General features: G+C 66.3%; 116 protein-coding genes, 1 tRNA gene and 1 riboswitch (2 of these 118 running past the window's edge). Of the genes, 58 read left to right on the top strand and 59 right to left on the bottom strand.

The genetic code is table 11. From position 1 onward, the window contains the following. Positions 1-1,891, bottom strand: partial view of an ATP-dependent chaperone ClpB gene (clpB, locus tag GB880_RS04170; protein ID WP_154494467.1) — the 5' portion only. It extends 740 nt beyond the left edge of the window; only the first 1,891 of its 2,631 coding nucleotides appear in the window; it begins with the start codon at positions 1,889-1,891; its stop codon lies off the left edge, out of view. A 153-nt stretch (positions 1,892-2,044) separates the two neighbouring features. On the opposite strand from clpB, the gene pyrF reads away from it, so the two are divergent. After that, positions 2,045-2,731 carry an orotidine-5'-phosphate decarboxylase gene (gene pyrF, locus GB880_RS04175; protein WP_263467312.1) on the top strand — a complete coding sequence of 229 codons (687 nt, stop codon included), beginning with the start codon at positions 2,045-2,047 and terminating at the stop codon, positions 2,729-2,731. Here pyrF and GB880_RS04180 read toward each other — a convergent pair whose 3' ends face one another. The 4 genes from GB880_RS04180 to GB880_RS04195 are packed head-to-tail and all read right to left on the bottom strand — an operon-like array spanning position 2,732 to position 5,177. Continuing rightward, positions 2,732-3,094, bottom strand: a complete 363-nt coding sequence (locus GB880_RS04180; RefSeq protein WP_263467313.1) for an NUDIX hydrolase — start codon at positions 3,092-3,094, stop codon at positions 2,732-2,734. 47 nt (positions 3,095-3,141) lie between these two features. Further along, positions 3,142-3,414, bottom strand: a complete 273-nt coding sequence (locus tag GB880_RS04185) for a hypothetical protein (RefSeq protein WP_229774295.1) — start codon at positions 3,412-3,414, stop codon at positions 3,142-3,144. After that, positions 3,411-4,298, bottom strand: coding sequence for an SPFH domain-containing protein (locus GB880_RS04190; RefSeq protein WP_154491339.1), 888 nt, complete (start codon positions 4,296-4,298; stop codon positions 3,411-3,413). The genes GB880_RS04185 and GB880_RS04190 overlap by 4 nt, the downstream gene beginning before the upstream one ends. A gap of 15 nt (positions 4,299-4,313) precedes the next feature. Further along, entirely contained in the window at positions 4,314-5,177 is an 864-nt protein-coding gene (locus GB880_RS04195; RefSeq protein WP_154491342.1) for an N-formylglutamate amidohydrolase, read from the bottom strand. A gap of 178 nt (positions 5,178-5,355) precedes the next feature. Here GB880_RS04195 and GB880_RS04200 point away from each other — a divergent pair. Further along, a tRNA-Val gene (locus tag GB880_RS04200) sits at positions 5,356-5,430 on the top strand. Positions 5,431-5,513: 83 nt separating this feature from the next. Further along, positions 5,514-5,639 (top strand): type B 50S ribosomal protein L36, encoded by a 126-nt coding sequence (gene ykgO / locus GB880_RS04205; RefSeq protein WP_010392221.1) that lies wholly within the window; start codon positions 5,514-5,516, stop codon positions 5,637-5,639. Positions 5,640-5,732: 93 nt separating this feature from the next. Here ykgO and GB880_RS04210 read toward each other — a convergent pair whose 3' ends face one another. From GB880_RS04210 to GB880_RS04240, 7 genes are all read right to left on the bottom strand, one after another. Then, complete coding sequence (locus GB880_RS04210) at positions 5,733-6,950, bottom strand: phenylacetate--CoA ligase family protein (RefSeq protein WP_154491345.1); 1,218 nt, start codon at positions 6,948-6,950, stop codon at positions 5,733-5,735. An 11-nt stretch (positions 6,951-6,961) separates the two neighbouring features. Further along, positions 6,962-7,786, bottom strand: a complete 825-nt coding sequence (locus GB880_RS04215) for an ABC transporter ATP-binding protein (protein ID WP_154491348.1) — start codon at positions 7,784-7,786, stop codon at positions 6,962-6,964. A gap of 58 nt (positions 7,787-7,844) precedes the next feature. Further along, the gene (locus tag GB880_RS04220; RefSeq protein WP_154491351.1) at positions 7,845-9,125 is read right to left on the bottom strand and encodes an ABC transporter substrate-binding protein; all 1,281 of its coding nucleotides are present in this window, start codon (positions 9,123-9,125) and stop codon (positions 7,845-7,847) included. Between the two features lie 44 nt (positions 9,126-9,169). Then, positions 9,170-10,246 (bottom strand): branched-chain amino acid ABC transporter permease, encoded by a 1,077-nt coding sequence (locus tag GB880_RS04225; protein WP_154491354.1) that lies wholly within the window; start codon positions 10,244-10,246, stop codon positions 9,170-9,172. A gap of 63 nt (positions 10,247-10,309) precedes the next feature. Then, on the bottom strand, positions 10,310-11,290 hold the full coding sequence (locus GB880_RS04230; RefSeq protein ID WP_154491357.1) for a branched-chain amino acid ABC transporter permease: 981 nt from the start codon (positions 11,288-11,290) through the stop codon (positions 10,310-10,312). Positions 11,291-11,301: 11 nt separating this feature from the next. After that, positions 11,302-12,108 carry an ABC transporter ATP-binding protein gene (locus GB880_RS04235; protein WP_154491360.1) on the bottom strand — a complete coding sequence of 269 codons (807 nt, stop codon included), beginning with the start codon at positions 12,106-12,108 and terminating at the stop codon, positions 11,302-11,304. Continuing rightward, positions 12,105-14,081: a long-chain fatty acid--CoA ligase gene (locus GB880_RS04240; RefSeq protein WP_154491363.1), complete on the bottom strand. Its 1,977-nt coding sequence runs from the start codon at positions 14,079-14,081 to the stop codon at positions 12,105-12,107. The genes GB880_RS04235 and GB880_RS04240 overlap by 4 nt, the downstream gene beginning before the upstream one ends. 127 nt (positions 14,082-14,208) lie before the next feature. Between GB880_RS04240 and GB880_RS04245 the strand changes: the two genes are divergently transcribed. Genes GB880_RS04245 through aroQ form a run of 3 tightly spaced genes read left to right on the top strand, consistent with a single transcriptional unit; the run spans position 14,209 to position 17,226 of the window. Then, entirely contained in the window at positions 14,209-16,068 is a 1,860-nt protein-coding gene (locus tag GB880_RS04245) for a PAS-domain containing protein (RefSeq protein ID WP_154491366.1), read from the top strand. Beyond that, positions 16,061-16,762: a response regulator transcription factor gene (locus GB880_RS04250; protein ID WP_154491369.1), complete on the top strand. Its 702-nt coding sequence runs from the start codon at positions 16,061-16,063 to the stop codon at positions 16,760-16,762. Before GB880_RS04245 ends, GB880_RS04250 begins: the two co-directional genes overlap by 8 nt. A 29-nt stretch (positions 16,763-16,791) precedes the next feature. After that, positions 16,792-17,226 carry a type II 3-dehydroquinate dehydratase gene (gene aroQ, locus GB880_RS04255; protein WP_154491372.1) on the top strand — a complete coding sequence of 145 codons (435 nt, stop codon included), beginning with the start codon at positions 16,792-16,794 and terminating at the stop codon, positions 17,224-17,226. 7 nt (positions 17,227-17,233) lie between these two features. Here the strand turns inward: aroQ and GB880_RS04260 are convergent, their stop codons facing one another. Beyond that, positions 17,234-17,842, bottom strand: a complete 609-nt coding sequence (locus GB880_RS04260) for an HAD family hydrolase (RefSeq protein ID WP_154491375.1) — start codon at positions 17,840-17,842, stop codon at positions 17,234-17,236. Between the two features lie 128 nt (positions 17,843-17,970). Beyond that, positions 17,971-18,073, top strand: a riboswitch (TPP riboswitch). A gap of 81 nt (positions 18,074-18,154) precedes the next feature. Between GB880_RS04260 and thiD the strand changes: the two genes are divergently transcribed. Genes thiD through GB880_RS04310 form a run of 10 tightly spaced genes read left to right on the top strand, consistent with a single transcriptional unit; the run spans position 18,155 to position 25,491 of the window. Continuing rightward, positions 18,155-18,967 carry a bifunctional hydroxymethylpyrimidine kinase/phosphomethylpyrimidine kinase gene (gene thiD / locus GB880_RS04265; protein WP_154491378.1) on the top strand — a complete coding sequence of 271 codons (813 nt, stop codon included), beginning with the start codon at positions 18,155-18,157 and terminating at the stop codon, positions 18,965-18,967. Next, positions 18,967-19,947: an FAD-dependent oxidoreductase gene (locus GB880_RS04270; RefSeq protein WP_154491381.1), complete on the top strand. Its 981-nt coding sequence runs from the start codon at positions 18,967-18,969 to the stop codon at positions 19,945-19,947. The genes thiD and GB880_RS04270 overlap by 1 nt, the downstream gene beginning before the upstream one ends. Next, on the top strand, positions 19,931-20,128 hold the full coding sequence (gene thiS, locus GB880_RS04275) for a sulfur carrier protein ThiS (RefSeq protein WP_154491384.1): 198 nt from the start codon (positions 19,931-19,933) through the stop codon (positions 20,126-20,128). The genes GB880_RS04270 and thiS overlap by 17 nt, the downstream gene beginning before the upstream one ends. Before the next feature lie 2 nt (positions 20,129-20,130). After that, a complete protein-coding gene (locus GB880_RS04280) occupies positions 20,131-20,895 on the top strand; it encodes a thiazole synthase (RefSeq protein ID WP_154491387.1) in 765 nt (254 codons plus the stop codon). Next, the gene (locus tag GB880_RS04285; RefSeq protein ID WP_154491390.1) at positions 20,892-21,488 is read left to right on the top strand and encodes a thiamine phosphate synthase; all 597 of its coding nucleotides are present in this window, start codon (positions 20,892-20,894) and stop codon (positions 21,486-21,488) included. Before GB880_RS04280 ends, GB880_RS04285 begins: the two co-directional genes overlap by 4 nt. After that, the gene (locus tag GB880_RS04290) at positions 21,485-22,456 is read left to right on the top strand and encodes a HesA/MoeB/ThiF family protein (RefSeq protein WP_195840752.1); all 972 of its coding nucleotides are present in this window, start codon (positions 21,485-21,487) and stop codon (positions 22,454-22,456) included. Before GB880_RS04285 ends, GB880_RS04290 begins: the two co-directional genes overlap by 4 nt. Next, entirely contained in the window at positions 22,456-23,394 is a 939-nt protein-coding gene (locus GB880_RS04295; RefSeq protein ID WP_154491396.1) for an ABC transporter substrate-binding protein, read from the top strand. Before GB880_RS04290 ends, GB880_RS04295 begins: the two co-directional genes overlap by 1 nt. Then, positions 23,391-24,059, top strand: coding sequence for a thiaminase II (tenA, locus tag GB880_RS04300; RefSeq protein ID WP_154491399.1), 669 nt, complete (start codon positions 23,391-23,393; stop codon positions 24,057-24,059). Before GB880_RS04295 ends, tenA begins: the two co-directional genes overlap by 4 nt. Continuing rightward, a complete protein-coding gene (locus GB880_RS04305) occupies positions 24,056-24,763 on the top strand; it encodes an ABC transporter ATP-binding protein (RefSeq protein ID WP_154491402.1) in 708 nt (235 codons plus the stop codon). Before tenA ends, GB880_RS04305 begins: the two co-directional genes overlap by 4 nt. Further along, complete coding sequence (locus tag GB880_RS04310; RefSeq protein ID WP_154491405.1) at positions 24,760-25,491, top strand: ABC transporter permease; 732 nt, start codon at positions 24,760-24,762, stop codon at positions 25,489-25,491. The genes GB880_RS04305 and GB880_RS04310 overlap by 4 nt, the downstream gene beginning before the upstream one ends. Positions 25,492-25,494: 3 nt before the next feature. Here GB880_RS04310 and mobA read toward each other — a convergent pair whose 3' ends face one another. The 9 genes from mobA to rph all read right to left on the bottom strand — a co-directional run bounded on the left by mobA (position 25,495) and on the right by rph (position 31,533). After that, positions 25,495-26,109 carry a molybdenum cofactor guanylyltransferase MobA gene (gene mobA / locus GB880_RS04315; protein WP_154491408.1) on the bottom strand — a complete coding sequence of 205 codons (615 nt, stop codon included), beginning with the start codon at positions 26,107-26,109 and terminating at the stop codon, positions 25,495-25,497. Positions 26,110-26,188: 79 nt separating this feature from the next. Next, the gene (gene fghA / locus GB880_RS04320; protein WP_154491411.1) at positions 26,189-27,034 is read right to left on the bottom strand and encodes an S-formylglutathione hydrolase; all 846 of its coding nucleotides are present in this window, start codon (positions 27,032-27,034) and stop codon (positions 26,189-26,191) included. Continuing rightward, positions 27,031-27,543, bottom strand: coding sequence for a GNAT family N-acetyltransferase (locus tag GB880_RS04325; RefSeq protein ID WP_154491414.1), 513 nt, complete (start codon positions 27,541-27,543; stop codon positions 27,031-27,033). The genes fghA and GB880_RS04325 overlap by 4 nt, the downstream gene beginning before the upstream one ends. Further along, the gene (locus GB880_RS04330; RefSeq protein ID WP_154491417.1) at positions 27,540-28,178 is read right to left on the bottom strand and encodes an ATP-dependent Clp protease proteolytic subunit; all 639 of its coding nucleotides are present in this window, start codon (positions 28,176-28,178) and stop codon (positions 27,540-27,542) included. The genes GB880_RS04325 and GB880_RS04330 overlap by 4 nt, the downstream gene beginning before the upstream one ends. A gap of 115 nt (positions 28,179-28,293) precedes the next feature. Next, complete coding sequence (locus GB880_RS04335) at positions 28,294-28,674, bottom strand: YbaN family protein (RefSeq protein ID WP_263467314.1); 381 nt, start codon at positions 28,672-28,674, stop codon at positions 28,294-28,296. Next, positions 28,658-29,854 (bottom strand): radical SAM family heme chaperone HemW, encoded by a 1,197-nt coding sequence (gene hemW, locus GB880_RS04340; protein WP_154491420.1) that lies wholly within the window; start codon positions 29,852-29,854, stop codon positions 28,658-28,660. The genes GB880_RS04335 and hemW overlap by 17 nt, the downstream gene beginning before the upstream one ends. After that, positions 29,851-30,225, bottom strand: a complete 375-nt coding sequence (locus GB880_RS04345) for a RidA family protein (RefSeq protein ID WP_154491423.1) — start codon at positions 30,223-30,225, stop codon at positions 29,851-29,853. The genes hemW and GB880_RS04345 overlap by 4 nt, the downstream gene beginning before the upstream one ends. Next, positions 30,218-30,823 carry an RdgB/HAM1 family non-canonical purine NTP pyrophosphatase gene (gene rdgB / locus GB880_RS04350; RefSeq protein WP_154491426.1) on the bottom strand — a complete coding sequence of 202 codons (606 nt, stop codon included), beginning with the start codon at positions 30,821-30,823 and terminating at the stop codon, positions 30,218-30,220. Before rdgB ends, GB880_RS04345 begins: the two co-directional genes overlap by 8 nt. Further along, a complete protein-coding gene (gene rph / locus GB880_RS04355; RefSeq protein ID WP_154491429.1) occupies positions 30,820-31,533 on the bottom strand; it encodes a ribonuclease PH in 714 nt (237 codons plus the stop codon). The genes rdgB and rph overlap by 4 nt, the downstream gene beginning before the upstream one ends. Positions 31,534-31,615: 82 nt before the next feature. Here rph and hrcA point away from each other — a divergent pair, with 82 nt between their 5' ends. Further along, entirely contained in the window at positions 31,616-32,671 is a 1,056-nt protein-coding gene (gene hrcA, locus GB880_RS04360) for a heat-inducible transcriptional repressor HrcA (protein WP_154491432.1), read from the top strand. A gap of 7 nt (positions 32,672-32,678) precedes the next feature. Further along, entirely contained in the window at positions 32,679-33,230 is a 552-nt protein-coding gene (locus GB880_RS04365; protein WP_154491435.1) for a nucleotide exchange factor GrpE, read from the top strand. Positions 33,231-33,317: 87 nt separating this feature from the next. Here the strand turns inward: GB880_RS04365 and GB880_RS04370 are convergent, their stop codons facing one another. The 8 genes from GB880_RS04370 to GB880_RS04405 all read right to left on the bottom strand — a co-directional run bounded on the left by GB880_RS04370 (position 33,318) and on the right by GB880_RS04405 (position 41,968). Beyond that, positions 33,318-34,193, bottom strand: a complete 876-nt coding sequence (locus GB880_RS04370; RefSeq protein WP_154491438.1) for a ParB/RepB/Spo0J family partition protein — start codon at positions 34,191-34,193, stop codon at positions 33,318-33,320. 9 nt (positions 34,194-34,202) lie between these two features. After that, positions 34,203-34,979 carry a ParA family protein gene (locus tag GB880_RS04375; protein WP_154491441.1) on the bottom strand — a complete coding sequence of 259 codons (777 nt, stop codon included), beginning with the start codon at positions 34,977-34,979 and terminating at the stop codon, positions 34,203-34,205. Continuing rightward, positions 34,972-35,553 (bottom strand): 16S rRNA (guanine(527)-N(7))-methyltransferase RsmG, encoded by a 582-nt coding sequence (gene rsmG / locus GB880_RS04380; RefSeq protein WP_154491444.1) that lies wholly within the window; start codon positions 35,551-35,553, stop codon positions 34,972-34,974. Before rsmG ends, GB880_RS04375 begins: the two co-directional genes overlap by 8 nt. Continuing rightward, the gene (gene mnmG / locus GB880_RS04385) at positions 35,550-37,412 is read right to left on the bottom strand and encodes a tRNA uridine-5-carboxymethylaminomethyl(34) synthesis enzyme MnmG (RefSeq protein ID WP_263467315.1); all 1,863 of its coding nucleotides are present in this window, start codon (positions 37,410-37,412) and stop codon (positions 35,550-35,552) included. The genes rsmG and mnmG overlap by 4 nt, the downstream gene beginning before the upstream one ends. Before the next feature lie 8 nt (positions 37,413-37,420). Beyond that, entirely contained in the window at positions 37,421-38,680 is a 1,260-nt protein-coding gene (gene mnmE, locus GB880_RS04390; RefSeq protein ID WP_263467371.1) for a tRNA uridine-5-carboxymethylaminomethyl(34) synthesis GTPase MnmE, read from the bottom strand. A 19-nt stretch (positions 38,681-38,699) separates the two neighbouring features. Continuing rightward, positions 38,700-39,971: a transcription termination factor Rho gene (gene rho / locus GB880_RS04395; protein ID WP_154491453.1), complete on the bottom strand. Its 1,272-nt coding sequence runs from the start codon at positions 39,969-39,971 to the stop codon at positions 38,700-38,702. 125 nt (positions 39,972-40,096) lie between these two features. After that, positions 40,097-40,543 (bottom strand): CopD family protein, encoded by a 447-nt coding sequence (locus GB880_RS04400; protein WP_154491456.1) that lies wholly within the window; start codon positions 40,541-40,543, stop codon positions 40,097-40,099. Between the two features lie 408 nt (positions 40,544-40,951). Continuing rightward, positions 40,952-41,968 carry a TAXI family TRAP transporter solute-binding subunit gene (locus GB880_RS04405; RefSeq protein WP_154491459.1) on the bottom strand — a complete coding sequence of 339 codons (1,017 nt, stop codon included), beginning with the start codon at positions 41,966-41,968 and terminating at the stop codon, positions 40,952-40,954. 162 nt (positions 41,969-42,130) lie between these two features. Between GB880_RS04405 and GB880_RS04410 the strand changes: the two genes are divergently transcribed. The 4 genes from GB880_RS04410 (at position 42,131) to GB880_RS04425 (ending at position 46,649) form a co-directional block, all read left to right on the top strand. Then, entirely contained in the window at positions 42,131-43,369 is a 1,239-nt protein-coding gene (locus GB880_RS04410; protein ID WP_154491462.1) for an aromatic ring-hydroxylating oxygenase subunit alpha, read from the top strand. After that, a complete protein-coding gene (locus GB880_RS04415; RefSeq protein ID WP_154491465.1) occupies positions 43,369-44,445 on the top strand; it encodes a hybrid-cluster NAD(P)-dependent oxidoreductase in 1,077 nt (358 codons plus the stop codon). Before GB880_RS04410 ends, GB880_RS04415 begins: the two co-directional genes overlap by 1 nt. Before the next feature lie 99 nt (positions 44,446-44,544). Then, positions 44,545-45,600 (top strand): aldo/keto reductase, encoded by a 1,056-nt coding sequence (locus GB880_RS04420; RefSeq protein ID WP_154491468.1) that lies wholly within the window; start codon positions 44,545-44,547, stop codon positions 45,598-45,600. Positions 45,601-45,674: 74 nt separating this feature from the next. Then, a complete protein-coding gene (locus GB880_RS04425; RefSeq protein ID WP_154491471.1) occupies positions 45,675-46,649 on the top strand; it encodes an NAD(P)H-dependent flavin oxidoreductase in 975 nt (324 codons plus the stop codon). A 7-nt stretch (positions 46,650-46,656) separates the two neighbouring features. Here the strand turns inward: GB880_RS04425 and GB880_RS04430 are convergent, their stop codons facing one another. Both GB880_RS04430 and GB880_RS04435 read right to left on the bottom strand, forming a co-directional pair. Next, positions 46,657-46,980 carry an SH3 domain-containing protein gene (locus GB880_RS04430; RefSeq protein ID WP_154491474.1) on the bottom strand — a complete coding sequence of 108 codons (324 nt, stop codon included), beginning with the start codon at positions 46,978-46,980 and terminating at the stop codon, positions 46,657-46,659. Between the two features lie 89 nt (positions 46,981-47,069). Continuing rightward, positions 47,070-47,873: a response regulator gene (locus GB880_RS04435; protein WP_154491477.1), complete on the bottom strand. Its 804-nt coding sequence runs from the start codon at positions 47,871-47,873 to the stop codon at positions 47,070-47,072. 99 nt (positions 47,874-47,972) lie between these two features. Here GB880_RS04435 and GB880_RS04440 point away from each other — a divergent pair, with 99 nt between their 5' ends. The 3 genes from GB880_RS04440 to GB880_RS04450 are packed head-to-tail and all read left to right on the top strand — an operon-like array spanning position 47,973 to position 50,507. Further along, positions 47,973-48,119, top strand: coding sequence for a NepR family anti-sigma factor (locus GB880_RS04440; RefSeq protein WP_154491480.1), 147 nt, complete (start codon positions 47,973-47,975; stop codon positions 48,117-48,119). A gap of 5 nt (positions 48,120-48,124) precedes the next feature. Beyond that, complete coding sequence (locus GB880_RS04445) at positions 48,125-48,718, top strand: RNA polymerase sigma factor (protein ID WP_154491483.1); 594 nt, start codon at positions 48,125-48,127, stop codon at positions 48,716-48,718. A gap of 4 nt (positions 48,719-48,722) precedes the next feature. Further along, on the top strand, positions 48,723-50,507 hold the full coding sequence (locus tag GB880_RS04450) for a sensor histidine kinase (protein WP_263467316.1): 1,785 nt from the start codon (positions 48,723-48,725) through the stop codon (positions 50,505-50,507). Positions 50,508-50,510: 3 nt separating this feature from the next. Here GB880_RS04450 and GB880_RS04455 read toward each other — a convergent pair whose 3' ends face one another. The 7 genes from GB880_RS04455 to GB880_RS04485 are packed head-to-tail and all read right to left on the bottom strand — an operon-like array spanning position 50,511 to position 55,547. After that, complete coding sequence (locus GB880_RS04455; RefSeq protein WP_154491486.1) at positions 50,511-51,158, bottom strand: RluA family pseudouridine synthase; 648 nt, start codon at positions 51,156-51,158, stop codon at positions 50,511-50,513. Further along, positions 51,155-51,781, bottom strand: coding sequence for a LysE family translocator (locus GB880_RS04460; RefSeq protein WP_154491489.1), 627 nt, complete (start codon positions 51,779-51,781; stop codon positions 51,155-51,157). The genes GB880_RS04455 and GB880_RS04460 overlap by 4 nt, the downstream gene beginning before the upstream one ends. Before the next feature lie 52 nt (positions 51,782-51,833). Further along, positions 51,834-52,229: a GFA family protein gene (locus GB880_RS04465; RefSeq protein ID WP_154491492.1), complete on the bottom strand. Its 396-nt coding sequence runs from the start codon at positions 52,227-52,229 to the stop codon at positions 51,834-51,836. Further along, positions 52,207-52,662, bottom strand: coding sequence for a GAF domain-containing protein (locus GB880_RS04470; RefSeq protein ID WP_154491495.1), 456 nt, complete (start codon positions 52,660-52,662; stop codon positions 52,207-52,209). The genes GB880_RS04465 and GB880_RS04470 overlap by 23 nt, the downstream gene beginning before the upstream one ends. A gap of 1 nt (position 52,663) precedes the next feature. After that, the gene (locus tag GB880_RS04475) at positions 52,664-53,485 is read right to left on the bottom strand and encodes an NAD-dependent epimerase/dehydratase family protein (protein WP_263467318.1); all 822 of its coding nucleotides are present in this window, start codon (positions 53,483-53,485) and stop codon (positions 52,664-52,666) included. Then, positions 53,479-54,318, bottom strand: coding sequence for a glycosyltransferase (locus tag GB880_RS04480; protein ID WP_154494485.1), 840 nt, complete (start codon positions 54,316-54,318; stop codon positions 53,479-53,481). Before GB880_RS04480 ends, GB880_RS04475 begins: the two co-directional genes overlap by 7 nt. 11 nt (positions 54,319-54,329) lie before the next feature. Beyond that, complete coding sequence (locus GB880_RS04485; protein ID WP_154494486.1) at positions 54,330-55,547, bottom strand: NAD-dependent epimerase/dehydratase family protein; 1,218 nt, start codon at positions 55,545-55,547, stop codon at positions 54,330-54,332. Between the two features lie 152 nt (positions 55,548-55,699). Here GB880_RS04485 and GB880_RS04490 point away from each other — a divergent pair, with 152 nt between their 5' ends. The 5 genes from GB880_RS04490 to GB880_RS04510 all read left to right on the top strand — a co-directional run bounded on the left by GB880_RS04490 (position 55,700) and on the right by GB880_RS04510 (position 59,315). Beyond that, on the top strand, positions 55,700-56,158 hold the full coding sequence (locus tag GB880_RS04490; protein WP_154494487.1) for an RrF2 family transcriptional regulator: 459 nt from the start codon (positions 55,700-55,702) through the stop codon (positions 56,156-56,158). Between the two features lie 33 nt (positions 56,159-56,191). Continuing rightward, entirely contained in the window at positions 56,192-57,046 is an 855-nt protein-coding gene (locus GB880_RS04495; protein WP_154494488.1) for a shikimate dehydrogenase, read from the top strand. After that, positions 57,043-57,639 carry a dephospho-CoA kinase gene (gene coaE / locus GB880_RS04500; protein ID WP_154494489.1) on the top strand — a complete coding sequence of 199 codons (597 nt, stop codon included), beginning with the start codon at positions 57,043-57,045 and terminating at the stop codon, positions 57,637-57,639. The genes GB880_RS04495 and coaE overlap by 4 nt, the downstream gene beginning before the upstream one ends. Then, positions 57,632-58,363: a DNA polymerase III subunit epsilon gene (dnaQ, locus tag GB880_RS04505; protein WP_263467319.1), complete on the top strand. Its 732-nt coding sequence runs from the start codon at positions 57,632-57,634 to the stop codon at positions 58,361-58,363. The genes coaE and dnaQ overlap by 8 nt, the downstream gene beginning before the upstream one ends. A gap of 76 nt (positions 58,364-58,439) precedes the next feature. Beyond that, on the top strand, positions 58,440-59,315 hold the full coding sequence (locus GB880_RS04510; RefSeq protein ID WP_195840870.1) for a YihY/virulence factor BrkB family protein: 876 nt from the start codon (positions 58,440-58,442) through the stop codon (positions 59,313-59,315). Positions 59,316-59,349: 34 nt separating this feature from the next. Here GB880_RS04510 and truB read toward each other — a convergent pair whose 3' ends face one another. From truB to rbfA, 3 genes are read right to left on the bottom strand one after another with little or no spacing between them, the layout of a single operon-like run. Next, the gene (truB, locus tag GB880_RS04515) at positions 59,350-60,246 is read right to left on the bottom strand and encodes a tRNA pseudouridine(55) synthase TruB (protein WP_154494408.1); all 897 of its coding nucleotides are present in this window, start codon (positions 60,244-60,246) and stop codon (positions 59,350-59,352) included. After that, positions 60,246-61,001, bottom strand: a complete 756-nt coding sequence (locus tag GB880_RS04520) for a phosphodiester glycosidase family protein (protein ID WP_154494407.1) — start codon at positions 60,999-61,001, stop codon at positions 60,246-60,248. The genes truB and GB880_RS04520 overlap by 1 nt, the downstream gene beginning before the upstream one ends. Continuing rightward, positions 60,991-61,428, bottom strand: a complete 438-nt coding sequence (gene rbfA / locus GB880_RS04525; protein ID WP_154494406.1) for a 30S ribosome-binding factor RbfA — start codon at positions 61,426-61,428, stop codon at positions 60,991-60,993. The genes GB880_RS04520 and rbfA overlap by 11 nt, the downstream gene beginning before the upstream one ends. A gap of 68 nt (positions 61,429-61,496) precedes the next feature. On the opposite strand from rbfA, the gene dapB reads away from it, so the two are divergent. From dapB to trxA, 6 genes are read left to right on the top strand one after another with little or no spacing between them, the layout of a single operon-like run. Then, complete coding sequence (dapB, locus tag GB880_RS04530; RefSeq protein WP_154494405.1) at positions 61,497-62,303, top strand: 4-hydroxy-tetrahydrodipicolinate reductase; 807 nt, start codon at positions 61,497-61,499, stop codon at positions 62,301-62,303. A 24-nt stretch (positions 62,304-62,327) separates the two neighbouring features. Beyond that, positions 62,328-63,743, top strand: coding sequence for a tRNA (adenosine(37)-N6)-threonylcarbamoyltransferase complex ATPase subunit type 1 TsaE (gene tsaE / locus GB880_RS04535; RefSeq protein WP_154494404.1), 1,416 nt, complete (start codon positions 62,328-62,330; stop codon positions 63,741-63,743). Then, on the top strand, positions 63,740-64,408 hold the full coding sequence (locus GB880_RS04540; RefSeq protein WP_195840869.1) for a nucleotidyltransferase family protein: 669 nt from the start codon (positions 63,740-63,742) through the stop codon (positions 64,406-64,408). Before tsaE ends, GB880_RS04540 begins: the two co-directional genes overlap by 4 nt. Then, entirely contained in the window at positions 64,401-67,355 is a 2,955-nt protein-coding gene (gene addB, locus GB880_RS04545) for a double-strand break repair protein AddB (RefSeq protein WP_263467321.1), read from the top strand. Before GB880_RS04540 ends, addB begins: the two co-directional genes overlap by 8 nt. Further along, positions 67,348-70,710 (top strand): double-strand break repair helicase AddA, encoded by a 3,363-nt coding sequence (addA, locus tag GB880_RS04550; RefSeq protein WP_154493596.1) that lies wholly within the window; start codon positions 67,348-67,350, stop codon positions 70,708-70,710. Before addB ends, addA begins: the two co-directional genes overlap by 8 nt. A 53-nt stretch (positions 70,711-70,763) precedes the next feature. Further along, positions 70,764-71,087 carry a thioredoxin gene (gene trxA, locus GB880_RS04555; protein ID WP_154493597.1) on the top strand — a complete coding sequence of 108 codons (324 nt, stop codon included), beginning with the start codon at positions 70,764-70,766 and terminating at the stop codon, positions 71,085-71,087. A gap of 28 nt (positions 71,088-71,115) precedes the next feature. Here trxA and GB880_RS04560 read toward each other — a convergent pair whose 3' ends face one another. Continuing rightward, positions 71,116-72,000 carry a hypothetical protein gene (locus GB880_RS04560; protein ID WP_154493598.1) on the bottom strand — a complete coding sequence of 295 codons (885 nt, stop codon included), beginning with the start codon at positions 71,998-72,000 and terminating at the stop codon, positions 71,116-71,118. Positions 72,001-72,108: 108 nt separating this feature from the next. Between GB880_RS04560 and hslV the strand changes: the two genes are divergently transcribed. The 3 genes from hslV to GB880_RS04575 all read left to right on the top strand — a co-directional run bounded on the left by hslV (position 72,109) and on the right by GB880_RS04575 (position 74,307). Further along, entirely contained in the window at positions 72,109-72,663 is a 555-nt protein-coding gene (gene hslV / locus GB880_RS04565; protein WP_154493599.1) for an ATP-dependent protease subunit HslV, read from the top strand. Positions 72,664-72,746: 83 nt separating this feature from the next. Beyond that, positions 72,747-74,054: an ATP-dependent protease ATPase subunit HslU gene (hslU, locus tag GB880_RS04570; RefSeq protein ID WP_154493600.1), complete on the top strand. Its 1,308-nt coding sequence runs from the start codon at positions 72,747-72,749 to the stop codon at positions 74,052-74,054. A gap of 67 nt (positions 74,055-74,121) precedes the next feature. After that, a complete protein-coding gene (locus GB880_RS04575; RefSeq protein ID WP_154493601.1) occupies positions 74,122-74,307 on the top strand; it encodes a PLD nuclease N-terminal domain-containing protein in 186 nt (61 codons plus the stop codon). Here GB880_RS04575 and GB880_RS04580 read toward each other — a convergent pair. Together GB880_RS04580 and GB880_RS04585 are read right to left on the bottom strand one after the other, a co-directional pair. Further along, a complete protein-coding gene (locus GB880_RS04580) occupies positions 74,304-74,936 on the bottom strand; it encodes a Smr/MutS family protein (protein ID WP_154493602.1) in 633 nt (210 codons plus the stop codon). The two genes, GB880_RS04575 and GB880_RS04580, sit on opposite strands and share 4 nt — an antisense overlap. Before the next feature lie 3 nt (positions 74,937-74,939). Beyond that, entirely contained in the window at positions 74,940-75,596 is a 657-nt protein-coding gene (locus GB880_RS04585) for a Tim44/TimA family putative adaptor protein (protein ID WP_154493603.1), read from the bottom strand. Between the two features lie 108 nt (positions 75,597-75,704). On the opposite strand from GB880_RS04585, the gene GB880_RS04590 reads away from it, so the two are divergent. From GB880_RS04590 to GB880_RS04600, 3 genes are all read left to right on the top strand, one after another. Then, on the top strand, positions 75,705-76,283 hold the full coding sequence (locus GB880_RS04590; protein WP_154493604.1) for an FxsA family protein: 579 nt from the start codon (positions 75,705-75,707) through the stop codon (positions 76,281-76,283). Between the two features lie 49 nt (positions 76,284-76,332). Next, on the top strand, positions 76,333-76,851 hold the full coding sequence (gene secB, locus GB880_RS04595) for a protein-export chaperone SecB (protein ID WP_154493605.1): 519 nt from the start codon (positions 76,333-76,335) through the stop codon (positions 76,849-76,851). A 76-nt stretch (positions 76,852-76,927) separates the two neighbouring features. Further along, positions 76,928-77,545 (top strand): HD domain-containing protein, encoded by a 618-nt coding sequence (locus tag GB880_RS04600; RefSeq protein WP_154493606.1) that lies wholly within the window; start codon positions 76,928-76,930, stop codon positions 77,543-77,545. A gap of 29 nt (positions 77,546-77,574) precedes the next feature. Here the strand turns inward: GB880_RS04600 and GB880_RS04605 are convergent, their stop codons facing one another. Both GB880_RS04605 and GB880_RS04610 read right to left on the bottom strand, forming a co-directional pair. Then, positions 77,575-77,883 (bottom strand): H-NS histone family protein, encoded by a 309-nt coding sequence (locus GB880_RS04605; RefSeq protein ID WP_154493607.1) that lies wholly within the window; start codon positions 77,881-77,883, stop codon positions 77,575-77,577. A gap of 145 nt (positions 77,884-78,028) precedes the next feature. Then, positions 78,029-78,577, bottom strand: coding sequence for an ActR/PrrA/RegA family redox response regulator transcription factor (locus GB880_RS04610; protein ID WP_154493608.1), 549 nt, complete (start codon positions 78,575-78,577; stop codon positions 78,029-78,031). Between the two features lie 180 nt (positions 78,578-78,757). Between GB880_RS04610 and GB880_RS04615 the strand changes: the two genes are divergently transcribed. The 3 genes from GB880_RS04615 (at position 78,758) to GB880_RS04625 (ending at position 82,559) form a co-directional block, all read left to right on the top strand. Next, on the top strand, positions 78,758-80,098 hold the full coding sequence (locus tag GB880_RS04615; protein WP_154550614.1) for an ActS/PrrB/RegB family redox-sensitive histidine kinase: 1,341 nt from the start codon (positions 78,758-78,760) through the stop codon (positions 80,096-80,098). A gap of 71 nt (positions 80,099-80,169) precedes the next feature. After that, entirely contained in the window at positions 80,170-81,759 is a 1,590-nt protein-coding gene (locus tag GB880_RS04620; RefSeq protein WP_154493609.1) for a PAS-domain containing protein, read from the top strand. A gap of 140 nt (positions 81,760-81,899) precedes the next feature. Then, positions 81,900-82,559, top strand: coding sequence for a 5'-methylthioadenosine/S-adenosylhomocysteine nucleosidase (locus tag GB880_RS04625; protein ID WP_154493610.1), 660 nt, complete (start codon positions 81,900-81,902; stop codon positions 82,557-82,559). A gap of 35 nt (positions 82,560-82,594) precedes the next feature. Here GB880_RS04625 and GB880_RS04630 read toward each other — a convergent pair whose 3' ends face one another. The 6 genes from GB880_RS04630 to GB880_RS04655 all read right to left on the bottom strand — a co-directional run bounded on the left by GB880_RS04630 (position 82,595) and on the right by GB880_RS04655 (position 88,766). Further along, a complete protein-coding gene (locus tag GB880_RS04630) occupies positions 82,595-83,617 on the bottom strand; it encodes an aspartate-semialdehyde dehydrogenase (protein ID WP_154493611.1) in 1,023 nt (340 codons plus the stop codon). Positions 83,618-83,719: 102 nt separating this feature from the next. Continuing rightward, positions 83,720-84,334 (bottom strand): glycosyltransferase family 29 protein, encoded by a 615-nt coding sequence (locus tag GB880_RS04635; protein WP_263467322.1) that lies wholly within the window; start codon positions 84,332-84,334, stop codon positions 83,720-83,722. Next, a complete protein-coding gene (locus tag GB880_RS04640; protein WP_154493612.1) occupies positions 84,331-85,362 on the bottom strand; it encodes a glycosyltransferase family 4 protein in 1,032 nt (343 codons plus the stop codon). Before GB880_RS04640 ends, GB880_RS04635 begins: the two co-directional genes overlap by 4 nt. After that, a complete protein-coding gene (locus tag GB880_RS04645) occupies positions 85,355-86,548 on the bottom strand; it encodes an MFS transporter (RefSeq protein ID WP_154493613.1) in 1,194 nt (397 codons plus the stop codon). The genes GB880_RS04640 and GB880_RS04645 overlap by 8 nt, the downstream gene beginning before the upstream one ends. Positions 86,549-86,620: 72 nt before the next feature. Continuing rightward, positions 86,621-87,442 (bottom strand): 5'-nucleotidase, lipoprotein e(P4) family, encoded by an 822-nt coding sequence (locus GB880_RS04650; protein WP_154493614.1) that lies wholly within the window; start codon positions 87,440-87,442, stop codon positions 86,621-86,623. 85 nt (positions 87,443-87,527) lie between these two features. Then, positions 87,528-88,766, bottom strand: coding sequence for an MFS transporter (locus GB880_RS04655; protein WP_442793772.1), 1,239 nt, complete (start codon positions 88,764-88,766; stop codon positions 87,528-87,530). A 150-nt stretch (positions 88,767-88,916) separates the two neighbouring features. On the opposite strand from GB880_RS04655, the gene GB880_RS04660 reads away from it, so the two are divergent. Next, a complete protein-coding gene (locus tag GB880_RS04660) occupies positions 88,917-89,516 on the top strand; it encodes a glutathione S-transferase family protein (RefSeq protein ID WP_154493615.1) in 600 nt (199 codons plus the stop codon). Here the strand turns inward: GB880_RS04660 and GB880_RS04665 are convergent. From GB880_RS04665 to GB880_RS04685, 5 genes are all read right to left on the bottom strand, one after another. Beyond that, positions 89,492-90,697 (bottom strand): NAD(P)/FAD-dependent oxidoreductase, encoded by a 1,206-nt coding sequence (locus GB880_RS04665; RefSeq protein WP_263467323.1) that lies wholly within the window; start codon positions 90,695-90,697, stop codon positions 89,492-89,494. The genes GB880_RS04660 and GB880_RS04665 overlap by 25 nt on opposite strands. Next, positions 90,694-91,722, bottom strand: coding sequence for a DNA polymerase III subunit delta (holA, locus tag GB880_RS04670; RefSeq protein WP_263467324.1), 1,029 nt, complete (start codon positions 91,720-91,722; stop codon positions 90,694-90,696). The genes GB880_RS04665 and holA overlap by 4 nt, the downstream gene beginning before the upstream one ends. Continuing rightward, a complete protein-coding gene (lptE, locus tag GB880_RS04675; protein ID WP_154493577.1) occupies positions 91,719-92,222 on the bottom strand; it encodes an LPS assembly lipoprotein LptE in 504 nt (167 codons plus the stop codon). The genes holA and lptE overlap by 4 nt, the downstream gene beginning before the upstream one ends. Beyond that, positions 92,209-94,743 carry a leucine--tRNA ligase gene (gene leuS, locus GB880_RS04680; RefSeq protein WP_154550617.1) on the bottom strand — a complete coding sequence of 845 codons (2,535 nt, stop codon included), beginning with the start codon at positions 94,741-94,743 and terminating at the stop codon, positions 92,209-92,211. Before leuS ends, lptE begins: the two co-directional genes overlap by 14 nt. Before the next feature lie 66 nt (positions 94,744-94,809). After that, positions 94,810-95,304 carry a DUF3576 domain-containing protein gene (locus GB880_RS04685; protein WP_154493595.1) on the bottom strand — a complete coding sequence of 165 codons (495 nt, stop codon included), beginning with the start codon at positions 95,302-95,304 and terminating at the stop codon, positions 94,810-94,812. 304 nt (positions 95,305-95,608) lie between these two features. Here GB880_RS04685 and GB880_RS04690 point away from each other — a divergent pair, with 304 nt between their 5' ends. The 9 genes from GB880_RS04690 (at position 95,609) to GB880_RS04740 (ending at position 105,317) form a co-directional block, all read left to right on the top strand. After that, positions 95,609-96,574 (top strand): porin, encoded by a 966-nt coding sequence (locus tag GB880_RS04690; RefSeq protein WP_154493578.1) that lies wholly within the window; start codon positions 95,609-95,611, stop codon positions 96,572-96,574. 67 nt (positions 96,575-96,641) lie between these two features. Further along, on the top strand, positions 96,642-97,310 hold the full coding sequence (locus GB880_RS04695) for a YggS family pyridoxal phosphate-dependent enzyme (RefSeq protein ID WP_154493579.1): 669 nt from the start codon (positions 96,642-96,644) through the stop codon (positions 97,308-97,310). Between the two features lie 119 nt (positions 97,311-97,429). Continuing rightward, on the top strand, positions 97,430-98,332 hold the full coding sequence (locus tag GB880_RS15825; RefSeq protein WP_154493580.1) for a calcium-binding protein: 903 nt from the start codon (positions 97,430-97,432) through the stop codon (positions 98,330-98,332). A 146-nt stretch (positions 98,333-98,478) separates the two neighbouring features. Beyond that, positions 98,479-98,748 carry a 30S ribosomal protein S15 gene (gene rpsO / locus GB880_RS04715; protein ID WP_024842753.1) on the top strand — a complete coding sequence of 90 codons (270 nt, stop codon included), beginning with the start codon at positions 98,479-98,481 and terminating at the stop codon, positions 98,746-98,748. Positions 98,749-98,911: 163 nt separating this feature from the next. Next, positions 98,912-99,472: a hypothetical protein gene (locus tag GB880_RS04720; protein WP_263467325.1), complete on the top strand. Its 561-nt coding sequence runs from the start codon at positions 98,912-98,914 to the stop codon at positions 99,470-99,472. A 227-nt stretch (positions 99,473-99,699) separates the two neighbouring features. After that, entirely contained in the window at positions 99,700-101,157 is a 1,458-nt protein-coding gene (gene putP / locus GB880_RS04725; protein ID WP_154493581.1) for a sodium/proline symporter PutP, read from the top strand. A 264-nt stretch (positions 101,158-101,421) separates the two neighbouring features. Continuing rightward, on the top strand, positions 101,422-103,569 hold the full coding sequence (pnp, locus tag GB880_RS04730; protein ID WP_154493582.1) for a polyribonucleotide nucleotidyltransferase: 2,148 nt from the start codon (positions 101,422-101,424) through the stop codon (positions 103,567-103,569). Positions 103,570-103,666: 97 nt separating this feature from the next. Continuing rightward, positions 103,667-104,455, top strand: coding sequence for a hypothetical protein (locus tag GB880_RS04735; RefSeq protein ID WP_154493583.1), 789 nt, complete (start codon positions 103,667-103,669; stop codon positions 104,453-104,455). A 52-nt stretch (positions 104,456-104,507) separates the two neighbouring features. Beyond that, positions 104,508-105,317, top strand: a complete 810-nt coding sequence (locus tag GB880_RS04740) for a glycosyltransferase family 2 protein (protein WP_154493584.1) — start codon at positions 104,508-104,510, stop codon at positions 105,315-105,317. Between the two features lie 51 nt (positions 105,318-105,368). On the opposite strand, the gene GB880_RS04745 is transcribed toward GB880_RS04740, so the two are convergent. Further along, the gene (locus GB880_RS04745) at positions 105,369-106,025 is read right to left on the bottom strand and encodes a peroxiredoxin (protein WP_154493585.1); all 657 of its coding nucleotides are present in this window, start codon (positions 106,023-106,025) and stop codon (positions 105,369-105,371) included. A 166-nt stretch (positions 106,026-106,191) separates the two neighbouring features. Between GB880_RS04745 and GB880_RS04750 the strand changes: the two genes are divergently transcribed. The 3 genes in view from GB880_RS04750 to GB880_RS04760 are tightly spaced (at most 9 nt apart) and all read left to right on the top strand, a layout consistent with a single transcriptional unit that may run on beyond the window. After that, positions 106,192-107,658, top strand: coding sequence for an aldehyde dehydrogenase family protein (locus tag GB880_RS04750; protein WP_154493586.1), 1,467 nt, complete (start codon positions 106,192-106,194; stop codon positions 107,656-107,658). Next, positions 107,658-108,392 carry an SDR family oxidoreductase gene (locus GB880_RS04755; protein ID WP_154493587.1) on the top strand — a complete coding sequence of 245 codons (735 nt, stop codon included), beginning with the start codon at positions 107,658-107,660 and terminating at the stop codon, positions 108,390-108,392. Before GB880_RS04750 ends, GB880_RS04755 begins: the two co-directional genes overlap by 1 nt. Positions 108,393-108,401: 9 nt before the next feature. Then, positions 108,402-108,713, top strand: the 5' portion of a protein-coding gene (locus GB880_RS04760; RefSeq protein ID WP_154493588.1) for an ureidoglycolate lyase. Its footprint extends 534 nt past the window's final position; the window shows 312 of its 846 coding nt (coding positions 1-312); the start codon lies at positions 108,402-108,404; its stop codon lies beyond the right edge, outside the window.

Below are 108,713 nucleotides of genomic sequence, written 5' to 3' on the forward strand. Positions count from 1 at the left end.
TGCGCACCATGGCGCTGTCATCGTCGAACATGTATTCGGCGATCGCCTTGGTCAGTTCGGTCTTGCCGACGCCGGTCGGGCCCAGGAACAGAAAACTGCCCAGCGGCCGCTTGGGATCGTTCAGCCCGGCGCGGGCACGACGCACCGCATTCGAGACCGCCGTCACCGCCTCGGCCTGTCCGATCACCCGCTTGCTGAGAACCTCTTCCATCTTCAGCAGCTTTTCGCGTTCGCCCTCCAGCATCTTGCTGGTGGGAATGCCGGTCCAGCGTTCGACGACCTCGGCGATCTGTTCGGGGCGCACGGCCTCTTCGACCATCAGACCGTCGCTGCCGCCGGTCTCGGCCTCGGCCAGTTGCCGCTCGAGCCCGGGGATGATGCCATAGGACAGCTCGCCCGCACGCGCCAGGTTGCCCTCGCGCTTGGCCTGATCCAGTTCCGCACGCGCGCGATCCAGTTGCTCCTTCAGATTGCGCGCCCCTTCCAGCTTGTCGCGCTCGGCCTGCCAGCGCGCGGTCATCTCGGCGCTGCGCTGCTGCAGGTCGGACAGATCCTTTTCCAGCCGCTCCAGCCGATCCTTGCTGGCAGCGTCGTCCTCTTTCTTCAGGGCCTCGGCCTCGATCTGCATCTGCAGGATCTGGCGATCCAGCTGATCCAGCTCTTCAGGCTTGCTGTCCACTTCCATCCGCAACCGGCTGGCGGCTTCGTCGACCAGGTCGATGGCCTTGTCGGGCAGAAAACGGTCGGTGATATAGCGGTGGCTCAACGTCGCCGCAGCAACCAGCGCCGCATCGCTGATGCGCACGCCGTGGTGCAGTTCATACTTCTCCTTGATGCCGCGCAGGATGCTGATGGTATCCTCGACCGTCGGCTCCTCGACCATGACGGGCTGGAAACGCCGCGCCAGCGCCGCGTCCTTTTCGATATACTTGCGGTATTCGTCCAGGGTCGTCGCGCCCACGCAATGCAGCTCGCCCCGCGCAAGCGCAGGCTTGATCAGGTTGGCGGCATCCATCGCCCCGTCAGTCTTGCCCGCGCCGACCAGAACGTGCAGCTCGTCGATGAACAGGATGATCTCGCCCGCGGCATTCTCGATTTCCTTCAGGATTGCCTTCAGCCGTTCCTCGAATTCGCCACGATACTTGGCGCCCGCGATCAGTGCCCCCATGTCCAGCGCCCACAATTGCTTGTTGCGCAGGCTTTCGGGCACGTCGCCGTTGACGATGCGCAGCGCCAGGCCTTCGGCGATGGCGGTCTTGCCGACGCCGGGTTCGCCGATCAACACCGGGTTGTTCTTGGTACGGCGGCTCAGCACCTGCATGGCGCGGCGGATTTCCTCGTCCCGGCCGATGATCGGGTCGATCTTGCCGGCGGCTGCCGCCTCGGTCAGGTTACGCGCGTATTTCGACAGGGCCTCATAGCTGTCCTCGGCGCTGGCGCTGTCGGCGGTGCGGCCCTTGCGGATATCGTTGATGGCGGCATTCAGCGCCTGGGCGGTGACCTTGCCGGCGGTCAGCGCATCGCGCGCCGCAGTATTGGCCACGGCCAGCGCCGTCAGCACCCGTTCGGCCGGCACGAAGCTGTCGCCGGCCTTCTTTGCCAGCTTTTCGGCCTCGTCCAGCACACGCACCAGGCTGGGGTCGACATAGACCTGGCCTTGGCCGCCACTGACCTTTGGCTGGCGCGCGACCGCCTGGTCGACGGCCTGGCGCACCGCCTGCACGTCGCCGCCGGCGCGCGCGATCAGATTGCTGGCAAAGCCCTGATCGTCATCCATCAGCGCCTTCAGCAGATGTTCGGGCATGACGCGCTGGTGGCTTTCGCGGATGGCGATCGTCTGCGCAGCTTGCAGGAACCCGCGCGACCGTTCCGTGAATTTTTCCATATCCATATGAAAATCCTTTCCTAGCCCCCGCTTTGAACCGCCCGCTGTGGCACGGTCCCGATCGGGTCTTGCCAGTCACATGGGCAGGGACAAACGGGGTTTCAAGACGGCCGGTTCCCGCCTATAAGCGGGCCGTTTGTCGCAGCCGGGGATAGGAACATGGACGACCGTCTGATCGTGGCGCTGGATGTGCCCAATGCGCTGGCGGGGCTGGATCTGGTGCAGCGCATCGGCGATGCCGCCAGCTTTTACAAGATCGGCCTGGGGATGCTGACCGGCGGTGGCCTGGCCCTGGCCAACGAGCTGAAGCAGGAACACGGCAAGCGCGTGTTTCTGGACATGAAACTGTTCGACATCGGCGCCACGGTCGAGGCGGCGGTGCGCGGCCTTGCCCGCTATGACCTGGATTTCCTGACCGTGCATGGCGACCCGCATGTGGTGCGTGCGGCCAAGCAGGGCGCGGCGGGCTCGAATCTGCGCATCCTGGCGGTGACGATCCTGACCTCGCTGGACCGGGCCGATCTGGACGCGGGCCTGATCGTTCCGGGCGATGTGGCCCGGATCGTCGAGACCCGCGCCGCCCGCGCCTTCGAGGCCGGCGCCGATGGCGTCATCGCCAGCCCGCGCGAGGCGGCGCTGATCCGGGCCTTGCCGCAGGCGGCGGGGCGGCTGATCGTCACCCCGGGCGTCCGCCCGGCCGGCAGCGAGGCGGGCGACCAGAAGCGGATCGAGACCCCGGCCACCGCGATCGCCCAGGGCGCCGATCACATCGTCGTCGGCCGGCCGATCTGGCAGGCCGAGGATCCGCGCGCCGCCGCCCGCGCCATCCTGGACGAACTGCCCTGATCACCAATCCGCAAGGCCCAGCATCCCTGCGCCGCGTCGCTTCAGATGCGGCACCGCGCGCGGATGGCTCAGGAACTGGTGCAGCGGCATCATCTGCCATTCCTGACCTTCGTCGCCCAGACGAATGGCCGCGACTTCATGGACGGCAAGCCGGCCAAGATACATCCAGGACACCGGCCCCGGGCTGTCGGGCGGGGCAAAGCGCCGGCCGCGCAGGCGGTCGGCGGTCAGGCGCAGGCCGCATTCCTCGTGCAATTCGCGCAGCGCGCAGTCGATCGGGCTTTCGCCCGGCTCGGCACCGCCGCCGGGCAGATCCCAGTGACCCGGAAAGGGAATCCACGGCACATCATCGCGCAGGATCACCAGCAGGCTGTCGTTGCACGTCAGCAGCAGCTTGGCGCCGCTGAACGCTAGTTGTCGTTGATATCGCGGGTCCAGCGTCGCACCTCGCTGCGGCGGGGACCGAACATGCGGCGCAGCCCCAGCCAGATCACCCCGGTCAGCACCGCCGTCACCACCAGCGCCACCGCAAGCCCCGCCGTGAACCAGCCCAGCAGCAACAATATCCCCATCAGCGCCACCGACAGGGAGAGACCCAGGAAGAACCAGACCGGCAGCGCCAGTTCCAGCGCCGCCAGCAACAGCGCCGCGACGATCCACAGCCAGCCCTGGGTCCAGATCATTTCGCCCCCCGGAACATGGCAAAGGCATTGCCCAGCGCCTCGACGGCCGAGGCAGGCAGGATCACTGTCTGCTTGCCCTGACCACGCCCGACCTCGGTCAGAGCCTCGACCTGCCGCATCGCCACCTGATACTGCGCCGCCTCGAGCCCGTTGCGGGAAATCGCCTCGGCGATGACACCGGTGGCATAGGCTTCGGCCTCGGCCATGACGCGGCGGGCCTTGGCCTGCTGTTCGGCGGCGTAAAGTTCGCCATCGGCGGCCAGTTCGACGGCGCGGCGCTTGCCCTCGGCCTCGGTCACCTGGGCGCGGCGGGCGCGCTCGGCATTCAGCTGTTGCAGCATCGCCGCGCGGGTGGCCTCGTCCAGATTCACGTCCAGGATCTCGGCCCGCGTCACCTCGATCCCCCAGTCGTCAACGACATTGGCCAACGATTCGCGGATGCGGTCGATCAGGCTGGCGCGGTTCGACTGCACCTGGTCCAGCTCCATGGTGCCGATTTCCGAGCGGACGATTCCCGCCACGGTGGTGGCGATTGCGGCATCGATGTCACGAATGCGATAGACGGTCTTTTCCGGTTCGATGATGCGATAGAACACGCTGGTTTCCACCTGCACCAGAACGTTGTCGGCGGTAATCGCATCCTGGCGCGAGGTCGGCAGCTGTCGTTCCAGGATCGAGATGCGATGCGCCACGCGATCCAGGAACGGCACGATGAAATTGATCCCCGGCCCCAGCACCGAATGCAGCCGCCCGAAGCGCTCGACCACGTATTTTTCCGATTGCGGCACGATGCGGATGGCGCGGTTGATCGCAAACAGCAGCACCACGGCCAGCAGGATCAGCGCGACATTGCGCCCCAGAAGATCGGCGATTTCAGGCGGCATCGGGAAATCCTTTCCTTATTCGGCGGCGATGGCCGGATCGCAGGCATCGGGGCGCAGCCGCGCCAGCCGCGCGACCAGCCGGCGGAAACGGTCGCGGAACCGGTCGAAATCGGCCCTGGGTTCGACCCGGCGTTCGTCCATGTATAGCGAACGGTCCAGCTCCAGCTGCACGACATGAACATTTTCGCGCGGGCGACCGTAGGTGGCGGTGATATAGGCACCCGAAAAGGGTGAGTTGCGGCGCAGGGAAAACCCCTCGGCGGCGACAGCTTCAGCCACTTGCGCACTGATGCGCGGCGATGCCGAAACACCGTTCCGGTCGCCCAGCACCATGTCCGGGCGCGGGCGCGGCAGATGCGCCAGCGCATCATGGGGCATCGAATGCATGTCGATCAGGACCGCACCGCCAAACCGCGCCACAGCCTCGGCAACCAGTCCCTGCAACGCCGCATGATAGGGGCGCCACAGCTCGGCGATACGCCGCTCTGCCTCGGCGCGTGGGATCGGACGGTCATGGATGACGCGTCCCTGCGAGACCACCCGGGGGATGATCCCCAGCCCGGCCATGATCCGCGGCGTGGTCTTGGCGGGGCTCGCCCCCTCTACCACCAGAGGGTCGATCTCATGCGGGCCGCGATTCAGATCGACAATGCAGCGCGGCACATTTGCCGTCAGCACCACCGCGCCGAAATCCAGCGCCGGAGCGATGAGCCGGTCAATGAAGGCATCCTCGGACGAGCGCAGCAGCACGGGATCCAGCCGCGATTCGGCCAGGAACCAGTCGGGATAGCAGCGCCCGGAATGCGGCGAGGCAAAGATGACACCGCCCTGCCAGACCGGTGGCCGCATCAGGTCATAGGTCTGCTCCGTCCCGGTCATGCTTTCCTGTTTTCGTCATCGCGGCCCGCTGAAGGATGCTGGCATGGCAAGATTTATAAACCGTAAAGCTGCGCCGCAACCAGTTGTCGATATGGGCTTGAAACCCCCCGACGAGCTGGCTATAGACACGCGGACCAAGGCGATCTGGCAGCATGTCTGGCAGAATCACCTGTCCGGGGGGCGGTTAGCTCAGCGGTAGAGCACTACGTTGACATCGTAGTGGCCACTGGTTCGATCCCAGTACCGCCCACCATTCATTTCGCGCCGCCGGGGCAAAACCGGCGGTATTTCGTTTCCAGGGCGCCGTTTGCGATGCGCCGCGATGGGAGAAGACCGATGAAGGTTCGCAATTCGCTTCGCTCGCTCAAGAGCCGCCACCGTGACTGTCAGATCGTGCGCCGCAAGGGCCGCATCTACATCATCAACAAGACCAACCCGCGCTTCAAGGCCCGTCAAGGCTAAGACGCCGGCGCAGATTGCGTGAAACGCCCGTAGCGCAGCCGCCACGGGCGTTTTTGCGTGTCCGCAGGTCAGACCCGCGCGAGGCGCCCCAGCCTAATCGTAGCTGCGACGGTCCTCGATCACCTTGCCGTCATTGGGCAAGGATCCGGGCGCGACCAGCTGCACCCGGCCGCGCAGCTTCAGCGTGTCCAGAACGCTGCCTTCGTAACGGCCGGCGTCCTCGGCCTCGGTTTCCAGCATCACCGTCATCACGTCCATGTCCTCGGCACGCTCGGCGACCACCCGCGCGCGACGGATTTCCGGATGGCGGGCGACCAGGGCGGCCACCTGTTCGGGGCGCACGAACATGCCCTTGATCTTGGTGGTCTGATCGGCACGGCCCATCCAGCCCTTGATGCGCATGTTGGTGCGGCCGCAAGGGCTGATCCCGGGCAGCACGGCCGAAAGATCGCCGGTGGCAAACCGGATCAGCGGGTAATCCGGGTTCAGCGTTGTCACCACCACCTCGCCCACCTCGCCCTCGGGGACCGGATCGCCGGTGCCAGGGCGCACGATCTCGACGATGACGCCTTCATCGACGATCATCCCTTCCATGGCGTCGCTTTCATAGGCGATGCTGCCCAGATCGGCGGTGGCATAGCACTGGCGCGTGACGATGCCGCGGTCGGCATAAAGCTGGCGCAGCGACGGAAACAGCGCCCCTCCGCCCACCACCGCACGACGGAACGCCAGGGTTTCGCCCAGTTCGTCGGCGCGGTCCAGGATCACCTTGAGAAAATCGGGGGTTCCGGCATAGCAGGTCGTGCCGATATCCACCGCCGCCCGCACCTGCAGGTCGGTCTGGCCGGTGCCCGCGGGCAGAACCGCTGCCCCCACCGCGCGGGCCGCCGATTCGAACATCATCCCCGCCGGCGTCAGATGATAGCCGAAACAGTTCTGGACGATATCGCCGCGCCCGACGCCGGCCGCGTGCAGGAACCGACCCAGCCGCCACCAGTCGCCGCCATGCATGCCGGGCTCATAGATCGGTCCGGGGCTTTGAAACACATAATCGAAATCGGCGGTCTCGCGCGTGGCGTATCCGCCAAAGGGCGGGCGCGCCTGTTGGGCGGCCGAGAGTTCGGCCTTGCGCATCACCGGCAGCCGCGCCAACGCGGCGCGGTCTCTGACGGCCGCCGGATCAACCTCGGCCAGGCTTTCGGCCAGTGCCGGCGTGGAACGCGCGCGCGCGATCGCCGCCGGCAAGGCCGATGCCAGATCCTGCTCCCGCGCCGCAGGATCGCGGGTTTCCAAAGCGTCAAAATGTGCCATCTTGGTTTCCTTCAGGCCAGCCAGCGCTTGCGGCGGCGATACGAGCGCACGTCGCGAAAGCTCTTGCGGCCCTGATCGGACATGCCCAGGTAGAATTCCTTGACATCGGGGTTCTCGCGCAGCGCATCGGCGGGACCGTCCATCACCACCCGGCCGCTTTCCAGGATATAGCCGTAATGGGCATAGCGCAGCGCCACGTTGGTATTCTGCTCGGCCAGCAGGAAGGTCACGCCTTCACCCTCATTCACCGCCTTGACGATCTCGAAGATCTGCTCGACCAGCTGCGGCGCCAGCCCCATCGAGGGTTCGTCGAGCAGGATGGTTTCCGGCCGCGACATCAGCGCCCGGCCCATGGCGCACATCTGCTGTTCCCCGCCCGAGGTATAGCCGGCCTGACTTTTGCGCCGCTCCTTCAGTCGCGGAAAATAGGTGTAGACCATTTCCAGATCCCGGGCGATATCGGCGCGGCTGTCGCTGCGGGTATAGGCGCCGGTCAACAGGTTTTCCTCGATGGTCAGATGCTCGAAGCAATGGCGCCCCTCCATGACCTGGATCACGCCTTTCTTGACCAGTGTGGCGGGATCCATGTCCTGGACCCGTTCGCCGCGATAGCTGATCGTGCCTTTCGTCACCTCGCCGCGTTCCGAGTGCAGAAGGTTGGAAATGGCCTTCAGCGTCGTGGTCTTGCCGGCACCGTTGCCGCCCAAGAGCGCGGTGATGCCGCCCTTGGGCACTGACAGGCTGACGCCCTTCAGCACCAGGATGACGTGATTGTAGATCACCTCGATATTGTTGACCTCGAGCAAGGCTTCGCGGTCGGGCGTGGCGTCGAACATGGTTTCCCCCTTGGTCGGAATGGCCCCGGCGGCGGGCAGGCCGCCGGGGTCGACGCGATCAGCAGCGCGGCGTGATGCCGGCCTCCTTGGCATAAGCCTCGCTGTCCTCGGCGATCAGAGGCGCCAGGATTTCCTGATCAGGTTCGGTGAAGTCGGTGATCAGGTTCCATTTCTTGGCGGCCGCATCCCATTGCTGGACGCGGGCCATGCCCGAGCCGCCGTGGTTGTCGCAGCTGAGCTTGATCTCGGGGCCGAAATCCGGCAGCCCGATTTCGGTCAGGCGCTCCGGGGTGATGTCCAGGGCCTCGAAACCGTCGCGCAACTGCGCGGCCGTGATCTGAGAGGTTCCGGCCAGTTCCTGCGCCTTCTTGATGGCCTCGGCGATGACCACCGCCGCATACATGCCGCGCGAATACAGCACCGAGCCGACATGCTGACCGCCCTGCGACGCCTTGCCCGGCTCGACGACGTATTTCTGCATGTCCTGATAGACCGGATAGTCGGTGCCGACGCCGTGGAAGGTCAGGGCCTTGTAGCCGTTGGCCGCCGCGCCCACGGGCACCACGTCGATTTCCGAACCCGACCACCAGATGCCGATCATGTTTTCCATGGGGAAGCGGATGTTCGCGGCCTCCTGGATGGCGGTCTGGTTCATCACCCCCCAGCCATACATGATGACGTAGTCGGGCTTGTCGCGGCGGATCTGCAGCCACTGGCTTTTCTGTTCCTGGCCAGGCGGATCGATCGGCAGTTCGACCAGGGTAAAGCCATGCTTCTTGGACAGATCCTGCAGAGTGCGGATCGGTTCCTTGCCATAGGCGCTGTTGTGATAGACCAGAGCGATCTTCTTGCCGTTCAGATCGCCGCCGTTTTCGTCCAGCAGATACTTGATCGCGACCGAGGCACCGTCCCAGTAGTTGGCGGGCGCATTGAACACCCATTCAAAGACCTTGCCGTTCTTGGCCGAGGTGCGACCATATCCCGGCGTATAAAGCGGGATCTTGTCCGCCGCGATCTTGGGGATCAGCTGATAGGTGATGCCGGTGGACAGCGGGTTATAGACCAGCGCGCCCGAACCCTTGGTCGATTCGTAGCATTCGACGCCCTTTTCGGTGTTATAGGCGGTCTCGCATTCGGGGGTGCGCACCTTTTCCCCGCCGATGCCGCCGTCGCGTTCGTTGAGCAGGGTGAAGTAGTCGTTGAACCCGTCGGCATACTGGGTGCCGCTGGCGCCATAGGGGCCGGTGCGATAGCTGAGGTTCGGCACCACCAGATCGGCCATGGCCGGCGCCGCCGCCATGATGGCCCCCAGCGCGACAGTTGCAAGTTTCAGTTTCATCAAGGGTCTCCTCCCCAGGGGTTGTGCTGCCGGATTTCCGGTCGTTAATGCGGGAACGGCCACAGCCGCAGTTTTTCCTTGGTCAGCTGCCACAGCCGGGCCAGGCCATGCGGCTCGACGATCAGGAAAAAGATGATCAGCGCGCCCACGATCATCAGTTCGATATGGGCGGCCAGGTCGGTGGGCCAGCCAAGCTGCGCCACCAGCACGTTCTTGAGCAGCACCGGCAGCAGCACCAGGAAGGCCGCGCCGGCAAAGCTGCCGAAGATGCTGCCCAGGCCGCCGATGATGATCATGAACAGCACCAGAAAGCTCTTGTTGATGCCAAAGGCCTCGCTGGCCTCGGCCGCGCCCAGATAGACCGAAAACAGCAGCGCCCCGGCAATGCCGATGAAGAAACTCGAGACGGCAAAGGCCGACAGCTTGGCGGTCAGCGGGTTCACCCCGATGATCTCGGCTGCGATGTCCATGTCGCGAATGGCCATCCACTTGCGCCCGACGGTGCCCCGGGTCAGGTTGCGCGCCACCCAGGCCAGCACCACCGCAAAGATCAGGCAGGTCAGGTATTTGGCCGGGGCCGTGGTCGCCGGGCCGGTGATCGCCCAGCCGAACATCGTGCGCTCGGGCGCGTTGATCTGCCCCGAGGCGGAGTAGTTGTAGAACCACGGCACCTTGTTGAATAGCCACACCAGGAAGAACTGCGCCGCCAGCGTCGCCACCGCAAGATAGAAGCCCTTGATGCGCAGGCTGGGCAGGCCGAACAGCACCCCGACAATGGCCGTGATAACCCCGGCCACGACGATCAGCAGCACGATCGGCACGCCCGGAAAGGCCGTCATCAGCTTGTAGACCGCATAGGCCCCCACCGCCATGAAGCCGCCAGTGCCCAGGCTGACCTGACCGGCATAGCCCGTCAGGATGTTCAGCCCGATCGCCGCGATGGCATAGATCAGGAACGGCACCAGCACCGCATTGGCCCAGTAGCTGTCGATGACCAGCGGCACCACCAGAAAGGCCACGGCCAGGATCGCGTAATAGCCCCAGCGGTCCAGCCGGATCGGAAAGGTCTGGCCATCGTCGCGATAGCTCGTCTTGAAATCGCCTGCCTCACGATACAGCATATGCGCCTCCGCTGCCGATCAATGCCCAAGTTTGTTGCGGATAGTGGTTTCGGCTTGCCATGGTCATACCCGTTCGATGATGCGTTCGCCGAACAGGCCCTGCGGCCGGAACACCAGGAAGATCAGCGCCAGCACATAGGCGAACCAGTTTTCGGTGGCGCCGCCGACCATCGGGCCGATGAAGTATTCGAACAGTTTCTCGCCCATGCCGATGATCAGACCGCCGACGATGGCGCCGGGGATCGAGGTGAAGCCACCCAGCATCAGCACCGGCAGCGCCTTCAGCGCGATCAGCGACAGGCTGAACTGCACGCCCGACTTGGTGCCCCACATGATGCCCGCGACCAGCGCCACGAAACCGGCGATCGACCAGACCATCACCCAGATGAACTGCAGGCTGATGCCCACGGACAGCGCCGCCTGGTGATCGTCGGCGACGGCGCGCATCGCCCGGCCCTGCTTGGTGTATTGCGCGAAGCCGACCAGCGCCGCCACCAGCAGCGCGGCAATGCCCGCGGCCCAGACATCCAGACGGTCCACGAAGAAGCCATAGCCCAGCCACCTGTCCGTCGCCGCCTCGATGGTTTCGGAAATGCCCTGCGGCAGGCCGACGTCCAGCGTCTTGACATCGGCGCCCCACATGACATCGCCCAGACCTTCCAGGAACCAGGCCAGACCGATGGTGGCCATGAACAGGATGATGGGTTCCTGCCCCACAAGGTGCTTCAGCACCAGCTTTTCGATGGCGATGGCCAGGCCCACCATGATCAATGCGGTCAGCGCGATGCCCAGGATCGCCGGCACCGTCCAGCCGAAATTCGTGACATGCATGCCGAACATGGCGTTGATCAGATGGGCAAAGGGCACGCGGCCTTCCATGATGCCGACCAGCGTCATGGCGGCAAACAGCGCCATCACCCCCTGGGCATAGTTGAAGACGCCCGATGCCTTGTAGATCAGCACGAAGCCCAGGGCGACCAGCGAATACATGATCCCGGCCATCAGCCCGTTCAGCAGGACTTCGCTTGCGTAAAGGAATTCCATCTGACGCCTCCCTATGCGTGTTCCACGCCCAGATAGGCGCTGATGACCTCGGGGTTGGTGCGCACCTCGTCGGGGGTGCCGTCGCCGATCTTCTTGCCGTAATCCATCACCACCACCCGGTCGGACAGATCCATGACCACGCCCATGTCATGTTCGATCAGGGCGATGGTGGTGCCGAACTCGTCGTTCACATCCAGGATGAAGCGGCACATGTCCTCTTTTTCCTCGACGTTCATGCCGGCCATCGGCTCGTCCAGCAGCAGGATCCGCGGTTCCGCCGCCAGCGCCCGCGCCAGTTCGACACGCTTCTTCAAGCCATAGGGCAGCCGCCCGACCGGCGTCTTGCGAATGTTCTGGATTTCGAGGAAATCGATGATCTTCTCGACCTGTTCGCGGTTTTCCACCTCTTCGCGCTCGGCCCGGCCCCACCACAGCGCCTGGCTCCAGATCGGGGCCGACATCTTGTTCAGACGCCCGGTCATGATGTTGTCCAGAACGCTCATGCCGTCGAACAGCGCGATGTTCTGAAAGGTGCGCGCCAGGCCCAGCCGCGCAACCTCATAGGGCTTCATCGGCGGACGGCGCTTGCCCTCGAACCAGATCTCGCCTTCCTGCGGGACGTAAAAGCCGGAAATGACGTTCAGCATCGAGGACTTGCCGGCGCCGTTCGGACCGATGATCGCGCGGATCTCGCCCTCGCGGATGTCGAAGCTGATGTCCTTGATCGCGGTAACGCCACCGAAACGCAGGGTGATGTTCTTCAGGTCCATCAGCACCTGGCCGGTGCGGCGGCCTTCGGGTGTGGGGGTCTGGGTCATTCTGCGGCCACCTTCTGCGGTTGGGCGGTGGGAAAGGTGCGGGCATCCTCGATCTTCAGCGTGGCGCGGATCTCGCCCTTGCGGCCATCCTCATAGGTCACTTCGGTGCGGGTGCTGATCGTATCGCGCCCGTCGTAAAGCGCCTCGATCAGATCGGCGTATTTCTCGGCGATGATGTTGCGGCGCACCTTGCGGGTGCGGGTCATTTCACCGTCGTCGGGGTCCAGTTCCTTGTGCAGCACCAGGAAGCGGCTGATCTGGCAGCCCGACAGCATCGGGTCCCGGGCGACCGATTCGTTCACCGCCTCGACATGCTGCTTGATGGTGGCATAGACCTGCGGGTGCCCTGCCAGTTCCTGATAGCTGGCATAGGCGATGTTGTTGCGTTCCGCCCAGTTGCCCACCGCCGTCAGGTCGATGTTGATGAAGGCGGTGCATTTTTCGCGACCCGCCCCGAACACCACCGCCTCCAGGATGTTGGGATAGAACTTCAGCTTGTTCTCGACATATTTCGGGGCGAACATCCGCCCGTCGGCCATGCGGCCCACATCCTTGGCGCGATCGATGATGCGCAGATGCCCCGAGCCTTCCTCGAAGAAGCCGGCATCGCCGGTGGCCACCCAGCCCTCGGCGTCCTTGGTCGAGGCGGTGCTGTCGGGATTGTTGTAATATTCCACGAAGGTGCCGGGCGAGCGATAGAACACCTCGCCGTTTTCGGCGATGCGCACCTCGACCCCGGGCGAGGGAACGCCTACCGTGTCCGAACGGACCTGACCATCGGGCTGCTGGGTAATGAAAACCGATGCCTCGGTCTGGCCGTAGAGCTGTTTCAGGTTGATGCCCAGGCTGCGGTAGAAATCGAAGATCTCGGGACCGATCGCCTCGCCGGCGGTATAACCGACGCGGATGCGCGAATAGCCCAGGGTGTTCTTCAACGGCCCATAGACCAGGACATTGCCGATGGCGTAGCGCAGCCGGTCCAGAAGCCCGACCGGCTTGCCGTCCAGCAGCGCCGGACCCACCCGCCGCGCCAGATCCATGTAATGCTTGAACATGCCGCGCTTGACCCGGCCGGCATCTTCCATGCGGATCATCACGCTGGTCAGCTGACCTTCGAACACGCGCGGGGGCGCAAAGAAGTAGGTCGGCCCGATTTCGCGCAGGTCGTTCATCATCGTATGCGCGCCTTCGGGGCAATTGACGGTAAAGCCCGCCCAATAGGCCTGGCCTACGGAAAAGATGAAGTCGCCCACCCAGGCCATGGGCAGATAGGCCAGAACCTCCTCGCGCTCGGTCAGCTTGTCGAAGCTGGCGCTGTTGCGGGCGGTTTCGATGATGTTGCGGTTGGAGAGCACCACCCCCTTGGGCTTGCCGGTGGTGCCCGAGGTGTAAAGCATCACGCAGGTGTCGTCATAGCCCAGCGCCGCGATCCGGCGATCCAGTTCGGCCTCGTGGCGCTGATGGGCGGCGCGGCCTTCGGCCTGGACATCGGCCAGGGCGTTCATGTTGCTGTGGTCGTATTTGCGCATGCCGCGCTTGTCGGTATAGACGATCTGCTCGATCCGCGGGGCGCGGGCGCCCACCTCCAGCACCTTGTCGACCTGTTCCTGATCGCCGCAGACGACGAACCGCGCGCCGCTGTGATCCAGAACATAGGCCATTTCGTCTGCGACCGCGTCCTGATACAGCGGCACCGGCACCGCGCCGCACATCTGCGCCGCGACCATCGACCAGTAATGCGCCGGACGGTTGCGGCCCACGATCGCGACATGGTCCCCGGGCGCCAGGCCCATGTTCAGAAAACCCAACGCCAGCGCGCGGATTTCCTCGGCCGCCTGGGCCCAAGTCCAGCTTTGCCAGATGCCGAATTCCTTTTCACGATACGCGGGCCGATTGCCGAACCGGGCGACGTTGCGCGCCAGCAGTGCCGGAATCGACTGCAAATCGGCCTGAGCCGGCTGCAGGTTCTGCATGAGTCCTCCCCCCTGTCGAACGGGCTCCCCTCCCGTCCGGCTTCCGCAGGTTTCGTTGCTAATCCTTGCGCGAGTTTTTCCCAAACCTTACGAATTGTTACGCCATGCGGCAATTGAAAGTATCGGTATGTCCCAGGACCGCCACAGTGAACTGACCCGATCGGGTCTGAACCTGATCCGACAGGCGATATCGATCTTCGACGCCGAACTGCGGCTGGCGGTGTGCAACCGGACCTATCAGGCCATGTTCGACCTGCCCGACGAGCTGACCCGCCCAGGGACCACATTCGAGCAGACCATCCGCTTTCTGGTGGCACGGGGGGAATACGGCCCGCAGGAAGATCCCGAGGCTGCGGTGCACGAGCGCGTCGCGCAGGCGCGCACCTTTCAGCCCCATTACATGGAACGCAGACGCGCCGACGGGCGCTGGATCTCGGTCGAGGGGGCACCGCTGAGCCAGGGCGGCTGGATCGCCGTCTATACCGACATCACCCATATCAAGCGCCAGGAACAACTGCTGCGCGCCCGCTCCGAGGAGCTGAGCGAGTCGGTGCTGACCCATGCCGAGCGGCTGGCCGCCGCCAACCGCGCGCTGGCCGCCACCAATGCCGCGCTTGAGGAAGCCAAGCGCGTGCTGACCGAATCGGAAGCCCGCACCCGTCAGGTCACCGCAATGGTGCCCGCCCATATCGCGCATATGGACCACAATTACCGCTATACCTTTTCCAACAACCAGATTTCGGCGGTGTTTCCCGGGGCCGATGCCGCGATCCTGGGCCGGGACGGCGCCAGCGTGCTGGGGGCCGAAACCTTCGACCGCATCCGACCGCACATGGACCGGGCCATCGCCGGCCAGCCGCAGGTGTTCGAAATCACCCATCCGCCTTCGGGGCGGCGCATCCGCATCGCGCTGACCCCCGATCAGGCCGGGCGCGGCGCCTATATCCTGTCCACCGATGTCAGCGCCGAGGTTCAGGCCCGCGAGGCGCTGAGCCACGCCGCCAAGCGCGCGCTGGCCGCGCAGCTGACCTCGGGGCTGGCGCATGATTTCGGCAATCTGCTGACCATCATCCTGGGCCTGCAGGGCCGGCTGGCGCGCGCGCCGCTGACCCCAGACCAGGCCGAGGATGTGCAGGCGACGCTGGCCGCCGCCCGCCGCGGGGTGGCGCTGCTGGATGGGATCGCCGCCCTGACCGGGGAACGCAACCAGCACCCGCAGCCCGTCGATCTGTCGGTGCTGTTCGAGGAACTGGCGGCCATGACCCGCCCCACCCTGGGCGAGGGCGTCTTGCTGCGGCATCAGGTGATCGACCTGCCGGCCCGGGTGATGCTGGATCCGGGTGCGCTGCAGGATGCGCTGCTGAACCTGATGCTGAATGCCCGCGATGCGATGCAGGGCGTGGGGCGCATCCTGTTGCAGGCGCGCGGGGCCGGGCGCTGGCTGGAAATCACCGTCACCGACAGCGGCCCGGGCTTTTCGCCCGAGGCGCTGGCCCGCGGCACCGAACCCTTCTTCACCACCAAGGGCGCGCAGGGCACCGGGCTGGGACTGGCGATGGTCTATGACCAGATCAAGCTGGCGGGCGGCACGCTGCGGCTGTTGAATGTGGCCGAAGGCGCGCAGGTGCGTATCCGCCTGCCCCTGCGTGCCGCCCGCCCGCATCTGGTCCTGCTGGCCGAGGACGACCCGCTGATCCGCGAAACCACGCGCGAGATGCTGACCGCCCAGGGCCATTCGGTGATCGAGGCCGCCTCGCTGGCCGAGGCACGCGAACTGACCGACCTGCCCGGGTTGACGCTGATCCTGTCGGACCTGCAACTCGGCGACGGCTCGGGTGCGTCGCTGGGCGCGGCGGGGTTGCCGCTGGTGCTGATGACGGCATTGCCGCCCGACGATCCGCGCCGGGCGGGGCTTGACTGTCCGGTGCTGACCAAGCCCTTTGACGAGATGCAACTGGCCGAGGCTCTGGGATCCTTCCATGACTGAAACGCCGCTGATCGCGATTCTGGACGACGAACCCGACATCCGGCGGCTGCTGTCGGTTGCGCTGGAAGAGGCCGGATTTCGCACCATCGCCTTTGCCCGCGCCACCGAGTTCGAGGCGGCGCTGCGCCGCATCGAGCCCGAGGCCATTCTGATCGACCTGGGCCTGCCGGACCGCGACGGACTGGCGCTGGTGCATCGGCTGGCGCGCGATTCCGGCGCCGCCATCATCATCATCTCGGGGCGGGCGCAGGTGCAGGACCGCGTCACCGGCCTGGAACTGGGCGCCGACGACTATATCATCAAGCCCTTCGACCCGGCCGAGGTGGTGGCCCGCATCCGCGCCCGGCTGCGCAAGCCCGGCCGCGAGCCCACCCCCGGCCGCCAGCAGTTGCGCTTTGCCGGCTGGGCGGTCGATTTCGACCGCTATGTGCTGACCTCGCCCGAAGGCGTCGAAACCCCGATCAGCCATGCCGAGGCCGAGGTGCTGCGCATGTTCCTGGACAATCCGCGCCGGCTGATTTCCCGGGCGCAGATGCTGGAGACGCTGGGCGGCACCGCGGGCGAAAGCTTCGACCGCGCCATGGATGTGCGCATCTCGCGCCTGCGCACCAAGCTGGGCGAGGATCCCCGGAACCCGCGGCTGATCAAGACCATCTACGGCGCGGGCTATATCTTCCTGGCCGAACCCGGCTAACCTGCCCCGACACCTAGCCCGAGAATCAGATGCCCACCGTCTTTATCCTGAACGGCCCGAACCTGAACCTGCTGGGCCAGCGCCAGCCCGAGATCTATGGCCACACCACCCTGGCCGATGTGGAACGCGACTGCGCGGCGCTGGCGGCCGAGCTGGGGCTGAGCACCCGCTTTCACCAGTCGAACCACGAAGGCGTGCTGATCGACCTGATCCACGCCGCCCGCCACGACGGCCAGGCCATCGTCATCAACCCGGCGGCCTTCACCCATACCTCGGTGGCGATCCTGGATGCGCTGAACAGTTTCGAGGGCCCGGTGATCGAGGTGCATATCTCGAACGTGCATCAGCGCGAGGCCTTTCGCCACCATTCCTATGTCAGCCTGCGGGCCGAAGGCGTGATCGCCGGGCTGGGCACGCATGGCTATCTGCTGGCGCTGCGCCATGTGGCGCGGATGATCCTTTGAAACCGGTCTAAAGGTCGAACAGCCCGCGGCGGGTCAGGTCGCGCGCCAGCGTAGCGGCGCCGGTAAAACGGATCGCCTGCATGCCCAGCGCCTGCGCGGCCGCGACGTTTTCGGGATTGTCGTCGATCAGCAGGCAATCGCCGGCGCTCAGCCCGTTGCGATCCAGCAGCAGGCGATAGATCCCCGGCTCGGGCTTGATCATGCCGACCTGGCCCGACACCACGATATCGGCGAAGATCTGCCCCAGCCGCGGATGCAGTTCCAGCGCCGCGGGCCAGGTATCGGCCGACCAGTTGGTCAGCGCGTAAAGCGGACAGTTGCGGGCCAGAAGCGCCTCGGCGATTTCCCAGCTGCCGGGGATGCGCTTTTCGATGGTGACGGCAAAGGCGGCGACATAACCCCGCAGATGCCGGGCGGCGTCGCCATGGGCGGCCTCTGCCGCCGCCAGACCCTGGGCCAGGCTGCGGCCGCGATCCTGCTCGCGGTTCCACTGGGCAAAGCCGATCTGCGCCATCCAGGCCTCGGCCGCGTCGCGGCTGGCAAAGACATCGGCAAAGGCCAGGGCCGGATCCCAGTCGATCAGCACCCCGCCCAGATCGAAGATCACATTGGTCATCCGCCTGCCCCGCTGTCCGACTGTCCGACTGTCCGCCCCAGCTAATGCGCAGCGCCGCGACCAAGGTCAAGCGCCCTGCCCGCGGGCCCTTGCGCGGCGGCGCCGCCTGCCCTAATGTGACAACGAAATTTCTACACTTGGGGTGCCCCGACGGGGCTGAGAGGTGCAAGGCACCGACCCATCGAACCTGATCCGGGTCATGCCGGCGGAGGGAAGGGTAGATCGTGGCACCATGGCCCTCAGGCCGCGCAAGGTGCCCGCGTATTTCCCCACCCATCCCGACATGGCCGGACCGACAAGGAACCGCGTGCCATGCGTCACCCGATCGCCCTGACCATCGCCGGCTCGGACAGCGGCGGCGGCGCCGGCATCCAGGCCGACCTGAAAAGCTTTTCGGCACTGGGGGTCTATGGCGCCTCGGTCATCACCGCGATCACCGCCCAGAACACCCGCACCGTCGCCGCCGTGGCGGCGGTCAGCCCGGCGATGGTGGCCGCCCAGATCGACGCGGTCCTTGGCGATCTGGAGGTGCGGGCGATCAAGATCGGCATGCTGGGCGGCGAAGAGGTGATCGCAGCCGTCGCCGACCGGCTGCGCGTGCTGTTGCAGGCCAATCCGGTGCCGGTGGTGCTGGACCCGGTGATGGTGGCGAAATCGGGCGATCCGCTGCTGGCCGATCAGGCGGTGGCGACACTGCGCGAAAGGTTGCTGCCGCTGGCCACGCTGCTGACTCCGAACCTGCCCGAGGCGGCGCGGCTGCTGGGCCGGCCCGTGGCCGAAACCCCCGAAGAGATGGCAGCCCAGGGCGAGGCGCTGCGCGACCTGGGCCCGGCCCATGTGCTGATGAAGGGAGGCCACGCCCCGGGCCGGCTGTGCACCGACCTGCTGGTCGGCCCGCAGCCGCTGAGCCTGACCGCCCCGCGCCAGCAGACACGCAACACCCATGGCACCGGATGCAGCCTGTCATCGGCCATAGCGGCGGGGATGGCGCAGGGCCTGGGCGTGGCGCAGGCGGTGGCGCAGGCGCATCGCTGGTTGCAGGGGGCGATCGCGGCGGCCGACGATCTGGCCGTCGGTCTTGGCCACGGGCCGGTGCATCATTTCCACGCGCTCTGGGGGCGGTGATGGCGGATGTCACCATCCTGGGCGCCGGGGTCATGGGGCTGTGCATCGCCAGCGAACTGGTGGCGCGCGGGGTCAGGGCGCAGCTGATCGATCCCGCCGGCGGTCCGGGACCGCAGGCCTGCAGCTGGTGGGCCGGCGGCATGCTGGCGCCGCATTGCGAAAGCGAAAGCGCCGAACCGACGGTCCTGCGCCTGGGCGCCGAGGCGGCGCAATGGTGGGCGCGTCGGGGCGCGCGGCTGACCCAACGCGGCACGCTGGTGCTGGCGCTGTCGCGCGACCGCGCCGAACTGGACCGCTTTGCCCGCCTGACCCAGGGCCACCAGACCGTCAGCGGCGACGAGATCGCGGCCCTGGAGCCCGATCTGGCCGGGCGCATCCCGCGCGGGCTGTTCTATGCCAGCGAATCGCATCTGGACCCGCGCCAGGCGCTGGCGGCGCTGCGCGACGATCTGGCGGCGCGGGGGACGCCCATCCGGACCGGCGCACCGACGCCACAGGGGCTGGTCATCGACGCGCGCGGTCTGGCCGCCCGCGACCGGCTGGCCGACCTGCGCGGCGTGCGCGGCGAGATGATGGTCATTCGCTGCCCGGAACTGCGGCTTGGCCGCACCATCCGCCTGCTGCACCCGCGCATCCCGATCTATCTGGTGCCGCGCGGCGACGGCATCTACATGCTGGGCGCCACCATGCTGGAAAGCGGCACCCGCAGCCATGTCACCGCCCGTTCCGCGGTCGAATTGCTGAGCGCGCTTTACGCCCTGCACCCCGGCTTTGCCGAGGCCGAGATCCTCGAGCTGGGCGCCGATGCCCGCCCCGCATTTCCCGACAACCTGCCCCGCCTGCGCCGGCGGGGACAGACGCTGTTTGCCAATGGCCTCTACCGCCACGGCTATCTTTTGGCCCCCGCCGTGGCGCGCATGACGGCCGAATACCTGATCGATGGCCAGATCCCGGAGTTGATGGATGAAAATCACCCTTAACGGTGCCCCGCACGAATTGTCCGGCCCGACGGTCCAGGACGCCCTGGCCGAAATCGGCCTGGCCGAGGCGCGCGTCGCCACGGCGCTGAACGGCGTCTTTCTGCCCGCCGACCAGCGCGCCCTGACCCCGCTTGGCGATGGCGACGCGCTGGAAGTCGTCGCCCCGATGCAGGGGGGCTGACCATGCCGCAATTTTACGGCACCACCATCGACAGCGCGCTGATGCTGGGCACGGCGCAATACCCGTCGCCGGCAGTCATGGCGCAGGCGTTCCAGGCTTCGGGCGCCGGGATTGCCACGGTCAGCCTGCGGCGCGAAGGCGGCGGCGGCCAGGACTTTTTCCGCCTGATCCAGGGCCTGGGCATCCCGCTGCTGCCCAATACCGCCGGCTGCCATTCCGTGCGCGAGGCGGTGACCACCGCACAGATGGCGCGCGAGCTGTTCGGCACGCCCTGGATCAAGCTCGAGGTGATCCGCGACGATGATACCCTGTGCCCCGATGTGGTGGCGCTGATCGATGCGGCGCGCATCCTGTCGCAGGACGGTTTCCAGGTCTTTCCCTATTGCACCGAGGATCTGTCGGTCTGCGGCCGCCTGCTGGAGGCGGGATGCGAGGTGCTGATGCCCTGGGGCGCGCCCATCGGCTCGGGCCGGGGGCTGAACAACGCCTATGGGCTGCGCAGTCTCAGGGCGCATTTCCCCCAGGTGCCGCTGGTGGTCGATGCCGGCATCGGCCTGCCCAGCCATGCCGCGCAGGCGATGGAACTGGGCTATGACGCCGTTCTGCTGAACACCGCCGTCGCCCGCGCCGGCGATCCGGTGGCAATGGCCCGCGCCATGGCCCTGGCGATCGAGGCCGGCCGGCTTGCCCATGCCGCCCAGCCGATCGAGGCCCGCGACATGGCCGCACCCTCGACCCCGATGCTGGGGATGGCGGTGCTGGCATGAAGCTGCCGCGCTTTTACCCGATCTTCGACAACACCGACTGGCTGCGGCGGGCGCTGCCCTTGGGGGTCGGTCTGGTGCAGATCCGTATCAAGGACCAGCCCGCGCCGCGGCTTTTGGGCGAACTGGCGCTGGCGCAGGAACTGTGCCGGGAACATGGCGCCACGCTGGTCATCAACGACCACTGGCAGGCCGCCATCGACCTGGGCTGCGACTTCGTGCATCTGGGGCAAGAGGATCTGGACGCGGCCGATGTCGCCGCGATCCGCCGCGCCGGTCTGCGGCTGGGGATTTCCACCCATGACCACGCCGAACTAGACCGCGCCATGGCGCTGCGCCCCGATTATGTCGCCCTGGGCCCGGTCTGGCCCACGATCCTTAAGAAGATGAAATGGGAACAGCAGGGGCTGGAGCGCCTGGGCGAATGGCGCCGCATCCTGGGCACGACGCCGCTGATCGCCATCGGCGGGATGACGCCGGAACGCGCGCTGTTGGCCTTTCAAGCGGGGGCCGATGTCGTCTCGGCCGTGACCGACATCACGCTGAATCCCGACCCCGAGGCGCGGCTGCGCGAATGGCTGCAGGTGACGGCATGAGCCGCTATGCCCGGCAGATGGTGCTGCCCCAGGTCGGCGCGGCCGGCCAGGACCGGCTGGCGCGGGCGCGGGTGCTGGTCGTGGGCGCCGGCGGGCTGGGGGTGCCGGTGCTGCAATATCTGGCCGGCGCCGGACTGGGCAGCATCACCGTTATCGACCCCGACCGGGTCGAGGAAACGAACCTGCACCGGCAACCGCTCTATTGCATGCAGGATCTGGGCCAGCCCAAGGCGATGGCCGCGGCGCGGGCGCTGGCGGATCTGAACCCGCAGGTGCGGCTGACCCCGCTGGTGGCGCGGCTGACCCCCGCCAATGCCCCGGAACTGGTCGCCGCCAGCGATCTGGTGCTGGACTGTGCCGACAGCTATGCCGCCAGCTATACCCTGTCGGATGCCTGTCTGGCGGCGGGGCGGCCGCTGATCTCGGCCTCGGCGCTGGGGCTTTCGGGCTATGTCGGCGGCTTTTGCGGCGAACGGGCGCGGGGCGGCGCGCCCAGCCTGCGGGCGCTGTTTCCCGACCCGCCCGACAGCGGCCAGACCTGCGCCAGCGCCGGGGTGATGGGGCCTGTGGTGGGCATGCTGGGCTGTCTGCAGGCGCAGATGGCCATGGCCGCGATCCTGGGCCTGACACCCAACCCGCTGGGCCAGTTCATCCGCCTGGACGCCGGCCGGCTGAGCCAGTTCCGCTTCGACGGCGCCCCGGAGCAGTCCGGGCCGCGCTTCATCGCCCGCGAACAGGTGGCGGCGGCCGATCTGGTCATCGACCTGCGCCCGCAGACCGAGGCGCCGCGAACCGCCGTGCCCCAGGCGCTGCGCCTGCCCGATTATGGCGCCCATGGCCCTCTGCCCGCCCCCGGCCAGCGCGTGGTGCTGGCCTGCCGGTCGGGCCTGCGTGCCTGGCGCGCCGCCCATGCGCTTGCCCGCCGTTTCGACGGCGAAATCACCCTTCTTGCGACAGGAGACGACTGATGAAGCCCTTTGCCCTTGCCGCCGCGCTGGCGGTCCTGGTCCAGCCGGCGCTGGCCGCCGACAAGGTGACGCTGCTGCTGGACTGGTTCGTGAACCCCGATCATGCGCCGATCATCATCGCCCGCGAAAAGGGCTTTTTCGCCGATGCCGGGCTGGAGGTCGATGTGGTCGCCCCCGCCGACCCGGCCGATCCGCCCAAGCTGGTCGCCGCCGGCAAGGCCGATTACGCCATAAGCTATCAGCCGCAACTGCATTTGCAGGTGCACGAGGGCCTGCCGCTGAAACGCGTGGGCACCCTGATCGCCACGCCGCTGAACTGCCTGATGGTCAAGGCCGACGGTCCGGTGCAGCAGATCGCCGATCTCAAGGGCAAGAAGATCGGCTATTCGGTTTCGGGGGTCGAGGATGCGCTGGTCGGCCAGATCCTGAAAACCGCGGGCCTGTCCATGTCCGATGTGCAGATGGTGAACGTGAACTGGTCGCTGTCGCCGGCGCTGATCGCCGGCCAGGTCGATGCCACCATCGGCGCCTATCGCAATTTCGAACTGACGCAGATGCGGCTGGAAGGCGCCGAGGGCAAGTGTTTCTTTGTCGAGGAACAGGGCGTGCCGACCTATGACGAGCTGATCTTTGTCGCCAACCCGACCCGGATGGACCTGGACCGGACCCGGCGGCTGCTGCAGGCTGTCGAACGCGGCGCCCAATACATGGTCAATCACCCCGAAGAAAGCTGGCAGCTGTTTTCCGCCACCGCCCCCGATCTGTCGGACGAGCTGAACGCGCAGGCCTGGAAGGATACCCTGCCGCGGTTCTCGCAAAGCCCGGCGGCGCTGGACCAGGGGCGCTATGCCCGTTTTGAACAGTTCCTGAAGGATGCCCGGCTGATCGAGACGGCACTGCCGGTGTCGGATCTGGCCATGGATGTGGGTGCGCCATGAGCTATGGCGCCGCATTCGCCCAGTGGCGGGCCGCCGCGCCCGACTGGCACGCCTATACCCACCACCGCTTTGTCGAAGGGATGCGCGACGGCAGCCTGCCGCGATCGGCCTTTCTGACCTATCTGGTGCAGGATTACCTGTTCCTGATCCAGTTCGCCCGCGCCTGGGCGCTGGCGGTGGTCAAGGCCGGCGATCTGGACGAGATGCGGGCCTGTTCGGCGACGGTCCACGCGCTACTGGACCATGAAATGGCGCTGCATGTCGAAACCTGCGCCGCCGCCGGCATCGACACCGGGGCAATGCTGGCCACGCCCGAGGCGCTGACCAATATCGCCTATACCCGCTATGTGCTGGATGCGGGAATGTCGGGGGATTTCCTGGACCTGCTGGCGGCGCTGATGCCCTGTGTGCTGGGCTATGGGGAAATCGGCGCCCGTCTGGCGCGCGAGGCAGCGCCCGACACCCCCTATCGGCCCTGGATCGACACCTATGCCGGCGCGGCCTATCAGCAGACCTGCCGCGAGGCCGGGGCGCTGATGGACGCGGCGCTGCGAAAGCGGCTGGGCGATCAGCCGCAGGCCAGCCCGCGTTGGGCGGCGCTGAGCCAGCGCTTTGCCACCGCCACCCGGCTGGAGGTCGGTTTCTGGGACCTGGGCGGGACATGATGGCGCGGGTTCGTGGCCGCGCATGGGTCGGCGATCAGCCGCTGTTCGCGCCCCTTGATCTGCAACTGCGGTCGGGGGAATGGACCTGTCTGCTGGGGCCCTCGGGCGTGGGGAAATCGACGCTGCTGCGGTTGCTGGCGGGCTTGGAAACCGGCGCCCGTTTCGAGGGCGAGGTGATCCGCGACCAGCCGGCGGCGCTGATGGCGCAGGATGCAGGGCTGATCCCCTGGCTGGACGTGACCGGCAATGTGGCCCTGGGCGCACGCCTGCGCGGCGAGGCCAGGGCCCCGGACGCCCTGCGGCGGGCCTTGGCGCTGATTGCGGCGGTGGGTTTGCAGGATCGGGCCCATCACCTGCCGGCCGAATTGTCGGGTGGTCAGCGCCAGCGCGTCGCCCTGGCCCGCACATTGTTCGAGGACCGGCCGCTGGTGCTGCTTGACGAGCCGTTTTCCGCCCTGGACACCCGCACCCGCGCGCAGATGCAGGACCTGGCCGCAGCCCTGCTGCGCGACCGCAGTGTGCTGCTGGTGACGCACGACCCGGCCGAGGCCGCGCGCCTGGGCGACCGCATCCTGCTGTTGCGCGAAAGCGGGCTGACCGAATGGTCGGTGGAGCTGCCGCGGCCGCCGGGCGGCGCCCGTCCCTATGATGCCCCCGAAGTGCTGGCATTGCAGGCCGATCTGATGCGGGGAATGATGGCATGAGGACGGTGATCGCGCTGATCGCAGCGCTGCTGATCCTGTGGCAGGGCGCCATCTGGCTGCTGGGACTGCCCGGATTTCTGCTGCCGGAACCGGCGGCGGTGGCGCGGGCGCTGTGGCAGCACCGCGCCGAAATCGCCGGCCACGCCGGCTTCACCCTGATCGAGGTGCTGTTGGGCTTTGTGCTGGGTTCGGCCCTGGGCGCGGGTCTGGCCGTCGCCATGGGGTTTTCGCCCCGCCTGACCGGGGTGCTGAAGCCGCTGCTGACCTTCAGCCAGACCATCCCGATCTTTGCCCTGGCGCCGATCCTGACGCTGTGGCTGGGCTTTGGCATGGCACCAAAGATCGCGGTCACGGTGCTGATCGTGTTCTTTCCGGTCGCCTCGGCCTTTCTGGACGGTTTGTCGCAGACGCCGCAGGCGGCGCTGGATCTGGCGCGGGTCATGGGGGCCAGCCGCGGCCGCATCATGCGCCATCTGCGCATCCCCGCCGCATTGCCGCATCTGGCCACCGGATTGCGGCTGGCGGCCGTCTATGCGCCCATCGGGGCGGTGATCGGCGAATGGGTGGGCGGTGCCCGCGGCCTGGGGGCGCTGATGATCCACGCCAACGGGCGGATGAAAACCGACCTGGTCTTTGCCGCGCTGCTGGTGCTGTCGGTGATGACGGTGCTGTTTGCCCGGGGGGTCGCCTGGGCGCTGGCGCGGCTGTGGCGCCGCTATGGAGTCTAGCGGCTAGACAAGTCTTGCAGCGCTGGCCAGTTCCTCGGGCGTGTTGATGTTCAGGAAGGGATCGACCGGCCGGCTGTCGAACACGGCGCGGCCGGGATCATAGGCGGCGGCGAACTGGCCGGCCCGATGCAGCCCCGATTCCAGCGCGGCGCACAGGTCCGCGCGCAGCGTCACAGGCCACAGCGCACAGGTAGGATGGTCGCGCAGCCTGCCGCTGGCATCGGGGCTGGCGGCAAGCGCCAGGCCGCTGCGGCCGCGGGCCTCGTAGAGGCGGTGCACCAGGTCGAGCGGCAGGAACGGTGTATCGACACTGACCGAGACCACCTCGGTCGCGCCCTGGCTTGCCGCCCAGTCCATGCCGGCCAGCACGCCCGCCAGAGGGCCCGGAAACCCCCCGAAGCCATCGGCGATCACCGGCAGGTCGTAATCGGCAAAGGCCTCGCCCCCGCCATTGGCATTCAGCGCCAGCCCCGCGCATTGCGGGCGCAGCCGCGACATCACCCGCGCCAGCAGGGTTTCGCCCGCCAGAAGCCGCAGCGCCTTGTTGCCGCCGCCCATCCGCGTCGAACGCCCCCCCGCCAGGATCACCGCCAGCACCGTCGGCCTGCCGCCGCCCATTCCTGCCACCTTGCAGCCCTGTTTTCCATCCCGGATCAGTCTGCCAGAGCCGGGGCGGCGGTGCAAATGCCGGGGCTGGTCAGCCGGTCGTCAGACGCTCGGCGTGCCAGCGGATGTGATCGGCGATAAAGCTTTGCACGAAGAAATAGCTGTGATCATACCCCGGCTGCATGCGCAGCACCCCGGGCTGGCGCCGCGCCACCATGGCCGCCGCCAGGGTTTCCGGGCGCAACAGATCCAGAAACTGATCCTCGGTCCCCTGGTCGATCAGCACCTCGCCGGGAAAGCCGCGCTCGCGCATCAGGATGCTGGCGTCATGCGCCGCCCATTGCCCGCGATCGGCGCCCAGATAGGCGCCCAGCTGCTTGCGCCCCCAGTCGGATTCACTGGGATTGGCGATCGGCGCAAAGGCCGAGACCGAGCGGTAACGCTCGGGCAAGGTCATGGCGATGGTCAGCGCGCCATGGCCACCCATGGAATGGCCGGTGATGCCCTGGGTCCGGCCGTCAAGGGCGAAGCGCTCGAACACCAGCGCCGGCAACTCCTGCGTCACATAGTTCCACATGCGAAAATGCGGCGCCCAGGGCGCTTCGGTGGCATCGACGTAGAAACCCGCGCCCTGCCCCAGATCATAGGCCTCATCATCGGCCACGCCTTCCCCGCGCGGCGAGGTGTCGGGAAAGACCATAGCAAGCCCGTATTGCGCCGCCCATTGCTGCGCACCGGCCTTGATCATCGCGTTTTCATGCGTGCAGGTCAGACCCGAAAGATACCACAGCACCGGCACCGGTCCATCGCTGGCCTGGGGTGGCAGATAAAGACCGAAGGTCATGGCCGTGCCCGTCGCCTGCGAAAGGTGACGATAGACGCCCTGGATGCCACCGAAGCAGCGACTTTCGGACAATGTCTCGACGGTGTGGGTCAAGCGGCCTCTCCTGTCAGATCGTGAAACATGACCAGCGCATCGACATAGCCGTGACGCGGGTGCAGGAACGCGCCCGGCAACCGTCCCACCACCGCAAAGCCGGCGCGCTGCCAGAGATGAACCGCATCGGCATTGGTCGAGACGACGAAATTGAACTGCATGGCGCGAAACCCCTGCTCGCGCGCCCAGGCCTTGGCATGATCGACCAGGGCGCGCGCCACCCCCTGCCCGCGCGCCCGCGGATGGGTGGCAAAGCTGGCATTGGCGACATGGCTGGCGGGGCCGGGTCGGTTGCGGCCGACATGGCTGGTGCCCAGGATTTGCCCGTCGCGTTCGGCGACAAAGGCTGTGAAGGGCGCGGCGAACCAATCCGCCAACGCCTCGTCCCGGGTGATGTCAGTCGGAATGCAGTAGGTTTCCCCAGCCCGATAGACCGGCTCCAGAATCTGCCAGATGGCTTCATGGTCATCGGCCATGGCGGGTCGGATGACCGTCCCGCCCTGACTCATTTCAGCTCGTCCACCGAACGGATGACCTGACCCAGCAGCCCGTAATCCAGCGCCTCTTGCGTGCTCAGCCAGAAATCGCGCTGCGTATCCTGTTCGATACGCTCGACGGTCTGACCGGTCGCCTCGGCAAAGATGCGGTTCAGCCGCTCGCGCATCTGCCGGACCTGTTCGGCCTGGATCATCATGTCGCTGGAAGTGCCGCCGATTCCGCCCGAAGGCTGATGGATGAGGAACCGGGTGTTGGGCAGGCAATAGCGATCCTGCTTTTCCGCCCCGACAAAGATCAGCGCCCCGGCCGAGGCGACCCAGCCCGAACCGATGGTGCGCACGCGCGGGCGGATGAACTTGATCACGTCATGGATCATGTCGCCCGATTCGACATGGCCGCCGGGCGAGCTGATCAGCATGTTGATCGGGTCGTCGCCATCCTCGGCCAAGGCCAGCAGATGCGCCACCGTGCGCTGCGCCAGCTTGTCGTTGATCGGCCCCGCCACGATCACGGTGCGCGACTTGAAGTAAAGCTTGCCGATCTTGTCGCCTTCGGGCAGGCCCAGCCCTTCGTCCTTGGGCGCGTCCTGACGGCGGGGCTCGTCATCGTCATCGTCGTCATCGTCCAGAATGAAGTGCTTTGCCATGATCGGTCCTTTTGATGTTGACGGCAGGCATGGTCGCCCGTCCCCGCCGTCCTTTTAACTAAGCAGGCGTTAGCGATGAGTAAAGAGAGCCCCGGCGATGGCAGCGCGCGCCATGTCAGGCCGAGGGGCGTTCGGGCCGGCTGATCAGCCAGATGGCAATGACGGTGCAGACCAGCGCCTGCAGGGCGATGAACCGGCCGTCAAGGCCCAGCCACAGCGCCCAGCCAATGCCGCCGGCCATGGCAATCACCGCCCAGACCTTGGCGGCACGGCTGACCACTCCATGCTTGCGCCAGGCCCGGATCGGCGGGCCGAATTTCGGATGGCGCAGGATGCGCGCCCCCAGCCGGGGCGACGAGCGGGTAAAGGCCCAGACCGCGACCAGCAGGAAAGGCACTGTGGGCATCACCGGCAGCGCCACGCCGATCAACCCCAGCGTCAGGAACAGCCAGCCCAGGGCAAGCCACAGATATTGCATGTTATTCCGCCAGTTCACGCAGGATTCCATTCAGGACCGGGCGGCCCTGCCGCGTTGCCGCCAGCCGCTCGCCCTGCAAATCAACCAGACCGAGCCCGATCAGATCCTGCAGACGTTGCGGCGCAATGCGGGCGCCATGCGCGCGATAGCGGGTCAGATCCATGCCTTCGACCAGCCGCATGGACATCAGCAGATATTCCAGCGCCCGATCGGCCAGGGGCAGCAGATCGCGCCGGCTGTCGCCCGAACCTCGGCCCTCGACCGCGGCCAGCCATTCGCCGGGGGCGCGCAGCGCCTCGGTCGCCCAGCGGCCGCTGGCCAGCGTCAACCGGCCATGAGCGCCCGGCCCGACCGCCGCCCAGTCGCCCTGGCGCCAGTAGATCAGGTTGTGCCGGCTTTCCGCCCCGGGACGGGCGTGGTTGGAAATTTCATAGGCGGGCAGCCCGGCGGCAGCGCAGATGTCCTGGGTATCCAGATACATGTCGGCCGACAGATCGTCGTCCGGCAGGCCCTTCAACCCGCCGCGGGCATGGCGTGCGCCAAAGGCGGTGCCGGGTTCGATGGTCAGCTGATAGGCCGACAGGTGATCGACCGCCATGTCCAGCGCCTGACGCAATTCCCGCCGCCAATGGGCGCGGTCCTGGTCCTGGCGGGCATAGATCAGATCGAAGCTGACGCGCGCGAAACAGGCGCGGGCAATGTCGAAGGCAGCGCGGGCCTCGGCCACGGTATGCATCCGCCCCAAACGGCGCAGATCCTCGTCGTTCAGCGCCTGAACCCCCATCGACACCCGGTTGACCCCGGCATCCGCATAGCCACGAAAGCGCCCGGTCTCGACACTGGTCGGATTGGCTTCGAGGGTGATTTCCACGTCATTGGCCAGCGGCCAGGCCCTGCGCGCGGCCTCGATCACGCCGGCGACGGTCTCGGGGGCCATCAGGCTGGGGGTCCCGCCGCCGAAAAAGATGCTGTTCAGCACCCGGCCCGGGGTTTCGGCGCCCAGACGGGCAATCTCGGCCCGATAGGCCGCCAGCCAGCGCGCCTGGTCGATGCTGGCCGCGACATGGCTGTTGAAGTCGCAATAGGGACATTTCGCCGCGCAGAACGGCCAATGCACATAAAGCCCGAACCCCGCCGCCCGCCAGTCCTGGGCAAGAGCGGTCGGGCTGGCGGTGGCGGTGGATGGGTCCAATGTCATTCCCTGAATGCGGTCACTTCGATCTCGATCTTCATTTCGGGTCTGACAAGCCCGGCGACAACCATGGTGGCGGCCGGTAACACATCCTTCATCGCCGCGCCCAGAACCGGCACCACCTCGTCCAGCCAGGCGGTATCGGTGATGGTATATTGCACGCGCACGATATCGGCGGGCTGAAAGCCGGCCTCGGCCAGTGTGGCAAAGATCGTGGCCAGTGCGTTGCGGGTCTGGTCGGCGGCGCTTTCGGGCATGGCCATGGCGGCATAGTCATAGCCAGTAGTGCCAGAAACGAAACACCACGGTCCCTTCACCACCGCCCGGCTGTAACCAAAGCTGGTTTCCAGGGGCGAGCCGGTCGAGATTCTACGCAAGGGCCTGCTCCAGCAGCGCGAATGCCCGGGCACGGTGACTGATCGCGTTCTTTTGCGCGGGAGTCATCTCGGCATAGGTGATGTCATGCCCGTCAGGCACAAAGATCGGATCATAACCGTGCCCGCCCTGCCCCCGCGGCGGCCAGACCAGCCGCCCGGGGGCCACGCCCTCGAATACCTCTTCATGCCCGTCGGGCCACATCAGCAGCAGCGTCGCGCGAAACTGCGCGGTGCGCGGCTCGGGCACGCCACGAGCCTCGAGCTCGGACCAGGTGCGGGTCATCGCCTGCAGGAAATCGCGGCCGTTGGGGGTTTCGGCCCAATCGGCGGTATAGACACCGGGGGCGCCGTCCAGACCATCGACGGTGATGCCGCTGTCATCGGCCAGGACCGGCAGGCCGGTGGCCGCGACCGCCGCGCGCGCCTTGATCCGGGCATTGCCGATGAAGCTGTCTTCGGTCTCGGCCGGCTCGGGCAGCCCCAGCTCGCCGGCGCTGGTGACCTCGATGCCATGGGGGGCCATCATGGCGCGGATCTCCTCGAGCTTGCCGGCGTTGTGGGTGGCCACCAGCAGCCGCCTGTCGGTCAGCCGCCTCATGCCAGGGCGGCCTTCTGCGCCGCGACCAGCTGGGCCACGCCCGCCTCGGCCAGATCCAGAAGCTGGTTCATCTGCGGCCGCGAAAAGGTCGCCCCCTCGGCCGACATCTGCACCTCGATCAATTTGCCGCTGCCGGTCAGAATAAAGTTGCCGTCGGTGCCGGCCTCGCTGTCCTCGGCGTAATCCAGATCCAGAACCGCCTGTCCGCCATAGATGCCGCAGGACACCGCCGCCACATGATCCATGATCGGATCAGCGGTGACGAGCCCGGCCTTCAACAGCTTGTTGACCGCCAGACGCAGCGCCACCCAGCCGCCGGTGATCGAGGCGCAACGCGTTCCGCCATCGGCCTGGATCACGTCGCAATCGATGACGATCTGCCGTTCCCCCAGCGCCCGGCGATCCACCCCGGCGCGCAGCGCCCGGCCGATCAGGCGCTGGATTTCCTGAGTGCGGCCCGACTGCTTGCCGGCCGCCGCCTCGCGCCGATTGCGCGAATTGGTGGCGCGCGGCAACATGCCGTATTCCGCCGTCACCCATCCCTGGCCCGAACCCTTCAGAAACGGCGGCGCCTTGTCCTCGATCGTGGCCGAACACAGCACCTTGGTGTCGCCGCAAGAGATCAGGCACGAGCCCTCGGCATGGCGCATGATGCCCGTTTCGATTGAAATCGGACGCATATCACTTAAATTCCGGCCAGAGGGGCGCATCTTTCATTCCTTTCCGGGGTTATGCCGTTCAAATACAGGCCATGTGCCCCAGACCGCAACCCGTGAACGCCCGAACCGTGACATGCCCGACCACGCCCTGCTTTCCGATCTGAACGACCGCTCGCGCGAGGTGTTTCGTCGCGTGGTGGAAACCTATCTGGCCACGGGCGAGCCCGTGGGATCGCGCACCTTGACCCGGGACATGAGCGAAAAGGTCAGTGCCGCCACCATTCGCAACGTCATGCAGGATCTGGAACATCTGGGCCTGCTGGATCACCCTCACGTTTCGGCCGGTCGCATGCCCACGCAACTTGGCCTGCGCCTGTTCGTCGACGGGCTGATGGAGGCAGGACCGGTTTCTGCCACCGACCGCAGCATGATCGAGGAAACCCTGGCCGATGACAGCGGCGACACGGGTGCGTTGCTGGATCGCGTCAGCACCGCCCTGTCGGCCCTGACGCATGGCGCCTCGCTGGTTCTGATGCCGAAGCAGGAAGCACCGCTGCGGCACATCGATTTCGTCAGCCTGGCGCCCGACCGCGCCTTGGTGGTGCTGGTTTTCGGCGACGGCCGGGTGGAAAACCGGATATTCTCTCCGCCTCCGGGTCATACAGCAAGTTCCATGCGCGAAGCCGCGAATTTCCTGAATGCGGTTGCCGAAGGCCGAACGCTGGCCGATCTGCGCCGCGACATCGCCCACGAGATCGATGCCAGTCGTCAGCAACTCGACAGCATGGCGGCGGCGCTGATCGCCTCGGGTCTGGCCATGTGGGATAGCGACGGTTCCGACGCCCGGCTGATCGTGCGCGGCCGCGCCAACCTGCTGGATGACGAGGCTGCCGATCTGGATCGCATCCGCAGCCTGTTCGACGATCTGGAACGGAAACGCGACATCGCCGAATTCCTGCAATTGGCCGAACAGGGCGAAGGTGTCCGGATTTTCATCGGCTCCGAGAACAAGCTTTTTTCACTTTCCGGTTCCTCTCTGGTGGTTTCGCCCTATATGAATGCTGACCGCAAGATTGTCGGCGCGGTCGGCGTCATCGGCCCCACCAGGCTGAACTATGGCCGTATCGTGCCGATCGTGGATTACACTGCGCAGCTTGTCGGCCGGATGCTCTCTGGCCGGAAAGGATGATGAGGACATGACCAAGGACAACCCGAACGGCAGTTCGCTGGACGAGGAATTTCTGGACCCGCTGGCGGTCGAGGAAGAAGAGGCGCCCTCGCCCGATCTGGAGGCGCTGATTGCCGAGCGGGACGAATACCGCGACCGGTTCATGCGCGCATTGGCAGATGCCGAAAACGCGCGCAAACGCGCCGAAAAGGATCGCCGTGATGCCGAACAATATGGCGGCTCGCGCCTGGCGCGCGACCTGCTGCCCGTTTATGATGCGCTGAGCCGTGCGCTTGAGGCGGCCGGGGACGAACAGCGCGCTGCTGCCTCGGCGCTGCTGGAGGGGGTCGAACTGACCTTGCGCGAACTGAAGAACGTATTCGCAAGACATGGCATCAGCATCATCAGCCCGGCGATAGGCGACAAGTTCGATCCCCAGCAGCACGAAGCCATGTTCGAGGCCCCGGTTCCCGGATCCATTGCGGGCAGCATCATCCAGGTGATGGACAGCGGTTTCATGCTGCATGACCGGCTGTTGCGGCCTGCAAAGGTCGGCGTCAGTTCTGCGCCGGCGAACTGACACCCCTCATTCGTGATGCAAAACCCCCGGAAATCCGGGGGTTTTTCATTATCTGGTGTTTTTGTTCAGCTTGGATACCAGATGTGGTCAGGACGCATTCAGCAACTGACACAGCCGGTCCAACTGGTCCAGATCCTTGTAAGTAATGACCAACTGACCGCCATCCGCACCCTTGTGGTTGATCGCCACCTTCATCTTCAGATGCGCGCTCAGATCCCCTTCCAGGGCCCGGGTGTCGGCATCCTTCTCGGTCGAGGCTCGGGGTCTGTTTGGCTTGGCACCCTCTGCCTGACGGCGCACCAGTTCTTCGGTTTCCCGAACCGACAGGTTCTTTTCAATGACCTTGCGCGCCAGATCGACGGCATTCTGCGCCGTGATCAACGCGCGTGCATGTCCAGCCGTCAGCTTGCCTTCCTTCAGCCAGGTTTGAACCTGTTCTGGCAGGTTCAGCAGGCGCAAAAGGTTCGCGATATGGCTGCGACTCTTGTTGAGCGCTTCAGCCAGTTTTTCCTGGGTATGGCCAAACCTGTCCATCAATTGCCGATAGGAAGCAGCCTCTTCGATCGCATTCAGATCGGCCCGCTGAATGTTTTCGACGATGGCAACCTCAAGAACCTCGGTATCGCTCAGATCGCGCACGATGACCGGGACTTCATGAAGCTGCGCCATCTGCGCAGCCCGCCAACGCCGTTCACCGGCCACGATCTGGTAAAGCCCCCGATCACTGGGATGCGGGCGCACGATCAGCGGCTGCAATAGACCGCGACTGCGCAGGGAATCGGCCAATTCCTGCAAGGCTTCGGGGGCAAAGTTGCGCCGGGGCTGATCCGGGTTTGGTGTCAGCTGTTCGACCGGCAGCACTTGTCGAGGCGCCGGCCGATCCGACGGGATCAGATCGACATCCGCCATCAGCGCCGACAAGCCACGGCCCAAACCACGCTTTTCCAGTTTTTGTTCTGACATTCAAAGTCCTCAGGCAGCGGCAAGTTGACGGGAAAGGAACTCTTTGGCAAGTTCGCGATAGGCTGCGCTGCCCTTGGATTGCGGATCGTATTGCAACACCGGGATCGCATGGGATGGCGCTTCGGACAGCCGAACATTCCTTGGGATAACCGTCTGATAAACAAGTCCCGACAGGGTCTTGCGGGCATCGGCTTCGACCTGTTGCGACAGGTTGTTACGGTTGTCGGACATCGTCAGCAAAACGCCTTCGATGCGAAGATCCGGGTTCGCGGTTTGCCGAACCTCTCGCACCGTCATGAGCAACTGGGAAAGCCCCTCCAGCGCATAGAACTCGGCCTGAAGCGGCACCAGAAGCGCATCGGCGGCCACCATGGCGTTTACTGTCAGCAAGCCAAGCGCGGGCGGGCAATCAATCAGCACCACATCAAATCCGGTGATGTGATGCAGCTTGCGCCGCAGCAACTGCGTTCGCCCAGAGCGTCCGGCCAATTCCAGATCGGCCGAAGCCAGATCGCGGTTAGAGGGCACAATGCGCAATCCAGGAACGGTCGAATCACACAGGACCGAGTCCAGATCATGATCGCCGACCAGCAGATCATAAGCGGACAGATCGCGCGCCTCTGCAGGAATGCCAAGACCGGTTGATGCATTCCCTTGCGGATCCAGATCAATAATCGCAACCCGCTGCCCGTGCTCGACCAGGGCCGCTCCCAGATTGATGGCCGTTGTTGTCTTGCCGACCCCGCCCTTTTGATTGGCGACGGCTATGATCTTGGCTTCACGCATGTTTCAGATCCATGATCTTCAGGATAGCCGCTTCGGTATCGGTGCGGCTGGCGGTAACTTCCAGTCGAAATTGCCAGATTTTACGGGCGGCGTCGACCTCGGATTGCCATGTACGGCCCTTGAGAAACCAGGCGGTTCCATCGGAACGCAAATGACGTGATGCGTAGGCGAGCAATTGGGGAAGCGCCGCCAAGGCGCGGGCACTGACGTGGTTTGCGTGTTGCGCCGGCGCAGCTTCAATACGCGCATTCAGCACGGTCGTGTTTGCCAGCCCGAGTTCGCGCGCAACATTTCGCAGAAAAGCGGATTTTCGCCGGTCGCTTTCGATCAAAGTCACAGCCAAATCAGGTCGACAGATGGCGACCACCACGCCCGGAAGTCCCCCGCCGCTACCCAGATCGACCCAGTGCCCCCGAGCCGCTTCTGCCGCAGTAACCAATTGTTGACTGTCAGCGATATGTCGTTGCTCAAGTTCGTCGAGTGTTGATGGTGCAACCAGGTTGATCGCCGGGTTCCACTTTCGGATCAGCGCCGCATAGGAATGCAAAAGCGCTGTTTCACGTGAAACACTCATCCCGCAGCCCAACGCTGACCGCTGCGCAAAACCGCCAACAGCAAAGTCAGCGCTGCCGGGGTCATGCCCTCGATCGCGGCCGCGGCCGCCAGCGTAGCGGGTCGATATCGGGACAGTTTCGACTTGAGCTCGTGCGATAGCCCTGCAAGTGCTTCATAGTCGAAATCTGGCGGAATCGCGACCTGCTCTTCCCGCCGCAAATATTCCGCATCACGCTGCTGGCGCTCAACATACTGATGATAGATGGAATCCGTGGTGACCTGCGCGACGGTTTCCGCATCGTTCTCATAAAATTGCGGGCACAGTCCGTGCAACTGTTCCGGGCGAACCGTCTGTTGGCTCAGCAGCGCAAAGAAACTGCGCTTCTGTCCATCTTGGCGCACCTCTATGCCCAATTTCGAAAGTTGGGACGGCGTGAAAGTGATCTGTTCCGCCTGTTGCCGTGCCCGGGTATATTTTTGCATTTTCTCAGCATAATGCGATGCCCGTCGAGAGCTTACGCAACCCAAATCCAGACCGATTGGCGTCAGTCTTTGATCTGCGTTATCGGCCCGCAGGGAAAGCCGGAATTCCGCCCGAGAAGTGAACATGCGGTAGGGCTCGCTGACTCCACGTGTGACGAGATCGTCGATCATGACGCCAATGTAGCTTTGCGAGCGGCTGAATACGTAAGCTTCACGCCGCTGAGCTGCCAGAGCCGCGTTCAGCCCCGCAACCAGCCCCTGCGCAGCGGCCTCTTCATAACCCGTGGTGCCATTGATCTGACCTGCCAGATACAACCCCTGCAGGTTTTTCACCTGCAGCGTGGGCAACAGGGCCCTGGGGTCGACGTAATCATATTCTACAGCATATCCAGGTTGGACGATCTCGGCCTTCTCCAGCCCCCGCATCGAGCGGACGTAACTCAGCTGCACATCGACCGGCAGCGAGGTCGATATGCCATTGGGGTATACCAGCTCGCTGTCCAGTCCCTCGGGTTCAAGGAAAACCTGATGCGACGGCTTGTCCGAAAATCGCACGATCTTATCCTCAATCGACGGACAATAGCGCGGCCCGACACCTTCGATCCTGCCCCCATACATTGCCGACAAATGCAAGTTGTCGCGAATGATCTGATGAGTTCGGTCATTGGTGTGCGTGATCGCGCAGCTGATCTGTTCGACCAGCGGCCTCGAATTGAGATAGGAAAACATTACCGGAAGGTCATCCCCGGGTTGTTCTTCCAAAGCATCCCAGTCGATACTTGCTCGAGAAAGTCGCGGGGGTGTTCCGGTCTTGAGACGTCCGAGCGGAAGTTCAAGCTCAAGCAGTGAAGCGGCGAGGCGGTTTGCTGCCCCATCACCCCAGCGTCCTGCCGGACGCGTTTCGGGGCCCAGGTGAATCAAGCCGTTCAGAAAGGTGCCGGTGGTCAACACGACCTGAGTGGCGCGAATATCTTCACCATCTGCCAGCCTGACCCCGGCGATCTTGCGGCCTTCCCGAACCAGATCGGCAACTTCTGCGATGATCAGGGACAGGTTTGCCTGTTCCCTTGCCGCGGACATTGCTGCCTGGCGATAAAGGTTGCGATCCGCCTGCGCGCGCGGACCCTGCACTGCTGGCCCCTTGCGGCGATTCAGCAGACGAAACTGGATACCGCCCGCATCGGCCAGCCGTCCCATCGCGCCGTCTAATGCGTCGATTTCGCGCACCAGATGCCCTTTACCCAGGCCACCGATCGCCGGGTTGCAGGACATCGTTCCTATATCCTCAGGTTTCATGGTGATCAGAGCGGTCTCGCAGCCCATCCGCGCTGAAACCATTGCGGCTTCCAGCCCGGCATGTCCGCCACCAATCACAACCACATCAAAATGTTTCACGTGAAACCCTACTTCCCGATACAAAAGGCACTGAAGATTTCATCAAGATAATCTTCGGCCCCGATAGCTCCGACAACCTGAGCCAAGGCAGTGTTTGCCTGACGCAGGGACTCCGCCAGAATTTCTGCGGGCATCGATTCTTCGACCTGCAAGGCGTGTGCCGCCCTTTGCAAGGCCTCGGCCTGGCGCTTGTGGCTGATCAACCCCGAATCTGCCGCCCGCAAACGCAGATGATCATAGACCATCTCAAGCAGTTCCGCGACCCCCTGACCAGTAAGCGCAGAGATTGCGAAATCATCGCCTTTCTCAAGATCTGCCTTTGAGCGAACGACAAGATCCCCGGGCATATGGGGACGCAGTTTCTGGCCTTCGGGCGACAGATGAATGCGCAGATCTGCGCCTTCCGCCCGCCTGATCGCACGCTCGACACCCATCGATTCGACCGGATCCGTGCTGCTTCTTAGACCTGCGGTATCCAGAAAGGTCACCGGCAAACCATGCAGATCGGTGCGCAATTCCAGAATATCGCGCGTCGTGCCCGCGATATCTGAAACCAGAGCGACCTCACGCTTGGCTATGGTATTCAACAGGGTGGATTTTCCGGCATTGGGCGGCCCGATGATGGCAACCTCGTAACCCTGGCGTAGCCTTTCGGTCGCAGGATAGCTGGCCAGCATCGTCTGCAACTCTTCCTGAATCCCCGCAATCAAGGTAAAGACTTCCTGCGGAACTTCTTCAGGCACATCCTCATCAGCAAAATCTATGCTGACCTCGATCAATGCGCCTGCACGGATCAGATCCTGCCGCAAGCGGTCAATCTTGCGCCCCAATTCGCCTGCGGTAATGCGCATTGCCAGTTTGCGCTGAGCCTCGGTTTCAGCGGCCAGCAGATCGGACAGACCTTCGATCTCGGCCAGGTTCATGCGACCGTTCAGGAACGCCCTTCGGCTGAACTCACCCGCCTCGGCGCGACGCAGTCCCCGATCCAGCAGAGCCCGTGTCAGGCGCTGCGCGATCACCGGTGCCCCATGCAGATGCAACTCGGCCACCTCATCGCCTGTAAAGCTTTGGCCTTCTGCGAACCACATGACCAGCGCATGATCGATCAGATCATCGCCATCGCGCAAGGCGCGCAGATGGGCGCGTCGCGGCTCGTTGATGATGCCCGCAAGCGATTGCAGCGTGGTTCGCGCCAGCGGGCCTGACAGCCGGACAACTGTCACGCCGCCCCGACCCGGCGGGGTCGCTTCGGCAAAGATCGTGTCCACCATCGTCCCGCTTGAACCCTCAGGCGTTCATCGAATCGAAGAATTCGGCGTTTGTCTTGGTCTGCTTCAGCTTGGAAATCAGGAATTCGATGGCATCGGTCGTGCCCATCGGATTGAGAATGCGGCGCAGCAGATATGTTTTCTGCAGATCCTTGGCATCGACGAGCAATTCTTCCTTGCGGGTGCCCGATTTGAGAATGTCCATGGCGGGGAACACGCGCTTGTCGGCAACCTTGCGATCCAGCACGATCTCGCTGTTTCCGGTGCCCTTGAATTCTTCAAAGATCACTTCATCCATGCGCGATCCAGTGTCGATCAGCGCGGTCGCGATGATGGTCAGCGATCCGCCCTCTTCGATATTGCGCGCGGCACCGAAAAAGCGCTTCGGTCGTTGCAGCGCATTGGCATCCACACCACCTGTCAGCACTTTGCCCGAACTTGGCACCACGGTGTTGAAAGCCCTACCAAGTCTTGTGATCGAATCCAACAGGATAACAACATCTCGTTTATGCTCGACCAGGCGCTTGGCCTTTTCGATCACCATTTCGGACACTGCGACATGGCGACTGGCCGGTTCGTCGAAGGTCGAGGAAATCACCTCTCCCTTGACCGAGCGCTGCATGTCGGTCACCTCTTCGGGCCGCTCGTCGATCAACAGCACGATAAGATAACATTCCGGATGGTTCTTTTCGATCGAATGGGCAATATTCTGCAAAAGCACCGTCTTGCCGGTCCGCGGCGGTGCCACGATCAGCGACCGCTGCCCTTTGCCGATGGGCGCCACCAGGTCGATGATACGGGCTGATCGATCCTTGATGGTCGGATCCTCGATCTCCATCTTCAGCCGCTCATTGGGATAAAGCGGCGTCAGGTTGTCGAAGGCGACCTTGTGACGGGCCTTTTCGGGATCCTCGAAATTGATCTTCTCGACGCGGGTCAGCGCGAAATAGCGCTCATTCTCGCCGGGCGCGCGGATGACACCTTCGACAGTATCGCCCGTGCGCAGCGAGTGCTGGCGGATCATGTCGGGGCTGACATAGATGTCGTCCGGACCTGGCAGGTAATTCGCCTCGGTCGAGCGCAGAAACCCGAAACCATCCTGCACGACCTCCAGAACCCCATCGCCACCGATCTCGAAGCCCTCTTCGGCATGCTCCTTGAGGATCGAGAACATCATTTCGCCCTTGCGCATGGTCGAGGCGTTTTCGATTTCCCATTCCTCGGCCATTGCCAGCAGGTCGGCCGGGCTTTTCGCCTTCAGATCGGACAGGTTAAGACGTTCTTCGGTCATTTTGGCCCTATGCGCGCAACGACCGATGCCTCATCGGTGTCGCGCAGGAAACGGTTTGCAGGAAGGATTCCACCGGACGGCGGACGGCCGTTACATAGGCCGTGTCGCTGACCGAGTCAATTCTTCTAGAATCTGACGATGACCGACAGGACGATCACCACCATCAGCAGCGTCGGCACCTCGTTCATCAACCGATAGCCTCGGCCGCTCAGACCCCGGCCTTTCTGCAGGGCCTCGCGCTGGCGATCCAGCCAGAAATGGAACCATGTCATCCCAAGGACAGACGCCCCCTTGGTCCAGGGCCAGATTTGGCCCCAATCGACAATCCCCGGTGTCAGAACCAGCAAGATACCTGCCAGCCAGGTCGCAATCATCGCCGGCCGCATGATCAGCACCAGCAACTTGTCCTGCATGATGGTCAGCGTCTTTGCCGGTTCCTGTCCGCCAAGACCGCGTTCGGCATGATACACGAACAATCGTGGCAAATAGAACAGCCCTGCCATCCAGGAAATCACGGCCATCACGTGCAGCGATTTGATCCAGGGATAGGCGATGCTCAGCAGATCGGTCATGCGGATACCTCCGGCCCCTCCTTTATCCATTAAGGATTAAAGATAAAGGATGTTGATGTGGTGGTAGGGCCTGTGGATGACAGGATAAGAATGTTTCACGGCCACTATCCCCAGCTGCGGATCATTGGGGAAAAAAATGCATCCAGAAAGCCATGCGAGAAATGATCCTGTTATTACAGTGTCTTGCATGTTAACTGCCTGTGGATAAGTTTGTGAAAACTTTCCCTGTCCACAGCCTGTGGGAAGAATTCCCCGGCCTGTCTACATGTGGACAAACCAGGATTGTTCCTGTCGATGCCGGATCTGGACCAGGGCGGAACCGGCACCCCTTTCGGTTTCCCCCAGCTTTCACCAGCTGAGTCGCTTCAGGTTTTCCACAGGGTTATGCCCGTGCTCGCGGCCCGGCCATCAATCCAGCAGGCCGACATCCCGATAGAAGCGCGCGGCGCCCGGATGCAGCGGCAAACCCACGCCCTCGAGCGCGGTTTCCAGGCGAATTTCCCGTCCCTTGACGTGACCCTCGCGCAGCAGGGTCAGGGTCGCATCGCTCCACAACGCCTGGGTCAGGGCGTGAATGCGATCGGATGGCTGGTCCGCCGAGGTAACCCACAACGCACTGACCGAAAGGCTTGCCACCTCTTCGGTCTGACCTTCATATGTGCCGGCCGGGATTACGTTGCGCGACAGAAACGGATGCGTTGCGACCAGACGCTGCGCGACGGCATCCGGGATGGGCACCAGATGCACGGGCATCCGGCTGGCCAGTTCCGCCACGCTTGCGGCTGGATAACCACCCATGAAGAAGAACGCATCCAGGGTTCCGGCTTGCAGATCCGCCACTGCCTCGGGCAAGGACAAGGGGCGCAGCGTCAGATCGGATTCCGCAAGTCCTGCCGCATCGAGAATCAGGCGTGCCTCGACCAAGGTGCCGGATCCGGGCTCGTCCAGAGACACGCGTTTGCCGCGCAGATCCTGCAGATTGCGGATGCCGGATGCGGCGCTGGTCACCAGATGGACAGATTCCGGATACAGGCTGGCAATGGCGCGCAGCTTCGATGCCGGGGCAACCCCCTGCCAGGGACCGCTTGCCTCATGGGCCCAGACGGCGATATCGCCCTGGATGAATGCCGACTCGAACTGGCCGCTCTGGACCGCCTCGGCATTGCTGACCGATCCGGGGGTCTCGATGGCCGAAATGACCAGACCCGGCACGCCGCATTCGCCCGGCTGCCCGCAATCCGGCGCGCCCGGTGGGGCGGAAAGCGCGTGTGCGATAAGGCTGGCGACGGGGTAATAGGTGGCACCGCTGTGGCCGGTGCCGATACGAAAGAATTGCGGTGCCTCGGCCCACGCTGCTGGCAGTGCCAGCGCGACGGCCAGACCCATCAGCGCGGCGATCCTGCGTGACTTGCGGCCCTGTTTCATGAAGCGAATCCTTGGCGATGACGCCGCGCTGCGCAAGCGTGATCCATCCCAGTCGCAAGGAAGTTCATTTTCGCCATCGGAACGTCGCTTTTGATCGCTGGCCGAGCGGGAAAGCGGTGCAAATCTGCCGCAAGGAAGCCACAGGGTCACCGGAGCCGCGCCATGTTGAACTCATCCGAAATCCTCAACCAGATCGTGAACCGGCAAAGGAATTTTGCGCTCACGCGGGATCTGTATTGCGATGAAGGCGTGTTTCAGGCCGATCTGGAACAGATCTGGTACAAGGAATGGCTGTTTGCCATTCCAGCCTGCGAAATTCCCCGGACCGGCAATTATGCAACCATGCAGGTCGGCGCCTATCCCGTGCTGATCGTGCGCGGCGGCGATGGCAAGGTGCGGGCCTTTCACAACGTCTGCCGGCATCGCGGCCAAAGGCTGTGCTCGAAGCCGAACGGCACGGCGGCCAAGCTGGTCTGCCCCTATCATCAGTGGACCTACGAGCTGGACGGCAAGCTGCTTTACGCTCGCGACATGGGCGATGATTTCGACGCCGCGAAATTCGGCCTGAAACCGGTGCATTGCGTCGACCTGAATGGCATGGTCTTTGTCTGCCTGGCACAGGTGCCCCCGCCGATTGCCGATCTGGCCAGGCAGCTGACCAGCTATCTGGCGCCCAACCAGCTGGCCGATGCCAGGGTCGCCCATTCCTCGACCATCGTGGAAAAGGGCAACTGGAAACTGGTGATGGAAAACAACCGCGAATGCTATCATTGCGGCGGCAGCCACCCGTCGCTGTGCCGGACCTATTCCGACAATCCGCGCATGACCGCCATGGACGGCCCCGACAGCGCCAGCCCCGACATCCTGGCGCATTGGCAGCGCTGCGAGGCCGCGGGCCTGCCCTCGCGCTTCGTCAACCACCCGCGCATGCAGTGGCGGCTGGCGCGCATCCCGCTGCTGAACAATGCCGAAAGCTATACGCTCAGCACCAAGGCCGCGGTCGGCAAGCGCATGGGCAACATGCCCTTCAACGATGCCGGCAGCCTGCTGTTCTATCACTATCCGAATACGTGGAATCACTTCCTGGCCGATCACGCCATCGTTTTCCGCGTGTTGCCGATCAGCCCCACCGAGACCCAGGTCACGACGAACTGGCTGGTGCACAAGGATGCCGTCGAAGGCGTGGACTACGATCTCGAGGATCTGACCCGCGTCTGGCTGAACACCAATGACGAGGATCGCCAGGTGGTCGAGGAAAACCAGGCCGGAATCCTGTCGCCCGCCTATGAGCCGGGCCCCTATTCGATGATCCAGGAAGAGGGCGTGATCCAGTTCGTCGACTGGTATTGCGACACCATGGTCGAACGGCTGACCCCGTCCCCTGCCATGGCGGCCGAGTGATGGCGGTTCTGGTCAAGGCCTTCGGCGACAAGCCGTGGAAGGATGACGAGCCGCTGGAATGCGTGATGGTGGTGCCCGAAACCTCGGACACCGCCACCTTTACCTTCCGCGCGCCGTCGGGCGCCTATTTCGATTATCAGCCCGGGCAGTTCATGACCCTGGACCTGCCGGTGCCGGGTGGCAACCTCCAGCGCACCTATACGATCAGTTCGTCGCCATCGCGGCCGCTGTCGATCTCTGTCACCGTCAAGGCCCAGGCGGCCAGCATCGGCACGCGCTGGATGCTGGACCATCTGCGGCCGGGGATGCGGCTGCGCGCCTTTGGTCCTTCGGGGATCTTCAGCTTTGTCCGGCACGAGGCGCCGAAATACCTGTTCATCTCGGCCGGGTCAGGGATCACACCGATGATGTCGATGACCACCTGGGCCTGGGATTCGGGCGAAATGCCCGACATCGTCTTTGTCCATGCCGCGCGCAGGCCCAGCGACATCATCTTTCGCCAGCGGCTCGAGGGCATGGCCGATCGCGTGCCCGGCCTGCAACTGCGTTTTACCGTCGAGGAGGACGACCCCTTTCGCAGCTGGCACGGCTATCGCGGGCGGTTGAACCAGATCATGCTGGGCCTGATGGCGCCGGACTATCTGGAACGCGAGGTGTTCTGCTGCGGCCCCGAGCCCTTCATGCAGGCGGTGCGCGACATGCTGATCGCGCTCGGCTATGACATGGACCGCTACCACCAGGAAAGCTTTGGCGCGCCCGTGCGCACCGAGGCCGAGGCGCCGGTGCTGGACGACGTGGTGCTGGACGAGGCCGCCGGGGCGCAGATCACCTTCGCCGCCTCGGGGGTCACGGCGAGATGCCATGAAACCGACACCGTGCTGGCGGTGGCCAAGGCCAACGGGCTGAACATCCCGTCGGGCTGCACCTTCGGGCTGTGCGGCACCTGCAGGATCCGCAAGACCGCGGGCGAGGTGCATATGGTCCACAACGGCGGCATCACCGATGACGATATCGCCCAGGGCTATATCCTGGCCTGCTGCTCGCATCCGATCGGCGCCGTCACGGTCGAGGTCTAGTCCCGCACTTGTCATGCGGCCAAGTTCGGCGCATCAATCCGCATCAGCTACCCGACCGGGATTGTGGCGGGTGGCGCAGACAAGGCGAAAGGGGCGATGATGCGGCAGATGACCCTGGGAAACAGCAGCGTGCAGGTCAGCGCGGTCAGCCTGGGTACGATGACCTTCGGCAACCAGACCAGCGCCGCCGAGGCTCATGCGCAACTTGACCGGGCCCTGGCCGCCGGTATCACCCTGTTCGATACCGCCGAACTCTACCCGGTCAATCCGGTGCGCCGGGAAACCGTGGGGCTGACCGAGACCATCATCGGCGACTGGCTGGCGACGCGCGGCGGCCGCGACCGGGTGCAGATCGCGACCAAGGCCGCCGGACCCGGCGACAAGGTGCGCGCGCATGGCTATGACGGTGCCACCCTGCGCCAGACCATCGACGATTCGCTGCGCCGGCTGCGCTGCGATCATATCGACCTTTACCAGCTGCATTGGCCGGTGCGCGGCAGCTATGCTTTTCGGCAGAACTGGCGCTATGATCCCTCGACCCAGAACCGTGCCGCCACCCTGGCGCATATGCAGGACGTGCTTGAGGCGCTGGATCAGGCAATGCGCGCCGGCAAGATCCGCGCCATCGGCCTGTCGAACGAATCCGCCTGGGGGGCGATGCGCTGGATCGATACTGCCGAGGCGATGGGCGCCCCGCGCATGGTCAGCATCCAGAACGAATATTCGCTGATGTATCGCGCCTTTGACACTGACCTGGCCGAGGTCGCCGTGAACGAGGGGCTGGTGCTGCTGGCCTATTCGCCGTTGGCGGCCGGCCTTTTGACCGGCAAGTATCGCCGAGGCGTGGTGCCGCCCGCCAGTCGCATCGCCGCCGATCGCGCCAGCGGCGGGCCGGGCGATCTGGGCGGGCGCTTCACCCCCCGGGCCTCACTGGCTGTGGAGGCCTGGCACGGGCTGGCGGCCGAACTGGGGCTGGATCCGATCCATATGGCGATCGCCTTTACCCGGCAGCGACCCTTTGCGACGATCCCGATCCTGGGCGCGACGGACCTTGCGCAACTGGATCACCTCTTGGCCGGGCTGGACCTGGTGCTGAGCGATCAGGCGCTGAAAAGCATCGACAAGCTGCACAGGTCGCATCCGCTGCCGTTCTGATCGGACGCGACGGCAGGGTTGAGAGCAGGCCCTGCTGCGGGCAATCTGCCGGCGTCAACAGCCCGAGGTGTCCCATGCTGCCCGCCATCCTGTCGCATCTGCGCATTCCCGTCGTCGCCTCGCCCATGTTCATCGTTTCGGGGCCCGATCTGGTGATCGCGCAGTGCAAGGCCGGCATCGTCGGCAGCTTTCCGGCGCTGAACGCGCGGGAAAAGCCGGGCGAGCCGCCGCTGCTGGACGCCTGGCTGACCCGGATCGCCGAGGAACTCGACCGTCACAACCAGGCCAATCCCGACCGTCCGGCCGCGCCCTTTGCCGTCAACCAGATCGTGCATCGCAGCAACGCCCGGCTGGAACGCGACATCGAGATCTGCCACCGCCACAAGGTGCCGATCTGGATCACCAGCCTGGGCGCCCGCCCCGAGGTGAACGCAGCCGCACATGACTGCGGCGGTATCGCGCTGCATGATGTCATCAACAACGTCTTTGCACGCAAGGCCATCGAAAAGGGCGCCGACGGGCTGATCGCCGTGGCTGCCGGGGCTGGCGGCCATGCCGGGCCGCAATCGCCCTTTGCACTGATCCAGGAAATCCGCGAATGGTTCGACGGGCCCTTGCTGCTGTCGGGCGCCATCGCCACCGGCCGTGCCGTGCTGGCGGCGCAGGCCATGGGCGCAGACCTGGCCTATGTCGGCAGCGCCTTCATCGCCACCGACGAGGCGCAGGCCCAGCCCGCCTACAAGCAGATGATCGTCGATTGCGGCGCCATGGACATCGTCACCTCATCGCTGTTCACCGGGGTTTCGGGCAATTATCTGGGTCCCTCGATCAGGGCCGCGGGGATGGATCCCGACCACCTGCCCGCCGGCGATATTTCCACCATGGATTTCGACAAGGCGACCAGCGGCGCCAAACCCAAGGCATGGAGCCAGATCTGGGGCGCGGGACAGGGCATTGGCGCGGTCAGGTCGATCGAACCGGCCGCTGTGCTGGTCGATCGTCTGGCCGAGGAATACGCCGCCGCCAGACAGGCGCTGTGCGGGGCCTAGATCCTGGTCAGGGTCGGTGGTTGTCCAGCCACCGGCCATGCACCCAGCCCGTGACACCGCGGCCCCTGACGGCCTGCCATTCCCCGTGGCTGCGGTAGGTGGTGACCTCGTCGCCGTTGTAAAGCTTGCCGATGACCTTGTAGCGGGTGCCAGGCCCGGTGCGGATCGCCAGAAAACCGTCGCCCTGCGGATTCAAACCCGTCACCGTCGCAGCGCCGGCGCAAGCTGCCTGAGAATCGGCCGGACAGGAGGTGTCGACAGGCACGGCCAGTCGCTGTGCCTGCACCGGTCCGGCAAGCATCAGAAACACCATTGCTGCTGTAATGCGCATTCGCCTCTCCTGCTGCTTGCCGTTTGCGCAGGCTTGACCCTAGCAGCAACTGCCCGGTGCCGAAAGCACCGGGCAATCACTTTCGGATGTCAGGCGACACTGAGCCCTTCGGTGCTGGCAAAGAACATCGCCTGGCTGACGGCCGAACGCACCTGTTCCTCGCTGTAAGGCTTCGAGATCAGGAACGCCGGTTCCGGGCGGTCGCCGGTCAGCAGGCGCTCGGGGAAGGCGGTGATGAAGATCACCGGAATGTCGCCCATGTCGCGCAACAATTCGTTGACGGCGTCGATCCCCGACGAGCCATCGGCCAGCTGGATGTCGGCCAGGATCAGGTCGGGGCGTTTCTGATGCGCCAGTTCGACGGCGGCGCTGTGGGTGCGGGCAATACCTGTCACCGAATGCCCCATCGCCTGGACGATGCCTTTCAGATCCATGGCGATGATGGTTTCATCCTCGATCACCATGACCTTGCCCGAAAGCGCCTGGCTCATTTCGTTCAAGGCGATCTGCACCAGCTCCTCGGCCTCGGACTGGGGGCATTGCATGATCAGCGCGATCTGATCGTAGCGCAGTTCCTCGATGGTGCGCAGCAGCAGCGCCTCGCGCGAATTGGGGGTCAGACCGCGCAGATGCGCCTGGGCGCGCGCCTCGCGCGGGGTCTGGGCCTCCATCTCGACCGGCTGGCCGGAACTCTGCCAGATGGCGTGAAAGGTGCGGAACAGCGCGATGCGGGTATCCTCGCCCTGCATCAGGCTGCGGTCGGCCAGAATGGCCTCCAGCGTGGCGGCGGCATAATTGTCGCCCGCCGTCTGACTGCCGGTCAGCGCCCGTGCGTAACGGCGCAGATAGGGCAGTTCGCGGCTGATGGACTGGGCAAGATCCGCTGCGGACATGGTAACCTCGAAGAAAAAAAAGACGTCGTTTCCTGGAACTTGATCGGATACGTAGCCGTTAGGCAAGGTGCGCACAAGATTTTCGGGAATAATTAAAAAATGAGTATCAGGCGCGAGGATCGCAAGAAAGCCGCCATCGAAAAGCAGATCGACGAAAACCTCCGTCGTGTCTATGAACAGGATGTGACCCAGAAAGTTCCCGACAGGTTTCTGGAATTGCTAGAAAAATTGCGCGAGCAGGAGTAGCCCGCATGACCGGATCGAACCTGGTGCGCAGCGCCCAGCCCGCCGGCGCAACCAGCCCGCGGGATCAGTTGGTCGACCATCTGCCCGCCCTTCGCGCCTTTGCATTGTCACTCACTCGTGAAGGGGCGGCTGCCGACGATCTGGTGCAGGACACCATCGTCAAGGCCTGGACCCATATCGACAAGTTCCAGCCCGGCACCAATCTGCGCGCGTGGTTGTTCACCATCCTGCGCAACACCTTCTATTCCGCGCGGCGCAAGACCCGGCGCGAGGTCAGCGACAGCGATGGCGCGCATGCGGCGCGGCAGGCCACGCGCCCAGAACACGATGGACGCCTGGCGCTGAACGATTTTCGCGCCGCCTTCGAGAAGCTGCCCGATGAGCAGCGCGAGGCGCTGATCCTGGTCGGTGCCTCGGGCTTTTCCTACGAGGAAGCGGCCGAGATGACCGGCGTGGCTGTGGGCACCGTCAAGTCGCGCGCCAACCGGGGTCGGCGACGCCTGGCCGAACTGCTGCATCTGCAGGATGGCGAGGAATTGGAAATGACCGACCGGGCCACGCTTGCGGTGATGGCGCAGAACAATCCGGTGATGCGTTAGACCCGTGCTGCGACGTCTGTTCGATCGGCTTGAGTTCACCAAGGGTCTGGGTTTTCGCCTGGGGGGCCTGCTGTCGGTGGCCATCCTGCCCATAGGGCTGATCTCGGTCATTCAGACCCTGCATCTGTCGCGCGAATACGAACGCAGTTCGGAAATCGCGCTGCTGGGACGCACCGCCACCGCAGCCGCGGGGGAACGGGCGCTGCTGCAAGGCGCGCTGGGAACTGCCGACGCCCTTGGGCCTGCGGTGCTGGAAACCATGGACCGGCCCGAAGCCTGCGCCGACATCATGCGCGGCTTTGTTCAGCGCAGCGTCAGCTTTGTCTATGCGGGCTTCACCCGGATGGATGGCATTACCGAATGTGCCTCGGTGCCGGGACGGCACGATCTTGGCCAGGATCCTGCCTATCGCAAGTTCGTGGACAGTCCCGGCACCCTGGTGACGACCAACCCGCGCGGCACGCTGACCGATCATGCCGAGGTGGTGGTGATCCAGCCGCTGTATCGCGGCGTCGATCTGCTGGGCTATATCGCCGTTGCCATGTCGCATGACATGCTGCGTTCCACCCATGTCGCCGGCCTGGGGACCGAGGACGCCCGCATCCTGACCTTCAACAACCACGGCGAGGTGCTGTCCACGGACCGCGAGGGTGCCGGCGACATCGAGGCGGTGTTGCCGCGCGGAAATTCGCTGACCACCCTGCTGTCGCGTTCGGAAACCACCTTCCGCGACCTGTCGAACAGCGGCGAAAGCCGGGTGTTCAGCGTTGTGCCGGTCGTGCCTGGGCTGGTCTATGCGCTGGGGTCATGGAATCGCGCCGATTCCGGGCTGACCGGCATCGATGTCACCCGCCGCACGGCGCTGATCCTGCCGCTGATCCTGTGGGCGGCATCGCTGGGTGTGGCCTATTTCGCGGTCTATCGCCTGGTGCTGCGCCATATCCGCGAATTGCGCAGCCAGATGCGCCGCTTTGCCATCGGCGACCGCTCGTCGCCGCCGCCTGTCCTGAGCGGAGCCCCCGCCGAGATCGAGGACATGTCGCAGACCTTTCACAACATGGCCCGCATTCTCATCCGCGACGAAGAGGCGATGGAGGCCGCCGTCACCGAAAAGACCGTGCTGCTGAAAGAGGTTCATCATCGGGTCAAGAACAACCTGCAACTGATCGCCTCGATCATCAACATGCAGATACGGGTGATCGATCACGACGACGCGCGCCGGGTGCTGCGTTCGGTCCAGGATCGGGTGGCGTCGCTGGCCACGATCTATCGCAACCTTTATCAGGCCGAGCATCTGGATTCGGTCGAGGCAGACCGGCTGATCCACGACATCATCAACCAGATGGCCAATGCCTCGGTCGGGCCGGGCGCTGGGCTGCGCATCGATACCCAGCTCGAGCCGCTGGTGCTGATGCCCGATCAGGCGGTGCCGTTGACGCTGCTGGCGACCGAAGCCTTTACCAATGCGCTGAAATATTCGGGCACCACGGACCCAGGCGCGCGTCCCTGGGTGCGGGTGTCGCTGCGCCGCGATGGCGATTGCCATGTGGTGCTGGAAATCGAGAATTCGATCGGCGATGCGCGCGACGCGGAAAGCACCGGCTTGGGCAGCCAGCTGATCGAGGCCTTTGCCACCCAGCTCGAGGGTGAAAGCAGCCACAGCATCGAAGGGGGCCGCTATCTGCTGCGTCTGCGCTTTGCCGTGGAATCCCTCAGCCAGAAGCGTCCCGAGCCGGGTCCGGCGCAGGTTGTTCTGACCTCGGCGGCGCGTCCCGGCGCCCAGCACTAGGTTTCAGAAGGGCGCAGGGGCCTGAAAGCCCATCATGACGCCCGATTCAGGGTGCTTGAAGCGCAGGCTTTCGGCATGCAGCATCAGCCGGGGAAAGGCCGCCGCCGCCCCGCTGGCGTAAAGCGGATCGCCCAGGATCGGGTGCCCCAGCGCCGCCATATGCACCCGCAACTGGTGGCTGCGTCCGGTGACCGGAGTCAACCTCACCCGGCTTTCCTGCGGCGTGCTGCGGATAACGCGCCAATGGGTCTGCGCCGGCCGGCCCTGGTCGTGATCGACCTTTTGCCGGGGCCGGTTCGGCCAGTCGACGATCAGCGGCAGATCGACGGTGCCGGTGGCCGGGGCCAGCTGGCCCCAGACCCTTGCCAGATAGGTTTTCCTGGTCCGCCGCTCTTCGAACTGGCGCGACAGGTGGCGCTGGGCGTGGGGCGTCAGCGCAAAGACCATCACCCCCGAGGTGTCCAGATCCAGTCGATGCACCAGCAGCACCGTGGGAAAGGCGCCGCGCAGCCGCGCGATCAGGCAATCGGCGCGATCCTCGCCCCGGCCGGGCACCGAGAGCAGCCCCGCCGGCTTGTCGACCACCAGCACCTCGTGATCGGCATGGATCACCTGCGGCTGTTCATCGGTGGGCTGATAGACGAAGCTCATTTCCACACCAGCCGCAGCGCCAGCCCGGCGAACATGACCGCCGCAAGGCGATTGACCAGCGCGAGCCGCTGGCCGATCACCTGCCCCGCCAGACCCGCGACCACGCCATAGCCCATGGTCACCAGCGTCCCCGACAGGGTGAACATCAGCCCCAGGCCCAGGATCTGCTGCCAGACCGGGCCAAGTTCGGGGCGGGTGAACTGCGGCAGGAAGGCCAGCAGGAACAGCACCGGCTTGGGGTTCAGCAGGTTCGACAGCGCCCCGCGACGGATGATGTTCCAGGGCCGCTGGGCGGCGCGGGCGCGCGGGTCGATGGTGCCGGCATGCCAGCTTTTCCACGCCAGGAACAGCAGATAACCGGCGCCGGCATATTTGATCGCCGCCAGCGCGCCGGGATGGGCCGCAACCAGAGCGCCCAGGCCGATGGTGGCCATCAGCACATGGCAGATCACCCCCAGACCGACCCCCAACCCGGCCAGCGCCCCGGCCCGCGGCCCGCCCTGGATGCCGCAGGCGCTGGCAAAGAACACGTCTTGGCCGGGGGCGAAATTCAGCACCAGAGCCCCGGCCATGAAGGCCAGCAGCTGTTCGGCAGGAAAATTGGCCAGCGTATCCCAGATCATCGCGCGTCCCCTTGTCCCGTCGCATATCGACCGGGCCGGGGGGCGGCGTCAACTATTCCTGCGGGTTCTGCGGCAGGCCGTCGGCGATGTCATAGTAATCGCCCTTGTCGGCGACAAAGATATGGCCCAGCATCCGCAGCCCGGTGGGGCTGTCGATCGCGCCTGCCGCCACGTCGATGATGGGTGAGCCGTCGCGCTGCCAGAACAGCGAACTGCCGCAATCCCGGCAAAAGCCCCGGCGCGCGATTTCCGAGGCGCGATACCACGCGGGTTCGCCCTCGATGGTCAGCGACCTGGGCAGGATCGCGGCCCAGACATGGCCAGACCAGCGCCGGCACTGGCTGCAATGGCAGGCGCGCAGGTCGTGGCCTGCGTCATAGGTGCCGTGAAAGCGGATGCGCCCGCACAGGCAATGACCCCGGAATTCAGTGACGTCCGAAACATTCATCCAGGATCTCCTGCAGGCGCTGGGCATCCGTCTGGGTGAAAGCGTCGGGCTGGTCGCTGTCGATGTCAAGCACGCCGATCAGCCTTTCGCCCGCGCCGATCACCGGGATCACCAGTTCCGAGCGGGTGCTGCTGGCGCAGGCGATATGGCCGGGAAAGGCATCGACATCGGCCACCAGCTGCACCTGGCGCGTGCGCGCCGCCGCCCCGCAGACGCCGCGCGAAAACGGGATCACCAGGCAGCCGTGCCCGCCCTGATAGGGGCCGATCTTCAGCACCTCGGGCGCGGTGACGCGGTAAAAGCCGGTCCAGTCAAAGCGGCTGTCGGCATGGTGGATCTCGCAGGCCAGGGTGGCCATCAGCGCGATCTCGTCGGTTTCGCCATGGGTCAGGCTGCGGATGGTGGCGGCCAGTTCGTCGTAATCCACGGTCATGTCAGTCCTTGAGCTGTTCGAGAATAAGCGGCAGATCGGCATGCAGCCGTTCGAGACCCCGGGGTTGCCAGCCCAAGGCCCGCAGGCGTGCGCATTTCGGCACGCGCAGCAGCCGCGCATCGGCCCGCGGCGGCGGTGGATGGCGGGCGCCGGTCAGCGCGGCGACCGCGGCCAGCAGGTCGTGTCGGTCCAGGATCAGGTCGCTGACGTCATAGGCGCCCGACATGGCGGGGTCGCTCAGCACCAGAAGCGCGGCGTCGGCCAGGTCGGCGCCATGCACCTCGGTGGCGACGCGGGGCGCAATGGGCCGCCCGGCCAGGAAATCCCCGATCAAACCGGCCCATTTCTGTGGCCGGCCCGGGCCGAAAACCCCGGTCGGGCGCAGGCTGGCGGTGCGAAAATCCGGCCCGGCCATGGCTGCCAGCAGCTGTTCGGCCTGGGCCTTGACCTCGCCATAAAGCGTGGTCGGCGCCGGTGGCATGTCCTCGGTCAGCAGGGTGCCGGGGGGGTGGCCGTCGTGGACGGCGCGCGACGACACGAACAGCACCCGCCCCACCCCCTGCGCCTGTGCGTCGCGGAACAGTGCCAGCGTGCCGTCCAGATTGGCGCGGCGAAACCCGGCGGGATCGTCGCCCTCGCCGCCGCGATAGCGGCCGGGCAGGTGCTGGAAGGCGGCGTGGACCAGTGCCTGGCAGCCCGCCAGATCGGCGGGCTGGCCCAGCCGCCAGCCGTGCAGCGGCCGGAGCTGATGGCCGGCCCGCGTCAAGGCGGCGCCGATCCAGCCGCCGACGATGCCCGATGCCCCGGTCAGCGCGATCAGCATGAGCGGGGCGGTTCCGGCAGGTCGCGGGGATCGGGCACCGGCCCGTCGCCGGCATGGGCGCGCCACAGCTCGATCAGCGGCCGCAGCCGGTCGGCCTTGGCATGGTCCTGCCAGGGCTTTTCGTATTGGTAATGCAGGATGCGGATGTCGTCCCATCGCCACAGCTCTGGCAGGTTCAGCCAGACATATTGCAGCATATTGTCGAACACCGGCAGCCCGTGCCAGCCCGGAAAGAAGCTTTCCAGAAAGGTCTGGTCGGTGCGTCGCCAGAAGGCATCGGCACTGTCCAGCCGCTTGAGCATCGCCGCAAAGGTCGCCTCGGCCGGCCGGGCGGTGAACACGCCCGAGTTCAGCCGGTGAAAATCGGCCAGGCTTTCATAGACATTCGGCGCTGCCGAGAATTCGGGATAGTCAAACAGCCGGTCGATATTCTGCAGCACGATGGCATCGGCGTCGATGAACACCACCCGGGCATAATCCAGCTGCCACAGCCGCAGCTTGACGAAATTGTCCAGCGGCGTGTGAAAGGGCGGCTTTTCGCCCTTGGTAAAGGGGGCCAACCCATGCACGCGGTCGCGGGCGTGCCGGGCGTTGAACGCGTCCGAGGTCGGTAGCAGTTCGGCCGCCACCAGGCGCACGCCCAGATCGCGCAGATCCTGCAGATCGGCCGCGGGCAGATGCGTGTGGATAAGCACAAGGTCGGCGCGGGTGCCGGTGCGGATCAGCGACCGGAACAGCGCCCGCGCGCCGATCAGATAATCGGCATTGGTGGCCAGGCTGACAAAGGCGTGGTCCGACCGCGCCTTGCCTTCGGGATGCAACCCTGTCCCCATGCGCGCGGGCGTCACGAGACCGAACGCAGCCGCTTGCCCTCTGGGTCGTGTTCGACGCGCTGGGCGATGTCGCGGGTCCAGGCCGACACCGCAGGCACGCGCGTGCGGTCGATGCGATGGGCATATTTGCGCGCCACATCGACCACCTCGGCCAGCAGCCCCTCGGCCAGGGTGATCGGTTGCAACCCCAGGGCCAGGAACTGGTCGTTCTGCACGATCAGATCGTTTTCGTCGGCCTCCTTGCGGGGGTTGGGCAGCCAGGCGATCTCGGCCCCGGTCAGGCGGGCGACCATCTCGGCCAGGTCGCGGACGCGGTGGGTCTCGGTCATCTGGTTGAAGATGCGCACACGTTCGCCCGCCGCCGGGGCGTCCTGCAGCGCCAGTTCGATGCAGCGCACCGAATCCTGGATATGTATGAAGGCGCGGGTCTGGCCGCCGGTGCCGTGAACGGTCAGCGGATAGCCGATGGCGGCCTGGATCAGGAAGCGGTTCAGCACCGTGCCGTAATCGCCGTCATAGTCGAAGCGGTTGATCAGCTGATCGTGGCGCCGGGTCTGGTCGGTATGGGTGCCCCAGACGATGCCCTGATGCAGGTCGGTGATGCGCAGCCCGTCGTTCTGGGCATAGAACTGGAACAGGATCTGATCGAGGCTTTTGGTCATGTGATAGACCGACCCCGGCCGCGTCGGATACAGGATCTGCTGCGCCCTGGGGCCGTGTGGCGTGTCGATCTGAACGTCCAGATAGCCTTCGGGAATGGGTGCGCCCACGCTGGAATAGCCATAGACGCCCATGGTGCCCAGATGCACCAGATGCGCGTCGATGCCGGTTTCGACCAGCGCCGCCAGCAGGTTGTGCGTGGCGTTGATGTTGTTGTTGACGGTATAGACCTTGTGGCGGTCGGATTTCATCGAATAGGGCGCGGCGCGCTGTTCGGCGAAATGGATGACCGCGTCGGGGCGATGTTCGCCCAGCCAGGATTTCAGCCGTTCGTATTCGGTTGCCAGGTTCAGCAGGTGGAAATGGATGCGCCGCCCGGTCAGCTGATGCCAGATCCGGCAGCGTTCCTGGATCGAATCCATCGGCGTCAGCGACTGCACGCCCAGTTCGGTGTCGATCCAGCGCCGCGACAGGTTGTCGATGATGTGGATGTCATGGCCCAGCTCGGACAGATGCAGGGCGGTCGGCCAGCCCACGAAACCGTCGCCGCCAAGAACTGCAATACGCATATGTGTCTCCCTCATGCCGCGCCGCAGGAATGCGCGAAAATTGTGTCAGAACGATGGCGGATTGGCGATAGTTCCCGGCGGGATTACCGGAATTGCGGGGGAAAACTGCCGAAACGATTGCAAGGCCCTGCGCCCCTCTTTAAGGATTCGATATGATTTCGCAGAAAACCAAATATGCGATCAAGGCCTTGATGGCACTGGCGGATGAAATCGCTGCCGGTGGCGCCGCGCTGACCATCGAGGAAATCGCCCAGCGATCCGGCGCGCCCAAGCGGTTTCTGGAACACATCATGCTGGATCTGCGCAATGCCGGCTATGTCGGGTCACGCCGTGGACGGGCGGGCGGCTATGTGATGATCAAGCAGCCGGCGGAAATCTCGATCGGGGAATTGCTGCGCCAGGTCGATGGGCCGATCGCGCCGCTGCCCTGTCTGTCGCGGCGGTCCTATCAGCCTTGCGACGATTGCACCGACGAGGCCAGCTGCCGCCTGCGCCGGTTGTTCGGACAGCTGTTCTGGTCCTATCTGCTGCTGATCGAATCGCTGACGCTGGAGGATCTGGTCAAGGATGGGGCCTTGCCGGAAATGGGGCCGGAAATGGGTCTGGCGTGATTGCAGGGTGGGCAGGCGATGACTGATGCAGGGATGAGCGCGCCATCGGGCGCCGTGGCGGCGCAGAACATTCCCCTGGCCGGGGTGATCGGCTGGCCGGTGGCGCATTCGCGCTCGCCAGCGCTGCATGGGCACTGGCTGCGGCGCTATGGGCTGGCCGGGCATTATGTGCCGCTGCCCGTCGCGCCCGAGGATCTGGCCGCGGTGCTGCCGCTGCTGCCGCGCATGGGCTTTGTCGGTGTCAATGTCACCATCCCCCACAAGGAGGCGGTGCTGGAACTGGCCGATGTCGTCACCGATCGCGCCGCGCTGATCGGGGCCGCCAATACGCTGATCTTTCGCCCTGACGGCAAGATCCATGCCGACAATACCGATGGCTACGGCTTCATCGCCAATCTGCGCCAGCACGTCCCGGACTGGATACCCGACCTGGGGCCGGCGGCGCTGATCGGGGCGGGCGGCGCGGCGCGGGCGGTGGTGGCGGCGCTGCTGGAAAACGGGGTGCCCGAATTGCGGCTGGCCAACCGCACCCGGCTGCGGGCCGAACAGATCAAGGCCGAATTCGGTGCCCGCGTCACTGTCTATGACTGGGCCCACGCCGGCGAGATGCTGGAGGGTGCGATGACGGTGGTCAACGCAACCTCGTTGGGGATGCAGGGCAAGCCGGCGCTTGGCCTGTCGATCGAGGCGCTGTCGCCCGACGCGCTGGTGACCGACCTGGTCTATGTGCCGCTGATGACGCCGTTCCTGGTGCAGGCGCAGGCGCGCGGCTGTCGGGTCGTCGACGGTCTGGGCATGCTGCTGCATCAGGCCGCGCCGGGGTTCGAACGCTGGTTCGGTCGTCGCCCCGAGGTGGACGAGGAATTGCGCGCCGCGGTGCTGGCATGAGCTTTCGCCTGGGTCTGACCGGCGGCATCGGCATGGGAAAATCCACCGCCGCGCAGATGTTTCGCGATCTGGGCCACCCGGTCTGGGACGCCGATGAGGCCGTGCACCGGCTGTATGCGCCGGGCGGGGCCGCGGTCGCGCCGGTTGCGGCGGCCTTTCCCGATGCCCTGCGCGATGGCGGCATCGACCGATCCGCGCTGCGCGCCGCGCTGGCCGCCGATCCGGACGGCTTTGCCCGGCTCGAGGCGATCGTGCATCCGCTGGTCGCCCGCGACCGTGCCGGCTTTCTGGCGCGTCATGCCGACGCACCCATCGTGGTGCTGGACATCCCGCTGCTTTACGAAAACGGCACCCAGGACGAAATGGACGGCGTCGCCGTCGTGTCGGCCCCGGCCGAGTTGCAGCGGGCGCGGGTGCTGGCGCGCCCCGGCATGACCGAGGCGGCGCTGGCGCTGATCCTGTCGCGTCAGATGCCCGATGCCGAAAAGCGCGCCCGCGCCGACTGGATCATCCCGACGGTGACGCTTGAGGGGGCGCGGGCCGCGATCATGGACATCTGCGACCGGATCATGGCAAGACACCCCCATGCGTGAGATCGTCCTGGATACCGAAACCACCGGTTTCGACCCCGAGACCGGCGACCGTATAGTCGAGATCGGCGCGGTCGAGCTGATGAACCACCTGCCCACGGGGCGCACCTTTCACCGCTATATCAACCCGGAACGGCCCATGCCCACCGCCGCATTCGAGGTGCATGGGCTAAGCGACGAATTCCTGCGCGACAAGCCGCGCTTTGCCGAGATTGCCGGCGATTTCATGAAATTCGTCGGACTGGATGCGCGATTGGTGATCCACAATGCCGCCTTCGACATGAAATTCCTGAACTGGGAACTCAAGGCGGCGGGCCACCCGACGTTGCCGATGTCGCGCGCCATCGATACGCTGGAAATGGCGCGAAACCGCTTTCCGGGGGCGCAGAACACGCTGGACGGGCTGTGCCGACGCTTCCGGATCGACAATTCCAACCGCACGCTGCACGGGGCGCTGCTGGACAGCGAATTGCTGGCAGAGGTCTATCTGGCGCTGCGCGGCGGCCGTCAGCCCGGCCTGGTGCTGGAAACCGGCCCTGGCGCCATGCAGGCCCGCGACGATGCGGCCCCCGCCCCGCGCGGCGCGCGGCCGCGCCCGTTGCCCCCGCGCCTGACCCCGGCCGAGGCCGAGGCCCATGCCGCCTTCATTTCCGGCATGGGCGACAAGGCATTGTGGCTGCGTTACGCCGCGCCACCGGACGAACCATCGGCTGCGCCCGGGCGTTAGGAACGAAACCGCACCGCCCGTCGACCCGCTGGGCCGGGAAGGCAGCACGGGCCAAAGCCAAGAGGGAACGGGATTCGTGATCCGCGAATGGTGGCAATTCGTCCTGGCAATCTTTGAACGCATGGACAAGATCCACATGGGTCTGATCGCAGCGGGGGTGGCCTTCTATGCCATGTTCGCGGTCTTTCCGGGGCTGGCGGCGCTGTTTGCGTTATGGGGATTGTGGTATGACCCGCATCTGATCGAACAATATATCCATGCCACCGACGAATTCATCCCGGCAGGAGCCGCCGACATCATCTATGGCCAGATCAACGCGCTGATCGCGGCAGGACGCACGCAACTGGGCTGGACCACGGCGATTTCCTTCCTGATCGCCACCATTTCCGCCCGCGCCGGGGTGGATGCGTTGATCCGGGGCCTGAACGCAGCCCATGGGGTGCGATCGCATTCGACGATCATGGGCTTTGTTCTGGCCTATGTGCTGACGCTGGTCATCGTGGTGGTGGTCATCATGGGCCTGGCCACCATCATCGTGGTGCCGATCGCCTTCAACTTCCTGCCCGATGTGCCCTTGCGCAACTGGCTGGTTGGCGCGCTGCCCTGGTTTGCGATCTTTGTCATCGTGCAGATCGTCATCGGCATCATGTATCGCTATGGCCCGAACGTTAAGACGCCGCGCACGCCGATCTTTACCTGGGGGTCGCTGTTTGCGGCGCTGGCCTGGGCGGGCGCGTCCTACGGATTTTCGGTCTATCTGAACAACTTCAACAGCTACAACCGCATCTACGGTTCGATCGGGGCGGTGGTGGTGCTGCTGATGTGGTTCTATCTGGGCGGGTTTTCGGTGATGCTGGGATCGGTGATCAATGTCGAACTGGCCCGCCGCCGGCGCGTCATCGCCGCGCGCAAGCTGCGTCAGGCTGCCCGAGATTCGCAAGGGACGGACTAGATCAGCCCTTGCCGACCCGCGTCACCCAAGGCAGTCACCCCAGATTGAACACACGGCTGGGCTGGACCTCGCCGCCCAGATAGCGGCCGATGCACAGCGCCCTGCCCTGGCGGCTCACCCAGACCTCGGTGCCGAAATCGGCATGGCCCAGCACCTGACCGGGATTGCCGTTGAGGATGCGGATGGCGCCGGTTTCGGTGGCCTGCATCTGCGGCAGATCGGCCAGCGCCGCCTGCAACGGCAGCAAGGCCGCCTCAAGCTGCGGCTGATGCGCGCTGTCGATCTGGTCCACCGTCACGGCTTTTGACAGGTCGAAGGGACCCGACCAGATCCGGCGCAGCCGCGCCACATGGCCAAGACATCCCAGCGCCCGGCCAAGGTCGCGGGCAATCGCCCGCACATAACCACCCTTGCCGCAGACCATGCGCAGATCGGCGCTGTCGGCGCCGGCAGCCAGCAGTTCCAGCGAATCCACCCATAGCGGCCGGGGGGCCAGGGCGACCGCCTCGCCTTCGCGCGCCAGATCATAGGCGCGGGCGCCATCGACTTTGACCGCCGACACGGCCGGCGGCACCTGCATGATCTGCCCGGTGAATTGCGGCAGTGCCGCCCGGATCATATCCGCATCCGGCCGCGATTGCGCGGATTTGAGCACTTGGCCGGCGGCATCGTCGGTGCTGGTCTCGGCCCCCCAGGCGACGGTGAAGTCATAGGCCTTGAGCGCCTCGGTCAGGATGGGGACGGTCTTGGTCGCCTCGCCCAGGGCCACGGCCAGCAGGCCGGTGGCGTCGGGGTCCAGCGTGCCGGCATGACCCGCCTTTTTCGCGTCCAGCGCCCAGCGCACGCGGCTGACCACATCGGTCGAGCCCATGCCTGCAGGCTTGTCCACGATCAGCCAGCCGTGGATCTCGCGTCCCTTCTTGCGTGCCATTACTTCTGTTCCGTATATCCGATGATCGGCCCCAGCCGCCGCCCGAAATCCGCGCGGTTGAGCGCGGGGGCATACAGCCTGGAAATCGAGCCGTCAAAGTAAAGCGCATCGCGCGCGCCCAGTTCGTCGCGAAACAGGCGGCCGAATTCGTGAAAGGTGACGGCCCTGTCGGAAATGGCGAACCAGGCGGTGCGGCCATCGGCCGAAACGCCCACGCCATTGCGGATGTAACGGCTGTCGCTGTCGACCAGAAAGCGCGGGTGCAGCGCGCCGTCGATCACCAGCATCGGCCCCGATTGCGTGGCCAGCCGGCATTGCGGCTGGCTGCGGGCAAAGGCGCGGCTTTCGATGACCTGATAGGGGCGTGCCCCCCCGGCGCAGAACACCCCGTTGGGCAACATGCCGAAATTGCCGCCACCGCCGGCGGTGACCAGTTCGTGGCTTTTCACCCCGTCCGAGACAAACAGCCCGACGGGCTGGTAATCGGGATGATACATGCCCGCATTCATGGCAAAGACCAGCACCCGATCATCGGGCAGGTTGCGGCGCAGGGCGGCGAAATCCCCCAGCACGCGGCCGTCCGGGCCGTTCAGCCACAGCTGCAGGCCGGGTTGCTGATCGGCAGCCAGCGTGCAGACCACATAACCCTGGCCGTCGAAGTTGCGCCGTTCACAGATGCCGGCAACGGCAGGCAGGGTCATGGCGACCAGTGCCCCCAACGCCAGCCCCAGCCGGCGTTTCAGATCAAACCGCATCGTCGGGGTTGCTCTCGGGGTTGTCGTGTGTGTCGCCCGCCACATCGCGACGGACGCGATCCTCGTTCAGCAGGCGGCGGGTCTCGTCCATGCGGTCGAAGGTCTCGTCCAGGACAAAACGCAACTGCGGCGCGTATTTCAGGGTCATCGACCTGGCGACCAGATGCCGCAATTCTGCCGAATTGCGCCGCAGCGCGGCCAGCGCCTCTTGCGCGTCATGGCCGCCCAGCGGCAGGACATAGGCCGTCGCCACCTTCAGATCGGGCGAGGTGCGCACCTCGCCCACGGTGATCGAATGCCGGTTCAGGTCCGGGTCATGGACATCGCCGCGCAGCAGGACGTCCGAAAGGGTGCGGCGGATCAGTTCGCCCACCCGCAACTGCCGTTGCGAGGGACCATTTCCGGAATGAAAGCGGTTCTGTGCCATGGCCGCAGATGTAGGGGGTCGCGGCCCGCGCCGCAACGGGATAGAAGGGCGCAAACGGGGGAAACGTCATGGACAAACCGGGAATCGTCATCACGGGTGCCTCGGGGCGCATGGGCCAGATGCTGGTGCGCACCGTTCTGGAATCGGATCAGGCGCGGCTGGTCGGTGCGGTCGAGCGCGCGGGCAACCCCTGGGTCGGCCGCGACCTGGGCGAGGCGATGGGGGGCGCGGCGCTGGGCATCACCGTGACCGATGACGCGGTCGAGGCGATTGCCCGCGCCCAGGCGGTGATCGATTTCACCGCGCCCGAAGCCACGGTCGCCTTTGCCGAACTGACCGCGCAGGCGCGCGCGGTGCATGTGATCGGCACCACGGGCCTCGAGCCGCCGCATCTGCAGGCACTGCGCGCCGCCGCCCGCCATGCCCCGATCATCCGAGCCGGCAACATGAGCCTGGGGGTCAACCTGCTGGTCGGCCTGACCCGCCGCGTTGCCGCCGCGCTGGGCGAGGACTGGGACATCGAGGTGGTCGAGGCCCATCACAACCGCAAGGTCGATGCACCCTCGGGCACGGCGCTGATGCTGGGCGAGGCCGCGGCCCAGGGGCGCGGCCAGCCGCTCGAGGCGCTGCGCACCCCGGCCCGCGAAGGCATTACCGGCGCCCGCAGCCGCGGCAGCATCGGCTTTTCGGCCATCCGGGGCGGCGACATCGTCGGCGAACACGATGTGCTGTTCGCGGGGGCAGGCGAACGGCTGATCCTGCGCCATGTCGCCACCGACCGCGCCATCTTTGCCCGCGGGGCGCTGCGCGCCGCGCTATGGGGGCAGGACAAGGGGCCGGGCGAATACGACATGGCGGATGTGCTTGGCCTTTGACCGCTGCGCGCCTAGGTTGGGCTGATGACGCTGCTAGCAACACTTGACCCCGCCGACGCCGATCTGACCGCCTGTCTTGCGCGGGTGATGGCGGCCGTGCTGAAGCCGGGCGATGTGGTGGCGCTGGATGGCGCGGTGGGGGCGGGCAAGACCCATTTCGCCCGCGCCTTCATCCGCGCCCGGCAGGGTGCCCTGGCCGAAGAGGTGCCCAGCCCCACCTTTACCCTGGTCCAGACCTATCCCGACCCCGAGGCCACGGAAATCTGGCACGCAGACCTTTATCGGCTGAGCCATCCCGACGAACTGGTCGAGCTGGGCCTTGATGAGGCGATGCGCCAGGCGATCGTGCTGATCGAATGGCCCGATCATGGCGGCGCGCTGCCAGATCCGCTGCGCCTCGGGCTCGAGCCGCATCCGGAGTTTCCCGAACTGCGCCGCATCACCCTGGCGGGTTCCGAGGCCCGCTGGGGCTTTGTCGCCCGCCTGCCCGCCATCGCCCGGCTGATCCACCGCGCCGGCTGGGGGCAGGCGCGGCTGCTGCCGCTGGCGGGCGATGCCTCGGCCCGGCGCTATTTCCGCCTGCTCGAGGACGCGCGCAGCGCGGTGCTGATGGATGCCGCGCCCGGCACCACCGACAGCTATGTCGCCATGACGCAATGGCTGCGCCACCGCGATTTCCACGCCCCCGAAATACTCGCCGCCGACACCCACGAAGGTCTGCTGCTGCTCGAGGATCTGGGCGACGATCTGGTCGCCCGGGTGCTGGAGGCTCAGCCCGATCTGGCGCCGCGGATCTATGGGCGGATGACCGATCTGCTGGTGGAGCTGCACCGCCACGCGCCGCCCGACCACGTGCTGCGGCTGGATGGGCCGGAACTGGCCCGGCAGGTCGGGTTGTTTGCCGAACATTACCCGCCGGCGCTGGGCCACCCGGGCCTGGGCGCCGAGGTGGCGCCGGTGATCGCCGCGCTGCATGAGGTGCTGTGCGCCGACCTGCCGCCGGTGCTGGGGCTGCGCGATTTTCATGCCGAAAACATCGTCTGGCGCGGCGCGGAACCGCTGGGGCTGCTGGATTTCCAGGACGCGGTGGCGGTGCATCCGGCCTATGATCTGGTTTCGGCCTTGCAGGACGCGCGCCGCGACGTGGACCCCGCCATCGAGGCGGCGCAGATCGCCCGCTATGTCGCGGCGACCGGCGTCGATGCGACTGCCTTCGGCGCCGCCTATGCGCTCTTGGGGGCGCAGCGCAACCTGCGCATCCTGGGCATCTTTACCCGCTTGGCCCGGACCGAGGGCAAACGCCGCTATCTGGCCTTCATGCCGCGGGTCTGGGCGGCGCTGCAACGCGACCTGGCGCATCCGGCGCTGGCGCCGCTGGCCCAGGCGTTGGCGGGCATCCCCGCCCCCACCCCCCAGAACGTGGACAGGATCGGCCGATGAGCCTGCCGCTGATGATCTTTGCCGCCGGCAAGGGCACGCGCATGGCGCCGCTGACCGACCGGCTGCCCAAGCCGCTGATCCCGGTGGCCGGACGGACGCTGCTCGACCGGGCGCTGGATCTGGGCCGTGCGGCCGGCGCGGGTCCGGTGGTGGTCAATATCCACCATCTGGGCCAACAGATCCGCGACCACCTCGGCCCCGATATTGCTGTTTCCGACGAAAGCGACCAGCTGCTCGAGACCGGTGGCGGGCTGCGCCGGGCACTGCCCCTGCTGGGACCGGGACCGGTGCTGACGCTGAACCCCGATGCGGTCTGGCGCGGCCCCAACCCGCTGGCGGCATTGCTGGCGGCCTGGGATCCGGGGATGGAGGCGCTGCTGATGCTGGTGCCGCTGGCGCGCACGCATGGCCGGCAGGGCGGCGGCGATTTCAGCCTGGACCCCGACGGTCGGCTGATCCGCGGCGGCGATCTGGTCTATGGCGGCGCACAGATCATCCGCACCGACCGGCTGGCGGCCATCGCCGAGCCGGTGTTTTCGCTCAACCGGTTGTGGGATCTGCAGATCGCTGCCGGCCGCGCCCATGGCCTGGTCCATTCGGGCGACTGGTGCGATGTCGGCCGCCCCGACTGCATCCCCCTGGCCGAGGCGCTGCTGCGTGACTGAGATCCCGACCCAAGGCTGGCAGAACGGCCTGTTCGCCCTGCCCTGCGGCGCCGATTTCCCCGGTGCCCTGGCCGAGGGGCTGATCGCGCGCATGCGCGGCCGGCCACCGCAGGACATGGCGCGCGTCACCATCTATGCAAATTCCGGCCAGTCGCTGCTGGCGCTGCGCGAAGCCTTTGTCTGGCGCGGGCCGATGGTGCTGCCGCAGTTGCGGCTGATCGCCGATCTGGGCGGCGGCCCGGTCACGCCGCCGCTGGCGCGGCGGCTGGACCTGGGGCGGCTGATCGCGGCGGCGCTGCGGGCCCAGCCCGATCTGGCGCAGGGGCAGTCGGTGCCCGACCTGGCAAGCTCGCTGGCGGGGCTGATGGCGGAAATGCAGCTTGAGGGGCTGGGCGCCGAGGCGCTCGACCGCATCGACGCCGGCGACCACGCCCAGCACTGGGGCCGGGCGCTGGCGTTCCTGCGCATCGCCGCCGGCTATTACCTGACCGATCCGCCGCAGGATCGCGAATCCTGCCAGCGCGCCGCCGCTGAACGCCTGGCCGCCGCCTGGGCCCGGGGGTGCGATCTGCCGCCAGGGCCGGTGCTGGTCGCGGGCTCGACCGGCTCGCACGGGGCCACGCGCGACTTCATGCGGGCGGTGGCGCGGCTGCCGCAGGGGGCGGTGGTGCTGCCGGGCTTCGACTTCGACCTGCCGCAAACGGTCTGGGACGGGCTGGACGCCCGGGCCGAGGATCATCCACAGGCCCGCTATGCGCCGCTTCTGGCCGAGTTCGGGCCGCCGCGCCCCTGGCTGGACGCGCCCGCGCCCGATCCGGCGCGCAACCGCCTGCTGTCGCTGGCGCTGCGCCCGGCCCCGGTCACCGACCAGTGGATCCAGGACGGCCCGCAGCTGGGGCCGCTGGTCCCGGCCACCGCGAACCTGACCCTGATCGAGGCCGAACAGCCGGGGCTTGAGGCCGAGGCGGTGGCGCTGATCATCCGCGAGGCGGTGCAGCGCGGCCAGCCGGTCACCTTGATCGCCGCCGACCGGATGCTGACGCGGCGGGTGGAATCGGCGCTGGACCGCTGGGGCATAATTGCCGACGATTCCGCCGGCCGGCCGCTGCCGCTGACCGCGCCGGGGCTGTTCCTGCGCCATGTCGCCGATCTGTTCGGCGCCGATCTGCTGATCGACCGGCTGCTGGTGCTGCTGAAACATCCGGTCACCGCCACCGGCCTTGGCCCCGAGGCGCGGCGCCAGCACAACCTGCACAGCCGCGATCTGGAACTGCAGTTGCGCAAGCATGGCCCGGCCTTTCCCGATGGCGCGGCGCTGCGCGCCTGGGCCGATCGCGGCGATGCCGCGCGCAAGCCCTGGGCGCTGTGGCTTGCCGATCTGCTGGACCGGATGGCGCCACTGGCGCAGGATCGCGGCCCGCGCCCGCTGACCGAGCGCCTGCGGGAACTGCTGACCCTGGCCGAGGATCTGGCCGCCGGCCCGGGCGGCGATGCGGCGCAGTCGGAACTATGGGCGCGCGATGCCGGCGGCCAGGCGCGGGCGGTGCTGGATCATCTGTCGGCCCATGCCCATCTGGGCCACGACCTGCGGCCGGCCGAATTCGGCGCACTGCTATATGACGAGTTGCAGCGCCAGGCGGTGCGCCAGGATGTCGCCGCCCATCCGCTGGTGCGCTTTCGCGGCCCGCGCGAGGCCCGGACCGAGGCGGTGGGCGCCGCCGCCGGGCTGGTGATCCTGTCGGGGCTGAACGAAGGCGGCTGGCCGCAGACGCTGCCTCCCGACCCCTGGCTGTCACGGCCGATGCGGCTGGCCGCCGGGCTGACGCTGCCCGAACGTCGCATCGGCCTGGCGGCGCATGATTTCCAGCAGGCGGCGGCGGCGCCGCAGGTGGTGCTGACCCGCGCCCGCCGCGATGCCGAGGCCGAGACCATCCCCTCGCGCTGGCTCAACCGGCTGGTGAACCTGCTGGCGGGCCTGCCCGATCAGCAGGGGCCGCAGGCGCTGGCGGCGATGCGCGCGCGCGGCGAGAACTGGCTGGCGCTGGCGCGCGCGCAGGCGCGGCCGCGGTTGCGGCTGGCGCCGGCGCCGCGTCCCTCGCCCATTCCGCCGGCGCCGGCGCTGTCGGAAATGTCGGTGACCGAGGTGCGCACCCTGATCCGCGACCCCTATGCCGTCTATGCCCGCCGGGTGCTGGGGCTGCGTCCGCTGGACCCGCTGCGCCCCGCGCCCGATGCCGCCGAACGCGGCACCGTGCTGCACGACATCATGGACCGTTTCCTGCGCGGCCTGCCCGACCACCCCGAAACCCAGCAGCTGATGGTGGCGCGGCTGCTGACCATCGCCGACGAGGTGCTGGCCCGCGATGTGCCCTGGCCCTCGGCCCGGCTGTTCTGGCGTGCGCGCATCGCCCGGGTGGCCGACCGGCTGATGGCGGACGAGGCCGCGCGCCTGACCCAGGGCCGGCCGGTCCTGATCGAGGACGACGGCCGCCTGTCGGTGCCGGGGGCCGAGTTCCGGCTGCGGGCGCGGCCCGACCGGCTGGACCTGCTGGCCGATGGCCGGGTGCAGGTCTATGACTACAAATCCGGCAAGCCGCCCACCGACCAGCAGATCGCGCATTTCGACAAGCAGTTGCCGCTGGAGGCGGCGATGGTGGAACTGGGCGGGTTTTCACGCCTGGGCCCGGTCGAGGTCGCCGGCATCAGCTATATCCATCTGGGCGGTGAAGGCCGGACCGAACCGCGCAGCTTCGCCCCTGGCGACGGCCAGCGCAGCTGGCAGGGCTTTGTCACCCTGATCGGGCGCTATCTGCGGGGCGAGCGCGGCTTTACCGCCCGGCTGGCGATGGAACGCACCGATCACGCCAGCGATTACGACCACCTGTCGCGCCACGGCGAATGGGACGCGACCCAGCCGGCCCGGCCGGAAAGGTTCCGCGATGGATGAGGCGACACGCGCGCAGGTTCAGGCGGCGGACCCGCGTCGCTCGACCTGGCTGACGGCCAATGCCGGCTCGGGCAAGACGCGGGTGTTGACCGACCGGGTGGCGCGGCTGCTGCTGAACGGATGCGCGCCCGAACGCATCCTGTGCCTGACCTATACCAAGGCCGCCGCGACCGAGATGCAGAACCGGCTGCTGGCGCGGCTGGGCAGCTGGGCCATGCTGCCCGAAGCCGAGCTGCGCGCCGAACTGCTGCGGCTGGGCGAACCCGCCCAGGGCGATCTGCGCGCGGCGCGGCGGCTGTTTGCCCGCGCCATCGAAACCCCGGGCGGGCTGAAGGTGCAGACCATCCACAGCTTTTGCGCCGGTGTCCTGCGCCGCTTTCCGATCGAGGCCGGCGTGCCGCACGGGTTCACCGAACTTGACGACCGCAGCGCGGCGCTGATCCGCGCCACCCTGATCGAGGACATGGCCCGCGACGGCCACCCGGCCTTGCAGGATCTGCTGGCGTTGCATTCGGGCGAGGATCTGGACGCGTTCCTGGCCGGTCTGCGCGGCTTTGAAAGACCGGCCGATCCCGCGGCGATCTGGGCGGGCGCGGGCCTTGCCCCGGACGAGACCATGGACGATCTGGTGGCGCAATGCTTTGCCGATGGTGCCATGGTGATCCCGGCGCTGATCCCGCATCTGCTGAAATCGGGCGTCAACGACCAGCGCGCGGCCGCGCGCCTGCTGCCGGGAAACTGGGCCGCGCCGGGCCTGGCCGAGTTGACCATCCTGGAAAAGGTGCTGCTGAACGGTGCCGAGGCCAAGGAGCCCTTTGCCCCGAAATACGACAGCTTTCCGGCCAAGGCGCTGCGCACCGGCCCATGCGCCGGGCTGATCGACGATCTGGCGATCCTGATGGAGCGCGTGGCCATGGCCCGGCCGCGCCGCGTGGCGCTGGCCCATGCCGAAAAAACCCTGGCCCTGCACCGCTTCGGCCACGCCTTCCTGAGCCGCTATCGCGCGGAAAAGGCCGCGCATGGCCATCTGGATTTCGACGACCTGATCGAGCGCACGGCACGGCTGTTGTCCGAAGCCAGCATGGCGCAATGGGTGCTGTTCCGGCTGGACGGGGGCATCGACCACATTCTGGTCGACGAGGCCCAGGATACCAGCCCGGCGCAGTGGCAGGTGATCGAACGGCTGACCGACGAATTCACCTCGGGGCTGGGGGCGCGCGATCACGATCGCAGCCTGTTCGTGGTCGGCGACCCCAAGCAGTCGATCTATTCCTTTCAGGGCGCCGATGTCGCCGTGTTCGAGGCCCGGCGACAGGGTTTTGCCGCCGCCTTCGATGCGGCGCAGAACCCGATGCAGGTGCTGGAACTGCGCTACAGCTTCCGCTCGTCGCCGGCGATCCTGCATCTGGTCGACCAGGTCTTTGCCGGCGATGCCGCGCGCGGGCTGGGGCCGGCGCCCGAACACCGCGCCTTTCGTGCGCAGATGCCCGGCCGCGTCGACCTGTGGCCGCCGGTGCCGAAACCCGACAAGCCGCAGCCGGGCGACTGGACCGATCCGGTCGATCAACAGGCGGAAAATTCCGAAATCACCCAGCTGGCGCGCGCCATCGCCCAGGCGGTGCGGCAGATGCTGGGCACCCCGATCCTGGATCCGCGCAGCGGCCAGCCGCGCCCGATCCGCGCCGGCGACGTGCTGATCCTGGTGCAGCGCCGCTCGGATCTGTTTGCCGAGATCATCGCGGCGCTGAAGGCGGCCGATCTGCCGGTGGCGGGGGCCGATCGGCTGAAGCTGGCCGGCGAACTGGCGGTGCGCGACATCCGCGCCGTCCTGTCGGTGCTGGCCACGCCCGAGGACGACCTTTCCCTGGCCGCGGCGCTGCGCTCGCCGCTGTTCGGCCTGACCGAGGAACAGCTTTATCGTCTGGCCCATGGCCGCCGGCGCGGCGAGTTCCTGTGGCAGCGGCTGCGGGAATCGGACCATCGCGCCGCCGTCGATCTGCTGTCCGACCTGATGGGGCAGACCGGCTTTTTGCGCCCCTATGACCTGATCCAGCGGCTGCTGATCCGCCACGGCGGCCGTCAACGGCTGCTGGCGCGGCTGGGCCCCGAGGCCCAGGATGGCATCGACGAGCTGCTGTCGCAGGCGCTGGGCTATGAGGGGGCCGAGACCCCCTCGCTGACCGGCTTCCTGGTCTGGCTGGCCGGCGACGACATCGAGGTGCGCCGCCAGCCCGGCAGCGCCGGCGAGGGCGAGGGGCTGATCCGGGTGATGACGGTGCATGGCTCGAAAGGGCTGGAAAGCCCCATCGTCATCATGCCCGACACCGCCCGTCGCCGCCCCCCGCGCGAGGCGCCGGTGCTGCCCGTTCCCGGCGGCATGCCGCTGTGGCGCGGGCGCAGCGGCGAACGTCCGCCCCAGGCCGAGGATCTGGCCCAGGACCACACCCGCCGCCAGCTCGAAGAGCGCAAGCGCCTGCTCTATGTCGGGCTGACCCGCGCCGAAAGCTGGCTGATCGTGGCGGCGGCTGGTGAGACCGATGCCGAAAGCTGGCACGCCATGGTCGCGGCGGGGCTGGACCGCTGCACGCTGCCGCAACAGCGCCTGCCGGCTTCCTGGGGCGGCGAGATACGGCGGCTGCAATTCGGCGACTGGCCCGAACAGGCGCCGGCTGTGGCACGAACCCTGCTGTCCGATCCGCCCGAACCCGACTGGTTGCGCGCCGATCTGCCGCCGGTGCCGCCCCGGCGCCGGGTGCTGGCCCCCAGCGATCTGGGCGGGGCCAAGGTGATCGGTGGCGGCGCCGGCGACGCGCAGGCGGCGATGCTGTTCGGCACCCGGCTGCATCTGCTGCTGGAACATCTGCCCGATCATCCCGCCGCCGACTGGCCGCGGCTGGCGCGCGATCTGCTGTCGGCGGCCGAGGGCGGCCTGCCCGACACCGCGATGCTGGCAAGCCTCTTGGCCGAGGCGCAGGCGGTGATCGCCGCGCCGGCCTTGGCGCAGGTCTTTGAGCTGCCGCCCGGGGCCGAGGTCATGGCCGAGCTCGAGATCGCGGCCCCGCTGCCGGGGCTGGGCATGGTGCTGGGCAAGGTCGACCGGCTGGTCATCGCCCCTGATCGTATCCTGGCCATCGACTACAAGACCAACCGCGACGTGCCCGGCATGCCCGAGGCCACGCCCCAGGGCATCCTGCGGCAGATGGCCGCCTATCGCGCGGCACTGCGCCAGATCTGGCCCGACCACCGCATCGAGCTGGCGGTGCTGTGGACGGCGGCGCGCCAGCTGATGGTGCTGCCCGATGTGCTGCTGGATCGGGCGCTGGCGGGCCTTGACCCCGCCGCAACGGGTGCCTAGCTGTTTGCAGTCACATGCCGGTCCTTGCACCGGCCCAGCGCAGGAGAATTGCCATGGCCGGCACCCAAGCCGTTTCCGACGCCGACTTCGACAGCGAGGTCCGCCAGTCCCCGACCCCGGTCGTGGTCGATTTCTGGGCCGAATGGTGCGGCCCCTGCCGCCAGATCGGTCCCGCGCTCGAGGAACTGGCCGCCGAATACGACGGCAAGGTCAAGATCGTGAAGGTCAATGTGGACGAGAACCCCGAAAGCCCGGCGGCGCTGGGTGTGCGCGGGATTCCGGCGCTGTTCCTGTTCAAGGACGGGCAGGTGGTGTCGAACAAGATCGGCGCCGCACCCAAGGCCGCGCTGAAGGCCTGGATCGACTCGGCCATCTGAGGCTGGTGATCCTGCCGCGGGCGGGGCCTCAGATGGGCAGCCCGCCCCGGCGCAATGCCGCCAGGATGCGCGCGCCCGCCTCGGGGCGGGTCGCCTCGATCGCCTGCTCGCGCAGGAACCAGTGCAGATAGCGGTCGAAATCCGGCCCGTGGCCGGGTGCCATCGCCAGGGCGCGACGCGCACCCAGTTCGGCGACGTTCAGCCCGATGTGGTGAAAATCGATCTGCGCGAACAGCACCGCCGGCTTGCCCAGCAGATAGCCGTCAAAGGCCACCGCGCTGTTCTGGGTGGCGACCAGGGCGCAGTCGCGCAGTAACCGCGCGCTGTCGCCGCCGATGCGCAGGTTGCCATGGCGCCGCGCCAGGGCCTCCAGCGCCAGATGATCGGCCGGCTCCAGCCTTTCGCGGGGATGCAGTGTCGCCACGACCGGCCGTCCGGTTTCGGCCACCCGCGCCAGCATCTCGACCGGGCTCATGGTCTGGAACGACCGGCAGCGGCGCAGATGCCCCTGCAAGGGCACCAGCACCAGATCGCCGCGTCGGGGCGGTGGCCCGGGCCACAGCCGCGCCCGCAGCGCCTGCGAAAAATCGCGCGCCGCCGCGCCATCGACCGTGGCGGGGTCGAAAGCCTGCCGCGCCACCTCGAAGCGCCAGCGCTGCGGCTGGGTCTCGATCCGCCAGAACGGATAGTGATAGGCGCGGCGAAAGATCAGCCCCTGCGCGCCGGGCGGCGGCTGCATGTGAAACAGCGACCAGCCTGCGGTCGCCGTCTCGCCCGGACCCAGCCAGCGCAGCTGCCAGCCTGCGGCCTCGACCGTGCGGCGCAGGACGTTCATGAAATTGAAGGTGCCGGCGCGCGCCGTTTCCAGCATCGAACCTTCCAGATGCACGTTCAGGACAGGCGGGGCGGTCATGCGCGCAGGCTAGCGGCGCTGCCCGCGTCGGGAAAGCCCCGCCGCACGGGTTGCGAAAGCCCGGGCCCGGCCATATCTCAGCCCCGGACCACAGCGAGGTGTGAACGGATGTCCGAGCAGAAATTTCCCGGCTGGCATGGCACCACCATCCTGGCCGTGCGCCGTGGCGGCAAGGTGGTGATCGCCGGCGACGGCCAGGTCAGCGTCGGCCAGACGGTGATGAAGGGCAGCGCGCGCAAGGTGCGGCGGCTGAAGCCGGGCGGGCATGACGTGGTGGTGGGCTTTGCCGGATCGACCGCCGATGCCTTCACCCTGCTCGAGCGGCTGGAAAAGAAGCTCGAGGCCGCGCCCGGCCAGCTGGCGCGCGCCTGCGTGGAACTGGCCAAGGACTGGCGGACGGACAAATACCTGCGCAACCTCGAGGCGATGTTGCTGGTCAGCGACGGCCGCGACATCTTCGTGGTGACGGGCGCAGGCGATGTGCTGGAACCCGAACATGACGTGGCCGCCATCGGCTCGGGCGGCAATTACGCCCTGGCGGCGGCACGCGGGTTGATGGAAAGCGATCTGGATGCCGAGGCGCTGGCCCGCCGCGCCATGGCGATCGCCGCCGACATCTGCGTCTATACCAACGGCAACCTGACGGTCGAGGTGATGGGCTAGGGGGCGCCAGCCCCCGCGGCCCGCCGGCCCTCGATGGGCGGGCGGGGCGCAGCTTCGCCCAGCCGGCCACAGAAAGGCAGAACATGAGTGACCTGACCCCGCGCGAGATCGTTTCCGAACTCGACCGTTTCATCATCGGACAGAAGGACGCCAAGCGCGCCGTCGCCGTGGCCCTGCGCAACCGCTGGCGCCGCCGGCAACTGGGCGATGACCTGCGCGACGAGGTTTATCCCAAGAACATCCTGATGATCGGTCCCACCGGCGTCGGCAAGACCGAGATCAGCCGCCGTCTGGCCCGTCTGGCCCGCGCCCCCTTCCTGAAGGTCGAGGCGACCAAGTTCACCGAGGTGGGCTATGTCGGGCGCGATGTCGAACAGATCATCCGCGACCTGACCGATGCCGCCATTGCCGATACCCGCGAACGCATGCGCGAAGAGGTCAAGGCCCGTGCCCACAAGGCCGCCGAGGAACGGGTGCTGGCGGCCCTGGCCGGCGACAATGCCCGCGAACAGACCCGCGAGATGTTTCGCGACAAGCTCAAGCGCGGCGAGCTGGACGACAAGGTGATCGAACTGGAATTGCAGGACAATTCCAACCCCTTCGGGATGATGGAACTGCCCGGCCAGCCCGGCCAGTCGCTGGGCGGGATGATGGATCTGTCGGGGCTGATGAAGGCCTTTGGCGGCCGGCGCGTGCGTCGCAAGGTCACGGTTGCCGAAAGCTATGATCTGCTGATCGCCGAAGAGGCCGACAAGCTGCTGGACGACGAGGCGGTGAAGGCCGCCGCGCTCGAGGCGGTGCAGGAAAACGGCATCGTCTTCATCGATGAAATCGACAAGGTCGCCGCCCGGCAAGAGGCACGCGGCGGCGATGTCTCGCGCGAGGGCGTGCAGCGCGACCTGCTGCCGCTGATCGAGGGCACGACCGTCTCGACCAAATACGGGCCGGTGAAAACCGATCACATCCTGTTCATCGCCTCGGGTGCGTTCCACATCGCCAAGCCGTCGGACCTGTTGCCGGAACTTCAGGGTCGGCTGCCGATCCGTGTCGAGCTGCGCGCCCTGACCGAAGAGGATTTCATCCGCATCCTGACCGAAACCGACAATGCCCTGACCCGGCAATATACCGCGCTGATGGCGACCGAAGGCGTGCGCGTCAGCTTTGCCAGCGATGGCGTGCGCGCGCTGGCCCGCATCGCCGCCGAGGTCAACGGCTCGGTCGAGAATATCGGTGCCCGCCGGCTTTACACGGTGATGGAACGCGTGTTCGAGGAGCTGTCCTTCACCGCGCCGGATCGTTCGGGCGAAGAAGTCCTTGTCGATGCCGATTTCGTCGAACGACATCTGGGCGATCTGGCACGTTCGACCGATCTGTCGCGCTATGTGCTTTGAATTGCGGCTTTGACGGAACCGGTGATCGCGGGCATGGTTCTTCTGGACGCATAGGGAAAGGGTCGCCATGAACTACGTCTTGGGCATCATCATCTTTCTGCTGGATGTCTGGGCCATCGCCTCGATCATCAACACCAACGAACGCACCACCACCAAGCTGATCTGGATCCTGCTGGTCGCGATCCTGCCGGTGCTGGGGCTGATCATCTGGTGGTTCGCCGGACCCAAGGCGAATTACGGCGCCCGCAGCTAGGTCTGGCGGCGCAGATAGACGTAATAGGCACCGTCGCCGCCGTGGCGGCGGTGGGCGGGCGTGACCTGCAGCACCGCCGCCGACAGCGGCGGCATATGTAGCCAATGGGGCACCGCATGGCGCAGCGCCCCCGGCCGCACCGGCAGCGGCGCATCGGGCCCGCCTGCCCGGCCCTTGCCGGTAATCACCAGCACCAGCCGCCTGCCCGACGCCTGGGCTTGCAGGATGAAGCGGGTCAGCACCGGCTGCGCGACCGCCAGGGTCATGCCGTGCAGATCCAGACGCGCCTCGGGTTGCAGCTTGCCGCGGGTCATGTGGCGGTGGGTCTTGTGATCCATGCGCAGGGGTTGGGCGTCCAGCGCCTCGCGCAGGGGCGGGCTCAGATCAACGCGAATTCCCTGACCCGGCAGCTTGCGATCGCCCGGGCGGGTGCCGATGCCGAAGGTGGACAGGTCGGGACGCTCGCTCCGGGCTGCCGGCGGTGGCTCGGCCGGTCCTGCCCGGGTGCTGTCCAGCGATGGCGGCGCGGGCGCCACCACGCGGTGCGGATGCAGCGGCTGGGTTGTGGCGGCAATGCGCGACCACAGGGCCTTCTCATCGGCCGAGAGGCCCCGGCGGCGGCGCGCCATGGCTCAGGCCGTGGCGACGAGTTGCCAGTTCGGATCGTCCTGCCCCATGCGGCGGGCAAAGGTCCAGACATCGCGTTGCTTGCGGGCGGCGCGGGGATCGCCCTCGACCACATTCCTCTGCGAGTCGCGGGTGGCGGTGATCATTTCGCCGACAAAGCGCACGGACAGTTCGGCCATGCCGGTGTCGGGGTTGAACTCTGCCCCGGCCAGAGCCGTTTCCCGCGTGCCAAGGAACTGCGCCTCGGTGGTCAGGCCGCGGGCGGTGCGCTCGGCAATGACCGCCTCGAAGGCTTCGGCGACGGGCGGCGCCAGAAAGCCGCGCACCTCGGACAGGTCGCCGCGCTCGAAGGCCATCAGGATCATTTCATAGGCCGACTTGGCTCCGGCCAGAAATGGTCCCACCGCAAAATCGGGCTCGACCCGGCGCATCTGTTCCAGCGCCCGTGCGGTGGCGCTGCCCGGCTCGGCATGGTCGGCGATGTCGCTTTCCTGCACCTCGGCACTGCCCTCGATCACCTCGAAGCGCTTGCGCGCGGTCTGATCCTCGGGCAGGCGCGGGGCCTCGAACCCGTCGCGCGTGCCCAGCACCCCGCGCAGCCGCAGGATCAGAAAGACGGCGATCGCGGCCAGAACCAGAAGCTGCAGGATGGGGTTGGACATATGCGGACCCAGGACTTTGTAGAAGCGGTGTTGCATGCTTATGTAGGGTGGAGACCGGCCCAAGTCCAGTTTGTGCCGGCAATTGATGTGCCAGCAAAGAGGCGCCGCATGTGGCTGTTATGGCTGTTCGTGTTTCTGCCGATCGTCGAGATCGCGCTGTTCGTCCAGATCGGGGGGCTGATCGGCGTGCTGCCGGTGCTGGCGCTGGTCATCGCCTCGACCCTCGCCGGGGTTGCGGTCATGCGCAGCCAGGGGGGGCGCGCGGTCCAGGATGTGCAGCAGGCCATGCGCGACATGCGCGACCCGGCACAACCGATGGCGCATGGCGCGTTGCGCATGATCGGGGGCGTGTTGCTGGTGCTGCCGGGTTTTCTGACAAGCAGCCTTGGGCTCTTGCTGCTGCTTCCGGCCGTGCGCAGGCTGATCCTGCGCCGGATGTCGGCGCATGTGCGCGTGGTGGGCAGTGCCGCGGGCTATAGCCGCCAGACCTGGACGACGGCTGGCGATTTCGCTCAGGACGACCCCGCCGTGTTCCGTCGCCGTCCGGGGTGGGACGATGGGATCATCGACGGTGAATATTCGGTCCAGGACGATCCGCCCGGCCCGGTACGCGACCACCTGACGGACCAGCGGCCAACGGGCGATAGCTCGGGCCGTCGCGGCAACTCGGGCTGGACGCGGCATTGAGCGCCGCCCCGGCGGATGTTAGAACCGCGCCAGTTCCGAGGAGTTTTTCATGAACGACGATACCCAGAACGGCGCCGCACCCGCCGATGCGCAGCCGGCCCCCCCGACTGTCAGGTTGCAGATCCTGACCCAGTATATCCGCGACCTGTCCTTTGAAAACGCTTTGGCGCAAAAGGGTCTGCCAGGCGGCGATCTGCAGCCCGAGGTCGCGGTTCAGGTCAGCCTGGATGCGCGCAAGCGCCCGACCGAACACCAGTATGAGGTCATCAGCAAGTTCCGGGTGCAATCGACCAATGCCCCCGACAAGGCGCCGCTGTTCCTGTGCGAGGTCGATTACGGCGGCATCTTTCATGTCGAAGGCGTGCCCGAGGATCAGCTGCACCCGTTCCTGATGATCGAATGTCCGCGGATGATGTTTCCCTTTGTGCGCCGGATCGTGTCGGACATGACCCGCGACGGTGGCTTTCCGCCCTTCAACATGGACCCGGTGGATTTCGTGGCCCTGTATCGCCAGGAAATCGCCCGCCGGATGCAGGCCGAACGGCCCGCCGACCAGCCCCTGTCCTGATCCGGGCAGAAACAAGGCCGATCCGCGCCGCCGATACGGGCGGCGCGACATCATGGCGGGGCACGGGGACAGGGACATGGCAGCACGCAGGCCGCGGGCATGGCAAAGGATGCTTTCAGGGCGCCGGCTGGACCTTCTGGACCCGACGCCGGTTGACATCGAACTGGGCGACATCGCCCATGGTCTGGCCTTTGTCGCGCGCTGGAATGGCCAGACCCGCGGCGACTGGGCCTATAGCGTGGCCGAGCATTCGCTGCTGGTCGAACAGATCTTCCGCCGTATCGATCCGCAATCGGGCCCGCATTGGCAGCTTGCCGCCTTGCTGCATGATGCGCCGGAATATGTGATCGGCGACATGATTTCCCCGGTCAAGGCCGCGCTGGGGACAGAGTATGGCGAAATGGATCAGCGACTGATGGCTGCGATTCATCGCCGATTTGGCCTGCCGGCGCAATTGCCTGCGCCGGTCAAGCGCAACATCAAACGTGCCGATCGTATTTCGGCCTGGCTCGAAGCAACCCGGATCGCCGGTTTTTCCCGGGCCGAGGCCGATCGTCTGTTTCCCCTGCCCGATCCGGTCTTTTTACAGGGTCTGGAAATAAGACTGAGACCGCCTGCCGAAACCCGCAGCGATTTCGTGGCCAGATGCAACGAATTGCTGGCTGCAATGGATGGGCTATCGGCGCCGGCGTGAAAAGACGACGCCAGGCAGGCTCGGGCCTTTCAGATTGCCAGATCTTCCAGACGCTTGCCGCTTTCCAGCCATTCCTGGACCCATTTCGGTTTGCGCCCGCGGCCGGTCCAGGTCAGATCCGGATCGTCAGGGCTGGCATATTTCGCCGCCACCTTGCCGCGTGAGGATCGTGAAATCTCCAGTTCCGCCAGGCTGAAGCCATATTCGCGCGCGGCGTTTTCCGCGGCGGCCAGCGCCTCGCGCTTTCTGCGTTCTTCATAGGTTGAAATGGCGCGATCCAGCTTGCTGCGCAATTCGCGCAACTCTCTCAAGGACATTCCGTCCAGATCGATGGTCATTGATTATGTTCCTGGGTTGGCAGATTGTGGAATAAATATTTGCATATCGAATCGTAATGCAATGTTTTTTCTCAGCCGGCGGGAATATCCTTTCCGCCGGGGCCCAAGGTATCCGCCATTTGCCGCAGATCACGCGGCAATGCGTTCAACGCGGGCTGCGCTTGGCCAGGATTCGTTGAAGCGTGCGGCGATGCATGTGCAGGCGTCGCGCGGTTTCGCTGACATTGCGGTCGCATTGTTCATAAACCCGCTGGATATGTTCCCAACGGATGCGATCGGCCGACATCGGTGTTTCGGGTGGCGGCGGCAGGGTTTCGCCCTGTGACAGCAACGCGCGCATCACGTCGTCGGCATCGGCGGGTTTCGACAGATAATCGGTCGCGCCCATCTTGACCGCTGCCACTGCTGTGGCAATGGCGCCATAGCCGGTCAGCACCACGATGCGCGCGTCCGCGCGCGCCTCGCGCAGCGCATCGACGACATCCAACCCGTTGCCATCCTCGAGCCGCAGATCGACCACCGCATAGGCCGGCGGCTGGCGGCTCAGCGCGGCGCGCGCCTCGGCGACCGAGGCGGCACGCGTGACCAGAAAACCGCGCTTTTCCATTGCCCGGCTCAGCCGGTTCAGAAAGATTTCGTCGTCATCGACCAGCAGCAGGCTGGGGTCCGGGCCAAGCTGGGGGGTGTCGTTCATCTGTAAGCCTCAAGCAGCGTCGGGTCGATTATGCCGATTTTCCCGGCCGAGGCAAAACCGTCGCCGCGATTTCCACCGCATCCCCGGTCAACGGGATCCTTCGACGGTCCTTGCCTGCGCATTGATCGCCCATGCGCCAGCCGGTATCAATGGCCTGTTCCGGGTCGCAAAGGAGAGGTCTTGCCCTTCGGCTTCGTATCACGTCGCATCGACCTGCTGCCGGGGCAGCCCGGCCCCGAGCCGATTCGCCTGCGCACGCTGATCCTGCTGCGCTGGGTGGCGATTGCGGGCCAACTGGCGGCCGTAGGGGCGGCCCTGCTGATCGGGGCACGGTTTGCGCTGGTTCCGGTCCTGGGCATGATCGGTGTTGCGGCCTTGTTGAACGTGTTTCTGTCTGTGGCAGGGGCGCGACGTGTCACGGCGCGAGAGGTCGCCTGGCAGCTGGGCTTCGATCTGGCGCAGGTGGCCGGACTGCTGGCCTTTACCGGCGGGCTGGAAAACCCGTTCGCGCTGTTGCTGCTGGCCCCGGTCACGGTGGCGGCCACGACGTTGCCGCTGCGGCACTTGCTGGCCCTGGCAGCGGCCACGCTGGCCATGGTCACCCTGGCCGCGCTGTTTGCGCAGCCGCTGCACTTCGATCCGGCGGCGCCGGTGCCGCTGCGCCAGCCGCTGCTGGTCGGGCACTGGTTCGCCATTGTCATCGGCGCGGGCTTCTTTGCCGCCTATGCCCGGCTGGTCGCAGCCGAGGTCAGTGCCAGCGAAGACGCGCTGTTTGCCGCGCGCATGGCGCTGGAGCGGGAACAGCGTCTGCAACATCTGGGCGGGGTGGTCGCGGCCGCCGCGCATGAGCTGGGCACCCCTCTGGCCACCATCAAGCTGATCAGCAGCGAACTGGCCGATGAACTGGCCGAAGCCCTGCCCGACCGGCCGGATCTGGCAGAGGACGTCAGCCTGCTGCGCCAGTCGGCCGACCGTTGCCGCGACATCCTGAAATCGATGGGGGGCGCCGGCCGCGACGATCTGCTGATCCGGTCAGCCCCCCTGGCCGAGGTTCTGGCCGAGGCGGCCGCACCCCATCAAGGCCGCGGCGCCCGGATCGTGCTGCCGGCGCAGGAACAGACGCCGATGGTGCAGCGCGATGCTGCCATCATCCACGGCCTGCGCAACCTGATCCAGAACGCCGTCGATTTCGCCGACAGCCGGGTGACGATCCTGGCTGGCGACGACCGCCGCGAAATCTGGGTCACGGTTTGCGACGACGGTCCCGGCTTTCCCCCTGCGCTGCTGCCGCGGATCGGCAGCCCGTTCCTGACCACCCGGCCCCGGGCCGAGGATGGGCGTGGCTACGAAGGCATGGGCCTGGGGCTGTTCATCGCCAAGGCGCTATTGGAAAGGTCGGGCGCCCGCCTGCGCTTTGGCAATGGCGCGCGCGGGGCCGAGGTCACCGTGACCTGGCCGCGCGACCTGATCGAGGCCCAGTCCCGCGCCGCCTTGGGCCAGAACCCCGAAATTCTGGGCTGACGCCGGTTTCTGTTAACCACTTCTTAAATGATCCCGCTATAGTTGTGCGACGGGATCAAGTGGGGTGGCCCATGGTCGAGCAGTTCTTTCTGGCCCTGGCCGCGGCCATTGCGGCGATGATGATGGCCGCGGTGCCATATTTCTGGCTGACCCGGCGGGCAAGACCTGCACCACATGGCGCGCGACTCGAGCGTGAGATCGAGCCTATTGCCTTTCTGTTCCGCAACGGGGTGCTGATTGACGCCACCGCCCCGGCGCGCAGCTTGCTGGACCGGCTGCCGGGCGCCGATGACTGGCAACGCCTCACGGCATGGTTGGCGATGCGTCTGCCCGACCTGGGTCCATTGCTGCCGGATCTGGCCGCGGCAGCGCGGATCGAGATGACGGAAACGGCGGTTGCGCGGCCCCTTCACCTATTGGCCGAAGGGTTGGGCCAAGGCTTTCTGCGCCTGACGCTGACCGACCCGAGTGCCGAGAATGCGGGGGTCCTGGTGAATTCCCTGTCGCTGGCGGCGATGGAAAACGAACTGGAAATCCTGCGCAGCACCATGGATCACGCGCCGATGCTGGCCTGGCGCGAGGATGCTGCGGGTCAGCTGACCTGGGCCAATTCCGCTTATCTGGCCCTGGCCGAGGCCAAGGCGGATCAGGCCAACTGCTGGCCGCTGCCCCGATTGATCGACCTGACGGCGCGTCCGCCAGCGGGCGGCGGGGCTGCTTCCGGGGCACGGCGGGCGCAGATCGAGCATGATGGCCAAAGCCGCTGGTATGAGTGGCACGCGCATCAGATCGGCGGCCAGACCGTTGCCGTCGCCTTGCCGGCCGATGCTGCTGTTCGGGCGGAACGGTCGTTGCGCGAATTCGTGCAGACGCTGACCAAGACCTTTGCCGATCTGCCCATCGGGCTGGCGATCTTTGACCGCGACCGCAACCTGCAATTGTTCAATCCGGCGCTGATCGACCTGACGGGGCTCGCAGCAGGGTTTCTGACCGGGCGCCCGACGCTCTATGCGTTTCTTGACCGTCTGCGCGAAGCCCGGATGGTGCCAGAGCCCAAGGATTACCGCAGCTGGCGCAATCAGATGAATTCGCTCGAGGCGGCGGCCTCGTCCGGGCATCATGTCGAGATGTGGTCGTTGCCGGGCGGCCAGACCTATCGCGTCACCGGCCGGCCGCATCCTGACGGCGCTGTGGCCTTTCTGTTCGAGGATATCACTTCGGAAATTTCGCTGACGCGCAAGTTTCGCGCCGACCTGTCATTGGGGGCCGAGGTCCTGGATGCGCTGGACGATGCCGTGGCCGTGTTTGCCGCCAGCGGCGATCTGCTGCTGTCCAACCGGCGCTATGGCGAATTGTGGGGGACGTCGGGCCGCAGCACGCTGGGCGAGCAGATCGGCCGCTGGTCGCGGGCCTGTGGCGACAGTCCGGGCCTGGAGCAGTTGCGTCTTGCGCTGGATCGGATGCCGCTGGCGCATCCCGCCCAGGGTGCCATGGCCGGCCCGAACGGTGGTCTTTTGTCCTGGGGGCTGCGCAGCCTGTCGGGGGGGCGGGTGCTGCTCAGCTTTGCGGCGCCTTTGCCGGCACCGCCGTCCCAGCTGGTTGCGCCAGAGCCAGGGCAGGATGCCGCCGCGGCCGATCGTGGCGTGGCTGTCGCGGGTTAGGCGAGGGGCATGCCGCAGGCCTGGTGTGAAACCGGCCGGGGCGGCCGGCATCTTGCAGGGCGGATGCTGACATCTGCCCTTGCCACGGCCGCGCAACTGTCATTCTGTCGCGCCGGATCGTCCCTGAACGGAGATGTCTCATGACCGCAGACCAGCCGCCGATGACGGAAATTGCCGGCCACAGGATTCTGTTCGTGATGGCGGTCGCGGCGGAATACGGCCCGCAGCTGCAGGCGCGGATCACGCCCCTGATGACCGGTGTAGGCCCGGTCGAGGCAGCGGTGGCGGTGACCGCAGCCCTGGCGGCCTTGGCGACGCAAGGCCGGTTGCCGGATCTGGTGGTGTCGCTGGGCTCGGCCGGCTCGCAGGGGCTGGCCCAGGCGCAGGTCTATCAGGTCGGGCAGGTCGCATACCGCGACATGGATGCCTCGGCCCTGGGATTTGCGCCGGGGCAGACGCCGTTCCTGGATCTGCCGGCGCGGCAGCCGTTGCCGCTGCAGATCCCCGGCATCCCCCAGGCCAGCCTGGCGACCGGGGCCAGCATCGTCAGCGGCGCGGGCTATGACGGCATCAATGCCGATATGGTGGACATGGAAACCTATGCCGTGCTGCGTGCCTGCCAGCATTTCGACCTGCCGTTGATCGGGTTGCGCGGCATATCGGACGGGGCGGCGGAATTGCAGGGACTGTCCGACTGGACGCAATATCTGCACCTGGTCGACGCCCGGCTGGCCGATGCGGTCGATCGGCTTGGTCAGGCGCTGCAGCGGGAAGAGATCATATTGCCCCGCCGCAGGTGACCGGGCACCGCAAGGGTGCCCGGACTTGCGCGCGCTCAGCCCTTTTTCAGGCAGCGGTTGCCCAGCAGCTCGGCAATCTGCACCGCGTTCAGCGCCGCGCCCTTGCGCAGGTTGTCGCTGACGCACCACATGTTCAGGCCGTTTTCCACGGTCACGTCCTGACGGATGCGCGACACGAAGGTGGCGTAATCACCCACGCATTCGACGGGGGTGGCGTAGCCGCCGGGTTCACGCTTGTCGATGACCAGAACACCCGGCGCCTCGCGCAGGATGTCGCGGGCCTCGTCCTCGTCCAGGAATTCCTCGGTCTCGATGTTGATCGCCTCGGAGTGGCCGACAAAGACCGGCACTCGCACGCAGGTGGCGGTGACCTTGATCGACGGGTCGAGAATCTTCTTGGTCTCGGCCGTCATCTTCCATTCTTCCTTGGTGTCGCCGCTGTCCAGGAACACGTCGATCTGCGGGATCACGTTGAAGGCGATCTGCTTCTGGAACTTCTTCGGGGCGACCTCCTGTCCGGGGACATACATGCCCTTGGTCTGATCCCACAATTCGTCCATGCCATCCTTGCCGGCGCCCGACACCGACTGATAGGTCGACACCACCACCCGCTTGATACGGGCCCGGTCGTGCAGCGGCTTCAGCGCCACCACCATCTGCGCGGTCGAGCAGTTGGGGTTGGCGATGATCATCTTGTTGCGATAGTTTTCCACCGCGTCCGGATTGACCTCGGGCACGATCAGCGGAATTTCCGGGTCATAGCGATACAGCGAGGAATTGTCGATCACCACACAGCCCTGCGCGGCAGCGATCGGGGCATAGGTCTTGGTCGCCTCGGAGCCGATGGCGAAAAGCGCGATATCGTAACCGGTAAAGTCGAAACCCTCGATGTCCTTGCATTTCAGGGTCTTGTCGCCATAGCTGACCTCGGTGCCAATGCTCCGGCGCGAAGCCAGAGCGACAACCTCATCGGCAGGGAACTGGCGCTCGGCCAGGATGTTCAGCATTTCACGGCCCACGTTCCCCGTGGCGCCGGCGACAACGACCTTGTAGCCCATCTGGGGTCTCCTGATCTAAAGGACGCCGCGATATAAGGCCTTTCCCGCGAAAGGAAAAGCAAGATTTCGTCAAAACGCCCGATAATCTGGCGAAATTTCGGCTTAATGCCGAATGATCCGGCGATCTGCCGATTGCAGCCGGGCGACCCAGGCGGCTTCGCCACCAAAATCATGCGGCACCTGATCGGCGCGACGCCGGCCCGAGAGCGACAGCGAGGCAAAGAAGTCGAATCCGAACAGCTCAAGCTGCGCCAGTTCTGACCGCGCCAGCAGGGCGATCATCAGCGCCCCGGTGGTCGGCGGCGCCCCCAGTTCCCCGGCAAGCGCGCGGTGGTCGGCCTGCGGGTGCAGGTAGAAACCGGGGCTGCGGGCGGTGGTCCAGTCCAGCCGCTTGCGCTTGGGCGACATCCACAGGATGCGGCTGGGGGCAAGGCGGGCGCGGTCGGCGACGCCCAGCCGCGTGGCCAGTGCCAGCCAGTCGGTGCGGGTGCCGTGGCTGACGGCCGATGGCATGGGCGCGCGGTTGATGCGGATGACCAGATCGGCGGCGTCGATCCCTGCGCCATGCCGGCTCTGGGCCAGGGCACGGGCATTGCCGACCAGCGCCACCCGCAGCCCGCTCAGCTGCGCCAGCAGCTGCTCCTGCGGCACCGACAGGCTCTGCAGCGCCGTCTCGTCGCGCAGGGTGCGGGCGATCAGAAAGCCCAGCCGGTTCACGCCAGCAGCCTGCGATAGACCGCGGTGATGGCCTGCGCCTCGCCCTCGATGGCGTGATGGGCGCTGACATGGGCCAGGGCGGCGGCGCCGGCCGCACGGCGTGCCGCGTCGTCGTCCAGCCAGCGCGCCAGCGCCGCGGTCAGGGCATCGACATCCTCGCGCGCGACCAGGCTGCCGGTTTCGCCGTCGCGGATCAGGGTTTCATAGGCGCCGACGCGGCTGGCGACGCTGGGCACGCCGCAGGCCGCGGCCTCGAGCGGCGTCAGTCCGAATCCCTCCCAGCGGGCGGGCGCGGCAAAAAGGTCGAGGGCCTGGTAATTGCGCACCACCTGGTCCCAGGGCAGTTCGCCCAGAAAGCGGATGCGCCGGGACAGCCCGGCCTTGGCGATGCGGGCCTGCAATTCCTGGGCGAATGCCTGGTTGTCGGTGGTGATGCGGCCGCTGAAGATCAGCTGCGCCCGCGGGCGCGAGGGAAACAGCCGCAGCGCCGCCTCGATCAGCAGGTCGACGCCCTTCTGGGCACGGATACGGCCGAAACAGCCGATGACGATGTCGTCGGGGGCAAAGCCCAGTTCCGCCCGCAGCGCCGCGCGGTCGTTTGCGGGGTGGAACACCGACAGGTCCACCCCGTGCAGAATCACCGTCGCCGGCCGCTCCAGATAGCTGGCCGCCTGCGGCGAGGTGGCGATCAGCGCGTCCTGTTGGCGGATCAGCCAGCGTGTAAAGCCGGTGTGCCGGCGCTGCGCGGCCGAGGTGAACAGCAGCCGGTATTTGCGCCTGAACAGATGGCGCAGGATCAGCCCCAGCGCCATTTCGGTATTGCGCCGCGCGTGCCAGACCCGCCAGCGGTCGCGGGGCAGGGTGGCGGCACGGATCAGCGGGACATGCGGCAGATCGGGCGGCAGCCCCGGGCCGGTGGCAACGATGCCGATCATGCGCGCCTGCACCGGGATCAGCCGCACCACGGTCGCGGTGACGCCGGACAGGCGACGCTTGAGATTGGGGGCGACGACTTCGATTTCAGACATGACCATCCCGCGGGCTGAACAGGTAAAGCAGCAATCCGATCGACAGCGGTATCAGGAACAGCAGAAAGATGTAACCATAGGCGCCGGCGGCGGCATGGCTGGCCGAAACCTGGCGATAGACCGGCCGCGACAGGAACTGCATCACCCCGACGCCGGTGATCGCCACCATGTTCATGAAGGTGATGCCGCGCCCGACCAGTTGCGGCGGCAGAAAGGCGCGGCCATGCGACATGATCAGCGAATAGGAACTGTCCGAGATGCAGACCAGGACCAACAGCACCGCCGACAGCCCCAGGCTGAGCCCCGGCGCCAGCCACAGCGCCGCCAGCACCGCGCACAGCAGCGCGGTATTGGCGATCGAGGTGCGCCGATCCGATCCCAGCCGGCGCACGACCGGCCCCACCGCCAGGTTGGCGCTGACCATGGCCAGCCCCATGCCCAGCGTGACCCAGCCGATCAGATAGTCGCTGGCGCCGAATACCTCGGTCAGATAGGGCCCGGCCCACAGCCCGCGGATGCAGGCCGAGGCGGCATAGGTGATGAACAGCAGCGGCAGGATGAAGCGCAGCTCGCGCACCGCCAGCAGATCGCGCAGCCGGGCCGGGGGCAGCCTGCCGCCGGGGTTCTGCGGGTTGCGCACCAGCGCGTAGATGGCCAGCGCCACCGCCAGCGTCAGCCCGGCCAGCCCCAGCAGGGTCTCGCGCCAGCCGATCTGGTTGATGACCCAGACCAGCGGCGCCGCCCCCATCATGTTGCCCAGCGAGCCCAGCCCGACCACGGTGCCGCCGGCGGCGCTGAGCGAGGCCGGCGGCAGGCTGCGCGCCAGGATGAAGAAGCTGCCCATCATCACCGGCGCACAGCCGATGCCCAAAAGCGTCATCGCCAGGTGCAGGTCCAGCGGCTGCTGCGCCAGCCCAAAGACCAGCGCCCCGCCACCGCCGCCAAGCGCCAGCAGCAGCGCCACCGTCAGGCGGGGACCGTGGCGGTCCAGCGCCCAGCCCACCGGCAGCTGCATCACCGCGAAGGCGATATACCAAAGCCCCGAGGACAGCGCGAGGTCGTCGGGCCCTGCCCCCAGCTGGCTGTGCAGCGTCGGTGACAGCACCGCCAGAAAGGCGCGATAGAACTGGCTGAGCGCATAGCCCAGGACCAGGGACAGCAACCCTGGCGACATGATCCAGCGCATCGTCACCTCGTTCTTTCCCGCGCGGCCGGGCGGGTTCCCGGCGGCGCAGGGTGCCGGCGGGATGCGCCGGCGTCAAGGCTGCTGGGTCTTCAGCTCGGCGTCCCAGGAGGTCAGCTCGGCCGTGCTCCAGTCGCCATAGGTGGCGTTGGGAAACACGATCCAGTCGGCGCCGAAACGGGCGGCGTTGCGATCCACCTCGTCGCGCTTGACCTCGGTCGGGGCCTTGCGGAACACATGGTCGAAATCGTGCAGCGTATCGCCCAGCAGCAGCACGATCTGGTGATCCTTGGCCACGACGGCGCGGCGCTCGGCCTTGCTGGTGCCGTAAAGCAGCACATGGTCGTCGGACACCTGCGGGAACCCCAGCTCCTTCAGCGTGGCGATGGTCGCGGCCTTCTGTTCGGGTTCGCCGAAGCGGTCCGAGATGTAATAGATCGCCACCCCGGCCTTGTCGGCGAAATCGAAGAATTCCAGCGCGCCGGGAATCGCCGTGGGTTTGCCGCGCAACTCCCAGTCGTCCCAGGTGTCCCAGGTGTCATAGACGTGGCAATGCTGCATGTCGCGCACCAGCAGCGCCGTGTTGTCGATCGCGGTTTCGTCCAGGTCCGAAACCACGGCCAGCCTGGAGGGATCCTCGGCCTTGGCGATGGCGGCCTGCAGATTGGCCTTGGCCAGGGCATAGGCCTGCAGTTGCAGCGCCCGCACCTCGGCCGATTTCTGCTGATAGCGCAAGCCCATGGCGAATTCCTGCACCGGGCAGTCGGCGGCGGCCGGCGCGGCCGCCTCGGCGGATGCGGGCGGGGTGGCGGGTTGTTCGGCCAGGGCCGGCGAGGCGGCGCAGATTCCGGCCAGCAACGCGCTGGTCAATGCGGTCGGACGAAGGGCTTTCGACATGCGGATGATTTCCCTGTTCAGCGGCGCGGCTTGCGCCCGGACGGAACGCTAGGGGTAGTTGATTGACCAGTCAAACAAAACCGGGTCAGGCCGGCAACCCCCGCGCCGGCGCCTCGCGCACCGGCAGGTGAATCAGCGCGCTGAAGGCGCCGACGCCCACCCCGACCCACCAGACCAGGGTGTAGTCGCCATAGATGTCATACATCCTGCCCCCCAGCCAGACGCCCAGGAACGACCCCAGCTGATGGCTGAGGAACACGAAGCCGTAAAGCGTGCCCATATAGCGCAGCCCGTAGATATAGGCGACCAGTCCCGAGGTCAGCGGAACGGTTGCCAGCCACAGCGCGCCCATGACCAGCGAGAACACGATGACGCTGCCCGGGGTGATCGGCATCAGGATGAAGGCGGCCGAGGCCAGCGTGCGCAGCGCATAGATACCGGCCAGAAGGTATTTGCGGGTGTAACGCTTGCCCAGCCAGCCGGCCAGGATCGAGCCGCCGATATTGGCCAGCCCGATCAGCGAGATCGCCGCCGCCCCCAGCGCCGAGGTGGTGGTGATGCCCAGCCCCGCCAGCATTCCTCCCGCGCTGATCGGGCCGCACATTTCCGTCACCATCGCCGGAAAATGCGCGGTGATGAAGGCCAGCTGATAGCCGCATGAAAAGAAGCCGGCGAAGATCATCAGATAGCTGGGGTCGGTAAAGGCGCGTTTCAGCACCGCGCCCATGCTTTCCTCCAGCTCGCTGCGGCTGGCAGGCCGGCCGCCGCCCAGCAGCGGCAGGAACAGCAGACAGGCCAGAACGATGATGCCGAAGATGACGAACACCCCCTGCCAGCTGTAATGCATCAACAGGATTTCGGCCAAGGGCGCGCCGAACACCTGGCCCGCGGATCCGGCGGCGGTGCCGATGCCCAGGGCCAGGCTGCGGTTTTCGTCGCTGGCGGCGCGGCCGATCACCGCCAGGATCACCCCGAAACCGGTGCCGGCAATGCCAAAGCCCACCATCACCTCCAGCAGCTGCATGGTCAGCGGATCGGTGGCATAGGCGGTCAGGATCAACCCGGCCGAATACAGCAGGGCGCCGATGATGACCGACCAGCGGTCGCCCCAGCGTTCGGCCAGCGCGCCGAAGATCGGCTGGCCGATGCCCCAGGCCAGGTTCTGGATGGCGATGGCCAGGCTGAATTCGCTGCGCGGCCAGCCGAATTCCTGTCCGATCGGGATCTGGAACACGCCAAAGCTGGCGCGCAGCGCGAAATTGATCAGCAGGATGATGCATCCACCGATCAGGACCGGCGTGAACAGCGATGCGCGGGTGGGCATGGCGGTGGGCATGGAAATCTCCGGTCGCAGCAATGCGTCGGCCATGTCTGCGCCTGACGGGCGGCGGCGTCAATGGGCGCCCGCAGCGGGCAATTGCCTGAATCGTCGCCGGGCGTTAGCCTTGCGGGATGAAAGCCGCAGGGTGGATGGATGGGCCAGGAAAGATATCAGGTTATCGGAACCGGGCGCAGCCGGGCCATGCGGGTGCTGTGGATGCTCGAGGAACTGGGCCAGCCTTACGAGCATGTGGCCGTGAACCCGCATAGCGAGGGGGTGACCTCGCTCAATCCCGCCGGCAAGGTGCCGGTTCTGGTCGTCGATGGCACCCCGATCACCGATTCCACCGCGATCCTGACCTATCTGGCCGATCGCCATGGCGCGCTGACCTATCCGGCGGGAACGCTGGACCGCGCGCGCCAGGACAGCCTGACCCAGTTCATCCTGGACGAATTCGATGCCGCGCTGTGGCTGGCCGCGCGCCACAGCTTCATCCTGCCCGAGGAAATGCGCCTGGCCGCGATCAAGAACACCCTGCGCTGGGAGTTCGAGCGCAGTCAGCGCACCCTGGTTCATCGCATGGCCGAGGATGGCTTTCTGATGGGCGAACAGATGACGGTGCCCGACATCATCCTGGCGCATTGCCTGACCTGGGCGCTGACGGCGCGGTTCCCGATCGTCGAACACCGGCTGACCGAATATCTGGACCGGATGCGCGCCCGTCCGGCCTATCGCCGCGCCGCAGCCAGATAGTCCGCCGCCGCCTGCCCCGCCCGTCGTCCCGAGGCCAGGCAGCCGGTCAGCAGATAGCCGCCGGTGGGTGCCTCCCAATCCAGCATCTCGCCCGCGGCAAAGACGCCGGGCAGGGCGCGCAGCCCCAGATCGGCCCCAAGCGCGGCGGCCCGGATGCCACCGGCGGCGGAAATCGCCCGCGCCAAGCCCATGGGTGCCCCCAGCCGCGGATGCAGCGCCTTGGCCCGCAGCGCCAGGCGCGCGGGGTCGGCCGGCAGCGGGCGGCCCCATTCCATCAGCAGCGCCGCGCGCAGATCGCAGCCCAGCACCCGCCGCAGCCGGTTGCCGATCGACAGTTTCGCCGGCACCCGCGCCAGCCGCCGCGCCAGTTCGGCGGCCTCAAGATCGGGGGCCAGGTCCAGCAGCACCGGGGCGCCGTCGCGGATCGCCGCCGAGAGCTCATAGATGCCACCACCCTCGACCCCGGCGCGGGTGATCACCCATTCGCCGCGGCTGACCTGCCCGGCCGCCGTCAGCGCCACCCCCTTGACCGCCTGACCGGCAAAGCGGGCCATGACCGGCGACCAGTCGACGTGAAAGCCCATATTGGCGGGGCGAAACGGCGCCAGCGCGACGCCCTGCGCCGCCAGTGCCGCGGTCCAGCCCGCGTCCGCGCCCAGCCCGGGCCAGCTTGCGCCCCCCAGCGCCAGCACCACCGTTTGCGGGCGCAGCGATTGCAGCCCCTGCGGGGTCTGGAACTGCCATGCCCCATCGCTGCACCCCACCCAGCGCCAGCGCCGGTGCAGCACCACCCCCTGCCCGTCGAGCCGCGCCAGCCAGGCCCGCAGCAGGGGCGAGGCCTTCATGCCGCGCGGAAACACCCGCCCGGTCGAGCCGCAAAATAGTTCGATCCCCAGACCGCGGGCCCAGGCCATGACCTCCTCGGGGCCGAAATCGGCCAGACCCAGGTCGATGGGGGTCGGGGCGCCGTCGGTGTGAAACCGGGCGCGAAAGGCCTGTGCTTCCTCGTCCTTGGTCAGGTTCAACCCCGATTTCCCGGCCATCAGGAACTTGCGCGCCGGGGTCGGCATCGCCTCGGCCAGGGTGACGCAGGCGCCCTGCCCGGCCAGCACCTCGGCCGCCATCAGCCCGGCCGGACCGGCGCCGATCACCAGCGCCTGCGGCCGGTCGGCGACACTCATCGGCCGCCCCGCGGCATCATGCACAGCCGCAGCAGCATCCGTTCCATCACCGCCATCGCCGGGGCGCGGCTGCTGGAACGCAGTTGCAGGTCGGTCTGGATCAGCTGATGGATCGCCTCTTCCAGCGCCCGCAGGCCCCAGGACTGCGCCTGGCGCAGCATCCGGTCGCGGCGCGGGCCAAAGACCGGCGGCCGCAGCCGTGCCAGCCCCGCCCCCGGCCCGCCCGGATCGGCCGAGGCCGCGTGCAGGGCCCGGAAATGGCGCAGCGCGGCGATGCACAGCGTCACCGGCGCGATGCCCTGCCCTTCGATTCGCCGCATCAGCCCGCCGAAATCGCGGCTGCGACCATCGGCGACGCAATCGATCAGTTCGTCGACTTCGGCCTCGATGGTGGCGGGCGCCAGGGCGGCGATTTCCTCGGGTGACAGCGGCGCGGGGTCGCCATGCTTGTAAAGCGCGATCTTTTCCACGGTCTGGCGGAAATCGCCCGGGTCCAGCGCCCGGGACAGCGCCATCAGGTCGCGCATCGCTGCCGGCTGCGGTGGTGCCAGACCGGCCTGATGCAGCCATCTGGTGACCTCGTCCTCGGACGGGGGATCGTCATAGATCGGGGCGGTGACGGCGGCGGGATGCGGCTCGAACAGCTTGCGCAGCGCCGAGCCCTTGCCCAGGGCGCCGGCCGCCACCACGATCACCGCATCGCCCGGCCGCCATTCCGCCAGCGCCATGGCCACCGCCGGCGCCGCCGCATCGGGCGCGTCATCGACCAGCACCACGCGCTGGCCCGGGAAAAAGCCCACTGCCTTGACCGCATCGACCAGCGCCGCCGGATCCTTGCGCAGATCGGCGCCGGCAATGCGGGTCAGGCGCATGTCGCGTTCGGCATCAGGCCCGGCCAGGGCCAGGATCGCCTCGGCCCGTTTCAGCGCCACCCGCATCGCGTCCTGGCCATAGATCAGCAGGCCGGGGCGCGCGGGATCGGGGCGCGCCAGATAGCGTCCGATCTCGGGCCCCTTCAGAATCACGGCAGCCGGGCCGGGTCGATGGCCAGAAGCCGCGTCACCACCTGATCGGCCAGCATCCGCGCCAGTCGGCCGTGGGCGTCATATTCGGCCGACATGGTGGCGATGGTGGTGCCGGTGGTGGAATAGGATGTGAAGCTGCTGACCTGGCCGCGGCTGATGTCCCGGCCGCTGGCGATGTCGCGCAGCACGAAATCGGCGCTGCCGTTCAGCGCATAGCGCGTCGTCACCTCGTCGGGGGTGATCGCCTGCGGCACCACGGCGATGCGCAGCCGGTAATCCAGCGCATAACGCGGCTGCGTTTCGGGCCCCAGCCGCTCGGCCAGCCGCCCGACAAAGGCGAAATCGTCCGGGGTGCGCGGCTCGGCCAGGCGGATGCGGCCTGACAGGCGGCTGCCGCTGCCCTGGGGGCCATAGACCGGGCTGAAGCCGCAGCCTGCCAGGGCCACGGCCGCCAGCCCCGCCAATCCCGCCAGCCCTGCCCTGCGCCTAGACCACGACATTGACGATCCGCCCCGGCACCACGATCAGCTTCTTGGGCGCCGCGCCCTCCATGAAGCGGCGGACGGTTTCGTCGGCCAGCACAAGGGCCTCGATCTGGTCCTTGGGCATGTCCTTGGGCACCTGGATCTCGGCTCGGCGCTTGCCGTTGATCTGGATGGGCAGCACCACGCTGTCGGATTCGAGCAGCGCCGGGTCGGCCTTGGGCCAGGGCGCATCGACCACCAGCCCCTGCCCGCCGGTCATGGCCCAGACCTCTTCGGCCAGATGCGGCACCATCGGCGCCAGCAGCTGGGCCAGGGTGCGCAGCGCCTGCCGACGGCTGTCGCCACCGGCGGGGGATTTGGCGATGGCATTCGTCAATTCGTAAAGCTTGGCCACCGCCTTGTTGAAGGCAAAGCCTTCGATGGACTTCGTCACCTCGTCGATGGCGCGATGGGTGGCGCGGACCAGTTCGGGATCGTCGCCGCCTTCGGGGATCTCTTCGGCCAGGCGCCAGACCCGCGACAGGAAGCGATGCGCCGCCTCGGCCCCGGCGGCGGTCCATTCGACGTCGCGTTCGGGGGGGCTGTCCGACAGCATGAACCAGCGCGCGGTATCGGCGCCGAAACGGGCGACGATATTGACCGGATCGACCACGTTCTTCTTTGATTTCGACATCTTGGCCGAAGGGATCACCTCGACCGGGGTGCCGTCTGCCAGCCGGCCGTCGCGCACCTCCTCGGGCAGGTGATAGACCGGGCGGCCGCGATCGTCGCGGGTCATGTAGATTTCATGGGTGACCATGCCCTGGGTGAACAGCGCATCGAAAGGCTCGCTGGCGCTGGCCGGCAGGTGGCCGGTCCGGACCATGGCCCGGGCAAAGAAGCGCGAATAGAGCAGGTGCAGGATCGCATGTTCGATACCTCCGATATACTGGTCGACATTCATCCAGTAATCGGCATCGGCCCGGTCGGTCGGGGTCGCGGCATGCGGGCTGGTAAAGCGCGCGTAATACCAGGACGAATCGACGAAGGTGTCCATGGTGTCGGTTTCGCGCCGGGCGGCGGCGCCGCATTTCGGGCATTGGGTGTCGCGCCAGGTCGGATGGCGATCCAGCGGGTTGCCGGGCGCGTCAAAGCTGACATCCTGCGGCAGCAGCACCGGCAGGTTTTCCTTGCGTTCGGGCACGGTGCCGCAGCTCTCGCAATGCACCACCGGGATCGGGCAGCCCCAATAGCGCTGGCGCGAAATGCCCCAGTCGCGCAGGCGGAAGCGGGTCACGCCCTGGCCGTAGCCATTCGCCTCGGCATGGGCGATGGCGGCATCGACAGCGGCCTCGCCGGTCTGGTCGCGCGCCCCGGCAAAGCCGCGCACATAGGTGACGGTTTCGGATTTCGGCGGCACGAAGGGGGCCTGGGCGACCAGCGCGTCCGCCTGGGCCTGATCCATGCCGGGCTGGCCGAATGTGGCGCGGATGGGCAGGCCGTATTTGCTGGCGAATTCGTGGTCGCGTTCGTCATGCGCGGGGCTGCCGAAAATGGCGCCGGTGCCATAATCCATCAACACGAAATTGGCGATCCAGACCGGCAGGTGCCAATCCCTGTCCAGCGGGTGGCGCACCTTGAGCCCGGTGTCGAAACCCAGCTTGGGTGCGGTCTCGATCGCCTCTTCGGTGGTGCCGATCCGGCGGCATTCCTCGACAAAGCGGGCGATGTCGGGATCGACGGCGGCGCGCGCCCGGACCAGCGGATGATCAGGCGACAGCGCCACGAAACTCGCCCCCATCAAGGTATCGGGGCGGGTGGTATAGACCTCGATCCGGGGGAAATCGGGCAGGTCCACGGTCTCGAAGCGGAATTGCAGCCCGCGCGACTTGCCGATCCAGTTGGCCTGCATCAGCCGCACCTTTTCCGGCCAGCCGGTCAGCCCGTCCAGCGCCGCCAGCAATTCGTCGCTGTAATCGCTGATGCGGAAGAACCATTGCGTCAGTTCCCGCCGTTCGACCGTCGCACCCGAACGCCAGCCCTTGCCGTCGATGACCTGTTCATTGGCCAGCACGGTCATGTCGACCGGATCCCAGTTCACCTGCGCCGATTTGCGCGTGACCAGCCCGGCTTCGAGCATGTCGAGAAACAGCGCCTGTTGCCGGGCGACGTAATCATCGTCGCAGGTGGCGAATTCGCGGCTCCAGTCGATGGACAGGCCCAGCGGCTTCAGCTGATCGCGCATGGTGGCGATATTGGCATAGGTCCAGTCGCGCGGGTGGCCGCCCTGTTCCATCGCGGCGTTCTCGGCCGGCATGCCGAAGGCGTCCCAGCCCATCGGATGCAGCACACTGAATCCTTGCGCGCGCTTGAACCGCGCCACCACGTCGCCCATGGTATAATTGCGCACGTGGCCCATATGGATGCGCCCCGAGGGATAGGGGAACATTTCCAGCACGTAATACTTGGGCCGTTCGTCCCGCCGGGCCAGGAAGGTGCCGGCGTCGTCCCACGCCTTTTGCCAGCGCGCTTCGCTGATTGCGGGATCATAGGGCATGGAAACCTCCGGGCATCAGATTGCCCGCCGGGTATTATCCCTTGCCGCGCGGCAGGTCCAGCAGGCTTAAAGCTTTGCGTCACGCACCCGTAGCTGTCGGGCGCGGGTCAGGATCGCGTCCTCCACCGCACGAACGGTGTCGGGCGCGACCGCTGCGCCCCCGGCCCCCTGCAGCGACAGTTTCAGCGCCCGCGCGTCCATCGACGGGTCGGTGATCATGACCGTGGCGCGATAGGCGCGGCCGCCGCCCGGGGGCGTGCCATAGCCGGTGACGATCACCCCGGTGAAGGGATCGATCGACTGGATCGGCAGGAAGTTCAGCACCTCGAGGCTGGCGTTCCACAGATATTTGTTGACCGCCACGGTATCGTTGGGATTGCGGCGATTCGCGAACAGATCCCAGATGGTGGATTGCCGCTCCTGCGGCGCCTGGGCGGCATTGCCGTTGCCGCCGGGGCGCGACGTGGCCGAACCGACCGAGCCAGCCCCCCCGCCCGAACAGGCGGCAACCCCCGCCAGGATCAGCAGGGTAGCGGTCAGCCGTGCGGCGCGTCTGGTCATGTCATGTCCCCCCGGAACCATGTTGCGCGAGCCATAGCCCATCTTGCCCCCTTGCGACAAGAGAGGCCGCGGATATTGACCACCAAGGCCGCCCCGCTCACGCGCGCGCAGGTCAGTAGCGACGGGCGAACGCCGGGAAAATCCAGACTGTGCAACGCACTGTGGCCCATGTGCATCACCGCGCTGGGGAAAGGGCTCGCCTTTCCGTGATTTCGTTGCAATGCCGCGGCTAAAGCGCGACACAACGGTCATACCCCGGGTGGTTCTCTGTCTGGGGCACACGAGAGAGACAAGAGGGAAAACCATGAAAAAGGTTCTTTTCGCCACCACCGCGCTGGTGATGACCGCCGGTGCTGCCGCTGCCGAGGTTGCCGTGTCCGGCACCGGCCGCATGGGTGTGATCTATGACGGCGACGACATGCAGTTCTCGAGCCGTGCTCGCGTCATCTTCACGCTGACCGGGGAATCGGATGCCGGCCTGTCGTTCGGCGGTGAATTCCGCGCCGACAACGCGGGCAACGCCAACCAGGGCATCGGCGGCCACGTCTATGTGTCGGGCACCTACGGCAAGCTGTCGATGGGCGACGTTGCCTCGGCTTCGGAAGAGGCGATCGGCGACCTGTATTCGGTCGGCTACACCGACACCACCTTCGCCGGCGACGTCGAAGAAATCAGCTACCTGACCGCCGACGGTGAAAACCTCGACCAGGGCCCGAACGCCCTGTACGAATACACCATGGACCAGATCTCGATCTACGCGTCGATGTCGGACGGTTCGGACAACGTGAAATGCGGCCTGGGCGCCATCGTCGGCACCGATCCGGTCTGCGACGTCGAAGGCGATGACATCGATTCCGACGTGGCCTACTCGCTGGCGGCGAAATACAGCGCCGACAACTTCTCGGCCGGTCTGGGCTATGCCAAGCAGGGCGACGCTTCGGAAATCGTGCTGGGCGGCGAAGGCAAGTTCAACAACTTCGCTGTGAAGGGTATCTTCGCCAAGTACGACGACCGCTTCATCGACGATCTGGAGTTCAAGCACACCGTTGGCGTCTCGGCCTCGTATCAGGCTGATGCGATCCTGGTGAAGGGCTTCTTCCGTCAGGACAAGTGGACCGAAGTGGCCACCGGCGACACCATGAAAATGGACTCGTGGGGCATCGGCGCCGACTACGACCTGGGCGGCGGCGCTGTCCTGGCCGGCGGCATCGTCGACAGCGACTACCTGAACGACACCGTTGCCGACCTGGGCGTGAAGTTCAAGTTCTGATCCTTCGGGACAGCAACGATCAGAGCGGGCCTTGCGCCCGCTCTTTTCTTTTGGGATTCATCGGCGCATGGGACTGGATGACATCAGGGGCCGCATCGACGCGGCCGCCACCGCGGCCGGGCGCAGCCCCGGCGATGTGACCTTGATCGCGGTCAGCAAGGTGCAGCCGCCCGCGCGCGTGCAGGCCGTGCTGGCGGCGGGGCATCGCGTCTTCGGCGAAAACTATGTGCAGGAGGCGGCCGGAAAATGGCCGCAATGGCGCCAGGACTTTCCCGGGGTCGAACTGCACATGATCGGGCCGTTGCAAAGCAACAAGCTGCGTCAGGCGCTGGAGCTTTTCGACGCGATCCACAGCCTCGACCGGCCGTCGCTGGCGCAGAAGCTGGCGCGTCAGGTGCAGGCGCGGGGACGTTGCCCGCAGCTGTTCGTGCAGATCAACACCGGCGCCGAACCGCAAAAGGCCGGGGTGCTGCCCGCCGAGGCGGACCGCTTTCTGTCCGAATGTCGGGCAATGGACCTTGCCCTGGCCGGATTGATGTGCATTCCGCCCGAGGATCAGCCGCCGCAGGAACACTTCCGTTTGCTGGCGCAGATCGCACATCAGAACGGCCTGTCGGGCCTGTCGATGGGCATGAGTGCGGATTTCGAGGTCGCGATCGCCCTGGGGGCCACGCATGTAAGGATCGGCAGCGCCATCTTTGGCCAGCGCAGCTACGGGGATGGGTCTGCCGGCTGACCGGCTTTGCGCTGCATTTGTCCTTTTTTGTTAACGCTTTCTTCATGGGCTGCATATCGGCCTTGCCAGATGCGCGCTATAGTTGCGGCAGGGTTGGTTGATTCGTAACGGGTGCTGCAATGTTGTTGCTGGGCAGTCTGATCAGTTTGCTGTTCGTGGGCCTGGCGATAGATGCGACCGCCACGACGCGCAGCCCCGAGGACGATCCCGACGAACCCGAACCGCCGCCCGAGCCCGAACCGGGGCCCGAGGATCTGGATATCGAAGGCACCGAGGGCGATGACTGGTTGGCCGGCGGCGACGGGGACGATCGGCTGATCGGCGACGCGGGAAATGACGATCTGCACGGCGGGCTGGGCGGCGACACGCTGCTGGGCGGCGATGGCAGCGACTGGCTTTATGGCGACGATGATTATGGCCCGGGGGGCGACGATTTCCTGGCCGGGGGCGCGGGTGCCGATTCCATGGCCGGGCAGGGCGGAAACGACACGCTGCATGGGGGCGCCGGCGATGACACCATGCTGGGGGGCGAAGGCGACGATCTGCTGACCGGAGGCTCTGGCAACGACTGGCTGATGGGAAATGCCGGCAATGACACGCTGATCGCCGGATCGGGCGAGGATGACCTTGACGGCGGCGATGGCGACGATCTGCTGATCGGCGGCGCCAGCCCGGATCGCGCCTGGCTGCACGGGGGCGCCGGCAAAGACACCTTGATGCCTGGACCGGGCGATTTCGCCGAAGGCGGAGAGGGCGAGGATCTGTTCGTCCTGGGCCCGACCGATCCTGCGCTTGCGCTTCCTGCCGATCATGTCCCGGTGATTTCCGGCTTCGATCCGGTCGAGGACCGGCTGGAACTGCGCTATCACGATGATGGACAGGGCACCGCGCCACAGTTGTCGCTGGAAAGCGATGACGAAGGCGCGGTCATTGTGCGGCTGGACGGGCTGGCGGTGGTGCGGGTGCTGGGCGGGGCAGGCCTGCGCAGCGCCGATATCGCCCTGGTGCCGGTTTCGCGCTGAGAGTGGCAAAAACTGCTTTCGCTGACGAGGATTTTCGCCTATACGCGCGCATCCGCCCGGCTTCTGCTGCGGCGGTATCTCCATGGGCCTGTGCTGGACGACATCCCGGCCTGTGCCATAACCCATTGTTCTGAAAGGAGCCCCCGATGTCGATTACCGTCGAGGAAAAGAATCGCGTGATGACCGAATTCGCCACCAAGAAAGGCGATACCGGTTCGCCCGAGGTGCAGGTTGCCATCCTGTCCTCGCGCATCGCCACGCTGACCGAGCATTTCAAGACGCACAAGAAGGACAACCACTCGCGTCGTGGCCTGCTGAAACTGGTCGCGCAGCGCCGCAAGCTGCTGGACTATCTGAAGCGCAAGGACGAAGCCCGCTATACCGATCTGATCGGCAAGCTTGGCCTGCGCCGCTGATCGCAGCCTGAATCGATCCTGACGCCCGCCACCATCCGGTTGCGGGCGTTTTTTTGTTCCGGACGCGGATTCCGGTTAACAAACCCTTAAAATACCACATGCTTTCCACGTTTTTCCGCGCGAGGAAGCATCTAGAATGTGCCTGTCGAACAGGAGACGGTGCATGTTGAACAGTATTGTAAATTCCCTTCTGAAACCCCTGACGCAGCCGGCGGCGGTTAACGCGAATGCCAGCAGCGCCGTTGCTGCCGCTGCCCAGCAACCCCCGGCAAGCGATTCGTCCTTGCGACCCGGATTTGGCTTCGATCTGTCACCGCAGGCATTGCAGCAGCTGGCCAGCATGTCGCAGACTGCGGATAACGGCTCGGACACGGCCCCCGCGGTGACGGCTGCGCAGCCGGGGGCAACCGCCGATACGGCCCCCGCTGCCATGGCTGTATCCCCTGATGCGCCTGCGGCCCCCGCCGCTGCGGCGGCACACAGGCCCAACCCTGCGATCGCCGCCGCCGACCGCCACCCTGCACCCCAGCTGCGCGACGCCGCTCGGATCGACCTGCCCGACGAGTCCGGACTTGATCTGGAAAGCGCCCGGGCCTGGGCCATCGCAAGCCTGAAGCGGGAAAGGCTGGGGGATCTGGTCTCGCGCCTGCAACCGGCCAACCCTCCGGTTGCATCCTCGGGCCATGCCCCGGCTGTTGGCGGCCCGCAGGACAGGACGGGCTGATCGCGCAGTTCCCCGATCGGGCCGAATCACCTCGGTTTGATCGGGGAACCGCCCGCGATGGGGCATGGTCCCGGATTCGCTATGGTCATATCGCCTTAATCCGGGAAAATCGTGGTCAATATGACCATTTTTCGGGGGAAAGACTGATCGAGGTTTGTTTCATTCTTTCAGAGCACACAACCTTGTGACATAGGCCCGCCCCATCTGGAAAATCGAGGGAGGTGACCATGGAGACGGGTGTCTGGATCAGTCTGACCGCCTATTTCCTGCTGATGATCGCCATCGGCGTCTATGCGTGGCGCAAGTCCACGTCCAATTCCGAAGAATACATCCTGGGCGGGCGCAACCTGTCGCCGTCTGTGGCGGCGCTGTCTGCCGGCGCCTCGGACATGAGCGGCTGGCTGCTGCTGGGCCTGCCGGGCGCGCTGTTCGTGTCGGGCCTGTCGCAAAGCTGGATCGGCATCGGTCTGACGCTGGGGGCGCTGCTGAACTGGATCATCGTCGCGCCCCGCCTGCGCGAGCAGACCGAGCACTATGACAACAGCCTGACCATCCCCGGCTTTCTGGGTAACCGCTTTCCCAGCACGGCCCGGCTGCTGCGCATGGTGTCGGCAGTGGTGATCGTGCTGTTCTTTGCCGTCTATACCGCTTCGGGGCTGGTGGGCGGCGGCAAGCTGTTCGCCAGCGCCTTTGGCGGCAGCTACATGACCGGTGTCCTGCTGACGCTGGGCATCGTGCTGGTCTATACCGCGATCGGCGGCTTTCTGGCCGTCAGCCTGACCGATTTCGTGCAGGGCTGCATCATGATGCTGGCGCTGGTGATCATGCCCATCGTGATCCTGACCACCGACGGTGGCCAGGGCATGGCGGTGGCGGCGGACCGGCTGACGGCGGTCGATCCCGATTACCTGTCGATGTGGAAGGGCGTGACCGCGCTGGGCTGGATTTCGGCCATGGCCTGGGGGCTGGGCTATTTCGGCCAGCCGCATATCATCGTGCGCTTCATGGCCGTGCGCAGCGTCGCCGATGTGCCGACCGCACGCAACATCGGCATGGGCTGGATGGTGATTTCGCTTGTGGGGGCCATCGCGCTGGGCATTTTCGGCCGCGCCTATGCGCTGCGCACCGGGCTTGAGGTATCGGACCCCGAAACCATCTTCATCCTGCTGGCCAATCTGCTGTTCCACCCGCTGGTGACCGGGTTCCTGTATGCGGCGCTGCTGGCGGCGATCATGTCCACCGTGTCCAGCCAGTTGCTGGTATCCTCGTCCTCGCTGACCGAGGATATCTATCACATGCTGCTCAAGCGCGATGCCAGCGACCGCGAACTGGTCAACATCGGCCGGCTGACCGTGCTGGGCGTGGGCCTGGTGGCGGCGGTGATCGCCAGCAACCCCGACAGCAAGGTTCTGGGGCTGGTCGCCAATGCCTGGGCCGGCTTCGGCGCCGCCTTCGGCCCGCTGATCCTGCTGTCGCTGACCTGGCGGCGGATGACCGGGGCAGGGGCGGTGGCCGGGCTGGTCGTCGGCGCGGTCACGGTGGCGCTGTGGATCGGTCTGGGCCTGAACAAGACTTTCATGGGCGAGGGGCTTTACGAAATCGTCCCGGGCTTTGTCGCCTCGTTCCTGGCCATCGTGCTGGTCAGCCTGGCCACGCCCGATCGTGGGGAATATCGCGCGCGCTGAGCCGGCGCCCATGCGTTCCGTCTGCGCCCGCCATTGTGGCGGGCGCATGACGTTTCGACCGCCGCTTCGGATGGCGCAGGATTGCGCCGATCCTGGCCGGGGCAACAGCAGGCTTTGCTTTTCGCGATGTTTTGCTGTATGCGCCCTGCATCTGCGACGTGACGCCATGCCCCGTGGCACATGCAAAGGATAGGGGCGGGGCGGCAATGGGGCCGCCATAGGACAAGGGGCGCCGGAGGGCCGGACGCACCCAGAGGAAACCAGATGTTTGATGTAGTGAAGAAATCGATCCAGTGGGGCCAGGAAACCCTGACGCTGGAAACGGGCAAGGTTGCCCGTCAGGCCGACGGTTCGGTCATCGCCACCCTGGGCGAGACCAGCGTGATGGCCAACGTCACCTTCGCCAAGGAACCCAAGCCCGGGCAGGACTTCTTCCCGCTGACGGTGCACTACCAGGAAAAATACTATGCCGCCGGCAAGGTGCCGGGCGGCTTCTTCAAGCGCGAGGCGCGCCCGACCGAAAAGGAAACGCTGACCGCGCGCCTGATCGATCGCCCCTGCCGCCCGCTGTTCGCCCCCGGCTTCAAGAACGAAGTCCTGGTCATGTGCACGGTGCTGAGCCATGATCTGGTCAACGATCCCGACATCGTGGCCATGATCGCCGCCTCGGCCGCGCTGACGATTTCGGGTGTGCCCTTCATGGGTCCGATCGGTGCCGCGCGGGTCGGCTTCGTGAATGGCGAATATGTCCTCAATCCCGAAGTTTCGGACATGGACAACCTGCGCGCCAATCCCGAACAGCGTCTGGACCTGGTGGTTGCCGGGACCAAGGACGCGGTGATGATGGTCGAATCCGAAGCCTATGAGCTGACCGAAGAGGAAATGCTGGGCGCGGTGAAATTCGGTCATCAGGCCATGCAGCCGGTGATCGATCTGATCATCGAACTGGCCGAGGCCGCCGCCAAGGAGCCTTTCGATTTCCAGTCGCCCGACTATTCGGCGCTCTATGCCCGGGTCAAGGAACTGGGCGAGGCCGAGATGCGCGCCGCCTATGCCATTCGCGACAAGAGCGAGCGTCGTGATGCCATCGAGGCGGTGAAGGCCCGCATCACCGAGAACCTGACCGAGGAAGAGCTGGCCGACATCAACCTGGGTTCGGCGCTGAAAAAGCTGGAATCGGCGATCCTGCGCGGCGGCATCATCGACGGCGCCCCGCGCATCGACGGGCGCGACAACCGCACCGTGCGCCCGATCGATTGCGAGGTTGGGATCCTGCCGCGCACCCATGGCTCGGCGCTGTTCACCCGCGGTGAAACCCAGGCGCTGGTCGTGACCACCCTGGGAACGGGCGATGACGAACAGATCATCGACGCGCTGCACGGCAATTTCCGCTCGAACTTCCTGCTGCATTACAACTTCCCGCCCTATTCGGTGGGCGAGGTGGGCCGCGTCGGTTCTCCCGGCCGGCGCGAGATCGGCCACGGCAAGCTGGCCTGGCGGGCGCTGCAGGCGGTTCTGCCGGCGCCGACCGATTTTCCCTATACCATCCGCGTGGTCAGCGAGATCACCGAATCGAACGGTTCCTCCAGCATGGCCTCGGTCTGCGGCGGGTCGCTGTCGATGATGGATGCGGGCGTGCCGCTGAAGGCGCCGGTCGCCGGCGTCGCCATGGGCCTGATCCTCGAGGATGCCGACCGCTGGGCGGTTCTGACCGACATCCTGGGTGACGAGGACCATCTGGGCGACATGGACTTCAAGGTCGCCGGCACGGCGAACGGCATCACCAGCCTGCAGATGGACATCAAGGTCGCCGGGATCACACCGGAAATCATGGCGCAGGCCCTGGCGCAGGCCAAGGATGGGCGCCTGCACATCCTGGCCGAGATGTCCAAGGCCCTGACCGAAGGCCGGCGCGAATTCAGCGCCCATGCCCCGCGCATCGAGACCATGCAGATCCCCACCGACAAGATCCGCGAAGTGATCGGCTCGGGCGGCAAGGTGATCCGCGAGATCGTCGAGGTTTCGGGCGCCAAGGTGGACATCAACGACGATGGCACCATCAAGATCGCCTCGGCCAATGCCGATTCGATCAAGAAGGCCTATGACATGATCTATTCGATCGTGGCCGAGCCGGAAGAGGGCAAGATCTATACCGGCAAGGTGGTCAAGCTGGTCGATTTCGGCGCCTTCGTGAACTTCTTTGGCAAGCGCGACGGCCTGGTGCATGTGTCCCAGATCGCCAACAAGCGCCTGAACCACCCCAACGAGGTGCTGAAGGAGGGCCAGGAGGTCAAGGTCAAGCTGCTGGGCTTTGACGACCGCGGCAAGGTGCGCCTGGGCATGAAGATGGTCGATCAGGAAACCGGCGAGGAAATCGTCGCCGAGAAGAAGGAAGAGGCCGCCGAGGGCTGATCGCTTTCTGTCGATTCAATAACCGTCCCGCCCATGGCCATCGCTCTGGGCGGGATGCCTGCCTTGAAGAACCGCGGTTTTCGCCGAGGTGATACGGATGACGCAAAGCGACATTGCAAGCCTGTGGATCGGCGATCGGCTGGGCGACATCGAACTGGCTTCGATCGCGTCCTTCCTGCGGCAAGGTCACGACTTCACCCTTTACAGCTATGGTCCGGTGGCGAATGTGCCAGAGGGGGTGCGGCTGGAAGATGCCCGACAGATTTTGCCGGGCGACCAGATCCTGCGCTATTGGCGCAATGGGAATCCGGCCCTGCATGCCGATGTGTTCCGCTATGCGATGATCGCGCGGACCGGGGCGATCTGGGTCGATCTTGACGTCATCGCGCTGCGGCCGTTCCGCTTTCCCGGGCCATGGGTTTTCGGTTACGAGGATGCCGAACAGGTCAATAACGCGGTTCTGGGCCTGCCGGCCGATTCGCCGATGCTTGCGCGGCTGCTGGAAATGCGGCCCGACACGCGCGGGGTGCCGCCGCATCTGACCGGCGCCAGACGTCTGAAATACCGCCTGCGCGGCTGGCTGACGGGGGGCGTGCCGATTTCGCGATGGCCCTGGGCCAGCACCGGGCCACGCGCCGTCACCCTGTTCGCACGGCAAAGCGGCGAAATCCGCCACGCGCTGCCGCCGACGGCCTTTTATGCCATCCCGCATCACGCCGCCCGCAGCCTGCTTGTGCCGGGCGGGTTGAGCGCGGGCATGCTGCCGGAAGATGCCTATGGCGTGCATTTGTGGGGCGGCGAATTGCGCCGGATCCTGACGGATGAATTTGACGGGCGGGTGCCGGCGACATCATTTCTTGGTCAGCAACTGGCGATGGCCCGTTGACGCCGACGATGGCCTTGGCGCAAACCGGGCCCGTGCTGCAGCAGGTTTGGCCATGATCCTTCCCATTTCCGCCTTCATCATCTGCCAGAACGAAGAACGGGTGATCGAAAACTGCATCCGCAGCGTCGCGTTCTGTGCGGAAATCGTGGTGGTGGATTCGGGTTCCACCGACGGCACGCTGGCGATCCTGGAACGGCTGCGGGCCGAGGGGTTGCCGCTGAAGATCCTGCAAGAGCCCTGGCGCGGCTTTGGCGCGCAAAAGCAGTTCGCGCTGGATCAGTGCAGCCAGGAATGGTGCCTCAGCATCGACAGCGACGAACGGGTCAGCCCGCGGCTGGCGGCGATCTTTCCCTCGCTGTTGCAGGATCCGGCGGTGAATGGCTGGAAGATCACCCGCTATGACTATCTGAACGGCTATGGTTATGTGCCGCCTTCGTCGCATGAACGCTATCATAACCGGCTGTTCCGACGCGGCACGGGCCGATTCAACACCACCGACCTGGTTCATGAGGGAATCGAGATCGACGGGCAGGTGCGCAAGGCCCGCCCCGGAGGGCTGCTGCATTTCAGCCCCATCGTGCTGAACGATCAGATGCTCAAGGAAAATCGCTACTCGACGCTGAAGGCGCAGATGAAGGCACAGCGCGGCATGCCGCCGCGGCCGTGGAAGATGCTGTTCAGCCCGCCGATCTTCTTTCTGCGCTGGTATCTGGCGCATGGCATGTGGCGCTGCGGCTGGCCGGGGCTGATCCATTGCGCCAAGGGCGCGATCTATTCCTTCCTGACCGAGGCCAAGCGCTATGAAAACGCCGCCATGCAGCGCGTGCCGCCGGTCGAGCCGGTCGAGGTTGATCGCTACTGAGCCGCGGGGCGCGGCGATGACCCGCGCCCCCCGGCCCCGCCGGCCGTCGGATCAGGCCGGATCCTTGGCATAGCGCAGATAGGGCAGTTTCTTGTCCAGCTGTCCGTATTTCGCCTCGGCCTGGGCATCGTCCAGCGCCAGCGCCACGATCACATCCTGGCCCGGCACCCAGTTCGCGGGCGTGGCCAGCGGCACGCCGTCGGTCTTGCGCACCGCATCCAGCGCCCGCAGGATTTCGGCGAAATTGCGCCCGACCGACATCGGATAGGTCATGGTCAGCCGCACCTTCTTGTCGGGGCCGATGATGAACACCGTGCGCACCGTGGCCGAATCTTGAGGCGTGCGGCCTTCGCTGGGCAGGTAATAGTCGGCCGGCAGCATGTCATAGGCCTTGGCCACGGTCAGGTCGCTGTCGTCGATGATGGCGAAATTGGCCGGGGTGCCGGCAACCTTCTCGATGTCCTGTTTCCATTTCACATGGTCGTCGACGGAATCGACCGACACACCCAGAACCTTGGTATTGCGCTTTTCGAACTCGGGCGCCAGCTGCGCCACGGCGCCGAATTCGGTGGTGCAGACCGGCGTGAAATCGCGCGGATGCGAAAACAGGATGGCATAGCTGTCGCCGATCCAGTCATGGAAACGGATCTTGCCCTCGGTCGAATCGGCGGTGAAATCGGGGGCGGTATCGTTGATGCGCAGGGACATGATGCAATCCTTTGCTTGTTGGCTCGGGGTGAACATAGGCATCGCGTTGCGGGTTGCAAACCCGACACGACGGTCAGGATGCCGCAGGGTCCGGCCGGGGCAGGCCGCTCTTGCGCAGCGGCGCCGGGGGTGCCACGTTACCGCCACAGCCGGAAAGGAGCCGCCCATGAGCCAGATTGCAGACAAGCGGAAATTCTATATCGACGGCGCCTGGGTCGATCCGCGCGCGCCGCGCGATCTCGAGGTGATCGACCCTTCGACCGAAGAGCCGGTGGCGGTGATCAGCCTGGGCGACCAGGCCGATACCGATGCGGCGGTGGCCGCAGCCAAGGCGGCCTTTCCGGCCTGGGCCGCAACCCCGCCAGCCGAGCGCCTGGCCCATGTCGAGCGTATCCTGCAGATCTATCGCCGCCGCGCGGCGGATATCGCGGCGGCGATCACCGCCGAGATGGGCGCGCCGCAGGACATGGCCCTGGCCGATCAGGCCGAATCCGGCGCCTATCACATCGAAACCTTCATCGACTGCTTCCGCGATTTCGAGTTCCTGCGCCCGCTGGGGCCGCATGCGCCCGATTCCATGGTGGCCTGGGAACCGGTGGGCGTGGTCGGTCTGATCACCCCTTGGAACTGGCCGATGAACCAGGTGACGCTGAAGGTGATCCCGGCATTGCTGGCCGGCGACACCGTGGTGCTGAAACCCAGCGAGATCGCGCCGCTGAGTTCCATCGTGTTCAGCGAGATCATCGACGAGGCCGGCCTGCCGCGCGGCGTCTACAACATGGTGAATGGTGACGGGCAGGGCGTGGGCACGCAGCTGTCCACCCATCCCGACGTCGACATGATCAGCTTTACCGGCTCGACCCGGGCCGGCATCGCCATCACCAAGGCCGCCGCCGACACGGTCAAGAAGGTGGCGCTGGAACTGGGCGGCAAGGGCGCGAACCTGATCTTTGCCGATGCCGATGCCAATGCGGTCAAGCGCGGGGCCCGGCACTGTTTTTACAACAGCGGCCAATCCTGCAACGCGCCGACCCGGATGCTGGTCGAGCGTTCGTTCTACGACATCGCGGTGGAACAGGCCCGCAAGGTGGCCGAGGAAACCCAGGTCGCCAGTGCCCATCAGCCCGGCCGGCACATCGGTCCGGTGGTCAGCAAGCAGCAATGGGACAAGATCCAGGATCTGATCCAGAAGGGCATCGACGAGGGCGCCCGCCTGGTCGCGGGCGGCCCCGGCTTGCCCGAAGGGGTCAACCGCGGGTATTTCGTGCGCCCCACCGTTTTCGCCGATGTCAGCAACGACATGACCATCGCGCGGCAGGAAATCTTTGGCCCGGTGCTGTCGATCATCCCCTTCGACACCGAGGAAGAGGCGGTGCGCATCGCCAATGACACCATCTACGGGCTGACCAACTATGTCCAAAGCCAGGATGGCGCCCGGCGCAACCGGCTGGCGCGGCAGCTGCGCGCCGGCATGGTGGAAATGAACGGTGCCCGGCGCGGGCGCGGCTCGGCCTTCGGCGGGGTCAAGGCCTCGGGGCGGGCGCGCGAAGGCGGCATCTGGGGGCTCGAGGAGTTCATGGACAGCAAGCAGATCAGCGGCTGGGATACCGCAGCCACCGGACAGGCGGATTGATGCAGAGCATCCTGATCACCGGCGCCGGCAGCGGTCTGGGCCGGGTGACGGCGCGGCGGTTCCTGCAGGCCGGCTGGGCGGTCGGTCTGATCGGCCGGCGCGCCGATGCCCTGGCCGAAACCGCCGAGGGTCATCCCGGCGCGCTGGTGCTGCCCTGCGATGTCACCGACGAGGCGGCGGTGGATGCCGCCTTTGCCCGTGCGGTGGAACAATGGGGGCGGCTGGATGCGCTGTTCAACAACGCTGGTGCGCTGCTGGTGTCGCGGCTGATCGACGACATTTCCTATGCCGAGTGGCGCGCGGTCGCCGGGGTGAACATCGATGGCATGTTCCTGTGCGCCCGTGCCGCCTTTCGCCAGATGCGCCGCCAGAACCCCATGGGCGGGCGCATCATCAACAACGGCTCGATCGCGGCGCAGGTGCCGCGGCCGGGTTCGGTGCCCTATACCATGTCGAAACATGCGGTCACCGGCCTGACGCGCACGCTGGCCCTGGACGGGCGCGCCTTTGACATCGCCTGCGGGCAGATCGACATCGGCAATGCCATGACCGACATGGTCCAGGCGATGACCCAGGGCGTGCCGCAGGCCGATGGCAGCACCCGGGCCGAGCCGGTGATGGATGCCGCCCATGTCGCCGAGGCGGTGTTGCAGATGGCCAGCCTGCCGCTGACGGCCAATGTGCTGAACATGACGATCATGGCCACGAACATGCCCTTTGTCGGGCGCGGATAGGGGGATGGAATGAAGCTGTTGCGCTATGGCGACCCAGGGCAGGAACGCCCCGGCCTGCTGGACGATCAGGGCCGCATCCGCGATCTGTCGGCCCATGTGGCCGACCTGGCCGACGAGGTGCTGTCGCCGCAGGGGCTGGCGGCGCTGGCGGCCCTGCCCGTGGACAGCCTGCCCCTGGTCTCGGGCCAGCCGCGGCTGGGCCCCTGCGTGGGCAACATGCGCAAGTTCATCGCCATCGGCCTGAATTACGCCGATCACGCGGCCGAGGCCGGCCTGCCGGTCCCCGCCGAACCCATCGTGTTCAGCAAGTTCAGCAGCTGC

This window comes from Paracoccus sp. SMMA_5_TC (assembly GCF_009696685.2).
Classification (GTDB): domain Bacteria; phylum Pseudomonadota; class Alphaproteobacteria; order Rhodobacterales; family Rhodobacteraceae; genus Paracoccus.

What these genes read in the sequence shown, in the direction of transcription:
- GB880_RS04455 (WP_154491486.1), bottom strand. Translation starts at nt 51,158, where the DNA reads ATGAGCTTCGTCTATCAGCCCACCGATGAACAGCCGCAGGTGATCCAT.
- GB880_RS04235 (WP_154491360.1), bottom strand. Translation starts at nt 12,108, where the DNA reads ATGACCCAGACCCCCACACCCGAAGGCCGCCGCACCGGCCAGGTGCTG.
- GB880_RS04365 (WP_154491435.1), top strand. Translation starts at nt 32,679, where the DNA reads ATGACCAAGGACAACCCGAACGGCAGTTCGCTGGACGAGGAATTTCTG.
- GB880_RS04645 (WP_154493613.1), bottom strand. Translation starts at nt 86,548, where the DNA reads ATGCGCTGGATCATGTCGCCAGGGTTGCTGTCCCTGGTCCTGGGCTAT.
- secB (WP_154493605.1), top strand. Translation starts at nt 76,333, where the DNA reads ATGAACGACGATACCCAGAACGGCGCCGCACCCGCCGATGCGCAGCCG.
- GB880_RS04460 (WP_154491489.1), bottom strand. Translation starts at nt 51,781, where the DNA reads ATGATCTGGGATACGCTGGCCAATTTTCCTGCCGAACAGCTGCTGGCC.
- GB880_RS04610 (WP_154493608.1), bottom strand. Translation starts at nt 78,577, where the DNA reads ATGAACGACACCCCCCAGCTTGGCCCGGACCCCAGCCTGCTGCTGGTC.
- trxA (WP_154493597.1), top strand. Translation starts at nt 70,764, where the DNA reads ATGGCCGGCACCCAAGCCGTTTCCGACGCCGACTTCGACAGCGAGGTC.
- rdgB (WP_154491426.1), bottom strand. Translation starts at nt 30,823, where the DNA reads ATGAGGCGGCTGACCGACAGGCGGCTGCTGGTGGCCACCCACAACGCC.
- GB880_RS04295 (WP_154491396.1), top strand. Translation starts at nt 22,456, where the DNA reads ATGAAGCCCTTTGCCCTTGCCGCCGCGCTGGCGGTCCTGGTCCAGCCG.
- GB880_RS04415 (WP_154491465.1), top strand. Translation starts at nt 43,369, where the DNA reads ATGGCGGTTCTGGTCAAGGCCTTCGGCGACAAGCCGTGGAAGGATGAC.
- GB880_RS04660 (WP_154493615.1), top strand. Translation starts at nt 88,917, where the DNA reads ATGGGCCAGGAAAGATATCAGGTTATCGGAACCGGGCGCAGCCGGGCC.
- GB880_RS04580 (WP_154493602.1), bottom strand. Translation starts at nt 74,936, where the DNA reads ATGGCGCGCCGCCGCCGGGGCCTCTCGGCCGATGAGAAGGCCCTGTGG.
- GB880_RS04310 (WP_154491405.1), top strand. Translation starts at nt 24,760, where the DNA reads ATGAGGACGGTGATCGCGCTGATCGCAGCGCTGCTGATCCTGTGGCAG.
- rho (WP_154491453.1), bottom strand. Translation starts at nt 39,971, where the DNA reads ATGACCGAAGAACGTCTTAACCTGTCCGATCTGAAGGCGAAAAGCCCG.
- GB880_RS04475 (WP_263467318.1), bottom strand. Translation starts at nt 53,485, where the DNA reads ATGCTGATCGCGCTGACCGGGGCATCGGGCATCGTCGGCGGCTGGATC.
- GB880_RS04585 (WP_154493603.1), bottom strand. Translation starts at nt 75,596, where the DNA reads ATGTCCAACCCCATCCTGCAGCTTCTGGTTCTGGCCGCGATCGCCGTC.
- GB880_RS15825 (WP_154493580.1), top strand. Translation starts at nt 97,430, where the DNA reads ATGTTGTTGCTGGGCAGTCTGATCAGTTTGCTGTTCGTGGGCCTGGCG.
- GB880_RS04285 (WP_154491390.1), top strand. Translation starts at nt 20,892, where the DNA reads ATGAAGCTGCCGCGCTTTTACCCGATCTTCGACAACACCGACTGGCTG.
- thiD (WP_154491378.1), top strand. Translation starts at nt 18,155, where the DNA reads ATGCGTCACCCGATCGCCCTGACCATCGCCGGCTCGGACAGCGGCGGC.
- GB880_RS04745 (WP_154493585.1), bottom strand. Translation starts at nt 106,025, where the DNA reads ATGTCCCTGCGCATCAACGATACCGCCCCCGATTTCACCGCCGATTCG.
- GB880_RS04250 (WP_154491369.1), top strand. Translation starts at nt 16,061, where the DNA reads ATGACTGAAACGCCGCTGATCGCGATTCTGGACGACGAACCCGACATC.
- pyrF (WP_263467312.1), top strand. Translation starts at nt 2,045, where the DNA reads ATGGACGACCGTCTGATCGTGGCGCTGGATGTGCCCAATGCGCTGGCG.
- hslU (WP_154493600.1), top strand. Translation starts at nt 72,747, where the DNA reads ATGAGTGACCTGACCCCGCGCGAGATCGTTTCCGAACTCGACCGTTTC.
- rsmG (WP_154491444.1), bottom strand. Translation starts at nt 35,553, where the DNA reads ATGAGTGTTTCACGTGAAACAGCGCTTTTGCATTCCTATGCGGCGCTG.
- GB880_RS04625 (WP_154493610.1), top strand. Translation starts at nt 81,900, where the DNA reads ATGACCGCAGACCAGCCGCCGATGACGGAAATTGCCGGCCACAGGATT.
- hemW (WP_154491420.1), bottom strand. Translation starts at nt 29,854, where the DNA reads ATGACATTGGACCCATCCACCGCCACCGCCAGCCCGACCGCTCTTGCC.
- ykgO (WP_010392221.1), top strand. Translation starts at nt 5,514, where the DNA reads ATGAAGGTTCGCAATTCGCTTCGCTCGCTCAAGAGCCGCCACCGTGAC.
- GB880_RS04240 (WP_154491363.1), bottom strand. Translation starts at nt 14,081, where the DNA reads ATGCAGAACCTGCAGCCGGCTCAGGCCGATTTGCAGTCGATTCCGGCA.
- thiS (WP_154491384.1), top strand. Translation starts at nt 19,931, where the DNA reads ATGAAAATCACCCTTAACGGTGCCCCGCACGAATTGTCCGGCCCGACG.
- mobA (WP_154491408.1), bottom strand. Translation starts at nt 26,109, where the DNA reads ATGGGCGGCGGCAGGCCGACGGTGCTGGCGGTGATCCTGGCGGGGGGG.
- GB880_RS04600 (WP_154493606.1), top strand. Translation starts at nt 76,928, where the DNA reads ATGGCAGCACGCAGGCCGCGGGCATGGCAAAGGATGCTTTCAGGGCGC.
- rbfA (WP_154494406.1), bottom strand. Translation starts at nt 61,428, where the DNA reads ATGGCACAGAACCGCTTTCATTCCGGAAATGGTCCCTCGCAACGGCAG.
- GB880_RS04220 (WP_154491351.1), bottom strand. Translation starts at nt 9,125, where the DNA reads ATGAAACTGAAACTTGCAACTGTCGCGCTGGGGGCCATCATGGCGGCG.
- GB880_RS04405 (WP_154491459.1), bottom strand. Translation starts at nt 41,968, where the DNA reads ATGAAACAGGGCCGCAAGTCACGCAGGATCGCCGCGCTGATGGGTCTG.
- GB880_RS04430 (WP_154491474.1), bottom strand. Translation starts at nt 46,980, where the DNA reads ATGCGCATTACAGCAGCAATGGTGTTTCTGATGCTTGCCGGACCGGTG.
- addA (WP_154493596.1), top strand. Translation starts at nt 67,348, where the DNA reads ATGGATGAGGCGACACGCGCGCAGGTTCAGGCGGCGGACCCGCGTCGC.
- GB880_RS04325 (WP_154491414.1), bottom strand. Translation starts at nt 27,543, where the DNA reads ATGAGTCAGGGCGGGACGGTCATCCGACCCGCCATGGCCGATGACCAT.
- GB880_RS04210 (WP_154491345.1), bottom strand. Translation starts at nt 6,950, where the DNA reads ATGGCACATTTTGACGCTTTGGAAACCCGCGATCCTGCGGCGCGGGAG.
- GB880_RS04690 (WP_154493578.1), top strand. Translation starts at nt 95,609, where the DNA reads ATGAAAAAGGTTCTTTTCGCCACCACCGCGCTGGTGATGACCGCCGGT.
- GB880_RS04280 (WP_154491387.1), top strand. Translation starts at nt 20,131, where the DNA reads ATGCCGCAATTTTACGGCACCACCATCGACAGCGCGCTGATGCTGGGC.
- truB (WP_154494408.1), bottom strand. Translation starts at nt 60,246, where the DNA reads ATGGCACGCAAGAAGGGACGCGAGATCCACGGCTGGCTGATCGTGGAC.
- GB880_RS04305 (WP_154491402.1), top strand. Translation starts at nt 24,056, where the DNA reads ATGATGGCGCGGGTTCGTGGCCGCGCATGGGTCGGCGATCAGCCGCTG.
- GB880_RS04540 (WP_195840869.1), top strand. Translation starts at nt 63,740, where the DNA reads ATGAGCCTGCCGCTGATGATCTTTGCCGCCGGCAAGGGCACGCGCATG.
- GB880_RS04520 (WP_154494407.1), bottom strand. Translation starts at nt 61,001, where the DNA reads ATGCGGTTTGATCTGAAACGCCGGCTGGGGCTGGCGTTGGGGGCACTG.
- GB880_RS04590 (WP_154493604.1), top strand. Translation starts at nt 75,705, where the DNA reads ATGTGGCTGTTATGGCTGTTCGTGTTTCTGCCGATCGTCGAGATCGCG.
- GB880_RS04495 (WP_154494488.1), top strand. Translation starts at nt 56,192, where the DNA reads ATGAGCGCGCCATCGGGCGCCGTGGCGGCGCAGAACATTCCCCTGGCC.
- GB880_RS04605 (WP_154493607.1), bottom strand. Translation starts at nt 77,883, where the DNA reads ATGACCATCGATCTGGACGGAATGTCCTTGAGAGAGTTGCGCGAATTG.
- GB880_RS04185 (WP_229774295.1), bottom strand. Translation starts at nt 3,414, where the DNA reads ATGATCTGGACCCAGGGCTGGCTGTGGATCGTCGCGGCGCTGTTGCTG.
- lptE (WP_154493577.1), bottom strand. Translation starts at nt 92,222, where the DNA reads ATGTCGTGGTCTAGGCGCAGGGCAGGGCTGGCGGGATTGGCGGGGCTG.
- GB880_RS04640 (WP_154493612.1), bottom strand. Translation starts at nt 85,362, where the DNA reads ATGTCTGAAATCGAAGTCGTCGCCCCCAATCTCAAGCGTCGCCTGTCC.
- GB880_RS04400 (WP_154491456.1), bottom strand. Translation starts at nt 40,543, where the DNA reads ATGACCGATCTGCTGAGCATCGCCTATCCCTGGATCAAATCGCTGCAC.
- GB880_RS04425 (WP_154491471.1), top strand. Translation starts at nt 45,675, where the DNA reads ATGCTGCCCGCCATCCTGTCGCATCTGCGCATTCCCGTCGTCGCCTCG.
- rpsO (WP_024842753.1), top strand. Translation starts at nt 98,479, where the DNA reads ATGTCGATTACCGTCGAGGAAAAGAATCGCGTGATGACCGAATTCGCC.
- GB880_RS04290 (WP_195840752.1), top strand. Translation starts at nt 21,485, where the DNA reads ATGAGCCGCTATGCCCGGCAGATGGTGCTGCCCCAGGTCGGCGCGGCC.
- dapB (WP_154494405.1), top strand. Translation starts at nt 61,497, where the DNA reads ATGGACAAACCGGGAATCGTCATCACGGGTGCCTCGGGGCGCATGGGC.
- GB880_RS04755 (WP_154493587.1), top strand. Translation starts at nt 107,658, where the DNA reads ATGCAGAGCATCCTGATCACCGGCGCCGGCAGCGGTCTGGGCCGGGTG.
- GB880_RS04435 (WP_154491477.1), bottom strand. Translation starts at nt 47,873, where the DNA reads ATGTCCGCAGCGGATCTTGCCCAGTCCATCAGCCGCGAACTGCCCTAT.
- GB880_RS04480 (WP_154494485.1), bottom strand. Translation starts at nt 54,318, where the DNA reads ATGGGGACAGGGTTGCATCCCGAAGGCAAGGCGCGGTCGGACCACGCC.
- GB880_RS04485 (WP_154494486.1), bottom strand. Translation starts at nt 55,547, where the DNA reads ATGCGTATTGCAGTTCTTGGCGGCGACGGTTTCGTGGGCTGGCCGACC.
- GB880_RS04720 (WP_263467325.1), top strand. Translation starts at nt 98,912, where the DNA reads ATGTTGAACAGTATTGTAAATTCCCTTCTGAAACCCCTGACGCAGCCG.
- GB880_RS04260 (WP_154491375.1), bottom strand. Translation starts at nt 17,842, where the DNA reads ATGACCAATGTGATCTTCGATCTGGGCGGGGTGCTGATCGACTGGGAT.
- GB880_RS04230 (WP_154491357.1), bottom strand. Translation starts at nt 11,290, where the DNA reads ATGGAATTCCTTTACGCAAGCGAAGTCCTGCTGAACGGGCTGATGGCC.
- rph (WP_154491429.1), bottom strand. Translation starts at nt 31,533, where the DNA reads ATGCGCCCCTCTGGCCGGAATTTAAGTGATATGCGTCCGATTTCAATC.
- pnp (WP_154493582.1), top strand. Translation starts at nt 101,422, where the DNA reads ATGTTTGATGTAGTGAAGAAATCGATCCAGTGGGGCCAGGAAACCCTG.
- hrcA (WP_154491432.1), top strand. Translation starts at nt 31,616, where the DNA reads ATGCCCGACCACGCCCTGCTTTCCGATCTGAACGACCGCTCGCGCGAG.
- GB880_RS04665 (WP_263467323.1), bottom strand. Translation starts at nt 90,697, where the DNA reads ATGAGTGTCGCCGACCGGCCGCAGGCGCTGGTGATCGGCGCCGGTCCG.
- GB880_RS04445 (WP_154491483.1), top strand. Translation starts at nt 48,125, where the DNA reads ATGACCGGATCGAACCTGGTGCGCAGCGCCCAGCCCGCCGGCGCAACC.
- GB880_RS04375 (WP_154491441.1), bottom strand. Translation starts at nt 34,979, where the DNA reads ATGCGTGAAGCCAAGATCATAGCCGTCGCCAATCAAAAGGGCGGGGTC.
- GB880_RS04685 (WP_154493595.1), bottom strand. Translation starts at nt 95,304, where the DNA reads ATGACCAGACGCGCCGCACGGCTGACCGCTACCCTGCTGATCCTGGCG.
- tsaE (WP_154494404.1), top strand. Translation starts at nt 62,328, where the DNA reads ATGACGCTGCTAGCAACACTTGACCCCGCCGACGCCGATCTGACCGCC.
- aroQ (WP_154491372.1), top strand. Translation starts at nt 16,792, where the DNA reads ATGCCCACCGTCTTTATCCTGAACGGCCCGAACCTGAACCTGCTGGGC.
- coaE (WP_154494489.1), top strand. Translation starts at nt 57,043, where the DNA reads ATGAGCTTTCGCCTGGGTCTGACCGGCGGCATCGGCATGGGAAAATCC.
- GB880_RS04330 (WP_154491417.1), bottom strand. Translation starts at nt 28,178, where the DNA reads ATGGCAAAGCACTTCATTCTGGACGATGACGACGATGACGATGACGAG.
- GB880_RS04410 (WP_154491462.1), top strand. Translation starts at nt 42,131, where the DNA reads ATGTTGAACTCATCCGAAATCCTCAACCAGATCGTGAACCGGCAAAGG.
- putP (WP_154493581.1), top strand. Translation starts at nt 99,700, where the DNA reads ATGGAGACGGGTGTCTGGATCAGTCTGACCGCCTATTTCCTGCTGATG.
- GB880_RS04190 (WP_154491339.1), bottom strand. Translation starts at nt 4,298, where the DNA reads ATGCCGCCTGAAATCGCCGATCTTCTGGGGCGCAATGTCGCGCTGATC.
- GB880_RS04630 (WP_154493611.1), bottom strand. Translation starts at nt 83,617, where the DNA reads ATGGGCTACAAGGTCGTTGTCGCCGGCGCCACGGGGAACGTGGGCCGT.
- GB880_RS04750 (WP_154493586.1), top strand. Translation starts at nt 106,192, where the DNA reads ATGAGCCAGATTGCAGACAAGCGGAAATTCTATATCGACGGCGCCTGG.
- GB880_RS04490 (WP_154494487.1), top strand. Translation starts at nt 55,700, where the DNA reads ATGATTTCGCAGAAAACCAAATATGCGATCAAGGCCTTGATGGCACTG.
- GB880_RS04465 (WP_154491492.1), bottom strand. Translation starts at nt 52,229, where the DNA reads ATGAATGTTTCGGACGTCACTGAATTCCGGGGTCATTGCCTGTGCGGG.
- dnaQ (WP_263467319.1), top strand. Translation starts at nt 57,632, where the DNA reads ATGCGTGAGATCGTCCTGGATACCGAAACCACCGGTTTCGACCCCGAG.
- hslV (WP_154493599.1), top strand. Translation starts at nt 72,109, where the DNA reads ATGTCCGAGCAGAAATTTCCCGGCTGGCATGGCACCACCATCCTGGCC.
- GB880_RS04655 (WP_442793772.1), bottom strand. Translation starts at nt 88,766, where the DNA reads ATGCCCACCCGCGCATCGCTGTTCACGCCGGTCCTGATCGGTGGATGC.
- GB880_RS04270 (WP_154491381.1), top strand. Translation starts at nt 18,967, where the DNA reads ATGGCGGATGTCACCATCCTGGGCGCCGGGGTCATGGGGCTGTGCATC.
- GB880_RS04440 (WP_154491480.1), top strand. Translation starts at nt 47,973, where the DNA reads ATGAGTATCAGGCGCGAGGATCGCAAGAAAGCCGCCATCGAAAAGCAG.
- GB880_RS04740 (WP_154493584.1), top strand. Translation starts at nt 104,508, where the DNA reads ATGATCCTTCCCATTTCCGCCTTCATCATCTGCCAGAACGAAGAACGG.
- GB880_RS04735 (WP_154493583.1), top strand. Translation starts at nt 103,667, where the DNA reads ATGACGCAAAGCGACATTGCAAGCCTGTGGATCGGCGATCGGCTGGGC.
- GB880_RS04195 (WP_154491342.1), bottom strand. Translation starts at nt 5,177, where the DNA reads ATGACCGGGACGGAGCAGACCTATGACCTGATGCGGCCACCGGTCTGG.
- GB880_RS04470 (WP_154491495.1), bottom strand. Translation starts at nt 52,662, where the DNA reads ATGACCGTGGATTACGACGAACTGGCCGCCACCATCCGCAGCCTGACC.
- GB880_RS04225 (WP_154491354.1), bottom strand. Translation starts at nt 10,246, where the DNA reads ATGCTGTATCGTGAGGCAGGCGATTTCAAGACGAGCTATCGCGACGAT.
- GB880_RS04420 (WP_154491468.1), top strand. Translation starts at nt 44,545, where the DNA reads ATGCGGCAGATGACCCTGGGAAACAGCAGCGTGCAGGTCAGCGCGGTC.
- GB880_RS04370 (WP_154491438.1), bottom strand. Translation starts at nt 34,193, where the DNA reads ATGTCAGAACAAAAACTGGAAAAGCGTGGTTTGGGCCGTGGCTTGTCG.
- GB880_RS04560 (WP_154493598.1), bottom strand. Translation starts at nt 72,000, where the DNA reads ATGACCGCCCCGCCTGTCCTGAACGTGCATCTGGAAGGTTCGATGCTG.
- leuS (WP_154550617.1), bottom strand. Translation starts at nt 94,743, where the DNA reads ATGCCCTATGATCCCGCAATCAGCGAAGCGCGCTGGCAAAAGGCGTGG.
- GB880_RS04215 (WP_154491348.1), bottom strand. Translation starts at nt 7,786, where the DNA reads ATGTTCGACGCCACGCCCGACCGCGAAGCCTTGCTCGAGGTCAACAAT.
- tenA (WP_154491399.1), top strand. Translation starts at nt 23,391, where the DNA reads ATGAGCTATGGCGCCGCATTCGCCCAGTGGCGGGCCGCCGCGCCCGAC.
- GB880_RS04245 (WP_154491366.1), top strand. Translation starts at nt 14,209, where the DNA reads ATGTCCCAGGACCGCCACAGTGAACTGACCCGATCGGGTCTGAACCTG.
- GB880_RS04620 (WP_154493609.1), top strand. Translation starts at nt 80,170, where the DNA reads ATGGTCGAGCAGTTCTTTCTGGCCCTGGCCGCGGCCATTGCGGCGATG.
- GB880_RS04650 (WP_154493614.1), bottom strand. Translation starts at nt 87,442, where the DNA reads ATGTCGAAAGCCCTTCGTCCGACCGCATTGACCAGCGCGTTGCTGGCC.
- GB880_RS04695 (WP_154493579.1), top strand. Translation starts at nt 96,642, where the DNA reads ATGGGACTGGATGACATCAGGGGCCGCATCGACGCGGCCGCCACCGCG.
- GB880_RS04575 (WP_154493601.1), top strand. Translation starts at nt 74,122, where the DNA reads ATGAACTACGTCTTGGGCATCATCATCTTTCTGCTGGATGTCTGGGCC.